Annotated in this window: 100 protein-coding genes, 1 tRNA gene and 1 pseudogene (1 of these 102 running past the window's edge); 58 read left to right on the top strand and 44 right to left on the bottom strand. The window is 68.7% G+C overall.

Annotated features, from left to right (window positions below):
- Positions 1-656, bottom strand: partial view of a GGDEF domain-containing protein gene (locus DFJ64_RS15495; RefSeq protein ID WP_147304728.1) — the beginning only. The gene continues 961 nt to the left of window position 1, outside the view; the window shows 656 of its 1,617 coding nt (coding positions 1-656); its start codon is at positions 654-656; its stop codon lies beyond the left edge, outside the window.
- 734 nt (positions 657-1,390) lie between these two features.
- Here DFJ64_RS15495 and DFJ64_RS15500 point away from each other — a divergent pair.
- On the top strand, positions 1,391-1,855 hold the full coding sequence (locus DFJ64_RS15500; protein ID WP_245941162.1) for a ferritin family protein: 465 nt from the start codon (positions 1,391-1,393) through the stop codon (positions 1,853-1,855).
- Positions 1,856-1,868: 13 nt separating this feature from the next.
- On the opposite strand, the gene DFJ64_RS15505 is transcribed toward DFJ64_RS15500, so the two are convergent.
- Positions 1,869-3,299, bottom strand: a complete 1,431-nt coding sequence (locus DFJ64_RS15505) for an arylsulfatase (protein WP_115851096.1) — start codon at positions 3,297-3,299, stop codon at positions 1,869-1,871.
- Positions 3,300-3,425: 126 nt separating this feature from the next.
- Positions 3,426-3,998, bottom strand: a complete 573-nt coding sequence (locus tag DFJ64_RS15510; protein WP_115852142.1) for a mycothiol transferase — start codon at positions 3,996-3,998, stop codon at positions 3,426-3,428.
- Positions 3,999-4,254: 256 nt separating this feature from the next.
- Here DFJ64_RS15510 and DFJ64_RS15515 point away from each other — a divergent pair, with 256 nt between their 5' ends.
- Entirely contained in the window at positions 4,255-4,770 is a 516-nt protein-coding gene (locus DFJ64_RS15515; protein ID WP_245941163.1) for a hypothetical protein, read from the top strand.
- 61 nt (positions 4,771-4,831) lie between these two features.
- On the opposite strand, the gene DFJ64_RS15520 is transcribed toward DFJ64_RS15515, so the two are convergent.
- From DFJ64_RS15520 to DFJ64_RS15535, 4 genes are all read right to left on the bottom strand, one after another.
- The gene (locus DFJ64_RS15520) at positions 4,832-5,401 is read right to left on the bottom strand and encodes a hemerythrin domain-containing protein (protein WP_115851097.1); all 570 of its coding nucleotides are present in this window, start codon (positions 5,399-5,401) and stop codon (positions 4,832-4,834) included.
- A gap of 109 nt (positions 5,402-5,510) precedes the next feature.
- Positions 5,511-6,068, bottom strand: a complete 558-nt coding sequence (locus DFJ64_RS15525) for a type 1 glutamine amidotransferase domain-containing protein (RefSeq protein WP_115851098.1) — start codon at positions 6,066-6,068, stop codon at positions 5,511-5,513.
- A gap of 95 nt (positions 6,069-6,163) precedes the next feature.
- Positions 6,164-7,048: a DUF72 domain-containing protein gene (locus DFJ64_RS15530; protein WP_115851099.1), complete on the bottom strand. Its 885-nt coding sequence runs from the start codon at positions 7,046-7,048 to the stop codon at positions 6,164-6,166.
- A gap of 61 nt (positions 7,049-7,109) precedes the next feature.
- A complete protein-coding gene (locus DFJ64_RS15535) occupies positions 7,110-7,568 on the bottom strand; it encodes a DNA polymerase ligase N-terminal domain-containing protein (RefSeq protein ID WP_115851100.1) in 459 nt (152 codons plus the stop codon).
- Between the two features lie 172 nt (positions 7,569-7,740).
- Between DFJ64_RS15535 and DFJ64_RS15540 the strand changes: the two genes are divergently transcribed.
- The 5 genes from DFJ64_RS15540 to DFJ64_RS15555 all read left to right on the top strand — a co-directional run bounded on the left by DFJ64_RS15540 (position 7,741) and on the right by DFJ64_RS15555 (position 12,474).
- Positions 7,741-8,766, top strand: coding sequence for an autoinducer 2 ABC transporter substrate-binding protein (locus DFJ64_RS15540; protein ID WP_115851101.1), 1,026 nt, complete (start codon positions 7,741-7,743; stop codon positions 8,764-8,766).
- A gap of 12 nt (positions 8,767-8,778) precedes the next feature.
- Entirely contained in the window at positions 8,779-9,525 is a 747-nt protein-coding gene (locus DFJ64_RS19975) for an ATP-binding cassette domain-containing protein (protein WP_245941164.1), read from the top strand.
- A 95-nt stretch (positions 9,526-9,620) separates the two neighbouring features.
- Positions 9,621-10,442, top strand: coding sequence for an ATP-binding cassette domain-containing protein (locus DFJ64_RS15545; protein WP_245941321.1), 822 nt, complete (start codon positions 9,621-9,623; stop codon positions 10,440-10,442).
- Positions 10,439-11,431 carry an ABC transporter permease gene (locus DFJ64_RS15550; RefSeq protein ID WP_115851102.1) on the top strand — a complete coding sequence of 331 codons (993 nt, stop codon included), beginning with the start codon at positions 10,439-10,441 and terminating at the stop codon, positions 11,429-11,431. The genes DFJ64_RS15545 and DFJ64_RS15550 overlap by 4 nt, the downstream gene beginning before the upstream one ends.
- Positions 11,428-12,474 carry an ABC transporter permease gene (locus tag DFJ64_RS15555; protein ID WP_115851103.1) on the top strand — a complete coding sequence of 349 codons (1,047 nt, stop codon included), beginning with the start codon at positions 11,428-11,430 and terminating at the stop codon, positions 12,472-12,474. Before DFJ64_RS15550 ends, DFJ64_RS15555 begins: the two co-directional genes overlap by 4 nt.
- 124 nt (positions 12,475-12,598) lie before the next feature.
- On the opposite strand, the gene DFJ64_RS15560 is transcribed toward DFJ64_RS15555, so the two are convergent.
- Together DFJ64_RS15560 and DFJ64_RS19285 are read right to left on the bottom strand one after the other, a co-directional pair.
- Positions 12,599-13,414: a class I SAM-dependent methyltransferase gene (locus DFJ64_RS15560; protein WP_115851104.1), complete on the bottom strand. Its 816-nt coding sequence runs from the start codon at positions 13,412-13,414 to the stop codon at positions 12,599-12,601.
- 6 nt (positions 13,415-13,420) lie between these two features.
- Positions 13,421-14,638, bottom strand: a complete 1,218-nt coding sequence (locus tag DFJ64_RS19285) for a hypothetical protein (protein WP_147304729.1) — start codon at positions 14,636-14,638, stop codon at positions 13,421-13,423.
- Between the two features lie 263 nt (positions 14,639-14,901).
- Here DFJ64_RS19285 and DFJ64_RS15565 point away from each other — a divergent pair, with 263 nt between their 5' ends.
- The 4 genes from DFJ64_RS15565 to DFJ64_RS15580 all read left to right on the top strand — a co-directional run bounded on the left by DFJ64_RS15565 (position 14,902) and on the right by DFJ64_RS15580 (position 20,302).
- Positions 14,902-16,131: an MFS transporter gene (locus tag DFJ64_RS15565; RefSeq protein ID WP_115851105.1), complete on the top strand. Its 1,230-nt coding sequence runs from the start codon at positions 14,902-14,904 to the stop codon at positions 16,129-16,131.
- A gap of 11 nt (positions 16,132-16,142) precedes the next feature.
- Positions 16,143-17,672, top strand: a complete 1,530-nt coding sequence (locus DFJ64_RS15570) for a nucleotidyltransferase family protein (RefSeq protein WP_115852144.1) — start codon at positions 16,143-16,145, stop codon at positions 17,670-17,672.
- A 409-nt stretch (positions 17,673-18,081) separates the two neighbouring features.
- A complete protein-coding gene (locus tag DFJ64_RS15575) occupies positions 18,082-19,425 on the top strand; it encodes an MFS transporter (protein WP_170152631.1) in 1,344 nt (447 codons plus the stop codon).
- Between the two features lie 61 nt (positions 19,426-19,486).
- Positions 19,487-20,302: a TetR/AcrR family transcriptional regulator gene (locus DFJ64_RS15580; RefSeq protein ID WP_115851107.1), complete on the top strand. Its 816-nt coding sequence runs from the start codon at positions 19,487-19,489 to the stop codon at positions 20,300-20,302.
- A gap of 26 nt (positions 20,303-20,328) precedes the next feature.
- Here DFJ64_RS15580 and DFJ64_RS15585 read toward each other — a convergent pair whose 3' ends face one another.
- The 4 genes from DFJ64_RS15585 to DFJ64_RS15605 all read right to left on the bottom strand — a co-directional run bounded on the left by DFJ64_RS15585 (position 20,329) and on the right by DFJ64_RS15605 (position 25,251).
- Complete coding sequence (locus DFJ64_RS15585; protein WP_115851108.1) at positions 20,329-21,843, bottom strand: sodium:solute symporter family protein; 1,515 nt, start codon at positions 21,841-21,843, stop codon at positions 20,329-20,331.
- Between the two features lie 328 nt (positions 21,844-22,171).
- Positions 22,172-23,686: a xylulokinase gene (locus DFJ64_RS15595; protein WP_115851110.1), complete on the bottom strand. Its 1,515-nt coding sequence runs from the start codon at positions 23,684-23,686 to the stop codon at positions 22,172-22,174.
- A 36-nt stretch (positions 23,687-23,722) separates the two neighbouring features.
- Entirely contained in the window at positions 23,723-24,766 is a 1,044-nt protein-coding gene (locus tag DFJ64_RS15600; protein WP_115851111.1) for an NAD(P)H-dependent glycerol-3-phosphate dehydrogenase, read from the bottom strand.
- Positions 24,766-25,251, bottom strand: a complete 486-nt coding sequence (locus tag DFJ64_RS15605; protein ID WP_211310630.1) for an RpiB/LacA/LacB family sugar-phosphate isomerase — start codon at positions 25,249-25,251, stop codon at positions 24,766-24,768. The genes DFJ64_RS15600 and DFJ64_RS15605 overlap by 1 nt, the downstream gene beginning before the upstream one ends.
- 221 nt (positions 25,252-25,472) lie before the next feature.
- Here DFJ64_RS15605 and DFJ64_RS15610 point away from each other — a divergent pair, with 221 nt between their 5' ends.
- From DFJ64_RS15610 to DFJ64_RS15630, 5 genes are all read left to right on the top strand, one after another.
- The gene (locus DFJ64_RS15610) at positions 25,473-27,002 is read left to right on the top strand and encodes a sugar ABC transporter ATP-binding protein (protein WP_115852146.1); all 1,530 of its coding nucleotides are present in this window, start codon (positions 25,473-25,475) and stop codon (positions 27,000-27,002) included.
- A 52-nt stretch (positions 27,003-27,054) separates the two neighbouring features.
- Positions 27,055-28,077, top strand: a complete 1,023-nt coding sequence (locus DFJ64_RS15615; protein WP_211310631.1) for an ABC transporter permease — start codon at positions 27,055-27,057, stop codon at positions 28,075-28,077.
- Positions 28,078-28,219: 142 nt separating this feature from the next.
- Positions 28,220-29,266 (top strand): substrate-binding domain-containing protein, encoded by a 1,047-nt coding sequence (locus DFJ64_RS15620; protein ID WP_281268511.1) that lies wholly within the window; start codon positions 28,220-28,222, stop codon positions 29,264-29,266.
- Between the two features lie 114 nt (positions 29,267-29,380).
- Positions 29,381-30,244 carry a DeoR/GlpR family DNA-binding transcription regulator gene (locus DFJ64_RS15625; RefSeq protein WP_115851112.1) on the top strand — a complete coding sequence of 288 codons (864 nt, stop codon included), beginning with the start codon at positions 29,381-29,383 and terminating at the stop codon, positions 30,242-30,244.
- Positions 30,241-31,950 (top strand): glycerol-3-phosphate dehydrogenase/oxidase, encoded by a 1,710-nt coding sequence (locus DFJ64_RS15630; RefSeq protein WP_115851113.1) that lies wholly within the window; start codon positions 30,241-30,243, stop codon positions 31,948-31,950. The genes DFJ64_RS15625 and DFJ64_RS15630 overlap by 4 nt, the downstream gene beginning before the upstream one ends.
- A 351-nt stretch (positions 31,951-32,301) precedes the next feature.
- Here DFJ64_RS15630 and DFJ64_RS15635 read toward each other — a convergent pair whose 3' ends face one another.
- Positions 32,302-32,742, bottom strand: a complete 441-nt coding sequence (locus DFJ64_RS15635; protein ID WP_115851114.1) for a protein-tyrosine phosphatase family protein — start codon at positions 32,740-32,742, stop codon at positions 32,302-32,304.
- A 215-nt stretch (positions 32,743-32,957) separates the two neighbouring features.
- Here DFJ64_RS15635 and DFJ64_RS15640 point away from each other — a divergent pair, with 215 nt between their 5' ends.
- A complete protein-coding gene (locus DFJ64_RS15640) occupies positions 32,958-34,952 on the top strand; it encodes a hypothetical protein (protein ID WP_147304730.1) in 1,995 nt (664 codons plus the stop codon).
- Between the two features lie 7 nt (positions 34,953-34,959).
- On the opposite strand, the gene DFJ64_RS15645 is transcribed toward DFJ64_RS15640, so the two are convergent.
- The gene (locus tag DFJ64_RS15645) at positions 34,960-36,867 is read right to left on the bottom strand and encodes a glycoside hydrolase family 9 protein (RefSeq protein WP_245941165.1); all 1,908 of its coding nucleotides are present in this window, start codon (positions 36,865-36,867) and stop codon (positions 34,960-34,962) included.
- 359 nt (positions 36,868-37,226) lie between these two features.
- Here DFJ64_RS15645 and DFJ64_RS15650 point away from each other — a divergent pair, with 359 nt between their 5' ends.
- Positions 37,227-40,094 (top strand): glycoside hydrolase domain-containing protein, encoded by a 2,868-nt coding sequence (locus DFJ64_RS15650; RefSeq protein WP_115851117.1) that lies wholly within the window; start codon positions 37,227-37,229, stop codon positions 40,092-40,094.
- A 174-nt stretch (positions 40,095-40,268) separates the two neighbouring features.
- Entirely contained in the window at positions 40,269-42,062 is a 1,794-nt protein-coding gene (locus DFJ64_RS15655) for a thiamine pyrophosphate-requiring protein (RefSeq protein WP_115852149.1), read from the top strand.
- A 121-nt stretch (positions 42,063-42,183) separates the two neighbouring features.
- Here DFJ64_RS15655 and DFJ64_RS15660 read toward each other — a convergent pair whose 3' ends face one another.
- Positions 42,184-42,582 carry a hypothetical protein gene (locus tag DFJ64_RS15660; protein WP_115851118.1) on the bottom strand — a complete coding sequence of 133 codons (399 nt, stop codon included), beginning with the start codon at positions 42,580-42,582 and terminating at the stop codon, positions 42,184-42,186.
- 184 nt (positions 42,583-42,766) lie between these two features.
- Here DFJ64_RS15660 and DFJ64_RS15665 point away from each other — a divergent pair, with 184 nt between their 5' ends.
- On the top strand, positions 42,767-43,747 hold the full coding sequence (locus tag DFJ64_RS15665) for an aldo/keto reductase (RefSeq protein WP_115851119.1): 981 nt from the start codon (positions 42,767-42,769) through the stop codon (positions 43,745-43,747).
- A 95-nt stretch (positions 43,748-43,842) separates the two neighbouring features.
- Here the strand turns inward: DFJ64_RS15665 and DFJ64_RS15670 are convergent, their stop codons facing one another.
- From DFJ64_RS15670 to DFJ64_RS15680, 3 genes are read right to left on the bottom strand one after another with little or no spacing between them, the layout of a single operon-like run.
- Positions 43,843-45,498 carry an ABC transporter permease gene (locus tag DFJ64_RS15670; protein ID WP_115851120.1) on the bottom strand — a complete coding sequence of 552 codons (1,656 nt, stop codon included), beginning with the start codon at positions 45,496-45,498 and terminating at the stop codon, positions 43,843-43,845.
- On the bottom strand, positions 45,495-46,406 hold the full coding sequence (locus DFJ64_RS15675; protein WP_115851121.1) for an ABC transporter ATP-binding protein: 912 nt from the start codon (positions 46,404-46,406) through the stop codon (positions 45,495-45,497). The genes DFJ64_RS15670 and DFJ64_RS15675 overlap by 4 nt, the downstream gene beginning before the upstream one ends.
- A gap of 42 nt (positions 46,407-46,448) precedes the next feature.
- Positions 46,449-47,102 carry a TetR/AcrR family transcriptional regulator gene (locus tag DFJ64_RS15680; protein ID WP_115852150.1) on the bottom strand — a complete coding sequence of 218 codons (654 nt, stop codon included), beginning with the start codon at positions 47,100-47,102 and terminating at the stop codon, positions 46,449-46,451.
- Between the two features lie 163 nt (positions 47,103-47,265).
- Between DFJ64_RS15680 and DFJ64_RS19520 the strand changes: the two genes are divergently transcribed.
- The 5 genes from DFJ64_RS19520 (at position 47,266) to DFJ64_RS15700 (ending at position 52,685) form a co-directional block, all read left to right on the top strand.
- Positions 47,266-48,243 (top strand): hypothetical protein, encoded by a 978-nt coding sequence (locus DFJ64_RS19520; protein ID WP_170152632.1) that lies wholly within the window; start codon positions 47,266-47,268, stop codon positions 48,241-48,243.
- A gap of 1 nt (position 48,244) precedes the next feature.
- The gene (locus tag DFJ64_RS19525) at positions 48,245-48,787 is read left to right on the top strand and encodes an RNA polymerase sigma factor (RefSeq protein ID WP_170152633.1); all 543 of its coding nucleotides are present in this window, start codon (positions 48,245-48,247) and stop codon (positions 48,785-48,787) included.
- The gene (locus DFJ64_RS15690) at positions 48,787-49,086 is read left to right on the top strand and encodes a hypothetical protein (protein WP_147304731.1); all 300 of its coding nucleotides are present in this window, start codon (positions 48,787-48,789) and stop codon (positions 49,084-49,086) included. The genes DFJ64_RS19525 and DFJ64_RS15690 overlap by 1 nt, the downstream gene beginning before the upstream one ends.
- Positions 49,087-49,280: 194 nt before the next feature.
- Complete coding sequence (locus tag DFJ64_RS15695; RefSeq protein WP_115851123.1) at positions 49,281-51,245, top strand: ABC transporter substrate-binding protein; 1,965 nt, start codon at positions 49,281-49,283, stop codon at positions 51,243-51,245.
- An 18-nt stretch (positions 51,246-51,263) separates the two neighbouring features.
- Positions 51,264-52,685, top strand: coding sequence for a formimidoylglutamate deiminase (locus DFJ64_RS15700; protein WP_115851124.1), 1,422 nt, complete (start codon positions 51,264-51,266; stop codon positions 52,683-52,685).
- An 80-nt stretch (positions 52,686-52,765) separates the two neighbouring features.
- Here the strand turns inward: DFJ64_RS15700 and DFJ64_RS15705 are convergent, their stop codons facing one another.
- Complete coding sequence (locus DFJ64_RS15705) at positions 52,766-53,425, bottom strand: TetR/AcrR family transcriptional regulator (protein WP_115851125.1); 660 nt, start codon at positions 53,423-53,425, stop codon at positions 52,766-52,768.
- 199 nt (positions 53,426-53,624) lie between these two features.
- Here DFJ64_RS15705 and DFJ64_RS15710 point away from each other — a divergent pair, with 199 nt between their 5' ends.
- Entirely contained in the window at positions 53,625-55,247 is a 1,623-nt protein-coding gene (locus DFJ64_RS15710; protein ID WP_245941166.1) for an FAD-dependent oxidoreductase, read from the top strand.
- Positions 55,248-55,325: 78 nt separating this feature from the next.
- Here DFJ64_RS15710 and DFJ64_RS15715 read toward each other — a convergent pair whose 3' ends face one another.
- From DFJ64_RS15715 to DFJ64_RS15725, 3 genes are all read right to left on the bottom strand, one after another.
- Positions 55,326-55,862, bottom strand: coding sequence for a GNAT family N-acetyltransferase (locus tag DFJ64_RS15715; RefSeq protein WP_115851126.1), 537 nt, complete (start codon positions 55,860-55,862; stop codon positions 55,326-55,328).
- A gap of 72 nt (positions 55,863-55,934) precedes the next feature.
- Positions 55,935-56,759 (bottom strand): SAM-dependent methyltransferase, encoded by an 825-nt coding sequence (locus tag DFJ64_RS15720; RefSeq protein ID WP_115851127.1) that lies wholly within the window; start codon positions 56,757-56,759, stop codon positions 55,935-55,937.
- A gap of 271 nt (positions 56,760-57,030) precedes the next feature.
- Entirely contained in the window at positions 57,031-57,756 is a 726-nt protein-coding gene (locus DFJ64_RS15725; protein ID WP_115851128.1) for an SDR family NAD(P)-dependent oxidoreductase, read from the bottom strand.
- A 102-nt stretch (positions 57,757-57,858) separates the two neighbouring features.
- Between DFJ64_RS15725 and DFJ64_RS15730 the strand changes: the two genes are divergently transcribed.
- Complete coding sequence (locus DFJ64_RS15730) at positions 57,859-58,737, top strand: helix-turn-helix transcriptional regulator (protein WP_211310632.1); 879 nt, start codon at positions 57,859-57,861, stop codon at positions 58,735-58,737.
- Between the two features lie 54 nt (positions 58,738-58,791).
- On the opposite strand, the gene DFJ64_RS15735 is transcribed toward DFJ64_RS15730, so the two are convergent.
- On the bottom strand, positions 58,792-59,799 hold the full coding sequence (locus DFJ64_RS15735) for a helix-turn-helix transcriptional regulator (RefSeq protein WP_115851130.1): 1,008 nt from the start codon (positions 59,797-59,799) through the stop codon (positions 58,792-58,794).
- A 62-nt stretch (positions 59,800-59,861) separates the two neighbouring features.
- On the opposite strand from DFJ64_RS15735, the gene DFJ64_RS15740 reads away from it, so the two are divergent.
- Together DFJ64_RS15740 and DFJ64_RS19735 are read left to right on the top strand one after the other, a co-directional pair.
- The gene (locus tag DFJ64_RS15740; RefSeq protein WP_115851131.1) at positions 59,862-61,013 is read left to right on the top strand and encodes an epoxide hydrolase family protein; all 1,152 of its coding nucleotides are present in this window, start codon (positions 59,862-59,864) and stop codon (positions 61,011-61,013) included.
- A 271-nt stretch (positions 61,014-61,284) separates the two neighbouring features.
- Positions 61,285-61,524 (top strand): NAD(P)-dependent oxidoreductase, encoded by a 240-nt coding sequence (locus DFJ64_RS19735; RefSeq protein WP_211310633.1) that lies wholly within the window; start codon positions 61,285-61,287, stop codon positions 61,522-61,524.
- A 376-nt stretch (positions 61,525-61,900) separates the two neighbouring features.
- On the opposite strand, the gene DFJ64_RS15750 is transcribed toward DFJ64_RS19735, so the two are convergent.
- A complete protein-coding gene (locus DFJ64_RS15750; protein WP_115851132.1) occupies positions 61,901-62,677 on the bottom strand; it encodes an SDR family NAD(P)-dependent oxidoreductase in 777 nt (258 codons plus the stop codon).
- Between the two features lie 357 nt (positions 62,678-63,034).
- Between DFJ64_RS15750 and DFJ64_RS15755 the strand changes: the two genes are divergently transcribed.
- From DFJ64_RS15755 to DFJ64_RS15800, 10 genes are read left to right on the top strand one after another with little or no spacing between them, the layout of a single operon-like run.
- Positions 63,035-63,838 (top strand): GntR family transcriptional regulator, encoded by an 804-nt coding sequence (locus DFJ64_RS15755; RefSeq protein WP_115851133.1) that lies wholly within the window; start codon positions 63,035-63,037, stop codon positions 63,836-63,838.
- Positions 63,835-64,560 (top strand): isochorismatase family protein, encoded by a 726-nt coding sequence (locus DFJ64_RS15760; RefSeq protein ID WP_115851134.1) that lies wholly within the window; start codon positions 63,835-63,837, stop codon positions 64,558-64,560. The genes DFJ64_RS15755 and DFJ64_RS15760 overlap by 4 nt, the downstream gene beginning before the upstream one ends.
- A gap of 54 nt (positions 64,561-64,614) precedes the next feature.
- A complete protein-coding gene (locus DFJ64_RS15765; RefSeq protein ID WP_115851135.1) occupies positions 64,615-65,361 on the top strand; it encodes an isochorismatase family protein in 747 nt (248 codons plus the stop codon).
- Between the two features lie 56 nt (positions 65,362-65,417).
- Positions 65,418-67,070, top strand: a complete 1,653-nt coding sequence (locus DFJ64_RS15770) for an ABC transporter substrate-binding protein (protein ID WP_115851136.1) — start codon at positions 65,418-65,420, stop codon at positions 67,068-67,070.
- Positions 67,067-68,014: an ABC transporter permease gene (locus DFJ64_RS15775; RefSeq protein WP_115851137.1), complete on the top strand. Its 948-nt coding sequence runs from the start codon at positions 67,067-67,069 to the stop codon at positions 68,012-68,014. The genes DFJ64_RS15770 and DFJ64_RS15775 overlap by 4 nt, the downstream gene beginning before the upstream one ends.
- Positions 68,015-68,032: 18 nt before the next feature.
- Entirely contained in the window at positions 68,033-68,908 is an 876-nt protein-coding gene (locus DFJ64_RS15780; protein WP_147304733.1) for an ABC transporter permease, read from the top strand.
- 37 nt (positions 68,909-68,945) lie between these two features.
- On the top strand, positions 68,946-70,034 hold the full coding sequence (locus DFJ64_RS15785; RefSeq protein ID WP_115851139.1) for an ABC transporter ATP-binding protein: 1,089 nt from the start codon (positions 68,946-68,948) through the stop codon (positions 70,032-70,034).
- Positions 70,034-71,014 carry an ABC transporter ATP-binding protein gene (locus DFJ64_RS15790; RefSeq protein ID WP_115851140.1) on the top strand — a complete coding sequence of 327 codons (981 nt, stop codon included), beginning with the start codon at positions 70,034-70,036 and terminating at the stop codon, positions 71,012-71,014. Before DFJ64_RS15785 ends, DFJ64_RS15790 begins: the two co-directional genes overlap by 1 nt.
- Positions 71,011-72,228, top strand: coding sequence for an MFS transporter (locus DFJ64_RS15795; protein WP_147304734.1), 1,218 nt, complete (start codon positions 71,011-71,013; stop codon positions 72,226-72,228). Before DFJ64_RS15790 ends, DFJ64_RS15795 begins: the two co-directional genes overlap by 4 nt.
- Positions 72,225-73,517, top strand: a complete 1,293-nt coding sequence (locus DFJ64_RS15800; RefSeq protein ID WP_170152634.1) for an MFS transporter — start codon at positions 72,225-72,227, stop codon at positions 73,515-73,517. The genes DFJ64_RS15795 and DFJ64_RS15800 overlap by 4 nt, the downstream gene beginning before the upstream one ends.
- On the opposite strand, the pseudogene DFJ64_RS20260 reads toward DFJ64_RS15800, so the two are convergent.
- Positions 73,426-73,920: pseudogene (locus DFJ64_RS20260) on the bottom strand (DNA glycosylase AlkZ-like family protein); the annotation flags it as partial. The gene DFJ64_RS15800 and the pseudogene DFJ64_RS20260 sit on opposite strands and share 92 nt — an antisense overlap.
- Positions 73,921-74,233: 313 nt before the next feature.
- Between DFJ64_RS20260 and DFJ64_RS19740 the strand changes: the two are divergent.
- From DFJ64_RS19740 to DFJ64_RS15830, 3 genes are all read left to right on the top strand, one after another.
- The gene (locus tag DFJ64_RS19740) at positions 74,234-74,815 is read left to right on the top strand and encodes an NUDIX hydrolase (protein ID WP_245941167.1); all 582 of its coding nucleotides are present in this window, start codon (positions 74,234-74,236) and stop codon (positions 74,813-74,815) included.
- Positions 74,816-75,594: 779 nt separating this feature from the next.
- Positions 75,595-75,765, top strand: a complete 171-nt coding sequence (locus DFJ64_RS19530; RefSeq protein ID WP_170152635.1) for a hypothetical protein — start codon at positions 75,595-75,597, stop codon at positions 75,763-75,765.
- Between the two features lie 96 nt (positions 75,766-75,861).
- Positions 75,862-76,494 (top strand): hypothetical protein, encoded by a 633-nt coding sequence (locus tag DFJ64_RS15830; RefSeq protein WP_147304735.1) that lies wholly within the window; start codon positions 75,862-75,864, stop codon positions 76,492-76,494.
- 310 nt (positions 76,495-76,804) lie between these two features.
- Here DFJ64_RS15830 and DFJ64_RS15835 read toward each other — a convergent pair.
- A tRNA-Arg gene (locus DFJ64_RS15835) sits at positions 76,805-76,881 on the bottom strand.
- 208 nt (positions 76,882-77,089) lie between these two features.
- Here DFJ64_RS15835 and DFJ64_RS15840 point away from each other — a divergent pair.
- Together DFJ64_RS15840 and ettA are read left to right on the top strand one after the other, a co-directional pair.
- Positions 77,090-77,683: a single-stranded DNA-binding protein gene (locus tag DFJ64_RS15840; protein WP_115851149.1), complete on the top strand. Its 594-nt coding sequence runs from the start codon at positions 77,090-77,092 to the stop codon at positions 77,681-77,683.
- A gap of 211 nt (positions 77,684-77,894) precedes the next feature.
- Entirely contained in the window at positions 77,895-79,577 is a 1,683-nt protein-coding gene (gene ettA, locus DFJ64_RS15845; protein WP_115851150.1) for an energy-dependent translational throttle protein EttA, read from the top strand.
- Between the two features lie 73 nt (positions 79,578-79,650).
- Here the strand turns inward: ettA and DFJ64_RS15850 are convergent, their stop codons facing one another.
- On the bottom strand, positions 79,651-80,139 hold the full coding sequence (locus tag DFJ64_RS15850) for a MarR family winged helix-turn-helix transcriptional regulator (RefSeq protein WP_115851151.1): 489 nt from the start codon (positions 80,137-80,139) through the stop codon (positions 79,651-79,653).
- 98 nt (positions 80,140-80,237) lie between these two features.
- On the opposite strand from DFJ64_RS15850, the gene DFJ64_RS15855 reads away from it, so the two are divergent.
- Positions 80,238-80,798 carry a YceI family protein gene (locus DFJ64_RS15855; RefSeq protein WP_115851152.1) on the top strand — a complete coding sequence of 187 codons (561 nt, stop codon included), beginning with the start codon at positions 80,238-80,240 and terminating at the stop codon, positions 80,796-80,798.
- Between the two features lie 196 nt (positions 80,799-80,994).
- Positions 80,995-81,399 (top strand): acyl-CoA thioesterase, encoded by a 405-nt coding sequence (locus DFJ64_RS15860; protein ID WP_211310634.1) that lies wholly within the window; start codon positions 80,995-80,997, stop codon positions 81,397-81,399.
- A 7-nt stretch (positions 81,400-81,406) separates the two neighbouring features.
- Here the strand turns inward: DFJ64_RS15860 and DFJ64_RS15865 are convergent, their stop codons facing one another.
- Entirely contained in the window at positions 81,407-82,042 is a 636-nt protein-coding gene (locus DFJ64_RS15865; RefSeq protein ID WP_115851153.1) for a DUF1707 SHOCT-like domain-containing protein, read from the bottom strand.
- Positions 82,043-82,376: 334 nt separating this feature from the next.
- Between DFJ64_RS15865 and DFJ64_RS15870 the strand changes: the two genes are divergently transcribed.
- Positions 82,377-83,738: a Gfo/Idh/MocA family oxidoreductase gene (locus DFJ64_RS15870; RefSeq protein WP_115851154.1), complete on the top strand. Its 1,362-nt coding sequence runs from the start codon at positions 82,377-82,379 to the stop codon at positions 83,736-83,738.
- A gap of 15 nt (positions 83,739-83,753) precedes the next feature.
- On the opposite strand, the gene DFJ64_RS15875 is transcribed toward DFJ64_RS15870, so the two are convergent.
- The 8 genes from DFJ64_RS15875 to DFJ64_RS15910 form a co-directional block, all read right to left on the bottom strand.
- A complete protein-coding gene (locus DFJ64_RS15875; RefSeq protein WP_245941168.1) occupies positions 83,754-85,901 on the bottom strand; it encodes a glycoside hydrolase family 95 protein in 2,148 nt (715 codons plus the stop codon).
- 233 nt (positions 85,902-86,134) lie between these two features.
- Complete coding sequence (locus DFJ64_RS15880) at positions 86,135-87,799, bottom strand: glycoside hydrolase family 13 protein (RefSeq protein WP_115852155.1); 1,665 nt, start codon at positions 87,797-87,799, stop codon at positions 86,135-86,137.
- Positions 87,800-87,977: 178 nt separating this feature from the next.
- A complete protein-coding gene (locus tag DFJ64_RS15885; RefSeq protein ID WP_115851155.1) occupies positions 87,978-88,430 on the bottom strand; it encodes a globin in 453 nt (150 codons plus the stop codon).
- Positions 88,431-88,588: 158 nt separating this feature from the next.
- Positions 88,589-89,605 (bottom strand): ABC transporter ATP-binding protein, encoded by a 1,017-nt coding sequence (locus tag DFJ64_RS15890; protein ID WP_115851156.1) that lies wholly within the window; start codon positions 89,603-89,605, stop codon positions 88,589-88,591.
- Positions 89,602-90,585 (bottom strand): ABC transporter ATP-binding protein, encoded by a 984-nt coding sequence (locus tag DFJ64_RS15895; RefSeq protein ID WP_115851157.1) that lies wholly within the window; start codon positions 90,583-90,585, stop codon positions 89,602-89,604. The genes DFJ64_RS15890 and DFJ64_RS15895 overlap by 4 nt, the downstream gene beginning before the upstream one ends.
- 4 nt (positions 90,586-90,589) lie before the next feature.
- Positions 90,590-91,576, bottom strand: coding sequence for an ABC transporter permease (locus tag DFJ64_RS15900; RefSeq protein ID WP_115851158.1), 987 nt, complete (start codon positions 91,574-91,576; stop codon positions 90,590-90,592).
- On the bottom strand, positions 91,573-92,616 hold the full coding sequence (locus DFJ64_RS15905) for an ABC transporter permease (RefSeq protein WP_115851159.1): 1,044 nt from the start codon (positions 92,614-92,616) through the stop codon (positions 91,573-91,575). The genes DFJ64_RS15900 and DFJ64_RS15905 overlap by 4 nt, the downstream gene beginning before the upstream one ends.
- 6 nt (positions 92,617-92,622) lie before the next feature.
- Positions 92,623-94,452 (bottom strand): ABC transporter substrate-binding protein, encoded by a 1,830-nt coding sequence (locus tag DFJ64_RS15910; RefSeq protein ID WP_115851160.1) that lies wholly within the window; start codon positions 94,450-94,452, stop codon positions 92,623-92,625.
- A gap of 303 nt (positions 94,453-94,755) precedes the next feature.
- On the opposite strand from DFJ64_RS15910, the gene DFJ64_RS15915 reads away from it, so the two are divergent.
- Entirely contained in the window at positions 94,756-95,181 is a 426-nt protein-coding gene (locus tag DFJ64_RS15915; RefSeq protein ID WP_115851161.1) for an OsmC family protein, read from the top strand.
- 57 nt (positions 95,182-95,238) lie between these two features.
- On the opposite strand, the gene DFJ64_RS15920 is transcribed toward DFJ64_RS15915, so the two are convergent.
- Positions 95,239-96,141 (bottom strand): mechanosensitive ion channel family protein, encoded by a 903-nt coding sequence (locus tag DFJ64_RS15920; protein ID WP_115851162.1) that lies wholly within the window; start codon positions 96,139-96,141, stop codon positions 95,239-95,241.
- A gap of 210 nt (positions 96,142-96,351) precedes the next feature.
- On the opposite strand from DFJ64_RS15920, the gene DFJ64_RS15925 reads away from it, so the two are divergent.
- Both DFJ64_RS15925 and DFJ64_RS15930 read left to right on the top strand, forming a co-directional pair.
- The gene (locus tag DFJ64_RS15925; protein WP_147304736.1) at positions 96,352-96,774 is read left to right on the top strand and encodes a hypothetical protein; all 423 of its coding nucleotides are present in this window, start codon (positions 96,352-96,354) and stop codon (positions 96,772-96,774) included.
- Between the two features lie 33 nt (positions 96,775-96,807).
- Positions 96,808-97,197, top strand: a complete 390-nt coding sequence (locus DFJ64_RS15930; RefSeq protein WP_115851164.1) for a DUF5130 family protein — start codon at positions 96,808-96,810, stop codon at positions 97,195-97,197.
- A gap of 72 nt (positions 97,198-97,269) precedes the next feature.
- On the opposite strand, the gene pepN is transcribed toward DFJ64_RS15930, so the two are convergent.
- Positions 97,270-99,825 carry an aminopeptidase N gene (pepN, locus tag DFJ64_RS15935; protein ID WP_115851165.1) on the bottom strand — a complete coding sequence of 852 codons (2,556 nt, stop codon included), beginning with the start codon at positions 99,823-99,825 and terminating at the stop codon, positions 97,270-97,272.
- Between the two features lie 185 nt (positions 99,826-100,010).
- Here pepN and DFJ64_RS15940 point away from each other — a divergent pair, with 185 nt between their 5' ends.
- The gene (locus DFJ64_RS15940) at positions 100,011-100,640 is read left to right on the top strand and encodes a mycothiol-dependent nitroreductase Rv2466c family protein (RefSeq protein WP_115851166.1); all 630 of its coding nucleotides are present in this window, start codon (positions 100,011-100,013) and stop codon (positions 100,638-100,640) included.
- A gap of 46 nt (positions 100,641-100,686) precedes the next feature.
- On the opposite strand, the gene DFJ64_RS15945 is transcribed toward DFJ64_RS15940, so the two are convergent.
- The gene (locus DFJ64_RS15945; RefSeq protein WP_115851167.1) at positions 100,687-101,937 is read right to left on the bottom strand and encodes an MFS transporter; all 1,251 of its coding nucleotides are present in this window, start codon (positions 101,935-101,937) and stop codon (positions 100,687-100,689) included.
- Between the two features lie 24 nt (positions 101,938-101,961).
- The gene (locus DFJ64_RS15950) at positions 101,962-103,305 is read right to left on the bottom strand and encodes an MFS transporter (RefSeq protein WP_170152636.1); all 1,344 of its coding nucleotides are present in this window, start codon (positions 103,303-103,305) and stop codon (positions 101,962-101,964) included.
- 223 nt (positions 103,306-103,528) lie between these two features.
- Here DFJ64_RS15950 and DFJ64_RS15955 point away from each other — a divergent pair, with 223 nt between their 5' ends.
- The gene (locus DFJ64_RS15955; RefSeq protein WP_211310635.1) at positions 103,529-104,824 is read left to right on the top strand and encodes an ROK family transcriptional regulator; all 1,296 of its coding nucleotides are present in this window, start codon (positions 103,529-103,531) and stop codon (positions 104,822-104,824) included.
- 70 nt (positions 104,825-104,894) lie between these two features.
- The gene (locus DFJ64_RS15960) at positions 104,895-105,356 is read left to right on the top strand and encodes a ribose-5-phosphate isomerase (protein ID WP_115851170.1); all 462 of its coding nucleotides are present in this window, start codon (positions 104,895-104,897) and stop codon (positions 105,354-105,356) included.
- A 54-nt stretch (positions 105,357-105,410) separates the two neighbouring features.
- On the opposite strand, the gene DFJ64_RS15965 is transcribed toward DFJ64_RS15960, so the two are convergent.
- Both DFJ64_RS15965 and DFJ64_RS15970 read right to left on the bottom strand, forming a co-directional pair.
- Positions 105,411-106,733: a hypothetical protein gene (locus DFJ64_RS15965; protein WP_147304737.1), complete on the bottom strand. Its 1,323-nt coding sequence runs from the start codon at positions 106,731-106,733 to the stop codon at positions 105,411-105,413.
- A complete protein-coding gene (locus tag DFJ64_RS15970; RefSeq protein ID WP_115851172.1) occupies positions 106,730-107,491 on the bottom strand; it encodes a hypothetical protein in 762 nt (253 codons plus the stop codon). Before DFJ64_RS15970 ends, DFJ64_RS15965 begins: the two co-directional genes overlap by 4 nt.
- 183 nt (positions 107,492-107,674) lie before the next feature.
- Here DFJ64_RS15970 and DFJ64_RS15975 point away from each other — a divergent pair, with 183 nt between their 5' ends.
- The 5 genes from DFJ64_RS15975 (at position 107,675) to leuS (ending at position 114,518) form a co-directional block, all read left to right on the top strand.
- Complete coding sequence (locus DFJ64_RS15975; protein WP_211310636.1) at positions 107,675-108,562, top strand: DMT family transporter; 888 nt, start codon at positions 107,675-107,677, stop codon at positions 108,560-108,562.
- A 152-nt stretch (positions 108,563-108,714) separates the two neighbouring features.
- Positions 108,715-109,743: a Gfo/Idh/MocA family protein gene (locus tag DFJ64_RS15980; RefSeq protein WP_115851173.1), complete on the top strand. Its 1,029-nt coding sequence runs from the start codon at positions 108,715-108,717 to the stop codon at positions 109,741-109,743.
- Complete coding sequence (locus tag DFJ64_RS15985; RefSeq protein ID WP_115851174.1) at positions 109,740-110,786, top strand: Gfo/Idh/MocA family protein; 1,047 nt, start codon at positions 109,740-109,742, stop codon at positions 110,784-110,786. The genes DFJ64_RS15980 and DFJ64_RS15985 overlap by 4 nt, the downstream gene beginning before the upstream one ends.
- Before the next feature lie 110 nt (positions 110,787-110,896).
- On the top strand, positions 110,897-111,670 hold the full coding sequence (locus DFJ64_RS15990) for a TrmH family RNA methyltransferase (RefSeq protein WP_115851175.1): 774 nt from the start codon (positions 110,897-110,899) through the stop codon (positions 111,668-111,670).
- A gap of 295 nt (positions 111,671-111,965) precedes the next feature.
- The gene (gene leuS / locus DFJ64_RS15995) at positions 111,966-114,518 is read left to right on the top strand and encodes a leucine--tRNA ligase (RefSeq protein ID WP_115851176.1); all 2,553 of its coding nucleotides are present in this window, start codon (positions 111,966-111,968) and stop codon (positions 114,516-114,518) included.
- A gap of 151 nt (positions 114,519-114,669) precedes the next feature.
- Here the strand turns inward: leuS and DFJ64_RS16000 are convergent, their stop codons facing one another.
- Entirely contained in the window at positions 114,670-115,197 is a 528-nt protein-coding gene (locus DFJ64_RS16000) for a pyridoxamine 5'-phosphate oxidase family protein (RefSeq protein ID WP_115852157.1), read from the bottom strand.
- Positions 115,198-115,343 lie beyond the last annotated feature (146 nt).

Raw genomic sequence — 115,343 nt, forward strand, 5'->3', positions numbered from 1 at the left:
CGGTCGATCACGTCGACTCCCCGTGGGGCCGACTGGAACGCCTCGAGCGTCAGGCGGTAGTGCTCGCGGGCCTCGTCGAGCTCGCCGATGAGCTCCAGCTCCGAGGCCCAGTTCAGCTGAAGCCAGCCGCTGTTGTACGCGTACAGGGTGTGCAGCATGGCGTCGGAGAGCTCCTCGGCCACCCCGCGGAGCCGCTCCAGCCACGCCATGGCGAACTCGTAGAGGTCGAGCCGGACCATCGCCAACACCGCCGCGTTGATGGCGTGCCCCATGGCGTAGCCAGGGGTGGTCTGCTGCTCCTCGAGGAGCACGACGGCCCGGGCCAGCTGGTCGTACGCCGGCTCGAAACGGTTACGCAGCAGGAGAGCCATGGAGCGGAGGGCGTGGCCGAACGCCTCCCAGATCCGGTCGCCGCCGAGTGGCTCGGCGAGCCGGATCATCTCCTGGGCTTCCTCGTCGGCCGCGTCGAGCAGGTGGAGCTCATGGAAGGACGCGAACCTGACGAATCGCAGCCACTGAGCGCGGTCGTATGCGTGCTGGTTGAGCGCCTCGGCGAGCAGACCGTCGACTTCGGTCAGGACGTGGCGGGCCTCCCCTGACTGGGCTCGCACCAGCAGCCTGGTGATGTCGGCGAGCTCGGCCGGACGCGGCTTCATCTGCGCCACCTCGCTCACCGTCTTCCTCGACGGCTGTCGATCAACTGGCGCGTGGTCCCCCCGGCAGGAACCATCACGGTCTCCTCACATTGTCGTCGCGTCAGTCACTTGATCAGCGCTTTCTGCTATTCGGCTGTTCGTCGGACCGATGTGCTGTTCATACCGGACCCGGTGGTCGACGCTCTCGCGAGGTCCGGTTTCGGAACGGCCCGCCGCTCCAAAGTCACGACACACCGGACGATTCGCACGCGCAGGGTACCGAGCGGGCGACATGGCGCGTTCCGCGGGCGGGTTTCGTGGGGCCAGACTGCCCACGGTCGTCAGGCGGGCCGCTGGTGGCGATGCCGGGGAAGTGGCCCCTCCTCGACGATGGGCAGCCTCACGGGTTTCGATGATCGAATCGGTCGGCAAGAGCGAGGCTCGCCATTGTCTCGACCTCAGCGACGAGTGACCGACAATCGGACACCCGTGGGCGAATCAAGATCCACTCATCTCACGACCGGTCATTCGGTCAGTGTCGCTGTGACAGTCAATCGTCAATTTGGTATTGACGCTTCATCGCCGACACTCGGTCGCCGTGCGGTCACCTCGTCGTGGGTGACGACCAGATCGGTGTGCACGTCGTGGGACGGGGTAGAACCGAGACGGCGGTCGTGCGTCTGCCTGGCGGCAACCCGGGACGCGTCCCGGGCGCTGCGCGCACCTCGGCGGCGTCGCGGGGAGGGGGGGTTGCCGTGGGTGCACATCGAGCCTCGCCCCTCGGGCCCGGCTCCAAGGTGGCGAGGTTCCTGCAGCCGATGCTCGTCGACCTGCTCGCCCTGGTGCTGAACGGCCGTCAGGCGCTGTGGCACCTACGCGGGCATCAACGCGTTCGCTTCCGACTGGAGCTCCTCGTCAGCGATGCCTGGCGGTTCGCCGACGAGGTTGCCGCACGCATGGTGTCTCTCGGGGTGCCGGCGGACGGTCGTCCGAGCACGGTGACGACGACAACGAGCGTGCCCGAGCTCGTGGCCGGTTTCCTCACCGAGGACAAGACCGTCAGCGCCGTCGTGGACCAGGTCGAGGCCGTCCTCGCCCGAGCTCGGGACGCGGTCGCCTGCCTGGCGGAGGTCGACCCGGTGAGTCGCGGCGTCGCCGTCGACCTCGTCCGGCGGCTCGAGAGCCACCGGGTCGTGCTCGTCGGCCGCCAGCCGCTGTGACGCGGTGAGGCGGTCAGCTCGGCAAAAGGGTCAAAGGCTGTCGACCTGGGACGAGATCGGCCCCTTCGACGTAGCCCTCGGGACGGCCCCGCAGCTCGCCGATCAGCCGCGCTCGCCAGGCCGCCAGCTCGTCGCGGTGCGCGGAGTAGCTGGCGAGGTTGCGAGTCTCGTGGGGGTCAGCGGTGAGGTCGAAGAGCTGCTCGGTGCCCGTCCCGGACATCCAGACGTACTTGCGTCGACCGTCGGTCAACCATTGCAGGGACTGGCCGAGCAAGGTGTGCTCACCGTGAAGGTACGGTCGCCAGCCGTCGACGCGCTGCCCGCGGGCGAGCGGCGCGACACTGCGTCCCTCCACCTGGTCGGGGATGGGGAGGCCGGCGAGGTCGAGCAGGGTCGGCATGACGTCGCGCAGCTCGACCACCTCGTCGCGCACGATGCCAGGTCCCAGGCCAGGGCCGGCCAGCAGGAAGGGGATCCGGGCCGAGCCCTCGTACGGGAAGCCCTTGCGGAACAGGTGGTGCTCACCGAGCATCTCGCCGTGGTCGGCGACGAAGCACACGTAGGTGTTGTCGGCCAGCCCGAACTCGGCCAGGTGCTCGAGGAACCGGTTGATCTGCAGGTCAATGTGGGCCATGTGGCCGTAGTAGCCGGCGCGGGCGCGCTGGAGCACCGGCTGCGGCATCCGCGCGACGAACGCGTCGTGACGGTGGTCCTCACGGTGCTCGGCGTAGTCGTCCACCCACGATCCGACGATCGGCTCGTACGGCGGCGTGTCGAGGTACTGCTCGAACGCCCACCGAGGCGGGTCGTACGGCGGATGGGGACGGTGGAACGACAGGTACAGGAAGAACGGCGCCGTCGGGTCCCGCCGATACAGCCATGAGATGGCCTGCGTCACCACCCACGTGGTCGGGTGCAGCGACTCGTCCTTGTCCCAGGGGCGGGCCACCACGGAGTTGCAGTTGACGCCGTGGTCGAAGTAGTCGGCGACGGCGCTCTGTCCCGCCTGCTCCCGGAGCCACGGCAGGTAGTCGTCGTACTCCTCGACCGGCCGGGACCGGCGCCGGTTGAAGTGGGAGTAGCCGTCGTGGAGCAGCACGTTGTCGAAGCCGATCCGGGCACGAGTCGGATGGACGTGCATCTTGCCGATCGCCTGGGTCTGGTAGCCGTGCCGCCGGAACTCGCCCGGCAAGGTCGTCTTGACGTCGAAGGGAACGCCGTCCTGGTATCCGACCCGGCGGTGCGTGCGCTGGGAGAGCCCGGTCATCAGCGCCATGCGTGCGGGGACGCAGGTGGGCGTCGCGGAGTAGGCGCGCCGGAACCGGGCCCCACGCTGGGCGAGCTGGTCCAGGTGCGGCGTGTGGACGACCGGATGTCCGTCGGCCGAGAGACAGTCACCGCGCCACTGGTCGACGCAGATCAGGACGACGTTGGGTGGTGTCATCGCCCGCCCTTCGTGCCACACGTGGATGGAAACGACGCCCGAACGTATCGGCCCGGTTGAGCGAGGCTCAACGCCGTGTTCGGTGATCCGGACGGGCTGGCCGGTGCTGGCCGCGAGCTCTCCAGGTCAGCGGACGTCCTCCGACGCCTCCGTGGAGGTGCGCCCCTCCTGGGCAGCGCGTGCGGTGGCCAGCGCGCGGAGAACGTCGAGCTGTCCGACGGCGCGCGCGGTCTCCTGAATGACGTGGGCGTAGATCCAGCGCACGGTACGACGCTTGCCGCCGACGAGGTTGGGTGTCGTGCTGTCGGCGCGCAGGCCCGACAGCGTCTGGTCGGAGCGGCTCCACTCGGCGCGGTAGTCCTCCACCACGCTGTGGGGAGTGTCGGTGTCGGTCAGCTGAACGTCGGGATCGGTGTCGGCGTCCTGCGACAGGAGGGGCAGGTCGGAGCCACCCGTGACGATCGAGATCCACCAGCGCTCGAGCGCGGTCAGTCGCTTGATCACACCGAGCGGGCTGGGCAGCGAGGGCAAGGGTGGGGTACGAAGATCGACCGGATCCAGCCCGGCGAGCTGGTTGACCGCGGTGACCCGCAGGAACTGCAGCAGCTCGCGCTGGAGGCGGAGCTCGTCGTGGGCCCACGTCGCGGGTTCCTCCACGCTCAGCGGCTCGATGCGATCATTCGAACTCGCGTTCGACATGTGTTCACTGTACATCCCGCGCGATCACCGGCGGATCGTGGCACCGGCCGCCTGGCGCTGACGAGCGGCGGTACCGGGCCACATCGTCGGGCCGCTCCGTTCGTGGCGGAGGGGTGGCCCTCGGCGCCAGGGACCACCGTCATCTCGCCGCAGGTCCCAGGGCAGGGGCCGGTGTGGGACCTAAGGTGAGGCTCGCCTTACCATCGGTGCCGCATCTGGGAGAAGACGACGAAGCGAGGTCATGGTGTCGGGCGACATGGCGCCGGTGATCGCGGCGACCACGCGCTGGCTGCTCGGCGCGTACGCCGCGCCCGAGGGCCCGTTCAGCTCGGCGCTCGCGGAGGCCCAGGCTCGACAGGCGGTGACCGTCGCGGCCTACCTGCGCTACCCGACGGCGGTCGACGCCGCCCTCCTCGTCATGGCCGGACCGGGTGGATCAGCCCGCCTTGACCGGCTGTGCCTCGGTCACACCGAGATCGACTACCTCGACGAGCGTCACGCCTGGCGGACCTGGGTCGACGAGGTTCTCGCGAGCTGGGCCGCCTGCTTGCTGTCCGATCACGGACTCGCCCGTCGCGCCGTGGCAGCGGTCGCGCGGTCCGAGCACCTGGCTGGACTCTGCCGCGAGTTCCGCTGCCTGACCGCCCCCGACGACACCGAGTGCCGGGCGGCCGCGTTGCTGCGCCACCCGGATCTCCTGGCGCCGGTCGCGGACCTCCATCGTGCCGAGCTCCTGCGACACCTGGAGCTCGGCACCGTCGACGCGGCCTGAGAACCCCGGTGTGCCGGCAGGGCAGCACGCGCGGACAGTCGGGACCGGTCCGTCGGACGGCTCAGCCGCCCCGAGACGCGCGCCGGCTGCGGAGAGCGTCCTGGATCCTGTCGACGATGCCCAGGGGTGGCCCGGCCAGCATGTTGGCGAGGGCGGACTCCCCGGCGGCTGGATGCGGGCGCGTGGGCGCCATGGCCTCCGCGGTACGGACCGCCCCGGCCATCTTCCGCAGCTGCTCGGCGGGAAAGGTCTCCCGCATCGCCGGGAACTCCTCGGTCTCCTCCTGCGTCGCGTGCGCGATCACGATCTCGGCCAGGGCGGCGCACTTCCGCTCGAACTCGGGATGGTCGGGCCCGAGCCTGACCAGCTCGGCCAGGGCGTGCTTTGCCTCACGTTCCTCACGCAGCCGCTCCCGAATCACCCGGTCGCCCCGGTCGATCTTGCGGCGCGCCATCGGATGGACGATCTCCTCCTCCGCGGCCTCGTGCGCGGTCAGCAGCCGGACCAGGTCCCTGAACAGCTCGTGCCGGCGGGTGCCTCCCGCGGAGACCACGCGGGTGAACAGATCCTTGATCTCGTTGTGTTGGTCGATCAACAGGTCGACCACGTCCTTGTCCCGCGCCCTGGCCATGCACTGCCTCCGGTGTCGCCTTGGCACACTTGGCTACGAACCTTCCCGGAGGCTGCGCGTGTCACCCGCACGTCGGCCAAGTGCGGACCGCCAGGGCGCGGGGTGAGGGTCAGGCCGCGGCTCGGGCGGCGGCGAACTGTGCGACGATCGCCCTGCAGAACGCGGGCAGGTCCGCAGGAGACCGGCTCGTCGTGAACTGCTGGTCGACCACGACCTCCTCGTCGACCACCTCGGCGCCGGCGTTCCGCAGATCGGTGCGCACGCTCGGCCAGGAGGTGATCCGGCGACCACGCACCACGTCGGCTTCCGCCAGCATCCACGGCCCGTGACAGATCGCCGCGACCGGCTTCCCACTCTCGACGAACGACCGGACGAACTCGACCGCCTCGCGGTTCATGCGCAGCTGGTCCGGGTTCATCGTGCCGCCCGGGAGGAACAGCGCGTCGTAGTCGTCGACGGAGGCATCGCTGACCAGCCGGTCGACGGGCAAGGTTCCGGCGGGGTGCATGTCGAACTGACGTGCCTGGATCTCGCCCGGGTGCAGGGACACCAGTTCGGTCTCGGCGCCGGCGGCGTGCAGGGCACCCCGCGGCTGGTCCACCTCGACCCGTTCGACGCCGTCCGTGGCCAGGATCGCGACCTTCGTACCGTCAAGTTCGTGCGCCATGGTGATCCTCCTTCACGTCGGGGAGGGCGGCGCAAGGCGTCCTTGCCCTCATGCTAGGAACGCCCGCCGTCAGGTGGTCAAGGCACGGACGTCGCTCATCCTGACGGCGTCTCCTCCTGGAGCATTCGAGCCAGCTGGGCGGCGTTGACCTGGGCGTAGTCGCGGTAGCAGTTGTTCATGACGACGTAGGTGGTGGACGCTCGCTCGGCGAGGCGGGGCAGTCGCCTGGCCCACTCGCGAAGCTCCTCCTCGGAGTACCGGTAGCCGAAGCGTTCGTAGATGTTCTTGCTCTCCCAACGGTCGCTGTGACCGTGGAACCGCACCACCGCTGTCGGAGCGGTGGCTGCGAGCACCGGGGGAACCGAGGACCGGTAGCCCTGCGGCATGTCGACGCACACCAGGGGAACGGCGTAGGAGGTGAGGAAGTCCAGGGTTTCGGCGCGGTTCTCCTCACCCAGCCACCGGTTGTTGCGGAACTCCACCGCCACGGTGTACGGATCGCACCGTTCCTTGGCGCGCAGGATGTACTCCTTGTTCCGTCGGTTGAGGGTGAACCACGGCGGGAACTGGAAGAGCAGCACCCCGAGCTTGCCCGCTTCATACAGCGGAGTGAGCGCTTGCAGGAAGCGGTCCCACACCGTCTCCACGGCGTCGGAGTCCAAGTCCTTGAGGTAGACGTTCTTTTTGTCCGTCGTCGGTCGGATGTCCTTGTAGAGCGCGGCGGTCCGGGTCGGATGTTGCGTCAGCAGGGAGAACGCCTTGACGTTGAACGTGAAGCCTGCCGGCGTGCGGTCCACCCACAGCTCGGCGTTCCGTTCGGCGGGTGGTGTGTAGTAGGTCGAGTCCACCTCAACGAGGGGAAACACCGACGAGTAGTACCGGAGCCGCTCTTCCGGGGTGTCGACGTCCGGCGGGTACCAGCCGGACGCGATGAGCGTCTTGTCGGTCCACGACGCCGTCCCGACCTTGATGTTCGCCACGCCAGTCGCGTACCACCGCGGTCGACGTGGAAACCCGCCCGGCCCGTCCACGGCGGTCGCCTCAACGGGCGGGATCCATGCGATGGATCAGCCAGTTGTTGTCGTGGGTGTGGATGAGCGCGTACCGGCCCTGCGCCGGTCCCTTTCCGTGGAGGACGACCTTGACCTCCCGGTCGTCCCATCGTTCACAGACGTACGTGCCATGGTCCCAGATGGTCACGGTGCCCGCGCCGTACTCGCCTCGCGGGATCTCCCCTTCGAAGGTGGCGTACTCGAGGGGGTGGTCTTCGGTCTGCACCGCGAGGTGGTTCTTCTTCGGATCCGTTGGAAGTCCTTTGGGCAGCGCCCACGAGACCAACACGCCCTCGCGCTCGAGTCGAAAGTCCCAGTGCAGTCGGCGCGCGTGGTGCTCCTGGATCACGAAGGTCGCGCCCCGTTGACCGGTGGCGTCGGAGGGCATGGGCTCCGGAGTCCGCTCCGACGAGCGCTTCGCGCGGTACCTCGACAGACGGTCAGTCACCCCGAGGGCGTACCCGCGCGGGTCCGCTCCTCACCTCGCGGGCCCGACGATGCCGATCCGTGACGTATCGTTGACGATTCTCACTCAGCGCCCCTAGTGTCCAGCCTCGACCGGTCTCGCGCGATCGTGACGCGCGGAAGGGAGCGGTCCACCACGTGCTCGGGGAGCGGATATGCGGACGTCGAGGTTGGTAGCGGCGTTGGTCGTACCCCTGGTCTTGGTCGCGAGCGCGGTCGGATGCACGAAGAAGACCGACACCACGACCACGGGCGACTCGGCGGGGAGCGACCAGGTCACCGTGGCGTTCGTCCCGAAGCTGCAGGGCATCCCCTACTTCGAGGCGATGAACACCGGTGGTCAGAAGGCGGCGAAGGAGCTCGGCCTGCGGTGGATCTACAAGGGCGCGACGACGGCTGACCCGGGCGCGCAGACCGACATCGTGAAGTCGCTCATCCAACAGGGCGTCGATGTCCTGGTGGTCGCGCCGAACGACCCGGACTCCATGGCACCTGTCCTCGCCCAGGCCAAGGAGCGCGGCATCCACGTCATGACCTCCGACACCGACGCGCCGAACTCGGTTCGCGAGGTGTTCGTCAACCAGGCGACGGCGGAGGGAATCGGCACCGCGATCATGGACGCCCTCGCGGAGGCGATGGGAGGAGAAGGCAAGTACGCCATCGTGTCCTGCGGGCAGACCGCGGCGAACCTCAACTCCTGGATCGAGGTGGAGAAGAAGGTCAACGCCGAGAAGTACCCCGACATGGAGCTGGTCGACGTCGTCTACGCAGGCGAGGACGAGCCTCGGGCGGTGTCGATGGCGAAGGACCTGATCAACGCCCACCCCGATCTGAAGGGGTTGATCGGCCAGTGCACCTCGTCGGCGCCGGCGGTGGCCAAGGCCGTGCGGGAGACGGGCAAGATCGGGCAAGTCTTCACGGTCGGGTTGGGAACGCCGCAGGCGATGAAGGACTACCTGGCGGACGGCTCGTCCAGCGCCTCGATCCTGTGGGACGTGGAGAACCTCGGCTACCTCACCGCGTGGGCCGGCTGGAAAGTGAGCCAAGGGGAGAGCTTCGAGGAGGTCAACCGCGTCTCCGACGCCATTCCGGACGCACGGTGGTTCCCCGACCAGAAGATGCTGCTCCTCGGTGACCCACTGGTCATCACCAAGGACAACGCCGACAACTACGACTACTGACGGTCTGGCGCGGTGACGAACGAGGCGGTGCCGGCGGGCGGTGACGTCCGTGACGGACCTCCGGCGTCTGTCACGGAGCCCTTGGGGCGCACAGCACCACCGCCCGAGCAGGCGACGGAATCCGGTGGTATCGCGGAGCCGCTCGTGCGCATGGCGGGAGTCGTCAAGCGGTACGGCGGGGTCCAGGCGCTGCGTGGTGTCGACTTCGAGGTCCGCGGGGGCGAGGTCCACGCGCTCGTCGGTGAGAACGGTGCCGGAAAGTCGACGCTCATGCGAATACTCGCCGGCGCCGAGCGTGCGGACGCCGGCACGGTCGCGGTCGCGGGCGAGACGCTCGCGGGCGGCAGCACGCAGGCGGCGATCGCCGCCGGTGTCGCCGCCGTCTACCAGGAGCCCGCCCTGTTCGGCGAGCTGACCGTCGCCGAGAACGTCTTCCTCGGTAGAGAGCTGCGCAAGCGGAGTCTCGGGGGTCTGCGCAGGGTCGACTGGGCCGCCCAACGGCGGCGCGTCACGGAGCTGCTGGAACGGCTCGGCCTCGATCCCTCGCTCGCCGACGTCCGGGTCGCGACCTGGCGGTCGCCGAGCAGCAGCTGGTGTCCATCGCCAAGGCGTTCGCTCACTCGGCGCGGGTGCTCATCCTCGACGAACCGTCGGCGATCCTCACCGACCGGGAGATCGAGGTGCTGTTCGGCGTCGTTCGGACCCTGCGCCAGGAGGGCGTGGGGGTGGTCTACATCAGCCACCGGCTGGACGAGCTAGCCAGGATCAGTGACCGCGTGACCGTCCTGCGCGACGGCGTCGTGGTGGCGACCCGACCGACGCGGGAGCTGTCGGTTCGCGCCGTCGCCGAGCTCATGGTGGGTCACGAGCTTCCGGCCGACAACCGCGTGCGTGCCGCCACGGGGTCGACGTCAGCCGCGGGGTCGACGTCAGCCGCGGAGCCCGTCCTGGAGGTGCGCCGTCTCGGTCGGGCCGGCGTGTTCGAGGACGTCGACCTGCGTGTCGGGGCGGGCGAGATCGTTGCCCTCTACGGCCTGGTCGGCTCGGGCGTGGCGGACATCGCCCGCGCCTTGTTCGGCGTCGCGCCCGCCGACCGCGGCACGGTCAGCGTCGACGGCCGCGTCGTCCGCCTGCGCAGCCCTCTCGACGCGACGCGCGCCGGCATTGCGATGCTGCCGGGCAACCGCGCCACCCAGGGTGTCTTCGCCTCCAAGTCCATCGCGTTCAACCTCTCCAGCGCCCACCTGGGTTTCCTGTCTCGGTGGGGCTGGCTCGACCGGGCACGCGAGCGCCGGGTCACGGAGCAGCTGATGGCTCGGCTCCGGGTCCGGGCGCGCGGACCCGCCACACTGGTCAGCGCGCTGTCGGGAGGGAACCAGCAGAAGACCGTCATCGCTCGGCAGCTCGTCCGCACCCCTCGGGTCCTGGTGCTCGAGGAGCCGACGCAGGGCGTGGACGTCGGCGCCAAGGAGGAGATCCACCGGATCGTCACCGACCTCGCCGAGTCCGGGAGCACGGCGGTGGTGCTGGTGTCGAGTGACCTGCCCGAGGTGCTGCGGCTCGCGACACGGGTGCTCGTGGTCCGACGGGGGAGGGTCGTGGCGGAGTTCGACGGGGGAGCGCGCCAAGCCGACGTCCTCGCGGCCGCCGCAGGGGACCAGGAGCAGGAACGATGACGACGGTGGCGCACACGCTTCGCGCGCGACGGCCGGCTGCCCGCCCGATCGAGGGACAAGAGCTCGCGCTGCTGGGTGTCCTCGTCGTCCTCTGGGGCGTGCTCGGTCTCGCGACCGACACCTTCCTGACCGGCTCCAACGTCCAGGCGATCCTCTACAACGTCGCGCCGATCGCGCTCATCGGTATCGGTATGACGGCGGTCATCGTGACGGCCGGCATCGACGTCTCCGTCGGCAGCGCCCTCGCGGTCGTCATGGTCGTCGTCGCCAAGCTGATCCGCGACGTGGGGGTGCCCGCGCCGCTGGCCATCCTCGTCGCGGTTGCGCTCGGGACCTGCCTGGGAGCGATCAACGGCGCGCTCGTGGCGTTCGGTCGGATCCACCCGATCATCGTCACGTTCGCCACGCTCAACGTGTTCCGGTTCGTCGCGTTGCGCATCTTCGACGGCCGACAGGTGACCGGCGTCCCCGACACCTTGAAGTCTCTCGGCGGAGGCGCGGACGGCCGCATCTGGGGCCTGCCCACCGCGTGGCTGCTCGCGGTGCTCCTCGGGGCGGCGATGTGGTGGTACATGCGCTCCTGGCCCACCGGCCGGCACCTGTACGCGGTCGGCGGTGACGCGAGGGCGGCTCGACTCGCCGGTGTGCGCGTGCGGCGGCGTCTGGTGTTCGCGTACGTCCTCACGGGCGCCCTCGTCGGGCTCGCCGGCTGCGTGCTCATCGGAAGCGGTGGTCTGGTCAGCCAGAACGCCGGGGAAGGACTGGAGCTCCAGGTCATCGCGGCGGTGGTCATCGGCGGCACGAGCATCATGGGCGGCCGCGGCACGGTACTGGGGACCATGCTGGGGGCCTTGCTCGTCGGCACGGTCACCAGCGCGGTGACCCTGCTGGGCTGGCCGAGCGAGCTCACGCCGCTGTTCGTCGGTGTGTTCATCCTCGTGGCGGTGGGCGTCGACCTGGTGCGAGCTCGCCGGAGGGAGGCGCGGTGACGGCAGCGGAGTCGACGACGAACGCTCGCGAGCGCGCTCGCCTCGCCCAGCTCCTCGAGTACCTGCTGACCGAGCGGGCGGTGCTGTTGGCCGTCCTGCTCGTCGGCGTCCTCGTGTGGTTCAAGGTCCTCGAGGCCGGGCAGTACCTCGTCGCGCCGTACGACCTCGGCTACCTCGCCTCGGCCCTGGAGTCCCTGGTACCGCTGTGTCTGCTGGCGTTGGCGGAGCTGCTGGTGATCGTGTCCGGGCGGGGTGGCATCGACCTGTCCGTCGGCGCCATCGTGAGCCTGGCCGGCATGGTGTTCGGGTTCTGCGTGGCCGGGGGTTGGCCGGTCCCGCTGGCCATCCTGGTCTGCCTCGTCACGGGAACACTGCTCGGCGCTGTCAACGGTGTCCTGACGGCGTACCTGCGGTTCCCCCCGCTGATCGCGACGTTGGCGACGTACTACGCATACTCGTCCCTGGCGATGGTGAGCAACGACCGAGCGCCGATCTCCACCGAGCCGGTGCAGCGGCTCTCTGCCCTCACTCGGCCGATCGACGTGTTCGGACTGTATGTGCCAAGGCACGTGTTCACGATCCTGCTGCCGTGCCTGGTCGTGGTCTGGCTCGTCGTCAACCGCTCCACGTACGGCCGGAAGCTCTACGCGGTGGGCACCAACGACGTGGCGGCGACGTTCGCGGCGCTGTCCGTCGCCCGGGTTCGGCTCGCCGCCTACACCGGCGCCGGCCTGCTCGCCGGTGTGGTGGCCGTGGTCACCGTCGCGCAGTTCGCCTCGGCTCGACCTGACGCCGGCACGGTCGGCAACGGGATGGCACTGCCGGCGATCACGATCGCGGTGCTCGGCGGTGTCGCCATCCAAGGCGGCATCGGCACGGTCGGTGGAGTGGCGATGGCCGCGCTGTTGGTGACCTGGCTCAACGCCGGTCTGCTGCTGGCGTTCGAAGGTTCGGAGGGCAGCCAGTACCAGCTGCTCGCGCTCGGGGTGGTGCTCGTCGGGTCGGCCCTGCTGAACACGATCAGCTTGCGCCGTTACGGGTGATCGCCTTAGTGACGCCAGAGAGGGCGATGGTCGCTTACTGAACGGCAAAACCCATCTATCCCGGGCGCACACATGACCCCGTCGTCGGGATGTGAACGCAGCACGGCCTTACGGTCGGTACGCTCTAAGTCTTCGCACCTACGACGACGTACATCAGCAACCTCACCTCCACGGACGATTCACCGACAACTCCGAGAATCGCACTACGGAGCTGTTGGCGCTCGCACGGAGTCATGTTAGCGATGTGACCTAGCGAAAGCTGAAGTGACGCGAACCGTTCCGGTGACATCGGAACAATTCGGTCCATCCACCAGTGTACTGAAGGTCTAAAGTAGCCACTGGACGACATCTCAGTTCGACCTTCAGCACACAGCAATTGAAGCTGATCGACAAAGTCATCGTCGCGGACCAAATCCGGGCTTAGGTCGTGAAAAATCGAGTTCAGCGCCCGCCTAAGCTGCTGGTCGGCGGCGTAGGGAAATCTCCAGAGAAGAATCAGCTTACCATTCGCGGTGGTGAGTCTCGACGCGAGCTCGTAACCCAAGGCGGGGTCGACCCAGTGGAAGGCATCACACGACCAAATTTCGTCCAGCGATCCAGCTTCTACGTCATCGTCGACCTCTTCGAACTTCACCGGTAAGATACGAAGAGAGCCTCGGGAAACATACTCGGAGAGCAGTGAAGCAAGGATTCCTCGAAACGTAGCATCAGGTTCGAGTGCGGTCAGGTGTTGCGGCTGCCTCACCAAAGCTCTTGTTAACTGACCAGTCCCGGCACCGATTTCTAGGACTCGACTAAATCGAGCCGAAATACCTTCACCATGAGCACGCGTTCGAATGTATTCGACTTCCGCAGAAGAAACTTGGAAGCGTCCCGTTTGATAGTCATCGGCAAGTCGACCAAAACTAAGCGCACCGCTCCGGTTCGTATTAGCGCGCATACTTTTTCAATGTCCTTTCATTCCATGACGCGCCTGAAACAATTCTACCACACGCTGGACGCGTCCTGAAATCGCCGATGCCCTCCTTGCCATTAGCCACTCCCGCTTCTTGCGCGCATTAACCCAACCGGGAGGACGCTCCTCATCTCCGATCATTAGCAAGTATTCGTCACGGTTGAGCTCTCGCGCGGTGTGCTTGAGCATGGCGTAAACCAGGCAAGGTAATTCGGCGATACGACCTAGCTGATGAATTAGGGACCACAGGGCGGGTGTAGGCAAGTCAAAATCACATAAAAGACCAGCCATCAATTCGATTGGACTACCAACACAATCACCATGGAGTGTCAATGCGCTGACAAAGACGAGGTGCTTGCCGTGCAATAGCCGGAGGTGTCTACAGGCGGCGTTACTGGGCATGGCTGTATACGACATCGCCAATTTTGTTGAAGGGACTAAGGATGCTACTTGGCGAACTAACACTTCGAAATTGACGGAAGGAGAAGCTTGCGCAATCCGTTGCAGTAACATGTTCGCCGCTTTCCAGTAATCGTCCGGAAGTACCTGAAAGCTTATTGCCCGGTTATGACGCTTTGTAATAACTTGAATCAAATGGTCGAAGTTCAGCGTCTTCGAAAAATCACTCTCCTTTACCGGTGTAGGCAAGTACGGCTCCATGGCAAAGTCGCCGACGAGTTCAATACCAAGTCCTGACACTTTGGCGTCGTTGCGCGCTTGTGTGCGAGCCAGCCTACTGCTACCTACGTACCTTACTACTTTAGTCGCCGTGGTGGACTTATCTGTCCACAATAGTGGAAAGGGGCGAGGCTTGCCGCTAAGGCTCGAAGCTTCCGTTACAAGAGCACTCGTTGACCCAGTGGTACGCTGCATCGAGTCAAATTGACCTCGCCTTTCCCATAGATCGCCACCTACCTCGCCTGCTGCACCGACAAGAGCAAAGTCGAAACCTTGCTCGCTGAGGAGGTGTTTTACGACATCTTTTTGGAATTCGGCGAGACAGATCGCGCCTACTAATGCATTGCGAGGACGTTGAGCCTGAATTGCGAGCCGTAGAGCTCCTGCTGTCTGCCCAGAACCGATCAAGTCATCAACGACCAAAATTAGGTCAGCAGAACCTACTCTTGCGATCTCGATAAACGTGTAATCTTGCGGAAGTGTAATACGCTTAAGCCCGGTCCACTCGCCGCGAATCGGGTGTCCTCGCACTGGTCTATAACGACGGATGTAGTCAGTGGTATGGTAGTGAGGTCGGCTTGTGGACGGTGTCCGGAAGTGGTCTCGAGTCACGGGTTACGTGATCTTGCTTCATTAGGAAAAAAGATATAGGCTATCCATCCGGATGCATTATCGCGATGACGGAGAAAGGGGCGACTAGGTCTGAGGGACCGAGGGAACGGTTAGGTAGCTAGACATCGGAAAGGGGAATGGGAAAGCGCGTCCAATATCGGGCGCCAAGCCCCTAGAGCTCAATGAGTTCTTTGCCACGTGACGTACGACTACTCCTTCTTGGCCAGACCGGTGCGTCGCTTGGTGCTGCAGTTGCTTGGTTCGCTATACCGATTTTGGTGTTTGGGATAACTCATTCTCCTGTGAAGGCAGGTCTAGTAGGAACAATTTTTTATGTAACGCAACTGATCACTGCGGCGCTAGCTGGGCCTGCGGTCGACCGGCTCGACCGTAAACGGATCATGGTCATCAGTCAAGTGATACAGGGCGTTGTTTATGGTGCAGCTAGCTTTGTGATAGTGTTTAAGCCGTCCTATGTTTTGTTCGTTGTGCTTGCATGCATCGGCGGCGTTTGCACGGCTGTATATATTACCGCTGAAAATGCAGTACTGCCAAGGTTGGCGGATTCGATTCAACTGCCGAAAGCTCTTACACTGAGTAATGCTCGACATTCCTTCGCCTCCCTTTCAGGAGGGCCGACAGGCGGCGTGCTACTTAGTGCGTCAACTTGGCTTCCGTTATTCGCGAACTTTATTGGAAGCATAATTGGCGCCGTTACGGCAGGGCTCATCCGAAAGTCGGGCGGTACAAAAAGTGTGCGCATCAAGCCCTGGACAGTAACAGAGACTTTCGACGGATTCACAAACATCATTAGAACCCCGCCGATACGCTCCTATGCTATTGTGTCAAGTTTAAACAGTCTCGGCGGAGGTGCTATAGTTATCACGCTTCCTATTTATTGGGCCGATAAGGGATTGGATGCCGAAGTCATTGGTATTTTCACATTTACATTCGCTTCCGCTGGACTCGTTGGCGCAGTACTTGCAGCGCCCATCGTTGCCAAATTTCGGCCGTTTTTCGCGCTAACATTTGGTCTTGCTGTTTGGTCAACGGCGTCGGTGGTCGCTTGCCTTGATGTGTCAGACTACGTTGTCGTGACTGTTTTCTGCGCGGCTAGTCTTGTGACACCCGTGATGACGACGCCGATGACTGCGTGGATAGCGCGAAGTGTTCCCGATCACTTGCTGGGGAGAACGCAGTCAGCTCTATGGGTGTTGATCCGTTTGCTGGGAGCGGCGGCGCCCGGCGCAGGTGGTTGGCTGCTGGCTCAGAGCCGGGGAGCATCGGCGGCTTTCATTCCGTTCGCAATTGTCCAGATTGTAGTGCTTTTGTGCTGCCTGACAAGTAGGCATTTAAGGTCGATTCCGTCATCAGCACCTCAAGTGGCCGGAAGGTTTCAACCCAGTCCATAGCGGAGGAAAGCATGTACGCTGAATCGCTTCAACGTGCCTCAGTGGTCAATATTCTTTCTGCCATCGCGATTGGCAAATGTCCAAATGAATCTGATCTCAGAGCTGTACCTTGGAGTGACCTGGCTGATTGTCTTGAGTATCACGGAGTGCTTGGTCGAGTTGCAAATATTTTGGAGACGTGGCCTAAGTGGCCAGAGCGGAGATTGTTCGAAAGTGAAGTTCGACGTCGCATAATGAATCATCGCGCTCGGACGGTGGCGCAGGTTGAACGAGTGCGATCGCTGTTTCGGGGTCATCCTATTTCGCCTGTCGTTATTAAAGGCCCTACGACGGCGGCGCTTTTCGACACGGCGTACAGAATGAGGTGGAGCACTGATATCGATCTTTTTGTGGTTGATGCGACGTTGAAACAAATGGTTCATAATGCAGAAGTTCAGATGGTGGAGTCGAAATCTGAGCACGAGTTCGGTCTGCTTCGGGCAGGAGACACTATTTTCGATTTGCATCGTTATTATCCAGCTTTTTCGTACAGAAAGGACGTCGAAGGTCCTGTCAGTCACGGCGACGTGTTTTCGTGTCTGTGTAAAGATACTGCGATGTATCGGCGCACGATTGATTCGGAGGTGGTAATGGATTCTGCAGTGTGCGTCACCTCAGGCTGGGCAGAAGGTGTGCGATTTGTGCATCCTTCGATCGCCGCTGTTATTGCAGCGTGTCATTTGTTCAATAGTAGCCAATATGCGGCATCGTTCCCTCGAATTAGACTATCTGAGATCTTGGATTATCTTGAGTTGAGAAGACACTCAGATTTCGATAATCAGCTTTTCGATTCAATTGTAGAAAAAACACAGGCTCACGATGCAATTCAATTCCTGGAGCGATTTGTTGAGGAAATTTTGACATCTTGCGGATCACGCGAGTCGTGTGGTTTTCTTCAGGATCTGTGGCCGGGTCTCGCAATGGACGGATTTGTTTTTCGAATTGGATCGAAATCCTATTGGCAAAACTTGCTTTGCCGTCATGTTGAGATGGATTCCATTCTTGCGGCAACGGGGAGTACCGAACTTCAGTCATGTGAAGGTAAGCCGCAGTGGGCGCAGGTTAGGCCGTGTCGGCTTGGATGGCGTGAAGGGCAGATTGCGTCTCATGTGATCGGTGATGGAGCCGATCTAGATGTCTCGGTGTCGGCTGTACGCCACGATAACGGCTTGCGGATATACATGGCTGCGTGCCCGGCTAGTTTCGATGGAGCGGCGTTTCTCGTACTGCTGGGGAATTTGTATTTTGAGGTTCTATATGAGAATGGGGAGTGTTATATTAATGCTCAACGACAGTGGAAAGCCTGGCTGCAGGAGGATTATGAGCTTCGTGTTACAGATACTCGGCGTGGCGGACTGGAGTTCACACTAAATATTCCATGGCCGATAGTTTTAAGTGTCACCTCAGGTAGAATGATTCCCGGGCTTTTAGGTGCTAGAACTTGGCCGACGACCAGTACGGCGCGAAGTGGTCATTTGTTTGGCATACGTATCAAACTTTAGAATTCGATCTTTTGAAGTAATGTAAGTACGTCGAGTGAGGTGGAGATTTGCAAGGCAGGGTGAGCAGCTCCTGGCCACCATCTCGGTCACCGGACCGAGCGTCCGTTTCGATCTGGCGGCGATGGACGCGATCCTGCCCGACCTGCTAAGGCCGCCCACCAGGTCACGGTTGAGGTCGGCGGAACGTCCCCGCGCCTGTCGTCACAGCCGCACGGCTCGACCTCCCGCTAGGACTCCGGTCGTAGGACTCCGGTAGGACGACGGCTGCGCCCATCTCCGGGGGTCGTCTCGCCATCCGGTGTGGTAGGTGTGGGAGCGGTGCCGACTGAGGCACCGTGAGACGTGGCCAGTCAAGGGACCCCAGCGATGTGGCCTGTCTGGCCTGAAGCGATCCAAGGGATGGGAACGGTTGCACACGACCGAACACGGCTCCGCGCCTAGCTCATCATCATCGACCACACCGGCGATCTCCCACGCGGCGTCCTCACCCACGCTGCTCGCGTGGCTCCGCTCGAGGCCCCTCGCGGTCACCAACGCCACCTACGCGTTGCTGTACGCCGTCGACGGTGCGCTCCTTCCTTTCTTGAGTGTGTTCCTGGCGTACGAGCACGGTTTCAGCGCCAGCCAGATCGGCATGGTGTTGGCCGCGTCCAGCGTCGCTGGTCTCATGGCGCCGCCGATTCTCACCATGCTCGCCGACCGCCACGGACGAGCCGAGCTGCTGTTCATCTGGGTCCTCGTCGCCTCGGCGGCGACCCTGCTCGTCTTCTCCGTGGTCGAGGGCTACTGGTGGCTGCTCGTCGTCTACACCGCTTTCTGCCTCGCCCGTGAGCCCTCGAGGCCACTCCTGGACGGCATCTTCTTCGCTGCGCAACGCAGGATTCCCGCACTCGCCGATGTGAGCTATCACCGGGTGCGGATCTGGGGGACCGTCGGCTACATGATCCCCGGCATCCTCCTCTACATCTCTCTCACCGACGACAGCTCCCTTGACGTGCTGCCGGTCATCGCGTGCGGATTGGCTCTCCTCGGAATCGTCGTGGCGTGGTTCCTGCCCACCCGGCACGTTGGCCGCACGGCCGGTTCACCGCCCAGCGGCTCCGGCACGGACCAAGCGGTCCGGTCCCGGTCACGTGCGGGCCATGGCGGAGGGACGTCGCTGTCTGAGGTGGTGCGAGTCGCGGGCCGGTTGCTCCGGCGGCCGACGACGGTGACGTTCCTCGCCTCGATGTTCCTGCTCCAGGTCGGCCAGTCGGTGTACTTCGCCTTCTACCCCCTGTTGGCCACCGACGTCGTCGGGCTCGCGCCGCGCTGGCTCGGGCTCGTGACGAATGTCGGGGTGATCATCGAGCTCGCCTACATGGCTGGCTACGGATGGCTCGTCCGGCGGCTGGGGTGGCGCTGGCTGATGGTGCTCGGCTCGCTGGCCGCGGTGGCACGGTTCGCCTTGCTCGCCGCGTCCCCCTCGGTCGCTGTCATCGTGGGGACGCAGGTCGTCCACGGCTTGGTGATCATCGGCACGATGGTGGCCGGCCGGGTGATCCTGGACATGCAGGCGCCCGACGAGATCCGGCACACCGCGCAAGGCATCTACGCCATCGTGCTGGGCGGAGGACGGATGGCCGGCGCCGCGGCGGGAGGCCTGGTCGCGGCCGCGTCGTTGGCCGCGGTGTTCTGGTGGGCGGCCGCCGTCGGGCTGCTGGCCGCGCTCGGCATGGCCTGGGCACTCCGGGACGAACCCAAGCCGGTCTGACGATGGTCCGGGACGCCGTTGCCGGCGCCGACCACGGGCTGCGTGGGGCAAGAATGGTCGCGTGACGACGGAGTACGCCAGCACCGGCGATCCTCGCCGTGGCATCGAGCTGCTGTGGGGACTCCGGGAGCCCGCTCGCAAGGGACCCAAGCCCCGGCTGAGCGTCGAGCGGATCGCTCGGGCGGCGATCGAGATCGCGGACGCGGAGGGCCTGGCGGCGTTGTCGATGCGGCGGGTCGCTGAGCGGCTCGGCGTCACCGCGATGTCGCTCTACACCTACGTGCCCAGCAAGGCAGAGCTGCTCGACGTCATGCTCGACACGGTCTACGCCGAGGTGACCGGGCGCGGCGACGGCGACGACGAAGGAGGGTGGCGGGCCAAGCTCGCGCGGGTGGCTCGCGAGAACTGGGCTCTCTACCGTCGCCATCCCTGGCTGTTGCAGGTGTCGACGAGACGGCCGGTGCTGGGCCCCAACCTCATCGCCAAGTACGACCGCGAGCTCTCCGCCGTCGACGGCATCGGATTGACCGATGTCGAGATGGACTTGGTGGTGTCCCTCGTCTCCGACTACGTCCATGGTGCCGTGCGTGGGGCGGTGCAGGCGGACGCGCTCGTCGAGCGCACCGGGATGACCGACGAGGAGTGGTGGCGACGGGCCGGTCCGATCCTCGCCGAGGTGCTGGAGCCGGAGCGCTACCCGCTCGCCGCTCGCGTGGGCGCCGCGGCCGGCGCGGAGTACGGCGCGGCGTCGGATCCGGAGCGGTCGTTCGAGTTCGGCTTGAGCATCCTCCTCGACGGCATCGAGACGCTCCTGCGCGCCAAGTCGGCGACGACCGCCGGTCATGACTCCGGCGCCGGAACCGACGCCACGTCCTGACCCCTCGGCGACTAGACCCTCGGCGGCTAGACCTTCGCCGGTGTGGTCGCCTCGGGGCGTGACGGCTCGTCGGCGCTCAGCGCCTCGAGGATGGAGTCCACCGGTTCGACACGTTCCCGGCGCGTCAGCAGACCGACCAGTCCTGCCGCGCCGTACAGCACGAGCGACACCAGGACCGGGTAGGTCGTGATCTGCGCGGTGCTCAGCTCGAGCGCGTACTTGACCACGACGAAGGTCGCCAAGCCACCGCCGATCGACAAGAACGCGCTCACCTGCCCTGCGCGCCGGAACAGCGGCAGCATGCCGAACAGCATTGGGATCGCCATGGGACCGACGAGCCCGCCGAACCATTCGAGGATGAGCGTGAGCACGCCGCCGAAGCGGTCGGCGTTGAGCGCGATCAGCACCGTCGAGACGCTGAACCCCACCGTGACCAGCCGAGCGGCCAGGAGGCGCACCCGGGGGTTGGCGGTCGCCAACCGGGGTGAGAGAGCCGGCAGGACGTCCCTGGTGATGACCGACGAGATGGCGTTGGACTCCGACGTCGTCATGGCCATCGTGTGCGCGAACACCGACGCGAGGACGAGGCCGACCAGGCCCGCAGGAAGGTACTCGCGGGCCATCAACGCGTAGACCTCGTTGGGGTTCTCCACGTCCGGCAGGAGCAGGGGAGCGGCCCACATGGGGAAGAACAGCACCAGCGGCCAGAGGAGGTAGATCACCGACGACAAGAAGGCCGCCTTGCGCGCCTCAGATCCCTGCGGGGAGGACATGAAGCGCTGCGCCAGGTTCCAGGTACCGCCCGAGTAACTGAGGAAGTTGATGACGAGGTACGGGAGGACGTAGGAGAGCGGGTACTCATCGGGGAACGGGTTCGTGCGGTCGGCCGGCAGCCGGTCCCAGATCCCCACGATGGCGGAGAGGCCGCCCAGCTCGCCCAGGACGACGACCAGCAAGGCGACGCCCGCGACGAACTGGACGACGAACTGCGTCAAGTCCGTGGCCACGTCGGCCCACATCCCGCCGATGGCGGAGTAGAAGATGCCGATGGCGCCGCAGATGACGATCGCCCACGGCAACGGGATGCCGGAGAGCACGGACAGCACGATGCCCATGCCGGCGAACTTCGTGGCGTTGGAGACCAGGTTGAGCGCCGTGCCCGCCCAGGCCAGCGTCTGCTGCGTCGGCTTGCCGTATCGCTGCGCCAGGTACTCCAACGGCGACTCGAACCCGTACCGCTGTCGCAGCCGCGCCCAGCGGGGTGCGATGAAGAGCGCGCCGAGGAAGGTGCCGAACGCGATGCCGAAGGCCCACCAGATGTAGATGGTGATGCCGTAGGCGTACGCGACCCCGGCGAACGCGGTGAACACGACCGCGCTGTAGCCGGACATGTGGTGGGAGATGCCGAGCAGCCACCAGGGCATCCGCCCGCCCGCGACGTAGAAGTCCCGTGTCGTGGCGACCTTCCGCTTCGACCAGACCCCGATGCCGATCATCAGCAGGAAGTAGAGCGCGAGCGCGGTGTGGTCGAGTGGGTGCACGGTCCCTCCTCCAGGCCGACTGACGACCGGCGGAGTCCCGGCACCCGTGGCCGACGGCACCGGCACCCGCCGGGCGGCGTGGTCCGCGCCGACGGAACGCGCACGCCGACGCCGGATCTGCAACCGGTTGCAGATGGCCCGGCAGACTGCCGTGCGAGGGAGGCCGCGGTCAAGAAGCCCGACGTGCCGATGTCGGTCACGCGGTGCGTGTGCGTGGGGAGGGGCCGTCGAGGGCAGCGGCGCCCTCGGCAGGCCGTCAGGCCCGTGGTGACCTTCGCCGTCAGGCCCGTGGTGACCTTCGCCGTCGGGCCTGCGGCGTACTTCGCTGTCAGGCCTGCGGTGTGCTCAGCGCGCGGAGGCGAGAGAGCTGGGGGAACAGGCTCCGCAGGGTCGGGTAGAGCTCGGCGTAGACGCGCGCCGCCTCGCGGTACACCGCACCTCGAGCGGCGTCGGGGTAGCGGACGTGCGCGACGCGCGTCATCCGCCCGGTCGCCTCCTCGACGCTCTTGACACCCTCGAGGCCGACCGCCGCGGCGGCGAGGATCGCGGCGCCCAGCGCCGTCGTCTCGACCTCGGCGGCGACCGCCACGGGCCGTTCGAGGACGTCGGCGAGGAGCTGGGTGAACAGCCGCGACCGAGACGCGCCGCCCATGGCGACGAGGCTGACAACGCTCTGGCCGGTCGACTGTTCGATGAGGGAGAGGCTGAGCCGCTCCTCGTACGCCAGGCCCTCGAGCACCGCCCGGTACATCTCGGGTCGGCCGTGCTCGTCGGTGAGGCCGACGAACGCCGCCCGCGCGTCGGCGTCCCAGTACGGCGTCTCGGCGCTCGTGAGGTAGGGGAGGAAGAGCAGCCCACGGGCGCCGATCGGCACCTCGGCGGCCATCCGCTCCAGTCGCTCCTCCCGGTCGTCGCCGGTCAGTCCGGACAGCGCGTCACGGAACCAGGCGATGGACAACGCGCCGGAGGACAGCAGGGACTCCAGGGTGTAGGCGCCGGCGACCGGACTGGCCAAGGTTCGATACGCACGGTCCCACCGGTACGACGCGGAGTGCACGCCCATGGTGAGGCCGGTCCCGAGGTTGAGGTAGGCGCGGTCGGCGGTGAGGACGCCCGCGCCGAGTCCCGCGCACTGGCCGTCGCCGGCGCCCGCGACGACCGGCAGACCCGCGGGGAGCCCGGTGCGCTCGGCCGCGGTTCCGGAGACCGTTCCGATGACCGACCCGGGGGCCACGAGCCGGGGCAGCCGGTCGAGGGTGAGGCCCGCCGCCGTGACGAGCTGCGGCGACCAGGTGAAGGTCGCCATGTCGAGCAGCGACATCGGGTCCGCGCAGGCCCAGCTCGTGGCGACCTCCCCGGTCAGCTTCTGGACGAGGTAGCCGTGGACGTCCAGGACGAGCGCGGTGCGCGTGAGCACGTCCGGCTCGTGCTCGGCCAGCCAGGCGAGCTTGTACAGGCTCGGCGTGGTGGACGGCGGCTTGCCGGACAGCCGGTGAACCTCCGGCGACCCGAGCCGGGCGATCTGCTCGCCGGCCCGGGTGTCCAGCCACAGGATCGCCGGCCGCAGCGGCTCTCCGCGCTCGTCCAGGCACACGAACGTCTCCCGCTGGTGGGTGATCCCCAACGCCATCGGCGGGGACGAGAGGGACGTCACGACGTCGCGGATGGCGTCCGCGGTGGCGTTCCACCAGTCGGCCGCGTCCTGCTCCTGCCAACCAGGACGGGGGGAGCGGCGCGGATACGGGCGGCGCGCCTCAGCGACAGCCACACCGTCGGCGTCGAAGGCGACGGCCTTGCTGCCGGTGGTGGAACAGTCGACGGCGATGACGACGGGACGGGTCATCGGGACCACCTCACCTGGGGAGCGCGGTGCGGCGGCTCAGCCGCGTGGGAGGACGGCGTCGGCGACCCGCTGCGCGGGATCGCTGTGGCCGTCGAGGATGTCGAGGATGGCAGACAGCAGAGGCAGGTCGGGCCAGGCGCCGGGGTTTCGTTGGTCGACCAGGGAGCGCGCGAGCCGCGCGGCGGGCACACCCTCGACGGTCTGCTCGGCGGCGGCCATCTCCGCGAGCGCCCGGTCGGCGGGCTCGCCGCGGCCGATTCGAGCGCCGTACACCTTGTTGCGGCCCGACAGCCCGGTGACCTCGAGATCGCCGGCGCCGGCCAGCCCGGTCGCGGTGACGGGGTCGCCGCCCACCATGTGCGTCAAGACGACGAGCTCGCGGACCGCCTGGGCGAAGGTGGCCGCCTTCAGGTCGTGGTGCGGCTCGCCATGGCGTTCGCCGAGTCCGTCGGCCAGGCCCAGCGCGATGGCGTAGACGTTCTTCATCGGCGCGCAGATCTCGACGCCTGCCTCGTCGCTCGTGACTTCCGCCCGATACGCCGGGGTCGCCACCGCCTTCGCCATCTCCTCGGCGACGCTCTCGTCCCGGCAGCCGAAGATCGCGGCCGTCCAGCGGCCGGCGGCCACCTCGTTGGCCTTGCACGGTCCGCCGACCGCGACGATGGGAGGCAGCTCGACGCCCTCCTCGGCGGCGAGGTCACGCAACGCGTCAGGCAGGAGCTGAACGTGACCCTCGTCGTTCGGCGCGAAGCCCTTGCTGGTGAGCAGGAGCGCGCGGGTGCGGCTGATGTTCGGCAGGGCGCGGCGTACGACGTCCAGGACGCCCTGCGAGGCGATGGCCACCACCGTGAGGTCGGCCCCGGTGAAGGCCTCGTCGAGCTGGTCACTGGCGTAGAGCCGGGTGCCGGCGGCGAGGCGAACCCCGGTGCGGGGATGCGGCTCGCCGGCCTGGCACGCCGCGAGCAGGTGGTCGTCGAGCCAGGTGCCCCAGAGATGGACCTCCCAGCCGGCGGCGGACAACGGCGTCGCCAGGGCGGAGCCCATGGCCCCGGCGCCCAGGATCGTCACGGTCCCCGGCATCACGCCGGCTCCTTCGTCGACGCCGCCCGCAGCTTCTCGTCGAGCTGCTCGAGCTTGCGCACCTTGGGCGCCGACCGTCCGCCCTCGAACTCGGAGGCGAGCCAGGCGTCCACGATGCTGCGAGCGAGCTCGGGCCCCACGGTTCGGGCGCCGATCGTGAGCACCTGGGCGTTGTTGGACTTGCGCGCCCGCTCCGCGCTGTAGGTGTCCGCGGCCTGCGCGGCGCGCACCCCTGGCACCTTGTTGGCGGCGATGGCCATGCCGATCCCGGTGCCGCAGAGCAACAGAGCGCGATCGTACGTACCCGCTGCGACACGGGTCGCCACCTCGTACGCGACGTCGGGGTAGTCGACTTTGGTGTCCGCGGACTCGGGTCCGAACAGGTCCACCTCGTAGCCCCGGGCCCGCAGGTGGTCGGCGAGGAGCTCGCGGAGGGTGACCGCGGCCTCGTCGTTACCGAGGGCGATGCGCTTGCGGTCGGTCAAGGCACACTCCTGTTCACTTTTGCGGCGGTTGATCTCACGTCACTCTACGGTCGAGGACGAGAGTTCTAACATCGTCGATGATAAAAACTTGTATCGCAAGGGTTGCTTGTGAGACGTCGCTTATCTAGCGTTCACCTCACCGTCACGTGACGGGGTGCGGCGAGCGACGCATCGCTCGGCGCGGAGGCGTCCAAGCCTGGTCACTGTGGGAGGTGGTCTGGTTGCCCTCGGCACTCGAGGTGCGCGGGCTCGCCAAGAGCTTCGGGGGCGTTCCGGTCCTGCGAGGCGTCTCGTTCGCCGTGCGCGCGGGGACACTGACCGTCCTGGCCGGCGAGAACGGCGCGGGCAAGTCGACGTTGATGAAGATCGTCACCGGCCAGCTCGCGCCGGACCAGGGCGAGGTGTGGGTCCAGGGCGAGCGACTCTCGCAGGCCGACCCGAGGGCGGCGCGCGCGCTCGGCGTCGGCATCGTGCCGCAGGAGCTGGCGCCGTACCCGGACCTCACCGTCTACGAGAACCTCTTCGTCGGCCGGGAGCTGCGCACCCGGGCCGGCCTCCTCGACCGGCGTCGGATGATCGCCGAGGCGCGTCGCATGCTCGCCGTCTTCGACGTCGACATCGATCCGCGGGTGCGCATGGGTCGCCTGTCGGTCGCGCTGACCCAGCTGGTCGAGATCGCCAAGGCGACCACCTGGGGTGCGAAGGTCCTCCTGCTGGACGAGCCCACCTCGGCGATCCCCGACCGGGAGGTCGCGCGGCTGCACGCGGTCGTGCGCAAGCTCAAAGACCAGGGCGTGGCGATGGTCTACACCACCCACCGCATGGCCGAGATCGAGGAGCTGGCCGACCACGTGGTCGTCCTCCGCGACGGGCAACTCGTCCTTGACGAGCCGGCGAGCCAGACCACGGAGCAGTCCATCGTCCGGGCCATGATCGGGCGTGACCTCGACGCCCTGTTCCCGACGGTGGCGCCTCCCCAGGACGAGGTGGCGCTCGAGGTCCGCGACCTGGCGCTCGAACGCAACGCGCCAGGTGTGACATTCAACGTCCGACGTGGTGAAATCCTCGGGATCGGCGGCCTCGTCGGCGCGGGCCGGACCGAGCTGCTCGAGGCGCTGTTCGGCATCCGCCGCTCCGCTCGGGGTGAGGTCGTCGTCGCGGGGAAGCCCGTCCGACGGAACGCTCCGGCCGAGAGCATCCGGGCGGGGGTCGCGCTCGTGCCCGAGGACCGCAAGGGCGCCGGGCTGGTGCTCAGCCGCTCCGTCCTGGACAACGGGAGCCTGCCTCACCTGTCGTCCTTCACCACCATCGGGTGGATCAGGAGCCGCCGCCGGCGCGGCGCGGTCAAGGCGGCCACCGAGCGGGTCGCCCTGCGCTCGCGCGGCATGGACCAGCTCGCCGGCACGCTCTCCGGCGGGAACCAGCAGAAGCTCGTCCTCGCCCGGTGGCTCACCCACGACACCAAGGTCCTGCTCCTCGACGAGCCCACCCGCGGCGTCGACGTCGGCGCTCGGGGAGAGATCTACCGCATCATCCGCGACCTCGCCGCGGCCGGGCTGGCCGTGGTGCTGGTCAGCTCCGACATGCCCGAGCTCATCGGCTTGAGCCATCGGGCGCTCGTCCTACGCGGAGGCCAGGTGGCCGGGGAGCTCTCCCGCGCCGACCTGGACCGGGAAGACGTCCAGGAAGTCATGTTCCGCCTCGCCAGCGGACAGCAGACGACCGCCGGGGAGGGGGGAGCGGCGGCATGACGCCCACCTCGCTTCGACGAATCGACGACGACATCGCCCCAGGGAGCCACCTGTGACTACGACGCAGACGCAGACTCGGCCGGAGGCTCCAAGGCCTGTGGAGGAGCAGGCCAAGCCGGCCCTGTTGAGCGCAGCTCGTCTCCAGGACCTGCTGATTCGCAACGCCATGGTGGTCGTGCTGCTGCTCGTGATGGCCTACTTCAGCTACGAGAGCGCGCGGTTCGCCACCGTGGCGAACGTCCGAACGATCCTCATCGCCGCCGCGCCGTTCGCGCTCGTCGCGCTGGGGCAGACCCTCGTCATCCTCACGGGTGGCATCGACCTGTCCGTCGGCAGCGTCATCGCGGTGAGCGCCATGACGGCGGCGAAGATCGTGCTGGGCCACCCCGAGCGGCTCTGGCTGGCGCTCGGTGCCGCGATCGCGGTGGGCATCCTGTGCGGCCTCATCAACGGGTTGCTGGTGAGCCGACTCAACGTGCCGCCGTTCGTCGCGACACTCGGCATGATGACCGCCGCCTCTGGCGCGGCGTTCGTCATCGGTGACGGCGCACCGATCAACGGCCTCCCCGCGGAGTTCGGGCGGATCGCGAACACCCGGGTGCTCGGCTTCCCGGCACCCGTGTGGGTCATGCTCGTCGGGTTCGCGATCGTCGCCCTCGTCATGCACCGCACGTCCTTCGGGCTGCGGGTCTACGCGGTCGGCGGCAACCGCACCGCCGCCGAGGTGGCCGGCGTCAACGTGCGACGGACCCTCACCACCGTCTACGTCGTGAGCGGGGCGCTCGCGGGCATCTCGGGTGTGATCCTCGCCTCGCGGGTCATCTCCGGCCCGCCCACGCTCGGGCAGGGCTACGAGCTGGACGCGATCGCGGCCGTCGTCATCGGTGGCGCGAGCCTCATGGGTGGCCGGGGAACGGTGTGGGGGACCGCGCTCGGCCTCCTGCTCATCCAGACCCTCAACAACGGCCTCGACCTGCTGGTCGTCCCCGCCTACTGGCAGCAGGTCATCAAGGGCGTGCTCATCGCCGCGGCTGTCGCCGTCGACATGTGGGCGACGAAGCGGCGAAGCACTTGACACACCTCACCACAGTCGTCCCCGGCAGTGGCGAACGGTCCGGTGGCACCAGCCAGCAGGGGCCATCGGCGGCGCCGCCAGTGCGGCGGGGCGGGGCGAGTCGAACCCATCTGCAGTGGCACTAACGGAGAAGGAGACCCGAATGCTGCGGAAGATGATCCGAAGGGGGGTCGTCGCTCTGGGCACGGTGCTCGTCCTCGTCGCGGCAGCTGCCTGCGGCGCCGGAGACGAGACCGCCCGGGGCGCGGACGGCGGGGGCAAGATCCGCGTTGGCGTGACCGTCTATGACATGTCCTCGTTCATCACGCAGGGCCAGGAGGGCATGCGCGCCTACGCCAAGGCCAATGACATCGAGCTGCTCTGGAACTCGGCCGGCGGTGACGTCGCCACCCAGGCCAACCAGGTCGAGCAGCTCATCAACCAGGGCGTGGACGCCATCATCATCGTCCCCGTCCAGGCCGACTCGCTTGGGCCGCAGATCCAGATGGCCAAGGACGCCGGAATTCCGGTCATCGCGGTGAACACGACCCTGTCGAACGAGGAGGGCCTGGCCTCCGCCGTGCTGCCCGACGACGTCGCCGCCGGCCGTCAGGAGATGGAGATGATGGCCAAGGAGCTCGGCGGCAAGGGCAACATCGTCATCCTCCAGGGTCCGCTCGGCTCCTCGCCGGAGCTCGACCGCACCAAGGGCATCGAGGAGGTGCTGAAGAAGTACCCCGACATCAAGGTGCTCGCCAAGGACACCGCGAACTGGAAGCGTGACGAGGCCGTCAACAAGGTCAAGAACTGGCTGTCCAGCTTCGGTGACGACATCGACGGCATCGTCTCGGAGAACGACGACATGGGGCTCGGCGCACTCCAGGCGCTCCAGGAGGCCGGGAAGAAGATCCCGATCGTGGGGATCGACGGCATCGAGGACGGCCTGCGCGCGGTCCAGCGGGGTGACTTCATCGGCTCGAGCCTGCAGCACGGCCGGGTCGAGCTGGCCGCTGGCCTGGCGGTGGCCAAGCGGATCGTCGAGGGCAAGCCGGTGGAGAAGAAGTACACCTACGTGATGCCCCCGATCACGCCGGACAACGTCGAGCAGTACCTGAAGAACGTGGTGACGGAGAAGGACGCCTTCCTCGAGCGGCTGCCCGAGCTCATCGAGCGGAACCTCGAGTCGGGCGACATCGCCAACGAGCAGTGAGAAGGCGAGCTGTGAGGAGGTGAGTGAGGGCAGGGTCGGCAGAATAGGGTCGCCGGCCCTGCCCTCAGGCGCCGTGCTCGCCTCCACCGGCTGTGACAGGGAGTGCTGACGACGATGGCCAGCAAGGTGAAGCGGCAACCGCGACGGCGGTCCGCGGCCGCCGGCGCCGCGTTGAACGGCGACCAGCCTGGCCTGGGCCAAGCCGAGCGTCACAACGCGATTGTCCAGCTCATCATGAGCCAGGGCACCGTGCGCACCGAGGAGCTGGCGGAACGCTTCGGCGTCAGCATGATGACGATCCACCGCGACCTGGACACCCTCGAAGCCCGCGGGCTGTTGCGCAAGTCGCGAGGGGTCGCGACCGCGGTGGCGACCAGCCTTGTTGAGGCCAGCACGGCGTACCGGATGACGCAGAACGTCCCGGAGAAGCGCGCGCTCGCGAGGGCGGCATTCGAGTTCGTCGAGCCCGGCCAAGCCATCATCATGGACGACTCGACGACCGGCCTCTTCCTCGCCGAGCTGCTCCCGCAGCGGCAGCCGATGAGCGTGATCACCAACTTCCAGATGGTGCTGAACGCGCTGAGCGGTAAGCCGGGGGTCACGCTGATCTCGCTCGGCGGTCAGTACTACCAGTGGTGTGACGCCTACATGGGCAACCTCACCATCAACGCGATGCGGGGGCTGCGGGCGGACGTGTTGTTCATGTCCACCTCGGCGATCACCGACGACGTCTGCTTCCACCAGGCGCACGACACCGTGCTGGTCAAGCGCGCGATGTTCGACTCCGCGAAACGGCGGATTCTCTACGTCGACCACACCAAGTTCCGCCGACGCGCCTTGCACGCACTGGTCGCGCTGAGTGAGTTCGACGTCGTCATCGTCGACGACAAGACTGATCCGGAAGATCTGCGCCGTCTCGAGCGGACCGGGGTGACCGTCGCCGTCGCGCAGACGAACCAGGAGGAGGATGCAGGATGATCGGCTCGTCCAAGCTCGGACCCGAGCAGCGTGCCGAGGCGTGGCGCCGACTCGACGGTGGTCAGTTCGACGTCCTCGTCATCGGGGGTGGCGTCACCGGTGCCGGGGTGGCGCTCGACGCGGCTACCCGAGGCTTGTCGGTCGCGCTCGTCGAGGCGCGCGACTTCGCGAGCGGGACGTCGTCCCGCTCGAGCAAGCTCTTCCACGGCGGCCTGCGCTACCTGGAGCAGCTCAACTTCTCCCTCGTCGCCGAGGCGTTGCGCGAACGCGACCTCATGCTCACGCGCATCGCTCCCCACCTGGTCAAGCCGGTGTCGTTCCTCTACCCGCTGACGCACCGGCTCTGGGAGCGGCCCTACGTCGGCGCGGGCCTCATCCTCTACGACACGATGGGCGGGTCTCGCGCGGTGCCGCGTCACCGGCACCTGACCCGCACGAAGGCACGCGCGCTCGCGCCGGCGCTGCGCCGCGACATTCTCGTCGGCGCCATCCGCTACTACGACGCCCAGGCGGACGACGCTCGCCACACGCTCACGGTGATCCGGACGGCGGCGAGCTACGGCGCGGTCGTCCGGAACTCCACCGAGGTCGTCGGCCTGCTGCGGGAAGGCGGCAGGGTCGTGGGCGCCGAGATCCGTGACGTGGAGACGGGCGCGACCGCCAAGGTGCGTGCCTCGGTGACCGTCAACTGCACGGGCGTGTGGACCGACGACATCCAGCGGATGAGCGAGGGGCGTGGACGGTTCAAGGTCCGCGCCTCCAAGGGCGTCCACATCGTCGTGCCGCGGGACCGGATCGCCTCCGAGACCGGCATCATCCTGCGCACGGAGAAGTCGGTGCTGTTCGTCATCCCGTGGGGCAACCGCTGGATCGTGGGCACGACCGACACCGACTGGACGCTGGACAAGGCGCACCCGGCCGCGACAAGGGCGGACATCGACTACATCCTCGAGCGGGTCAACCGGGTGCTCACCCAGCCGCTCACCCACGACGACATCATCGGGGTCTACGCGGGTCTGCGCCCGCTGCTGGCGGGGGAGTCGGAGGAGACCAGCCAGCTGTCCCGCGAGCACGCGATCGCCCGGCCGCTTCCTGGGCTGATCTCCGTCGCGGGCGGCAAGTACACGACCTACCGGGTGATGGCCAAGGACGCGATCGACGCCGCGGTCGCGGACCTGGCCCGTCCGGTGCCGCGCTGCGTCACCGACCGGACGCCTCTGCTGGGCGCGGAGGGCTACCACGCGTTGGTGAACCGCGTCGACGAGCTCGCTGCCCAGTACCACCTGCCGCGCTGGCGCATCCAGCGTCTGCTCGACCGCTACGGCTCACTGGTCCACGAGGTGCTCGAGGCGGCCGGCGAGGACCCGTCCCTGCTCCAGCCGGTGCCCGGCGCGGACGAGTACCTCATGGCCGAGGTGCGGTATGCCGTGACGCACGAGGCCGCGCTGCACGTCGACGACCTGCTCACCCGGCGGACGCGCATCTCGATCGAGGTGCCGCACCGGGGCACCGAGTCCGCTCGCCCGGTGGCCGAGGCGGTGGCCGACGTCCTCGGTTGGGACGCGGCGCGGGTGGAGGAGGAGGTCCGCACCTACGAGGCCCGGGTCGCGGCCGAGCGTGCCTCGCAGGAGCAGCGGGACGACGAATCGGCCGACGCGGTGCGACGCAACGCTCCCGACACCCGGCACCTCCGCCTTGTCGGCTAGCCGGGACGTCGCGCCATTCTCCGCGTCTGCCAGCTCGCGGACCTGGTGTCCGCCACGGAGCGCCGCCCTCACTCGTGTCGGGGCGGGGTTGTCGATGACGAACCGGGCCGGTCCGGTAGCGGCACCACGACCCACGCTGGCCCTGGGCTGACGGGTCCGCGCAGTCGACCGTGCCGTCAACCTGACCTTGCCGTCGACGGGCTTGGGGGAAGCCGACGCTGGCGGCCGCCACCGACAGTCGGGGCGTAGGACCACACACCGTGCCGGCCCTGGAACGCGTTCCCGGGCCGGCAGCCTGCGTCGGTCCTGGAGGTCAGGAACCGCGTACGTGCCGCTTCGTCGGGGGGTGACCTAGCTGCCGAAGTGACGGACGAAGCGGCGCTGCCACGGCGCCTCCACCGCACGCGGTGAGTAGTGGGTGCGGACGTAGTCGACAGCCTGGTCGGCGGGGACGCCGTCGAGCACGGCGAGGCACGCCAGCGCGGTCCCGGTGCGACCGTACCCACTGCCACAGGCGACCTCGACACGCTCGGTGGCCGACCGGGTCCAGGCCTCACGGAGAGCGTCGGCGGTGGCGCGCGGATCCGACGGCAGCCAGAAGTCGCGCCAGCGCAGCCACCGGTACTCCCACGGGAGTGGTGGCGGTTCCTTGCCGAGCAGGTAGAGGCCGAACGTCGGCGCGGGGCCGGAGAGGAGTGGAGGACGCACTCCTCGGCCGCGGACGAGGCGCCCAGACGGGAGACGGAGGACGCCCGGTGCCGTGGGCTCCCAGGTGGCGCTGACCGAGGACATACCCGGCAGCGTAGTGCCGGTGATCGACTCGGGTCCCCGCCGGACCAGCGACGGGCCAGGCCGGTGACACACTTACGCGCCCGTCCGGAATTGGACGCGGTTCGCGAGATGATCAATGGCCGCCCCACCTCCTAGATTAGGCCATGACCGGAAGTGGGGGCGGTGTCGCCGCTGTGCCGTCGCGCTCCGCCTCGACCGAACCGAAGGAGGACCCGGTGTCCGCACTCCGATCAACCCTGCTGCCAGGAGTCGCGGCACTCGCGCTGGTCTGCGCCGGGACCGTGGCGGTCCCCCCGTCGGCGCAGGCGCACCGGCACGAGCCGCCGCTCGGAACCGTCACCGACTTCGGCGTCCAGGCGGAGGCGTTGACGCTGCACGAGGGGTACTTCGGCGTCGACGGTGACGGCCGGCCCGTCGTCTACGGCATCCAGATGGGCACCCCAGGCGTCATCTCCGTGGTCGACCCGATCGGCAGGGAGCTGATCCGCACGGTGCAGATGCCCGGCTCGTCTGGAGGGTGGGGCATCACCCAGGCCAGCGACGGGCGGGTCTACGGCGGCACGTACAGCGAAGGTCACCTCTACCAGTACGACCCGGCGACCGACACGCTCACCGACCTGGGGCAAGCCGTCGAGGGGCAGAGCTACATCTACGGTCTGAGGCCCGGCGCGGACGGTCGGGTCTACGGCGGCACCTACCCGGACGCCCACGTGTTCTCCTACTCGCCGTCAGAGGGGTTCCACGACTACGGCCCGATGGTCGAGGGGGAGATGTACGCCATCGACACGGCGGTCGACCCCGAGCGGCAGGTGCTGTGGGCGGCCATCGGGACCGGCGGGCACCTCGTGCGACTGGACCTCGCCACCGGCGAGAAGCGGGACATCTGGCCCGCTGAGCTGCGCGGCGACCCGAACTACCCCTACGACATCAACCTCATCGGCGACCGGCTCTTCGTCAAGCGCAACCGGCTCGACGCGCTCGTGCTCAACCCGGACACCGGCGAGGTGATCGCGGACGAGTTCACGATCACCTCCCGGGGCACCTCGCCGCTGTCCCCGGACGGCAGGTACGTGTACTTCACCTCGACCGGCAACCAGCTCTGGCGCTACGACCTCACGACGGACACGCCGGAGCCCGTCCTCGACTCCTCCGGCAACCCCATCCCCGCCGGAGGGCCGGGTGTCGGATGGGGCTTCATCGACGGCGTGCTCTACGCCGCGATCGGCAACTACGCCGGCCAGGCGCTGTGGTACGACCCGGCGACCGGTGAGTACGAGCGGTTCACTCTGCCGTTCCCGCCGCAGGCCATCGACATCGGCAACCTCACCGCCGGCCCGGATGGCAAGGTCTACACCAACCTGTTCATCAACGGGAACCTGTCCACCTTGGAGCCGGACACCGGCACCGTCACCACGCTCGGTCGGCTCGGTCAGGCCGACGGCTTCGGCTGGCACGACGGTCTGCTCTACGCCGGCGTGTACCCCTACGGCGGCGTCCTCGTCTACGACCCGTCCCAGCCGTACCAGCTCGGGACCAACCCACGTGAGCTCTTCCGGCTCCAGGACGACCACGGCCAGAACCGACCGGTGGCGATCGTGTCGACACCGACGACGCTCTACGTCGGCAGCACCCCGGACTACGGCCAGTGGGGTGGCGCGCTTACCGCGTACGACCACGCGAGCGGCACCCACACCGTGCGCCGGAACATCGTGCCCGACCAGGGCGTGACGTCCTTGACGCTGCTCGGCACGACGCTGTGGGGCGGCACGTCCATCTTCGGCGGCGGTGGCACCGAGCCCAAGGCCACCGAGGCCAAGCTGTTCACCGTCGACACGACGACGGGGGAGAAGACCGGCGAGTTCACGCCGGTTCCCGGTGCGGCGTCCATCGACGCCCTCACCGTGGGACCCGACGGCATGCTGTGGGGTCTGGCCAGCGGCACGCTGTTCGTCGTCGACCCGGTGAAGAAGAAGGTCAAGGCTCGGCGTGACCTCCCGGGTGGGTCCTCGCACTGGCAGGACGAGCTGTTCGTCAACCCGGACGGTTTCGTCTACGCCTCGTCGGCCGGCCAGCTGCTCCGCATCCATCCCCGGACCTTGCGGGCGACGGTGGTCCGCGCGTCCGGGACCTACCGGCTCGACCAGGACGACGACGGCAACCTGTGGTTCCGCGACGGGCCCAGGCTGCTCCGCTACACCCCCGCGCGCTAGCGGGTGTTCAGGCTGAGGTGCGTCCTTCCTCGCGGGCGACGTCCGCGAGGAAGGACGCCACCCACGACAGCGCGGAGTTCCAGTTGATGGCCACCTCGTTGGTCGAGAACGACTGGATGTGGTCGAGGTAGCACAGCTGCGGACGGCAGTCCTTCAGCGAGCGCTCGGCCACCGGGTCCTGCAAGCCGGTGTTGGCGCCTCCGGCGAGTGAGCCGGCGGGCGGGTGGGGCAGGCGGGGATCGAGCTGGTGCGCGTACATCCGGCTGTGCTGGTTGCGGGCCGCGCGGTCCCCGTGCCCGGTGACGTAGGAGAGGTTGAGCGCGTTGCGCCCGAGGACGTAGTCGATGCCCTCGATCGCGGCGTCACGGTACGTCTTCCGGCCGGTCAGGTCGTACGCCGTGACCAGCACCACGATGTTGTTGAGCACGTTGCTGTTGGACCCCCAGGCGTAGAACTCCGCGTTCTCCGGTAGCGGATGTCCGTAGGCCTGGCGGCGTGCGGTCTGGACGTAGCGGTCGGCGGCGTGGGTGAGGGAGTCCCGCACCCGCTCGAGCTCGTCCCTCGGCAGGTCGCTGGGAGCCGTCGCGAGCTGCAGCCGGCCCAACGCCGCGACGCTCTGCCAGCCGAAGCCACCGTCGGAGAAGACCTGCGCGGTGTGCATGGGAGAGGTGAGAACCTCGCGCAGGTACGCGGCCTCGCCCGTCGTGAGATAGAGCTCGACGGCCGCCCAATAGAACTCGTCCTCCACGTGCCGGTCGCCGTAGGCGCCGCCACCTTGGCTGTCGGCGTCGCTGGCATAGCGGTCGGGGTGTCGTTTCGCGGCGGCCCACGCCGTCCGCGCGGCGGCCAGGTTGCGGTCGGCGAAGGACGGGTCGTACGGGCGGAACACCCGGGCCGCCTGGGCGGCGACGGCCGCGAGGTTCAACGTGGCGGCCGTGGAGGGCGGGCGCAGCTCACGCGGCTCCGGGTCCTCGTGGGGCGCCATCGGCAGGCCGGTCCAGTTCCGATCGTGGACCTTGTGGTGCGCCATGCCGGCCAGCGGCTTGCCGGGCGGGACCTGCATGCGCAGCAGGAACTCGACCTCCCACCGCGCCTCGTCGAGGACGTCGGGGACGCCGTTGCCGCGTTCGGGGACGCGCAGTCGGCTGTCGCCCACCGCGTGCGGGTCGCCGGCGCGGCGTGCCCGCTCCCACAGGCTCAGCAGCTGGTGAGTGGCGATACCCCCGTTCACCACGTACTTGCCGTGGTCGGCGGCGTCGTACCAGCCGCCGCGGACGTCGAGACGGTAGCGGCACACGCCCGGAGCGCAGGGAACGTCGGTATCACCCTTGTTCGGCGGAACACCGAGGTGTCCGGCTGGACGGGCGTAGTCGGCGCCGGCCAGCGCGCCGTCGATGGGGATACCGCTGCGCTGGACGTAGAAGAACCGCAGGGCGTCGGACCGTAGGTCGGCGTAGACGCGATCAGAGATGTCGAAGGGGATGCTGCGATCGCCGTCCGCCGTCAGTGTGTAGCTGGATCCGGAACGCCGAACGTCACTGAAGTCGATGGTGTGGACGCGCTGCCCGGACGCCTCGTCGACACCGCGAGGCGTGGATCTCCCGCGAGCCACCTCACGGTCGGAGCTGTCGCGGAGGGTCCAGGTGAGCGGTTCGGTCCGCTCGGTCACGACCGTGGCGTTCTTCGGGCCGTCGGGCACGTAGCCGACCTGGTTGACCCGGACGCGCGGCACGTCTGCCGCCGGCGGGTTGTCGGCTCGCCGCGAGCCCGTCGACGCGGGGTCGAGAGCGCCGACGTCTCCGGACGCTGCGGCTGACGGGCGTTGCGGTGACCTGGGGGCGGCGTGCGCGAGATCGGTCGGCGCGCTGACACCGACCGCGGCGACGACGAGAGCGGCGGCGAGGCAGGCACGCACCAGGCGGCTTCCTCCTCGGGCGTGGGGGCTGGGCATGTCCGAAGGTCACGCGGAGCGCGGGAGCGACGACCACCGAGCCAGGGGGCCGGAGTCCCGCGCCGATGCTGACAACCTCCCTCCCGCGGTGTCAACGTGACCTTGCTGAACGTGAGGTTTGCTCGAGGTGTCCGTCCGGTTCGAGCGGGTGGCCCGCTTCTCGTAGAGATCTCACGCTCTCGGCGAGCCTGACCGAGCTGGCCGGCCGGAAGAGGTCTGGCCGGTCCGCGACGCTTCACCGCATGCCGGGACGACCCCGATGATCAAGGCGGCTCGATGATGACCACGGTGGTGGGGTTGGCTCGAACACGGAGGAGGGGCCGATGCCAAGGACCGTCCCGACACGGCCGGGACTCACCCGACGAACGAGGCGTGGGCGTGTCGCTTCCCTCGCGGCCACGACCGTGCTCGTGGTGACGACGGTCCTGCACGGGATCCCGGCGACGGCCTCGCCGCAGGATGCCGACACGACGGCGGCAGGCTTCACGACGTGGGTGCCCACCGGCTCGTTCGCGTCATCGTCGTTCGAGCGGGTCCCGCGCGAGCCGGACGGCGACGCTCCCGAGCCAGCACCGACCACGTTGCGCATCGCGACGGTTCGGAACGCACCCACCTCCGCACAACTTGGCGTCCTCGCGCGCACGGATCTGCGCGACCTCCGAGTCGACATCGTTCGAGCACGACCACGAGCAGGTCAGCGGTCGCTTCCGCCCGGTGCGGTGACCGTGCGGTATCCCGCCTACATCCCGGTCGAGGGAACCGACGAGGTGACCGCCGACCCGCTGCGCGACGGGCCGGTCGACGTTCCCGAGGGATCGAACCAGCCCGTCTGGTTGACCATCAGGCCGTCGGCCAGCCTGCCCGCGGGCACGTACGTCGCCGGTGTGCGCGTGTCGGCGAGAGGGCAGCGACCGCTGGTCCACGAGCTGGTGGTGGACGTCGCCGACGTCACCCTCCCTGACCCCGAGGACTACGACTTCTACCTCAACCTGTGGCTGCAGCCGGACGCGATCGCCTACGCCCACCAGGTGCCCTTGTACTCCGAGGAGCATTGGCGGCTGCTCGACGTCTATCTCGCGGACATGGCGTCACGAGGCCAGAAGGTCATCAACGCCGCCATCATCGAGGACCCGTGGGAGATCCAGTGGCCGGACGGCACCTGGCGGGCGCAGACGTACTACCCGTTCCACAGCCTGGTCGAGTGGCGCTACGACGGCGCCTCGTGGGAGTTCGACTACACCGTCTTCGACCGGTACGTCGAGGCGTCGCTGCGAGCCGGCATCGGGCCCGACATCCGGGTGTATGCCCTGCTGCTGTTCGGCGGTCGGGAGCGCCTCTTCTACACCGACACGCGAACGGGCGAGAAGGTGCGCGAGGTCGTCCAGCTGGGCGACGCGCGCTGGCGTGAGGCCTGGTCGGCGTTCCTCGCCGACTTCGAACGACACTTGCGGGAACGCGGCTGGTTCGAGCACACGATGCTCGCCTTCGACGAGCGTCCGGCCTCGACCATGGCGGTCGTTCGAGACTTCCTGGCCGAGTCGGCGCCCGCGTTCGCCGACAAGATCCACATCGCCGTCTACAGCATGGACGTCGACCTGAGCATCCCCGACATCAGCTTCTCCCACGGACTGCTGCCGGAGCTGACCCCGGAGCTGGTGAACGAGCGCCGCGAAGCTGGCTACCGCACGACGTTCTACACCACCGGCAGCCCGCTGACGCCCAACACGATCACGGCCACCCCGCCCATCGGCGCGCGGCTCCTGCCGTGGATACCGGTGCAGAAGAACCTCGACGGCTACCTCCGCTGGTCGTACAACAGCTGGCCCGCCGACCCCTTCACCGATCCGGCCTACCGATACGCACAGGGCGACGAGTACATCGTCTATCCCGGCGACGACGCTCCCATGTCGAGCATTCGGTGGGAGACGTTCCGGGACGGGGTGGTCGACCACGAGCTGTTGCGACAGCTGGCGCGTCGCGCAGGCGAGGACAACGCCGTCTACCGCCGGGCGCTCGCGCTGGTGGACGCGAACGCCCGCCCGTCACCGGAGCTGTACCGAGCCGTGCTCGACGCCCGCGCGATGGTCGTCGCCGAGCTGGAGCGGTACCAGGACGTCGACGTCGACGTCGCGGTCGAGCCGGCGGCCATCGTCGCCGGTGACCGCACCGAAGTCGAGCTGACGGTGCGCAACGACGGCACTCGGCCGTTCACCGACGTCGAGGTTCAGCTGCGGGGTGACGACGGCTGGACGGTGGAGACGGTCGAGGGCGGGCGCGCGCCACGCCTCGGCCCGGGCGAGGTACTGCGGACCCGCTTCCTCGTCACCGCCGCACGGTCGACGCCGACCGCGGTGCACGAGCTGGTGGCGACCCTGGCGCTTCGCCGGAGTGGGCGGTCCGTGTCGCTGGACGTCCCCGTGCCGCTCGACGTCCGCGCGGCGGTGGGTGTCGACTCGGTGATCGCGGAGCCGACCGAGCTGGCGGCGGGTGAGCCGGCGACAGTGCGGATCGACCTGACGAACCGCAGGTCGGACGCCAGCTCCGTACGCGTCACGGTCACGACCCCGGACGGGTGGGTGGTCGAGCCCGCCGCCCAGGACGTCGAGCTGGACCCCCACGGCGCGGAGACGGTCACCGCGACCGTTCGGCCCACGACCGCGTCCGCCGGTCGACACGAGTTCGCCGTCGCCCTCGAGGTGGACGGTCAGGTCGTGGAGCGGGGACACGTGACCGTGCTCTACGACGAGGCGCCGGTTGAGGGCCTCGCCATCCACTCGGTGTCCAGTGAGGAGCTGGTGGGGGAGGACGGCGCCGCCGCGAACCTCATCGACGGCGACCCGCTCACCATCTGGCACAGCCGCTGGTTCGACGAGGTCGCCGGCCCACCGCACGAGGTGGTGCTCGACCTCGGTCGGGTACGAGCCGTCCACGCGGTGACGTACCTGCCGCGCCAGACCGGCACGATGAACGGCACCGTCAAGGACTACGAGATCTACGTCGGCAACGACCCAGAGACCTGGGGCGAGGCCGTCGCCGCCGGCGCCTTCGACGGCGGGCGGGACGAGAAGCGCGTGGACTTCCCCGTGACCGAGGGCCGCTACCTGCGCTTCGTCGTCTTGTCCGAGCAGGCGGGCCAGCCCTTCGCCTCCGGCGCTGAGCTGACCCCGCTCACGTCACGGTCGAGCCCATGACGTCACCAGCGCATTTCCGGCGTCTTGGGCAACCCGACCTTGCGCGGCCTCGCCCGAGCCGACGGCGCGCCCGAACTCGACCGGGCTGGGTGTCGGCGGCCGGTCGACGGGTACCCGCGTGGGAACGCCGAGCACGCGTCCGCGTGGATCGACCCGCGTGGGAGGGGGATGGCCGTGGCTCCGACAGTCGCCGAGTACCTGTTGGGACGCTTGCGTGAGTGGGGCGTCGAGTACGTGTTCGCCTACCCAGGCGACGGGATCAATGGGATCGTCGTGGCGTTCGGCAAAGCGGACAACCAGCCGCGCTTCATCCAGTCCCGGCACGAGGAGATGTCGGCCCTCCAGGCGGTCGGCTACGCCAAGTTCAGCGGCCAGCTCGGGGTCTGCATGGCGACCAGCGGCCCTGGTGCGATCCACCTCCTCAACGGTCTGTACGACGCGAAGCTCGACCACGTGCCCGTTGTCGCCATCCTCGGGCAGACCGCCCGAAGCGCGATGGGCGGCAGCTACCAGCAAGAGGTCGACCTCCAGGCGCTCTTCAAGGATGTCGCCAGCGAGTACCTCGTCGAGGTGAACGTCGCCGAGCAGCTGCCGAACGCGATCGACCGCGCGATCCGTACCGCGTACGCGCGGCACGCGCCGACGGCGGTGATCATCCCGTCCGACCTCCAGGAGGAGACGTACCGACCTCCCCGACACGTCTTCCGGGATGTGCCCTCCAGCCCGCCGGACAGCCTGAACCCGCCCGTGATCGTGCCCGCGGAGGAGGACCTCGCCAGGGCGGCGGACGTGCTCAACGCGGGCAGCAAGGTCGCCATTCTGGTCGGGCAGGGCGCCCGCGGCGCCGCTGAGGAAGTCGTCCGTGTGGCGGACCTCACCGGCGCGGGGGTGGCCAAGGCCCTGTTGGGCAAGGACGTTCTCTCCGACGACCTGCCGTACGTGACGGGTGCCATCGGTCTGCTCGGCACGCGCCCGAGCTACGAGCTCATGCGCGACTGCGACACCCTGCTGATCGTGGGATCGAGCTTCCCCTACACGCAGTTCCTGCCCGAGTTCGGCCAGGCGCGAGCGGTCCAGATCGACCTGGACCCCAGCATGATCGGGATGCGATATCCGATCGAGGTCAGTCTGCTCGGTGACGCGAAGGCCACGCTGACCGAGCTGATTCCCCGTCTGCGTCGGAAGGAGGACCGTACCTGGCGCGAGACCATCGAGCGCAACGTCGCGGCGTGGTGGACCACCGTCGAGAGGCAAGCCATGCTTGACGCTCGCCCGGTCAACCCCATGCGCATCGTGTGGGAGCTGTCGTCGAGGATCCCGGAGAACGCCATCGTGGCCGCCGACTCCGGCTCGGCCGCCGACTGGTACGCCCGGGACCTGCGGATGCGCGGTCAGATGCGCGGCTCGCTCTCGGGGACCCTCGCCACCATGGGCGCGGGCGTGCCGTATGGGATCGGGGCGAAGTTCGCGCACCCCGACCGTCCCGTGGTCGCTCTGGTGGGCGACGGCGCGATGCAGATGAACGGGATGGCCGAGCTCATCACCGTGGCGAAGTACTACCGGCGGTGGGCGGATCCCAGGTTCGTCGTCTGCGTCTTCCACAACAACGACCTCAACCAGGTGACGTGGGAGCTTCGGGCGATGGGTGGCGCGCCGAAGTTCGAGGAGTCGCAGAGCCTGCCCGACGTGTCGTACGCGGACTTCGCTCACGACCTGGGCTTCGCGGCCTTCAGCGTCGACTCGCCCGACGCTCTCGGCTCGGCGTGGGACAACGCGCTGCGCGCGGACCGTCCCGCGCTGCTGGACGTCATGTGTAACCCCAACGTCCCGCCGATCCCACCGCATGCCAGCTGGGACCAGATCAAGTCGACGATTGAGGCCATGCTCAAAGGCGACCCCGACGCCTGGCCCGTCATCGTGCAAGGGCTGAAGCTGAAGGCCCAGGAGCTCGCCCACGGCCGGGGCTGAGCAGCGTCCATGATGTGGCTCGTGGCACGCCCTGGTGCGTGGGTGTCGGTCGTTCTTCGGGTTCCGCAGCTCGACGAAGGTGGCTGAGGCGAAAGGGCCGAGTGGTCCGCTTCCTCGCCATTCAGTGGTCGAGAATGAGATCGATCACCGACACAATCAAAGAGCCGATCGTGGCCAGGCCCGCGCCGCAGTTGATGAGGGTGATGGGATTCTTCACGAGGAGCCGGCCCAACCTCCTCCAGCTCGCAGGGGCCAGCATCATCAGCTTCTGCCACTTGTGCTGTCGAAGATGACAGCCCATGAGCAGCCCGCGCGCGTTGTTGCGACAGTAGTCGTCCCCGCGTGTCTTCGCGCCGCACCATCCGGGTGCCTGGAAGAAGATCCACAGACCTGAGAGGACCGAAAGTCCGGCGAGCAGCGCTGGGTCGAAGCCCCAACGGAACCACCCGCCGAGAACGACGAGGAGCAACAGATATCCCCAGTACTTGGAGACGAAGGTCCCCGAGTTGATCTTCCTCATATTTCGGAACGTAAGGACCGAGACGCGACCTGTGAAGCGTCGAACGAGGTCATGTGGACGACCCCGTGGCATGAGCCGGTGTGGGACACCCGGGGCCGAGGCGCCACGTCTCGCGACCATCACGAACGACAGCGGGGAGCATGACGTCTGCGTGACGGCTGAGTCACGGGCAAGAATGACAGGTATGCGCACTACCACACTCGGGGCGGGCGGACCGGAGGTCGGCCGGATCGGGCTCGGTTGCATGGGCATGTCGTGGGCCTACGACGAGGGCGGCCGTGACGACGCCACCTCCGTCGAGGTCATTCGCCGGGCCATCGACCTTGGCGTCACGCTCATCGACACGGCCGACGTCTACGGGCCGTACTCGAACGAACAGCTCGTCGGCCGGGCCCTCGCCGGTCGCCGTGACGAGGTCGTTCTCGCGACGAAGGTCGGGCTGTTGGCTGACGGCAGCCGGGCCGTCCACCGCAACGGGCGACCGGAGTACATCAAGGGCGCGATCGACGGCAGCCTCGCGCGGCTCGGCGTCGACCACGTGGACCTGTACCAGCTGCACCGCATCGACCCGGCGGTGCCGCTGGAGGAGAGCTGGGGCGCCATGGCCGAGCTCGTGGAAGCGGGCAAGGTCCGCGCGATCGGTCTGTCGGAGGTGAGCGTCGAGGACATCCGGCGGGCGCAGGCGATCCACCCGGTGGCGAGCGTGCAGTCGGAGCTCTCCTTGTGGACGCGGGACGCCCTCGCCGAGGTCGTGCCCTACTGTGAGGAGCAGGGCATCGCCTTCCTGCCCTTCTCGCCGCTCGGTCGGGGCTTCCTCACTGGCTCGATCACCTCACCCGACCAGCTTCCGGAGGGTGACTTCCGGCGCCACCTGCCGAGGTTCCAGAAGGAGGCGTTCGACGCCAACCGGGCCATCGTCGATGCTGTGCGCCGCGTGGCCGAGCGCGTCGGCGCCACGCCTGCCCAGGTGGCGCTGGCGTGGGTCATCGCGCAAGGCGACTACGTGGTGCCGATCCGCGGTACCAAGCGGCTGCGCTACCTCGAGGAGAACGCCGCGGCGGGCGACCTGGAGCTGCCGCCTGACGCGCTCGCGGAGCTGGACGCGCTGCCCGCGCCTGTCGGCGACCGCTACGGCACGGCGCTCCCCGGTGTCCGTGGCCGTTGAACGCCCACGATGTGGACGGCCTCGACAACGCCTCGCGCTCCCGAGGCCGTCCACGACCTGGTGGCGTCTCCATCACGCCGGCGCTGAGGCCTCACTCAGCCAGGGACGATGTCGCGTCGCCGGTAGGTCACGAAGCCGACCACGGTGAGGAGGAGCGCGAGACCGGCCATGGCGAGGAGCGGAGCGGCCTCGACGTCAGCGCTCGGGACCAACGGCGTGTGCGTGAACGGCGACAGGTCCATCGCCCACGAGGGCAGGTCCAGCAACGTGCCGAGGAAGAGCGTGAAGGCCACCCAGATGACCGGCAGCCAGGTCACGGTGGCCCAGCGCGGCGCGCTGCCGTAGAGGGCGACGGCGACCGCGGCGACCAGGTAGGTCGCCGGCAGGTACGCCAGCGCGCCGGTGGCGAGGCGCCCGACCCACGCAACGTCCCCTGTCACCGCCCACATGCCCAGACCCAGGCCGAGCCCGGTGAGCACCGCCATGAGGAGCGTCTGGACGGCCACGCAGCCGAGCCAGCCGCCCAGGAAACCCAGGCGCGAGCTGCCGGTGACGAGCACCGCCTCGACCCGGCCCGCCTCCTCCTCCGTGCGTAGTCGCAGGACGGCCGAGACGGCGAACGCGAGGAGGGCGACCGCGACGAACGACAGCATCGAGGCGGCGAAGCTCGACGTGAGGTCGTCGAGGTCCACAGCGATCCATTCGCCGAGCTCGGGGATCTCCACGACGGCGTCCTCAAGCGAGGTGGCCATGGAGCCGCAGGCGAGCGCGAACGCGAAGGTGCCGAGTGCCCAGCCGAGGAACGCCCCACGGAGCAGTCGACGCGCCAATCCCACCGGCGAGAGCAGGGTTCGTGTCGCCTCCGCCGGGCCAGGCCTGCCCTTGCGGAGTCCGGCGCCGAGGTCACGACGTTGGGACAGCGCCACCGCGACAGCGAGCAGCACGACGACCGTCATCGCCGACAGCGCGAGCGGCCACCACCGCAGGTCGACGTACATCCGCGTCTGCTGGGCCCAGGCGAGCGGGGAGAACCACGACAACCACGACCCCTGGTTGTCGATGACGTCACCGACCGCGCGCACGAGGAACGCGGTGCCCAACGTCGCGAGGGCCATGCCCGTGGCGGCCCGGCTGTGCTCGGTGAGCTGGGCCGTCACCACCGCGACGGCGCCGAACACCAGGCCGGTCAAGGCGGTGCCGACACCCATCGCGAGCGAGCTGGCCGCCTCCATCCCGGTGCCGACCAGCGCGACGACGAGGGCGGCGCCGACGAGCAGGTTGGCGAGCGTGACGGTGAGCGCGGCGGCCGTCGCGGGTGCGAAGCGGCCGACGGGAAGCGCCCGCAGGATCTCCAGCCGCCCGGCTTCCTCGTCAGCGCGCGTGTGCCGGACGACGAGCAGGATGCTCATGATCGCCGCCGCCAGAAGGAGGTAGAGCGACAGCTCGTTGGCGACCATCGCGCCGAAGGTGTAGTTGTCCAGACCGAACGCTGGGCCGGTCATCATGACCGCCGACGGGTTGGCCATGAGCGCCGCCCGAGCCTGGAGTGACTCCGGAGTGGAGTAGATCTCCTCCATCGAGGCGACCGAGCCGGCGACGAGGAGGCCGACCGCAGCCGTCCACACCGGAATGCGAACGCGGTCCAGACGCAGGTAGAGGCGAAGCAAGGCGAGGGTGCCCGCCCACGGCTCGGCGGTGCCGGGGCGGCTACGGGCTCCGCGTTCGGCCGGGGCCATCGTGCTGGCGGTCATCTCGTGGTCACCTCCTCGCGCACCTGGTCGCCGTAGTGACGGAGGAAGAGCTCTTCCAGCGAGGGCGGCGCGACGGTGAGGTTCTCCACCCCAGCGTCGGCGAGCAGCCGCAAGACGGACGCGATCTCTGTGTTGTCGACGTCGAAGCGCACGTGACCGTTCTCGACGGTGAGGTCGTGAACGCCGGGTGCGCCGCTCACGACGGCCGGGTTCCGCAGCGAGGCGGTGACGGTGGACCGGGTGAGGTGTCGGAGCTGGCTGAGCGTGCCGCTCTCCACGTCCTTGCCGGCTCGGATGATCGTGACGGTGTCGCAGAGCTTCTCCACCTCGGCGAGGATGTGGCTGGAGAGCAGCACCGTGCGGCCCTGGTTGCGCAGGGCGCGGACCTCCTCGGTGAAGACGGCCTCCATGAGCGGGTCCAGACCGGAGGTCGGCTCGTCGAGGAGGAACAGCTCGGCGTCGGAGGCCAGCGCCGCGACGAGAGCGACCTTCTGGCGGTTGCCCTTGGAGTAGGTGCGGACTCGCTTGGTGGGATCGAGCTCGAAGCGTTCCAACAGCTCGGCGCGGCGGCGGGAGCGCGGCTTTCCGCCGCGAGTCCGGATCAGCAGGTCGATCACCTCGCCGCCGGTGAGGTTCGGCCACAGGCTCGTGTCACCGGCCACGTAGGCGATGCGCCGGTGGATGGTGACGGCGTCCGACCACGGATCGAGGCCGAGGACGCGGGCCGTGCCGGAGTCGGCGCGCAGCATGCCGAGGAGGATGCGGATCGTCGTGGACTTGCCGGCCCCGTTGGGGCCGAGGAAGCCCGCGACCTGGCCGGTCTCGACACGCAGCGAGAGGCCATCCAAGGCACGAGTGCTGCCGTAGGACTTGGTGAGGTCGTGCGTCTCAATCGCGAGACTTGTCATGGGGCGCTCCGTCCGTCGTCGGAATCGTGTCGCGGCCCGGCATCACGTGGCCGATCGCTGGCGGGCCGCGAGGTAGGCGTCGAGGAACGACCTGTCGGTGAACAGCGGCTCGGTGAACAGCTCGAGCAGGGGAAGCAGGATCCGCTCGGTGTAGGAGCGGAACCAGGCGGGCAGCTCGTCGAGGTCGAGGTGCTCCTGGCGGGCGGGTAGCTGGAGGAGCAGCGCTCCCACGGCCATCTCCACCAGCACCCGGGCGCGGCCCTCGGGGTCACGACTCGGCCGGATCACGCCGGAGCGAACGCCGTCCTCGATGTAGACGATGGCGTCGGCGACCATCTGCTCGACGAAGTCGCTGGCGAGCTTGCCGCCGGCTTGCAGGCAGCGCAGCACGTAGCCGACCAAGGGCGCGTACTCCTCCGCCTCGGCCATCTGGCTCAGCAGGGCGCCTGGCGGGTGCTGGGCGCCGATGACCGACGACTTGGTGCGTCGGATCTGCTCCAGGACGTACTCGTCGCAGGCCTGCCGCAGCCCGGCGCGGGAGCCGAAGTGGTGGACGATCAGGCCCGGGCTCACTCCCGCGTCGGCGGCGATGGCGCGCAGCGGCGCGTCCATGCCGTCGGCCGCATAGCGGCGAACGGCGGCGTCCCGAATCCGCGCCTTGGCGGTGAGGTCCTCCGCCACACTCGTTGAACGCATGTTCATCATGCTAAACATGCGTTCAGTGCCTGTCGGGCTCAGGTCGCGCCCGGGTGATGTGAAGGACGTCACACAGCCCAACAGTCCGGCCGTTCGTCCGTCTTCTCGGGTGTACGACACGTGCCCGGCGGGGAGGCCGGGCGTGACAGCGAAGGGATGAGCCATGACGAGCGTCCAGGGCCGACGGATCGAGAACCTGCCCCTCCTCGACCTCTCGCACATCACCTCAGCAGAGGACCTGGCCGGTATCGAGGAGATCCGGAACGTGGCCGCGGTCGTGGTACCGGACAGCCTCAGCCCCGCGCTTACCGGCGTCAGGATGCGGAACGTCGGCGCGGTCGTCCCCGTCCCGACCGGCGCGCGGGTGCGTGTCCACACCGGCACGGTGCTGCTGGGCGGTGACGCGCTCGCCGACCCCGCCAACGAGGACGTCGTTCTCTTCGTCACCGGAAGCCTGGTGATCACCAGCCCGGTCACCAAGGTGACCTTCCGGGAGATCGTCGTCACCGGGACGGTCCTCGCCCCCAAGGGCAGCGAGTCGGCGCTCGGGGCCGGCCTGACCCGGGTGACGGGCGAGGTCAACTACTACCGCCATGCCGAGGGACAGGAGTTCCGTCAGCTGACCGGCCAGGTGCGGATCTCCGGGGAGAGCTTGGCCAACACGGGAGGATCGCCCGACGACGTGCTGCTCCTCGCCGGCCAGGTCATCGTCACCAGCCCGGTGGAAAGCGTGGGATACCAGCGCATCTTCTACACCGGGCAGCTCGTTCTGCCGCGCGCCAGTGAAGCGGTCCTGGCGAGCGTGCTGTCCGGCAGCGGCCAGGTCGCCTGGTACACCGGACAGCCGAGGTTCTTCCTGGGCAAGGACGTGCTCAGCCGTGGCTTCTTCGAGCTGGTGGAGGAGCCGATCGCGATCGCGGTGGTGGGCTCGTTGCGCATCGACGACGACGTGCCGGCCGAGCTGCTCCGTGCCAAGGTCAGCGAGGTCACCCTGGTCGGTGAGCTCACCGCCCCGCGAGAGCTCCTGCCCGTCCTGCAGCTGCTCACGACCGAGCGTTACGGCGCCCTGCGCGCGACCGGAGAGGACGAGGAAGAACAGGACGCGGAAGGCGAGGGCACCGCAGGCGACGACGCGGACTGACGTGGCCACCCCGGAACAGCTGTTCACCGAGATCTTCGAGGCGAACCACCGGGCCGTCCACGCCTACCTGCTGGGTCGGGTCGGAGATCGGGAGCTGGCGCGCGACCTCGTGCAGGAGACGTTCCTGCGGGTGTGGCGGCGGCTCGACGAGGTGGCGGCACTGCCATCGGAACGGCGACAAGCCTGGATCTTCACGGTGGCCCGCAACCTCGCGACCGACACCCACCGGTCGCGCGCCACCCGAGACGCCACGATCCGAGCGTTGGACGTCACGGCTCAGGCGGAGTCCGCGGCCGCGGAGAACCCCGAGACCCGGGTCCAGCGCGATGAGCTGCTCGAGGAGCTGGGTGAGGCGGTGCGTGCTCTTCCGGAAGACTTGAGGGTGGTGCTCGCCATGCGGGTCGTCGGTGAGCTGACCAGCGCTGAGATCGGCGCGGCGTTGGGGCAACCCGCCGGAACGGTCCGCTACAAGCTGGCGAAGGCGCGCCGCGCGCTCGCGGAGCGTCTCCAACTCGTCGAGCCCGAGGTGGGGGAGAGTGGATGATGACGGGACGTTCTGACCTCGACAGGTTGCTGGACGTGTGGGCGCGGCGGGTGCGGCTCACGCCCGCCGAGGTGGCGGACATCCGTCAACGAATCCTTGCCACCCCCTCGCCCGCGCTCCATGACCGCACGGCGAGCGCACGGAGCGGAGGCGAGGAGGAGAGGCCGTCGCCCACACTGCCGGCGCCGCTGGACCCGACCTGGTGGCAGTCGTTCGCGAGCCAGGTGGCGACGGTGATCGTCTCGGCGACCCGGTCGGGCCCCTTCGCCACCGGCGCGTTGACCGCGTCCTATCGCTGACCTCGCTCGGTCCGTCGTCACCGCCACGTCGTCGCTGAGGGGACCGAGCGCCGAGAGGTCGTCGCCATGAGGACAGCTCGGGCTGTTGACGTGACCGCCGCAGCTCTTCACACTCAGCGCAAAGGCCGCACCACCAGCCCGTACCCCGACGTCATTCCCGGCTTGACGTCACCGGACACCGATGGAGCGACGACGTGGCCACCAAACGAGCAGGCGTCGGCTTCACCAGACGCGCGATGCTCCGGGCCGGTGCGCTGGCCGGAGCCGTGACCGCAGCCACGGCGTGCGATCTGCTGAGCACCGAGCCATCGAAGAAGTCGAACGGCGACGACGGGCGTCGACGAGCCAACGGCAAGGAAGCGCCCATGCTGGCCTCGCTCGTCGCGGCCGGCAAGCTGCCGCCTGTCGAGGAGCGCCTGCCAGTGGAGCCGCCCGTCGTCGAGCCGGTCGAGCGCATCGGCCAGTACGGCGGAGCATGGGACACCCCCATGCTGGGCGCCAGCGACAACTACTGGATCCAGCGGACGATCTGCTACGAGGGCTTGGTGCGCTGGCCCCGCGAATGGAAAGGGCTCGCCGGCACGAGCGAGATCATCCCGGGGGTGGCGAAGGAGTTCACCGCCAACGAGGACGGCACCGAGTTCACCTTCACCTTGCGCGAGGGCATGAAGTGGTCCGACGGTGAGCCTTTCACCGCCGACGACATCGTCTTCGCCCAGAACGACGTCCTCAACAACACCGAGCTGTACCCGCTGCAGGACAACAACCCGACCGCGGAGAAGGTCGACGACTACACGGTCAGGTTCGTCTTCGAGCGGCCCTACAGCATCTTCGTGCAGGACCAGGCGACCTCGCGTGGCCTGGCGCTGGTCAGCCACCCGGCGCACTACCTCAGGCGGTTCCACAAGGACTACAACGACGACATCGACAGCCTGGTCCGCGAGGAGGGCGCCGAGGACTGGGTGGAGCTGTTCGGGTCGAAGGCGACGCTGTGGGAGAACCCCGAGCTGCCGACCATCTGCGCGTGGCGGGTCGTCGAGCGGAACGCCCAGCGCGTGATCGCGGAGCGCAACCCGTACTACTGGAAGGTCGACCCCGAGGGACGCCAGCTTCCCTACCTCGACCGGGTCGTCTTCCACATGGTCAACGACCCCGAGGTCATGCTGCTCCGGGCGAGCTCCGGCGCGTACGACATGCACATCCGGCACATCAACACCCTGCGCAACAAGCCGGTCCTGGCGCGAGGGCGCGAGAAGGGCGGCTACGACTTCTTCGAGGCTCCGCGCGACGACATGAACGAAGCCATCCTGATGTTCAACCTCACCCACAAGGACCCGGTCAAGCGGCAGATCTTCAACGCCAGGGACTTCCGCATCGGGCTGTCGTACGCGATCAACCGGCAGGAGATCATCGACGTCGCCTTCCAGCGGCAGGGTGAGCCCTGGCAGGTGGCGCCTCGTCCGGAGGACCAGCTGTACGACGAGGAGATGGCCAAGCAGTACACCGAGTACGACGTCGACCGCGCCAACCAGCACCTGGACCGAGTGTTCCCCGAACGAGATGGTGAGGGCAGGAGGCTCGGACCGGACGGGAGGCCGATCAGCTTCACGATCGACTATCCCACGGGGCAGGTGCCGGAGTTCCCGGCGCTCCTGGAGCTGGTCCGCACCTACTGGAAGGCGGTCGGTGTCGAGGTCCGGATCCAGCCGGAGGACTATGGGCTGTGGAGCGAGCGGATCAAGTCCAACGACCACGACGCGCTCATCTGGATCGGGGACACCGGCTTCACCGCGTCCATCACCCTGGAGCCCCGCTACTTCTGCGTCGCCGGCTACAACCTTTACGCGGTGCTGTGGCGCGACTGGTACGCGAGCGGTGGCCGACAGGGGGAGCGTCCGCCTGAGCCCATGCTGCGGCAGCTCCAGCTGTACGACCGGCTGCTGGCCACCACGGACGACGCCGAGCAGGCCGACTACCTTCGCCAGATCCTGCAGATCGCGAAGGAGGAGTTCTACACCATCGGCACCGTCCTCCCCGCGCCCGGCTACGGCATCGTCCGGAACGACTTCCACAACGTGCCGACCATGATCGACGGCTGGCAGTGGCCGACGCCGGGACCCAGCGACCCGGAGCAGTACTTCACGACGGCCGACGAGTGAGCGTCGCGACGGTCGCGCATGCTCGGTGCTCGCGGGCCGCGCCTGCGCGGCGGGCTCTGGCTCGCGTTCGCGGCGTCGCCGGCCGGGCAGGATGCGACCGTGGCCTCCTGGTGGTGTGAGTACGCCTGGCTGCCGTCCGGTGAGGTGGTTCCGGGCGTGCTCGTGGACGTCGCCGGCGACACGATCAGCGCGGTCACCCCGGGAGTACCGCGGCCACCGGGGACAGCCCGGCGGCTGCGTGGACTCACCATCCCAGGGCTGGCGAACGTCCACTCACACGCCTTCCATCGCGCGTTGCGGGGACACGCCCAGCGCGGTCGTGGCTCGTTCTGGACCTGGCGGGAGCGTATGTACGCGCTGGCCAGCCGTCTCGCCCCGGACTCCTACCAGCGGCTGGCTCGTGCGGTGTTCACCGAGATGGTGCTCGCCGGCGTGACGTGTGTGGGGGAGTTCCACTACGTCCACCACACCCGCGACGGGACGCCGTACGCGGACCCGAACGCGATGGGCAACGCCCTCATCGCGGCCGCGCACGAGGTGGGGATCCGGATCACCCTGCTCGACACGTGCTACCTCGCTGGCGGTCTCGGCCGGCCCGTGGCAGGGGTCCAGCTTCGGTTCAGCGACGAAACGGCGGCACGGTGGGCGGAACGGGTCGACCGGCTGTCCTCCGACGCCACGACTCGCATCGGTGCCGCGCTGCACTCTGTTCGGGCCGTACCGCTCACCGAGATTCCGGACGTGGTGGCGTGGGCTCGGGCTCGTGGCGCGCCGCTGCACGTGCACGTGGCGGAGCAACCGGCGGAGGTGGCCGCCTGCGTCGAGCTGCTGGGTCGGACGCCCGTACGAGTTCTGGCCGACGCGGGAGCGTTGGGCGAGGAGACGACGGCGATCCACGCCGTCCACCTCGACGACGACGACGTGAGGGTGCTCGGTGAGACGAGGACCGGCGTGTGCGTGTGCCCCACCACCGAGCGCGATCTCGCCGACGGCATCGCGCCGGCGCGCCGGTTGGCGGACACAGGGGTGAGGCTCACCCTCGGCTCGGACAGCCATGCGGTCGTGGACCTGTTCGAGGAGGCTCGCGCCGTCGAGCTCCACACCCGCCTCCAGACGCTCGTGCGCGGGAGCTTCGACGCGGCCGAGCTGCTGACGGCGGCGACGGTGAACGGACACCGCGCCCTGGGGTGGCCGCAGGCCGGGCGGATCGCGCCGGGTGCCCTCGCCGACCTCGTGACGATTCGCCTCGATTCGGTCCGGACCGCGGGGTGTGGGCCCACGCCGGAGACCGTGGTCTTCGCGGCCACGGCCGCCGACGTGACCGATGTCGTCGTCGGCGGCCGCGTCGTCGTCCAGGAGGGCCGCCACCAGTGGCTCGCTGAGGCGGGACAGACGCTCGAGGTCGCGATCGCGGAGATCACGGAGGACCTCCCGAGGTGACGAGACCGGGCCCGCGCCGCGGCCACGATCCCACGTCAGGTGGTCGCCCGCCGGTCACCTTCAGGTTGACGCCAGCGGTGTCAGTCCTTCGCGAGGTGACGGACCATGCGACCGAGCTGCTCGGCGTACCGCTCGAGGAACTCCGGGGAGTCTGGCTCGAGGCCGGTGATGCTCCGGGTGAGATGTGGGAGGGCGGCGGGCGCGCTGGCGGCCGCCATGAACGCCAGGAGAAAGCATCCGGGGTCGATGTCGTCGGCCAGCTCGCCGTCGCGCTGGCGCCTCTCCAGATCGGCCACCGCCTCCCGCATGCGGGAGCCGCGCTCCTCACCTCCTGGGTCTCCGCCGGCGGGCATCAGGCCGTCCCAGAACAGGAGCCGGACGAGACTGCGCTGGTGTGCGGAGCGGGGTAGGTAGCTGGTGACGAGCTCCGCGAGGGTCATCCTCTGCTGCTCGGTCGACGCCTCGGTCTCCTGCCGTCGCCAACTCGACGCGATGGCCCGGTAGAGCCCCTCCTTCCCGCCGAAGTAGTAGGAGATCAGCTGCTTGTTGACTCCCGCTCGCTCGGCGATCTCGTTCACCCGCGCCCCCGCGTAGCCCCTCGCCGCGAACTCCGTGAGTGCGGCGTCCAGGATGCGCTCGCGGGTCCGTTCCGGGTCGCGGCGGCGCTCGTCCGGTCCGGGCGCTCGCCGCGATCGAGCGGAGCTGGCAGGCGTCGCCTCAGCGGCTTGCCGACGTTCCATGTCCTCGATCCTAGCGCAATTCATCCATCTGGATGACTCTTTCATCCGTACGGTTGACTACCTCATCCGGATGGTTGATACTGCTGGTGTCGATGTCGGCTGTGGCGCTCGAAGGGTGCCCGGTGGTCCTCGAGCGTGCGGGACCGAACCGGTGCTCCTCGTCACCGCAGACCTACGGAGGGAAGAGAGGGAGCAGACAGTGAACGTCCAGACGCAGCCCACCCGCACGTCCGTGCTCGTCGTCGGTGGCTCGCTGACCGGGCTGTCGAGCGCCGTGTTCCTCGCCTGGCACGGCGTACCGACCCTGCTCGTCGAACGCCACCCCGACCTGCTCATGCACCCGCGGCTGCGTGGGATCACCCCGCGGACGGTCGAGATCTTCCGGCAGGTGGGCATCGAGCAGGCGATCAAGGACTCGAGCTTCGCGGGGGCGGAGTTCGCCTGGCGGCCTGTGCGGGCCGAGACGATGGCCGACGAGCACTACGACGCCGTCGAGGACGAGGAAGACGACGACGTGCCGGAGGACGCCGGCGCGGTCAGCCCCTGCGGGTTCGGCCCCATCGACCAGGACAAGCTGGAGCTCATCCTGCGGAGTCGTGCGGTCGAGCTCGGGGCGGACGTGCGGTTCTCGACCGAGCTCGTGTCGTTCGATCAGGACGACGAGGGCGTCACCGCGCACATCCGTGACCGCCGTACCGGCGAGACCACGACAGTGCGGGCGGACTACCTCATCGCCTGCGATGGCTGGGCGAGCCCGATCCGGCAGCACCTCGGCATCTCGCTCGACGGGCCTGGTCCGCTGTTCCACACGATCACCGCGATCGTCGACGCCGACCTCCGACCCGCGACTCGCGGCCGCAAGGTCACCGTCGCCTATCTGCAGCGGCCCCAGCCCTTCACGATCATGCTCGCGCACAACGAGGAGGGCACCCGCTGGGTGTTCGGCACCGGCTACTCGCCCGAGCACGAGAAGCTCGAGGAGTACACCGACGAGCGAGTCACAGAGCTGGTCCGCGCGGCGGCTGGACTACCCGACCTCCAGGTCACCGTCCGCCCGCAGATTCCGGGGACACAGCACAAGATCTTCGGCTTCAGCATCGGCGCGCAGGTGGCGAGGCAGTACCGGTCGGGACGGGTGTTCCTCGTCGGTGACGCCGCCCACCTGGTCCCGCCGACCGGTGGCTTCGGTGGGAACGCCGGGATCCAGGACGCGCACAACCTCGCCTGGAAGCTGGCAGCCGTGGTGCGAGGCGAGGCCGGGCCTTCCCTCCTCGACACCTACCACGACGAGCGCCGACCGGTCGGGCTCCTGACGATGACGCAAGCGCTCGCGCGCTTCGGCGATCGGATGGGGCCCGGTGCCGAGACCCCGCTGCTGGACCACGCGGCGGTCTCCATGGGCTACCGCTACCAGTCGGCGGCGATCCTGGATCCGGTGGAGGGCGACCCGGTGACGCCCGCGAAGCTGCGCGGCGAACCCGGGACTCGAGCGCCCCACGTTCCGATCGACGGTGGGGTGGCTGGCGCCCAGTCGACGATCGACCTGTACGGCAAGAACGCCGTGCTGCTCGCCGGCCCTGGCGGGTCCGACTGGGTCAACGGCGCGACGTCCGCCGCCAAGGAACTCGGCATTCCGCTCGACGCGTACCGGTTCGGAGGCGAGATCGCGGGGGAGGACGGCCCCGAGCGCTACGGCATCGGGACGGACGGGGCCGTCCTGATCCGGCCGGACGGGTTCGTCGCCTGGCGGAGCACCGGCTCGGTCGCCGATCCCGCACGCGAGGTCGAGCGGGTTCTGCGGACCGTGTGGTGCCGGTCCTGACGGCGTACACCGCCGCAATTCGGTGGGCCGCTTGGCACGTTCGATCGCGCACCGTGCCAAGCGGCCTACGCCATTTGCTCACGGCCTCGCGTCCGCGCCCCGCCCAGTGGGCGAGCTGTCGATACTCAACGCCTTCTCGAAGAGCGCGCCACTCATGCGGCCTTCCACGATCTCGGTCCGGACATGCCGAAACCCCTGCGTCCGGTAGTACTCGTGGAGGCGTGTGTTGGTGCGCCAGCAGTCCAGTCGGATGTAGCGCTGCCCGCGGCTGGCCTCGCGTTCGGCGAGGGCGCGCAGCAGGCTGGCGCCGTAGCCGTGGCCGTGCTCCCGCGCCATGAAGCGAGTGATGTACGTGACGCCGGGCTCGGCCATCTCCTCGCGCGTCCAGAAGTCGGGATCGTGCTCATCGATGGCGAGAACCGCCTTGACGTCGCCGTCGATGACCCAGCCGACGAAGGCGCCCTTGTCGAAGAGCCGGTCAATGTCCGGATGGACGAGGTGCGACCGTGGGCCGCGGTACTGGTCCAGCCCTTTCGCCGCGAGCCATTGCTCGGCGTGGGTTCGCAGCTGATGGATGAGGACCCGGTTGTGCTCGTCTCGAAGTTCGACCAGCATGCTCGGCTAGCCTTCGGCGCGTCGGTTCTGAGCGCCCCACTCGCACTTCAGCGGACGGTCCGTCGGCGAGAACTAGGGCTTCCGGGCGACCGCGCAGTAGATCCAGCGAGAGCCGTCGCTGTCGGCGTCGGCGGGCTCTTCAGCGCCCCACAGCCCGGAGAACGTCACCACGGGTGGAGCGCCGTCGTACGGTGGCACGATCTCGAGGCCGTCGAAGAAGCGCTCCACGTCGGGCTTCGACCGGAAGTGCGCCTGCTCGTTGGCGTTGTCGTACACCCGGCGGAAACGCTCGATGACCTCGGGGTGGATGCGGTCGTAGGTGGCATGGGAGAGGGCCAGGTAGCTCCCGGACACCAGCGGAGCCATGTAGCGGTCGACGAGTCCCCACGGGTCGTCGTCGTCGGAGACGAAATGCAGGACCGCGGCGAGCACGATGGCGACTGGTTCGTCGAAGTCGATGAGCTCGCGGACCTCCGGATGGCTGAGGATACCGTCCGGGGCCCGCAGGTCACCTTGGATGAAGACCGTGTGCGGGGTGTCCTTGAGCAGGTCGCGGCCGTGCGCGACGATCATGGGATCGATGTCGACGTAGACGACGCGAGCGTCTGGTGCCACCGCCTGGGCCGCCTCGTGCGTGTTGTTCCGCGTCGGAAGGCCCGCGCCGACGTCGATGAACTGTCGGATTCCGTGCTCCGCGAGCCACTTGGTGGCCCTCTGGAGGAAGCCTCGGTTCGCCCACACGATGTCCTCTGTCTCGGGGACGAACTGGCGAATGGCCTCGACCGCCTTCACATCGGCTTCGAAGTAGTTGGTGCCACCGAGCACCAGGTCATACATGCGTCCGACGTTGGGCTTGGTGGGATCGACACCAGGGGGAACCGGCGTGTCGGTGGCCATTTGCCTGCTACCTCCGTGCGGCACGCTGCAAAGGGGGCGACGGGTCGTCGTGGGCGACAGCCGGACCTTATCCGATCACGCTGCGTCAAGATCATCCGGAGTCGACGACTGACAGAGTGACCCAGTGCCCAGGCAGCAGCTCGGGCGGGACCCTGGGAGGGTCCCGCCGTCGCCGCCGGACCGTCCACGGGCAGCCCCTCCGGGACGAGGACGGGGAGTGCTCACAGCCGACGCGTGGACGTCCTTCTCACCAGGGCACGGCGCTGGAGTCTCACCAGGGGACGGTGCCGAAGCGGTCGACGAAGCGACCTGTGCCGCCGTCCGGGCCCTCGGTCGCCAGCGCGACGATCGCGTCGGTGCCCTCGGTGACGGTCTGGGTGCCGCTGAAGCCGTTGAGGTCGGTCGCCGTGTATCCGGGGTCGACGGCGTTGACCCGGATGTCCGGCAGCGCCTTGGCCAGCTGTGTCGTCATCATCGTCAGCGCTGCCTTCGACGATCCGTACAGCGGGCTGGCGAACTGCGATTCGACGCGCTCGGGGTCGTGCGTCAGCCCCTGCGAGCCCATACCGCTGCTGACGTTGATCACTGCGGGGTGTTCCGAGCGTCGGAGCAGCGGAAGGAACGCCATCGTCACGCGCAGCGCGCCGAACACGTTCGTGTCGTAGACCCGCAGCGCCTCGGCGGCGGTGAGCAGCTCCATTGTGTTCAGCCCATTGCCGTCATTCGTGTCCGCTCGGTTCGTCATGACACCGGCGTTGTTGATGAGCACGTTGAGGCGGCCTTCGTGCGCCTCGACGTCGGCCACCGCGGCCTTGATGGACTCCTCGTCGGTGACGTCCATCCGCACGAAGCGCGCGCCGAGCCGTTCGGCCGCCGACCTGCCGCGCTCAAGATCGCGGGCGGTCACGATCACGGTGCGGCCCAGCTCGATGAGGCGGCGGGCGCTCTCGTAGCCGAGGCCCTTGTTGGCCCCCGTGATGAGGATGATGTCGCTCATACGTTCAGCCTTCGCGGCCTCCGTTCGGGCCGCCAGGGACGCCTTGACGGTAGGACTGCCGGTACCAGTCACATCGTGTCGGCGCGCCGGAGAATGGGCGGTATGAGCGAGGAGACCGGGCTCGGTCCCACCCTCCGTGCCTGGCGTGACCGGCTGAGCCCGGCGGCGGTCGGTCTGCCCGCCGGGCGCAAACGTCGCGCTCGAGGATTGCGCCGCGAGGAGCTGTCGGAGCTCGCGGGGATCTCGGTGGACTACGTCATCCGCCTGGAGCAGGGACGAGCGACCAGGCCGTCTCCCCAGGTCGTCGCCTCGCTCGCCCGAGCGCTCCAGCTGAATCGGGAGGAGCGGGACCACCTCTACCGCCTCGCCGGGCTGCGTCCCCCGTCCGACCGGCACATCGTCGACCACATTCCTCCTGGGATGCAGAGAGTCTTGACCCGCCTGGGCGAGACGCCGGCGGCCGTCTTCGCCGCCGACTGGCGGCTGATCTGGTGGAATCGCGCATGGTCCGCGGTGCTCGGCGACCCCAGCGGGATCGACCCGGAGGATCGGAACCTGGTCAAAGCCCACTTTCCCGTCCCCGGCGACTGCGGTCGTGTCGGGCTCTGGCCCGTCGTTCTCCGGGACCGCGAGAGCACCGGGCGCGCCATCGTCGCCGACCTGCGCCGGGCCTCGGCGAAGTACCCGGATGACCCGCGACTGTCCGCCCTCATCGAGCGGACGTTGGCCGGCAACGCACGCTTCGCGCAGCTCTGGCGGGAAGGCGCGGTCGCGGGACACCCCGAGGACCGCAAGACGGTCATCCGACCGGGCGTCGGCGAGATCACTCTCGACTGCGACGTTCTCACGGACACCGACACCGATCTCAAGGTGGTGATCTTCACCGCCGAGCCCGGCAGTGAGGACGAGAGCCGGCTCAAGCTCGCGCTCGTCGCTGGAGCGGTGCCGTCGATGACCATCACCCAGACCGAGGAGACGTAAGGCGCCGGTCTGCCAGGAGAGGCGTTTCGTTCGTCGGTGTCGGAGTCGTCGGTGTTACGGACGACCCAGCCGTGGTGGATCGGCCTCTTCCGATGCGTCGTCGGGGCCGTCGACGGCGCGGAGACAGCGCAGCCCGTGTGCCCGCAAGGCAACGCGCACCTCGGGCGGCCCGCTGATCAGCGTGAAGTCCGCGTCGACCGAGGTGATCATCCAAACCAGCGCCCATGGGCTGTCGGCGCCGACGTGCAGCAGGCAGCTGCGATCGTCGACGGCCTCGACGGCTCCCATGCCCGGCCACACCCGGTCGGCCACGGCGGTGGCGGATTCGTGCAGCGCCACCGTAGCCTGGTAGGGCCAAGCCGCCTGGGACAGCTGGCGCGCCACGTACGTCGCGACGTCGTCGTACGGCAACGGACGCGGTTCAAAGCGCGGCCCCGTCGGGGTACGGGGCCGCAGTCGGTCGACGCGGAACGTACGCCACTCGGAGCGGTCGAGGTCGAACGCGACGAGGTACCACCGCCGGCCGAAGCTGACCAGCGTCTGCGGCTCGACGGTGCGGACAGTCTCAGCGCCGTGCGCGTCGGTGTAGTCGAAGCGCAGCCGTTCGCGTCGGCGACAGGCTTCGGCGACGGCCATCAGCGTCTCCGCGGCGACTCGCGGTCCGGGCTCGTCGCCGGCTCGGACGGTCGCGGTGTGCAGGGTGGTGACGCGGTAGCGCAGCCGCGACGGCAGCACCTGCTCGAGCTTGGTGAGCGCCCGCAGCGACGGCTCCTCCAGTCCGGCGACCGATCCGCCCGCGGCTGTCCGCAGACCGACGACCACCGCGACCGCCTCCTCGTCGTCGAGCAACAGCGGCGGCAGCGACGCTCCGGCGCCGAGCCGATAGCCGGCCGTACCCCGCGTCGCGTGCACGGGGTAGCCGAGCTCCCGGAGCCGCTCGACGTCGCGGCGGATGGTGCGGGTGGTGACACCCAGCCGCTCGGCGAGCTCCGTGCCGGTCCACTCACGTGGTGTCTGCAGCAGTGAGAGCAGCTTGAGCAACCGGGCCGACGTCTCCGACATGTGCAGGAGCCTTCTGGTCGCCTAGGACTGTTCTTGTCCTAAGTCGACCATAGCCTCACGCCATGACGATCACCCACGAGGACATCCGTCCCTTCCACATCGACATTCCTGACACCCAGCTGGACGACCTCAAGGCCCGCTTGGCCGACACCCGCTGGCCGGACGAGCTGCCGGACGTCGGTTGGGACTACGGCGTTCCGGTCAGCTACCTCAAACAGCTCGCCGAGTACTGGCGGACGACGTACGACTGGCGTGCGCAGGAGAAGCGGCTCAACGGCTACGACCAGTTCGTCACCGAGATCGATGGTGTCAACGTCCACTTCCTGCACGTTCGCTCGCCGGAGCCGGACGCGCTGCCGTTGCTGCTGATCCACGGTTGGCCCGGCACCTTCGTCGAGTTCCTCGACGTGATCGGCCCGCTCAGCGATCCCCGCTCGTACGGCGGCGACCCGCGGGACGCGTTCCACCTCGTGATCCCATCGCCGCCGGGATTCGCGTTCTCTGGACCGACGCGCCGAGTCGGCGACGCGAACAGTGACCGGTACGCCGAGGTGTTCGCCGCGTTGATGGCGAAGCTCGGCTACGACCGGTACGGCACGCAGGGTGGCGACCTGGGCTCGATCGTCGGGCCACAGCTCGGCCGCATCGACACCGAGCACGTCGTCGGCGTCCATGTCAACGGACTCCTGACGATGGGCGCCGCGTGGGGAGCCGATCCCAGCACGTTCGACGAGGCCGACCAGAAGCGGTTCGCTGAGCTGCAGAACTTCGACGCGATCGGTGGCTACGCCGCGATCCAGTCGACTCGCCCGCAGTCACTCGCCGTCGGCATGCACGACTCGCCGGCCGGGCTGCTGTGCTGGCTGGCCGACATCTTCCACAACTTCAGCAACCCGGCCAAGGAGCTGCCCGAGGACGCGGTCGACAAGGACGCGTTCCTCACCAACGTCTCGATCTACTGGTTCACCGAGACGTTCGCGTCCTCGACCCGAATCTACAAGGAGTCGCAGCAGTGGGGCGCTGAGCTGCGAAGCTCTGGCGTGCCGACCGGGTGCGCGCTGTTCCCCGGCGATACGACGATCCGAGCGATCGCGGAACGGGAGAACAACGTCGTCCACTGGAAGGAGTACGACCGTGGCGGCCACTTCGCCGCCATGGAGGCACCCGACCTTCTGGTCGCGGACGTTCGGGCGTTCTTCCGCACGCTGCGCTGACGCGATGGGCGCCCGGCATTTCCGCAGGCCGGGCGCCCATCCCCCTGAGCGGAAAGTCCATGAGGTGTGCCACCAGCTCAGCTCATGGCATCCAAGCCCGCAGCTTGTCGGGAACCAGACGTGATCGATCGTCCCGTGCCGATGGCTGAGGCCGGCTTGGACGGCTCCGCCGCCTGTGGCCACGAGCCCGAGTTGGCCGTTGCCCTCCTCACCGGGCCTCTCGTGCGGGTCACTGGTCCGTCCCGAGCGCGGCGCTGTCGTCCGTGAGCTCGTGCCGACGCCGCGACGCCAGAACGTCGTCCAGGTGCGCTTTGCGCCACGCGCGGGCGGCGTCGATGACCTCCATCAAGCTCACGCGCCCCGTACCGGCCGGTACGAGCTCGGCGACGACCATGCCGACACGACGAAGTGGCAGCGGCCGCTGTCGTACGCCGACCTCGCGGTCGCGGCCCTCGACCAGATCGAGCGACCCACGCGCCATCGTGAGCAGGTCGCCGTCTACGGCGCGTGAAGCCGTGGCCACTTCGGTAGGCACGCGCCAACGAGGCGGAACGGAGGGGTGTCCCGAGGCGCGCCCTGACACTCGACGAGGGTGCGCGGATCGACGCCTTCGACGTGGCGGACGACCTGCTTGGCGTGTATCGGATCGTGCGGGCAGACCTGAGCGCGGTGCTGGTTGCGATGGCTTCGGGGTGAGCTTCGCCTTGTCGCCGGTGCCCTGTGGGAATGGCAGTGGGAATGGCATCGGCGAGCCGTCGCCGGAGCTCGGGCAGCCGCTGATCCACGTCTTCGGCCGCGCTGTCGACGAGCCGCAGAACCTTCGAGGTTCTCGCTCGACGGATCGCCCTGTTGCCCGCCAGCTGAGAGGGGTGCAGTCGTCCGCGTGCTCATCGCCGGTAGCGGCTGGCCAGCTCAGGGCTCTGCCCGCCGAACGCGGCGAGATCGGCGGCGAACACCGCATCGAGGAGGGAGGTGTCCTCCACGCCGGGCGCGGTGACCGTCTCGCCGAGCTCGAGCCCGCGGAGGCTGGCGGTGACCACGTCGTCGGGTGACATGCGTGGGACGGCGCTGAGGTCCATGCCCTGGCGGGTGTGGAACTCGGTCGCGACGACGCCGGGCAGGAGGGCCTGGACGCGGATGCCGGTGCCTTCCAGCTCGGCTCGAAGAAGCTGGGAGAAGGCGAGCAGGTAGGCGAGCGCGCCGCCGTAGACGGCCCGTCGGGGCATGACGGACGACGGCGCAGGGCCGCTGAACGCGATCATGCCGCTGACGTTGATGATCGTGCCGGAACGTCGTTGCAGCATTCCGCCCAGCACCGCCCGCGCGAGCTGGGTAGCCGCGAGGATCTTGACGTTGATCACCTCGCTGGCTTTGTGCGGGGGAAGATCGGCCAAGGGCATGTAGTGCGCGACGCCGGCATTGTTGATGAGCATGTCGACGGGCTCCTCCGAGGCCACGGCCGCGACCGTCGCGATGCCCTCGGGTGTTGACAGGTCGGCGGCGAGTGGGCGGACGGCGACGTGTGAGTGGGCGGCGACCAGGTCGTCCAGCCGGGCCGTATCCCGTCCAACCGCGATGAGGTCGTATCCGTCGGAGGCCAGGCGGTCAGCGAAGGCACGCCCGATCCCGGACGTGGCACCGGTGACGAGTGCGAGTGAGCTCATGCGGTGATCTTCCTCTCCAGACCTAGGCATCCTGGCGAGCCCAGCGGGCGGCCCCAGACCGGACACGTCCCGACAGCGGAGGACGGTCGTACCTAGTGTTCCCTCGGGGCTGCCGGACCATCCGCGTGGCTGAAGCGACGCCTGGCGGCAACCTTGCCTTGACCCACGTGCACGTCTCACCGTTCCGGGAGGTACGCGGAAGCCGTGCCTCCGAGTCCGTCACGCCCCGCGTAGCGAGGGGTGAGGAAGGGCATCGTCGCTGGTCAGCGCGCCTCTCGACGAGGAAGTGAAGCCGCGCAACCACGGTTTCACAAACGCGCATAGCGGTGGCAAACGTCTGCCCACAGCCTTACCTGCATGCATGCGCTGCCGGACACCCTCACGAGCGGGTCACTGCGGACAGACCGCCTGTCGCAGGGGGTCTATGGGCTTTGTGAGCTGCTCCGGGAACGGATCCGTGCCGGCCACTACGGCGAGGAGGGCCGGCTGCCGAGCGAGTTCGTGTTGATCAGGGAGCTCGGTGTCAGCCGGACCCGGCTTCGAGCCGCGCTCGAGATCTTGCGAAACGAGGGAACGCTCACGCGCAAACGAGGCCATGGCACCTTCGCCTCCGGCAGGCGACTGGTGCACAGGCCACGTCGCGTCCGCGGTTTCGCGGCGACGGTCGCGGCACGTCACCTGACCGTCACGCGTGAGGTTCTGTCCGCCTCCACGTGGGCGATGGATCCCTTGACGGCCGACGACTTCGGGGTCGCGCCCGGGACGCCGATGCACGTGGTCGAGCGGCTGACCCGCCTGGACGGTGAGCCGTTCTCGCTGGGCGCCTACGTCGTCCGAGGAGACCTCGCTCCAGACCTGCTCACCCAGGAGTTCCGTGGGCTCGACATGCGTGACTGGCTCGCCGCCTCCTCCGTGGTCCCGCTCACCTCCGTCGACGTCACGGTCGAGGCGGTCGCGGCCGACGCCCGTGCCGCGGCGTATCTGCGGTGCGCCGAGGGGAGCCCGCTGCTTCGGATGAACCGCCACTTCCTGGTCAGCGACGACGAGCTGCTGGCGTTCGGCTCCGCGACCATGCGGGGTGATCGCTTCGTCTACCAGGCCGCCCGCCAGCCGCTCGATCTCGCGGCCGAACGATCTCAGGGAAAGGTGTCCTCACCATGACGAGAATCTGGGACGCGTACCTGACCGAGCAGGACAAGGCGCATCTCGCCGCCAGCGGCGAGCGTCCACCGTTCGGCTTCGGCGAGTCGCCCGTCGTGCTCTCCATCGACAACTACCGGGCGGTCGTCGGCGACGAACCACAACCCCTCTTGGAGTCCATCAAGACCTGGCCGAGCAGCACCGGGCTCGCCGGCTGGAAAGCCCTCGCGCAGATCGAGAAGCTGTTCGCCCGTGCCCGCGAGGTCGGCATCCCCATCGTGCACATCACGGGCTTGTCGCCGGCCGAGTCAGGGGTGGCGTCCTGGGGCCGAGGCCGTGGCGTTCCCGGGCCGAAGGACGCGGCAGCGCTCGACCGTGAGGCGCGTCGCTTCGACATCGTGGAGCAGGCGGCGCCGCTGCCCGGTGAGGCGGTGCTCCGCAAGACGGCCCCGAGCGCCTTCTTCGGCACGCCCCTGATGGCGCACCTCAACGCCATCGGCGCCGACACGCTCATCGTGTGCGGCGAGTCGACGTCGGGTTGTGTCCGCGCGAGCGTGGTCGACGCGCGCTCCTACCGCTTCCGTGTGGTCGTGGTCGAGGAATGCGTGTACGACCGGCACGAGGCCTGCCACGCGATCAACCTCTTCGACATGAACCAGAAGTACGCCGACGTGCTGCCGCTCGCGGACGTCCTCGCCTGGATGGACAAGTACGCCGCCGCCAAGCGGAGCACCGCCGCCTGAGTCCGGCCCACGGGTCGCCTGCCCCACGCTGACGCCACACGAAGGAGTCCTCTCATGAATGCTTCCCTGTCCTGGAACGACTTCCTGACCGAGCAGGACAAGGCTCACCTCGAGAAGGTGTGGAAGAAGACCGAGCCGTTCGGGTTCGGCGCCAAGCCCGCGATCCTCGTCATCGACGCCTACTACGGTGCTCTCGGTCTGGCGCGTGAGCCGCTCCTGACGTCGGTCGAAACCTGGCCCATGAGCTGTGGACTCGAGGGATGGGCGGCGATCGACCGCACGGTCGAGCTGCTCGCCGTGGCGCGGAGCGCGGGTGTGCCCGTGATCTACGTCAAGGGGATGGACGGTGGGTTCCCAGCTCCCTGGGCACGGCGCTCGGGAGGAGACCGGCTCGCGCACCTGCCTCCCGAGATGCGGGCGAAGGCGAACGAGATCGTTGCCGAGATCGCGCCCGAGCCGGGAGACCTCGTCATCCAGAAGACCGCGCCGAGCGCCTTCTGGGGAACACCGTTGGCGTTCTACCTGCAGTACCACGGCATCGATACGTTGATCTGCTGCGGCGAGACGACCTCCGGCTGTGTCCGCGCGACCGTCGTCGACGGCGCGACGCTCCGCTACCGGATGGGCGTGGTCGCCGAATGCTGCTTCGACCGCACACAGGCGTCGCACTACATCAACCTCTTCGACATGAACCAGAAGTACGCCGACGTCATCTCGATCCCTGACGTGGCGGCCTATCTCGACTCCCTTTCCTCCGCGACCAGCTCCTCCGCCGAGCAGCTCGTCGGCGCTTCGACCTGACATCGATCGAGACCCGACGTCGACCTGGACCTGGCATCGAACTGGAGAGGACGTCGATGACCACATCTTCTCGTCGTGCGGGCAGGCTTGTGCTCGCATGTGTGGCCATGCTCGGCATGCTGCTCCCCGCCTGCGCGGCGAGCGGGTCATCACCCGGTGCGGCGGCGGAGGGCAGCGACAGGCCGTCCGCCGCCCCCGCGATCGAGTGGATCACCACGGCGGATCCACCGGCCGAGCGAGCCGAGAACGTCGTGAAGGACGGGGTCCTCAGGGTCCGGTTCTACGACGAGCCGAGTGGATTCGATCCCGCGACCATCTTCCGCGTCGAGAGCGAGAACATCGCCTTCAACATCTATAGCGGCCTGGTGACCTACGACGGCGTGACGGGCGAGATCATCCCCGATGTCGCCGAGCGCTGGGAGACGGAGGACAACAAGAGGTGGACGTTCTACCTGCGTGACGATGTGACCTTCCATCGCGGCTACGGCAAGCTCACCTCCACCGACGTCCGCTACAGCTACGAGCGGATCATGGACCCGGCGACCGGTTCGCCGTACGCCAGTGAGTTCGCCGACATCACCTCGATCGAGACACCGGACGACTACACCGTCGTCATCGAGCTCGCCGAGCCGGACGGCAACTTCCTGCACAAGGTGGCCAACTACCACCAGGGTCAGATCGTCTCCCGCAAGGCGATCGAGGAGTTCGGCGACGACTACGCCTTCAACCCGATCGGCACCGGGCCGTTCATGTTCGCCAACTACAAGCCGGGACACTCGTTTACCTTGATCCGCTTCGACGACTACTTCCGCGGCCCCGCCCCGTTGCAGCGGATCGAGTACTCGATCATCAAGGACGACGAGACCGCGGCCATCGCCTTGCAGAACGGCGAGGTCGACGTCGTCATGCGTCAGCGCGGAGACGAGCGGATCGCGGAGCTCGCCAACGAGGGTTACCGCATGTACTTCCGCGAGGCGTACGGGATCAGCGTGAAGATGTTCAACCCGGACGTGAAGCCGTTGGCCGACCCACGGGTGCGTCGGGCCTGGGCCCACGCCGTCGACTGGAAGACGATCCGTGAGACCGTCTCGCCGTTGTCCTCGTCGCCGGCGTCCAACATCCTCCCGCCCTGGATGGACGTCCACACCGACGACGTGCCGCGCTACGAGTACAACCCCGAGAAGGCGCGCAAGCTCCTGGCCGAGGCCGGATACCCGAACGGGTTCACGGTCACGCAGCTCGGGCGCACCTCCGACGGCGTGACCCAGGAGGACCAGCTCGAGCAGTCCTACCTTGCCGAGGTGGGCATCAAGGTCGAGTTCGAGCTGGTCGACACGGCAGTCAACAACGAGCGTCGGAACGCCGGGGACTTCGAGGTCGCGGGGCGGCTGCTTCCGGCCATCAACCCCGACACGATCCTCTTCAGCTACCTGGCGCCGGAGAACATCGCGCCCAAAGGCATGAACGGCTCGCGGTACGACAACCCCGAGCTCTACCAGAAGCTACGGCGGGCCCGCGCGACCACGGACCCGGACGAGCGCAAGCGGCTCTACGCCGAGGTGCAGCGGATCGCGATGACCGACCTTCCGTACCTTCCGACCTCGGCGGCCCACCAGATCTGGCCGGCGGCGCCCAACGTCCGTGGCATCGCGATCAACCCGCTGGCGCAGGTCAACCTCCATGACGTCTACCTCGTGGAGGAGTCGTGACGGCGTACGCGGTTCGTAGGCTGGCTGAGGTCGTGCCCACGGTCGCGGGCATCACCCTCCTCACCTTCCTGATCATCCGACTGATCCCAGGTGACCCGGCGGAGTTCATCGCGGGCGACAACCTGAGCGCCGAGAATCTCGCGGCCGTGCGCGAACGACTCGGGCTTGACCAGCCCATCACGATGCAGCTGGTCGACTACGTGCTCGGCGTCTGCCGACTGGACTTCGGAACGTCGTTGCTCACCAACCTGCCGGTGAGCACGCTCGTCGCCAGCGCGCTGCCGGTCACCATCGTCCTCGCCGTGAGCGGGATGGTGCTCGGAACCGTCATCGCGATTCCCCTCGGCGCGCTGGCCGCCTACCAGGGATGGCGCGGTCGCAAGCTGCTCGACCAGGCGATGACCTGGTGCGTGATGGTCGTCGACCAGATGCCGTCGTTCTGGCTGGGCTTGATCTTCATGCTGGTGTTCGTGCTGCACCTGGGGTGGTTCCCCGCGACCGGCCCGATCGTGTGGGACGACCCAGCTGCTCTGGCGGTGCGGCTTCTCCCGGCGGTCCTCATCTTGGGCATCGACCAAGTCGCCAGCCTGTCGCGGATCACCCGCACCTCCGTGCGGGAGGTGCTCGACGAGGACTACATCCGGACCGCACGGTCGCTCGGCGAGTCGGGCCTCTCGACCCTCTTCCGGCAAGCGGTCCGCAACGGGCTCCTGCCCGTCGTGACCGCCATGGGGCTGTCGTTCGGTCGCCTCCTCGGCGGCACTGTGATCCTCGAGTCGATCTTCGCGCTGCCAGGCCTCGGGACGCTCTTGGTGAACGCCATCAACGGTCGGGACTATCCCATCGTCCAAGGCGTGGTGTTCGTCTACGCGTTGCTCTTCGTCCTCCTCAACCTGGCTACCGACCTGACCTATCGCTGGATCGACCCGCGGGTGCGCTACTAGAGAGGGAGGTTGCGGGTCGTGACAACGCACGCTGACACGGCGACGAGGCCCGGTCTGCTGACCGGCTTCCTGAGCCGACGGAGGAGGCCAGCGTTCGCCCACGTGACGCTGGTGCTCGGTCTCGCGATCCTGCTTCCGGTGATCATCCTCGGGCTCTGCTCCCCGTTGCTCCCGTTGCCGAGCCCGACCGCGCCGAACCCTGCCGAGGCCCTGCAGCCGCCGTCGCTGTCGCATCCGTTAGGAACCGACCGGATCGGCCGGGACGTCCTGGCACGCACGTTGGCGGGCGCTCGGGTCTCCCTCCTGGTCGGACTCACCGCGGCGATCCTCGCCGTCGCGGGTGGCATGGTGATCGGAACACTCGCCGGATTCTTGGGCCGCAAGGTCGACGCCATCCTCATGGCGGTCACGAACGTCTTCTTGTCGTTCCCGTCCCTGCTGCTGGCCGTCGCCCTCGTGGCCATCTTCGGGGCGGGCGTGTGGCAGGTGATCCTCGCGATCACCGTCGCGGATCTGCCCCGCGCGGTGCGCATGCAGCGGTCGATGGTGTTGAGTCTCAAGAGCCGGCCGTTCATGGACGCGGCCAGGATGGCGGCGGCTCACACCTGGTGGCTGCTCGTGCGACACGTCGTCCCGAACACCGTGGCGCCGATGGTTGTCGTCGCCAGCATGTACGCGGCCACCGCCATCGTGGTGGAGTCCGCGCTGAGCTTCCTCGGCCTCGGCATCGTGCCGCCGACGCCGTCGTGGGGCAACCTCATCGCCGATGGGCGCCCCTACCTGCGGGAAGGCTGGTGGATCTCGACCTTCCCCGGTGTCGCCATCGTCTTGGTGTCGATCTCGCTGCACCTGCTCGCCGACGGTCTACGGGAACGCCTCAGCCTCGCCGACTGACCCGCTTGGTCACCTGAACGCTTCTTCGGAGGAACCGATGACGACCGCGCCACTCGCAGGGGAGGTGGGTCATGCCACCACCGTGCCCCACGCACGTTCGAAGGCCGGCACGAGCGTCGCGCCGGGCCTGCGGGTTCGTGACCTTCGCGTCTCCTTCGCCCTCGAGGACGGGACGTACCCCGTCGTGAGCGGTGTGGACCTCACCCTCCAGCCCGGGGAGCGGATGGCCTTGGTCGGCGAGTCGGGCAGCGGCAAGACCGTCACCATCCTCTCGCTGCTGCGCCTCCTCCCGGGCATGGCGCGGCTCGAGGCGCGCGAGCTGCACGTCGCGGGTCATGACGTGCTGACGTTGGACGATCGTCGGCTGGACGGCATACGCGGCAAGGACGTGGCGATGATCTTCCAGGACCCGATGTCGTCACTCAACCCGGTGCTCCGCGTCGAACGCCAGATCACGGCACCCATGCGACGACACCTCGGTCTGTCCGCGAAGGACGCGAGAGAGCAAGCCGCCGCCCTGCTCGGGCGAGTCGGGATTCCGGATCCCGCACGGTGCCTGCGTGCCTATCCACACGAGCTGTCCGGGGGCATGCGGCAGCGGGTCATGATCGCGATCGCGCTGGCGTGCCGTCCACGGGTGCTGCTCGCGGACGAGCCGACGACCGCGCTCGACGTGACGATTCAGGCGCAGATCATCCGCCTGCTCACCGAGCTTTGTGACGACCTCGGGCTGGTGTGCCTGCTGGTCACGCACGACCTCGGGGTCGTCGCCCGGTTCGCTCACCGGGTGGCCGTGATGTACGCCGGGAGAGTGGTCGAGGAAGGCCCGGTCGGTGACGTGTTCGCGACACCACGCCATCCCTACACCAGGGCGCTGCTGGCGAGCGTTCCGACGACAGACCGACGGGCGTCCCTCAAGCAGATCGACGGCGCCCCGCCGGGACTGCGCGCCCGACCGAGCGGCTGTCCCTTCCATCCACGCTGTCCCGACGCGGTCGACATCTGCCGCGTCGCAACCCCGGCGCTCGCGGACCACGGTTTCCAGCATCTCGCCGCGTGTCACGTCACCGCGCCCAACGACGGCGTGAGCCCGCCATCCCCGAGTGCCGAGGGGAGAGCGAGCTGATGGTCGGCACCAGGCCTGTCCTCGAGGCGGACGACCTCGTCAAGCACTTCGTGGTACGGGTGAACGGCGTGAAGCGCACGGTCCGCGCGGTCGACGGTGTGTCGCTGCGTCTGGACCGCGGGCGCTGCCTGGGCCTTGTCGGGGAGTCTGGTTGCGGCAAGACCACGACGGGGCGGCTCATCGTCGGGCTGGACGAGCCCACGAGCGGCCGGATCGTGCTCGACGGCCAGCCCTTGCACCGGTTGAACGGCCGAGTCTCCCGCGCCGTCCGGCGTCGAATCCAGATGGTGTTCCAGGATCCTCACGCGTCGCTCGACCCCCGCATGACGGCGGCGCAGTCGGTCGCCGAGCCGCTTCGGGTGAGCGGTGTTCCGCGGCGGGAGATCGCCTCCAGGGTGAGCGAGCTGCTGCGCCGAGTGGGGCTCGACGACGACATCGGTCGGAGGCGACCCGGCGCGCTGTCAGGAGGGCAACGCCAGCGGGTCGGCATCGCCAGGGCGCTCGCCCTCCGACCCAGCGTGCTCGTCGCGGACGAGCCGACCTCCGCGCTCGACGTGTCCGTGCGAGCGCAGGTGGTGAACCTGCTGCGTGACCTGCAACGCGAGCTGTCGCTCACGATGCTGTTCATCTCCCACGACCTGTCGACCGTGCGGTACCTGTGCGACGAGGTGGCGGTGATGTATCTCGGCCGTATCGTCGAATACGGCCCGACCGACGAGGTGTTCGACCATCCGCGGCACCCCTACACGCGTGCCCTTCTTGACGCGGTGCCGGTGCCCGACCCCGCGGTCGAGCGGGCGCGTGCGAGCGTCGTGCTGGAGGGCGACGTCCCGGATCCGTCCGCGCCGCCGTCCGGGTGCGCGTTCCGGACGCGCTGCCCTCGTGTCGTGGAGGAGTGTGCCGTGGAGCGGCCGCGGCTTCGAAGCGTCGGCACGGGTTGGCTGGCGGCCTGCCACCGCGCGGACAACGCCCGCTCATGAGTCTGCTGGGGGAGTTCCGGAACCCACTGCGAACGCTTCGTCATCGTGACTTTCGCCTGCTCTGGACGGGCGAGGTCCTGCGAACGTCCGCCCAGTGGATGGACACCATCACCCGTGGGTTCCTCGTTCTCGAGCTCGTCAACTCGAGCGCGCACCTCGCCCTAGTGAACGCGGTTCGGAGCGCACCCTTGCTCGTCCTGGGTCTGCTCGCCGGAATCCTCGCCGACCGGGTGAGCCGGCTCCGGCTGCTGCTGGCGAGCCAGACGATGAACGTGGTGGGGAACCTCGCGATCGCCGTGCTGACGTTCACCGGACTGGTGTCCCTGTGGCACGTCTACCTCACGGCTGTGCTCATCGGCTTCGGGATGGCCCTGAACGCCCCGGCGCGGCAGTCAGCGTTGCCCTCCCTCGTTCCCGAGCGGGACCTGCAGAGCGCTGTCGTCCTCAACACCGCGACGTTGAACATCGGACAGGCGATCGGCCCGATCATCGGAGGCGTCAGCGTGGGTCTCGTCGGCGTCGCCGGCAGCTACCTGGTGCAGGCCGCGATGTTCGCGGTGGCAGGGTTGCTCATCCGCCGGATCAACCTCCCGGCGCGCAAGGGCAAGCCACAGGGTCGGCTGCGCGACAGCGCGGTCGACGGCATCCGGTACCTGCGACACCACGAGCTGCTCCCCGGACTCCTGCTCATCTCGGTCTCCACCATGCTGCTGGTGCAGCCGTTCCGGGGTGTGGTCCCCGCGATCGCCGTGCTGCGACTCGGCCTTGACGCCACCCGGGCGGGCCTGCTCATGGCGGCGTTGGGTGCGGGCTCCCTGCTGTCGGTCATCGTGCTCGCCGCGCGTCCTCCGGTGCCGCGGCCGGGCCGCCGCATCGTCACGAGCGCCGTGGGATTCGGAGTCGCCATCACCGTCTTCGCGCTCTCGACCGACCTGGTCGTGGCCGGGGTCGCGCTCTTCGCCGCGGGCCTGCTCCAGGCGAACAACCGGACGCTCACCCAGTCGCTCGTTCTCAGTGACACTGAGGACGCGTACCGCGGGCGCGTCTCGAGCGTCTGGGTGGTCAACCGAGGAGCCATGCCGGTCGGCTCGACGGCGTTGGCGGCTCTCACGACCGTCACCGGGGTCGGGCCCGCCGTTGCGGCGATGAGCGTCGCCGGTGCGATCGGTGCGGGATACGTGGGATGGAGGGTACGGGCACTGTGGCGACGGTGAAGGGTCGAGGAGCCGGATCGGCATCCGGGGGGTGGCGGGATCGGATACGGGACGTCGACCCCGTTCTGCTCGTCGTCTGCTTGACCGTCGCCACGACCCAAGCCGCGTGGTCCGTCGTCGTGCCCGTCCTGCCTGCCTACACCGCCACCTTCGGCGCGACCGCGACCGAACTCGGTCTCGTCATCGCGATGTTCGGCGTCGGGCGACTGCTCATGAACCTCCCCGCGGGGGTCCTCAGCACCCGGGTCGATGCGAGGAAGCTCTTGGTCGTCGCGGTGGTCGGCGTGGTGGCCTTCCAGGCCGCGACGGCGTTCGCGCCTTCGCTGGAGGCGCTGCTCGCCTTGCGGCTCGCCACCGGACTCGCCGGTGGCGCGGCCATCACGAGCGGCATGACGCTCATCGCGGACCTCACGCACACGACGAACCGCGGCCGTGCCATGGCGCTTCTCCAAGGTGTGCAGCTCGTGGGAGGAGCGATCGGACCTCCCTTGGGCGGCTTGGTCGCCATGCTGTGGGACTACCGCATGCCGTTCCTCGTGTGTGGAACGTTGGCGGGGCTGGTCTTGGCCTTCGGGGGGCGCACGCTGCTGCGTGCACCTCAAGGGGTGTCGGAGCCCTCTTCCCGTCAAGGCGTGTCGAGGTACCGAACGGAGTCGGACGGCGAGCGACGGGGGAGTCTCCGACGCTTGCTCGCCGACCGGAGCTACCTCGCCATCTGCGCCGTCGGGTTCTCCGTGTTCCTGCACCGGTTCGGCGGCGTGCAGTCGCTGATCCCGCTCATCGCCTACACGGTCGTGGGGCTCAGCGTCAGCGAGCTCGGACTCGTCCTCGGGATCGTGACCGCGTGCAACCTGGTCATGCTGTCGCTGGCCGGTGCGTTGAGCGACCGTGTGGGGCGGAAGCGGGTGATCGTGCCGGGCATGCTCGTCATCGCGACGTTCCTGCCCCTCTACCTCGTCTCCACACACGCGGCGTGGTTCATCGCGGTCACCGTCGTCACGGGGGTCGCCGCCGGTTTCTCCGGGCCGACCCCGGCCGCGTACGTTGCGGACGTCGCGCCGAGCAACGGGCGCGGGCCCGCCGTGGGCATGTACCGCACCTTCGGTGACCTCGCCGGCATCGTCGGCCCGATCAGCTTGGGCTGGCTGGTCGACCACACCGGCTACCAGATGGCGGTCGTCGTGCTCGCCGCCGTGATCATGACGACGATCCTGGTCTTCGCCTTCGTGGCGCGCGAGACCGTGCAGTGGACGTCCCGCCGTGTGCTGAGGAACCAGGTGGCCGGCTGACCCCATCGACCCCGAATCTCGCCTTGTCCTTGAACGCGGGGATGATGTTGTCGTAGCGAGGGACCAGTCGACAAACGTCGGTCGCCGCGTGCTGCCTTTCCAACCCCTTGAGATCCATCAGGCGCTCGCCTCGCGGGCCCTCCAGCCATGTCGGCGAATCCGCGCACGAGTCGATGGCCTCGCGCCAATGTCCCACACCGGTGAAGTAGGCGAGGTCTTCCTCCGTCGCTGGTCCGAACGCCGCCGAGTACGGCTCCAGGAGTGCCGTCCGGCCGACGTCCGCGCTGGGCGGATTCCCGAGCCATGTCTCGCAGTCCTGGTGGTGCGGTGACTGGTCCCATCCCCACCATGAGGCCGTCGGGACCTGGACGAGCGGAACACACATCCGCGCAAGGAAACCGAGCGCATTCGTGCCGACACCGGGTTAGCCCCGTCGCGCGGTTCCTTCCCCCATGCGGCTCTCGAGAGGGGACGTTGCGACAGCTTTTTTGTCGCCGTGTTCGGAACTCGTCGAGGTCGAGAGTGGTGACGACGCGGGGAAACTCCTTCCGCATCGTCGCTTCGGAGATCGGAGACAGAAGTCCTCGCCACGCGAGATAGTCGTCAGAAAAGAAAGCGCCAGCCCGGTCCCTGGTAGCTCGCCTGCCCTTGTCCCGCAAACGAAGCCGACCGCAGTGCGACTGATCGTGTCGCCTGCCTGGGATAGCGTCAGACACGTGACCTACCACGAGAAGCAGTCCGATGCAACGCGGTGGATCGTCCACGGTGAGCGGTCGATCTACGAGAGCGAGTGGGTGCGGCTCTCGCTGGTGGACGTCGAGCTGCCGGATGGGCAGCGCTTCGATCACCACGTGGTCAGAATGCCGGCGGCTGCGATGTCGGTTGTGCTCGACGAACAGGATCGTGTCCTGCTGATGTGGCGTCACCGGTTCGTATCTGACATATGGAACTGGGAGTTGCCCGGCGGGATCGTTGAGGAAGGTGAGGAGCCTGCACAGACTGCTGTGCGAGAGATCGAGGAGGAGACCGGTTACCGGGCGCACTCTGTTGAGCATCTGGTGACGTTCCAGCCCCGGATCGGGATGCTCGACTGTCCGCACTACGTCTTCCTTGCGCGGCGAGGGGAATGCGTCGGGGAGCCGGTCGAGAAGACCGAGATGCAACGCATGGAGTGGGTTCCGCTGGAAGAGGTTCCCCGGTTGATCAAGCGTGGGGAGATCGCGAACTCAGGCACGTTGGTCGCGCTGCTTCACGTGCTTGCGATGGGGCATGTAGCTGCGGTGTCACACGGCGAGTAGCTGGGCGATCCGGCGTTGCTGGCGTGAAGATCGGGTCGACGTGGCGAGGACGCCGTCTCTCTGGCTTGGCGACATGCCTCCTCTCGCTCGCCACATACGAGGTGCGCTGGCGCTAGATCGCAACGGAGTCCCGCTTCGGCTCGGGCGAAGTTCTTGCCCATCGGCCTCAGCGCGGCCGTGGGGTCGTCGACAGCCTCACTGGCACCCAGTCGGGCGAGGCAGTGGCTACGCCACCGAGCAAGGTGGACGTCACCGAGCACGAGGAACGGCATGTCAGGGTCCGCAGCGTCCCTTGGCAGGAGACGCTCAGCCGCATCGATTGCCTGGCGGCAACCGACCTCGTTGCCAAGAGTCGCGAGGATCTCGCCTTCCGCCATAGAGAGCCATGCGCGGAGCAGGGATCGCAGCCGTGATGCATCTACCCGACACCGAGCGGTCCAGCCGCGCGACAACGGGACACTCGTGGGGCGCAACGCCCAGACCGGATCCGAGACCGTTACCGGGCCGGTTCACAGCCGACCTCAGCTTCCGGGAGCTCCCTCTCGTGTCTGGCATCGGTGCAACGACTTGTTGCGACGGGTTTCCCCTCACGCGCACCTGGCCGAACAACGAGGTCAATGCCGAGGAGGAGCTCGGCAGGATCACCCGAATCGGTGACGAGTTCACCGTAGAGGTCGCGGCCGGCAAGCACGTTCGCCACCTGCTCACGGAGATGGAGGCTCACGGAGATGGAGCCTGAGGAGAAGTGGCCTGATGGCGAGTACGCGAGGCATCCTGGAATGACAACAGGCACCCCGCATGACAGGCACATCTTCGAGCAGATCATGGAGTGCTGGCGGTGTGTCGTTCTGCGCGACGACATCGTGATCGCGCGGTTGTATTGGTTCTTCCAGGAGGTATGGGAGACCGTCCACGGTCCCATCGCCCCTCATGCATCGGCGAAGCGGTGAGGGCGAGGCCGGGCCTGTGTGCCCGGTCGGCGGTGCGGAGACCTCCGTCCTGACGTGCCAAGCCACCAACACACACCAACCCCGCAGGAGCCGACCATGACCGTTGCCCTCTCTATGCGCGCAGCCGCCTACCTACGTGACTTCGACACCGCCGCGACCGAGCTCCGTCTCGCCAAGGACGTGGCCCGCGTCCACGCTGACCAGGTGCGCGAGGACGACCACACCAAGTACCCCGAAGGCTTCGGCAGCCCGCTGTGGGACGGTCGGCTTCGGATCAGCGGCTCAGCTGACATCCACGTCGCGTGGCTCGCGCACCACTACGAGGAGATGGTCGCCCGATACTGCAACGTCGCAATGACCGCGCTCACCCGAACCGTTGACGGGCAGCCAGTGACGATCGACGACTTGCGTGACGCGGACAATGCCTACCGGGCACGGTCGCCTGTCATGCCGCTCCTCCCGCCGCTACCGACGAGAGAGCAGCTGCTGGCCCTCACCGAAGGGCGCCCCTTTGTCGAGATCCGGTCGGCGTGGCTCACCGCACAGGAGGCTCTTGACGCCACCCTCGAAATACGTGACCTGGAGGAAGCTCTGGAACGGCTCGGCGACGTCGACCGGGACCGGCTGGACCAGCTCCGCGCCGAGGCCGCCAACCTCTGGCCACGGACCCACGTGTTCGCCCAGGCGGTTACTCGTGCAGTGGTCGACCTGGCGAGTCTGGTGTCCTAGGCGATCGTCGTCGTCCACCACGCGACGACACCGGCGCCACGATCCTGCGCGACCTGCGCCACCACCCCCGAGCAGATCCCGGAAGCCACAAGCCGTCGCGTCGGCCATGAACGCCTACAGCCACGTAGCCCCCGGAGGTGTCCCGCGAAGCAGCCGAGCGTATAGCCGGCGTGCTGTGGCAGGGCACCGACGACGCGCGCGTCCTAACCGCGAGCAGCAGCGCGAGCGCCGTTGCTGCTCGCGTTGCTGCTCGCACCGGAAGGCAAGCTGGCGGTCCAAGGGCGAAAGTGGCCCTGACCTGCGGTTTTGCTGGCGCGCCCGGCAGGATTCGAACCTGCGACCATCGGATTAGAAGTCCGGTGCTCTATCCAGCTGAGCTACGGGCGCCGGGGCGGTCGGGAGACCACCACCGAGAAGCCTAGTGGAGCGCCTGTCACGCTCGCGGAGGTCGATCCGCTCCTGTGGACGACGTCTCCTGCGCGTTCGTCCACAGCCGGACGTATTGATCGCATTGTCCACATCTGCGCCGTACGTCGTAGCTGGGGTCCTGGCGGGGCGGGCACGGTGGTGGCGAAGAGCTCACGGAGGGTCGCCCATGAACGAGACGATGATCAGCATCACCGGCAACGTCGCCACCGACCTGCGGTTCGTGCGGTCCGAGCGTGGGACGCCGCTCGCGTCCTTTCGGCTGGCGTCCACCGAGCGTCGCTATGACCGAGGCCGAGGTGAATGGACCGACGGCCGCACCACCTTCGTCACCGTGGTGTGCTGGCGCTCTCTCGCCGAGAACGCCGCCGCGAGCCTGCGCAAGGGCGACCCGGTCGTGGTCCTCGGCCGCCTCCGAGTGGAGCCGTGGGAGCGAGAAGACGGCCGAACTGGAACGTCAGTCGAGGTCGTCGCCCATGCGATCGGTCACGACTTGTCGCGCGGCACCTCCGCCTTCCGACGGACGCGCCGCGAGCCCGGCGACGCGATCTCCGATGGGCAGATCGAGCAGCTCGCTGGCGGCGAGGTCGAGGTACGTCAGCCGACCGACTCCTCATCGGCCGGCTCGCCGGCGGACGGCTCGCCTAGGGCTCGGGTGAGCGGCGCGACGGAGCCGGCGCCACTCGTCGCCCCCGCCGCAACTGGCGAAGGTGTCGGCGTCACCGACGCACCGGAGGTGGACGTCGACTCGCGGGCCGCCTGACGCGGTCCGCGTGGAATGTGCGGAAGGAGCCCTGCGCCTCCCGCCGCTGCCGGGCGGTCCCGGTCTCGCCCCATGGCCCGTCCCCCCGCCAACCCCCCGTGGGCGCGTTGCGAGGGCCGCCCGGCAGCTCCATCCCGGTGGGGCGGATCTCGATCGGTAGAATGGCCATCAGTCTGCTCCCATCCCCTCCACGCTTGCAAGGTGAAGGCCTGTGCCTGAGTTCATCTACACGCTTCGCGGCGTCCGCAAGGCGCACGGCGACAAGGTCGTGCTCGACAACGTGACCCTTTCGTTCCTTCCTGGGGCGAAGATCGGCGTTGTCGGGCCGAACGGCACCGGCAAGTCGACCTTGCTCAAGATCATGGCCGGCCTGGAGGAGCCCTCCAACGGTGAGGCCAAGCTGGCTCCCGGTGCCACGGTCGGCCTGCTCCAGCAGGAGCCACCGCTGACCGAGGGCAAGACCGTCTGGGAGAACGTCCAGGAGGGTGTCGCCGAGACCAAGCGGATGCTCGACCGCTTCAACGAGATCTCGGCCGAGCTCTCCAACCCAGACGCCGACTACGACAAGCTGCTCGAGGAGATGGGCGAGCTGCAGACTCGCCTCGACCAGCTCGACGCGTGGGACCTCGACTCGCGCCTGGAGATGGCGATGGACGCCCTCCGGTGTCCGCCGCCCGACGTCGTGGTCGACCGACTCTCCGGGGGTGAGCGCCGGCGCGTCGCGCTGTGCAAGCTGCTGCTCTCGCAGCCCGACCTGCTCCTGCTCGACGAGCCGACCAACCACCTGGACGCGGAGAGCGTCCAGTGGCTGGAGCAGCACCTCGCCTCGTACCCGGGCACGGTGCTCGCCGTCACGCACGACCGGTACTTCCTCGACAACGTCGCCGGGTGGATCCTCGAGCTCGACCGTGGCAAGGCGTACCCCTACACAGGGAACTACTCCACCTACCTCGAGACGAAGCGTGAGCGGCTGACGATCGAGGGGCGCAAGGACGCCAAGCGCAAGCGGATCCTGGAGCAGGAGCTCGAGTGGGTTCGGTCGAACCCCAAGGCGCGACAGGCCAAGAGCAAGGCCCGCCTCCAGCGCTACGAGGAGCTGGCCGCTGAGGCCGAGCGGGCGAAGAAGATCGACTTCGAGGAGATCCAGATCCCGCCGGGTCCTCGGTTGGGCAACGTCGTCCTCGAGGTCAAGAACCTCACCAAGAGCTTTGGCGACCGCAAGCTCATCGACAACCTGTCCTTCACCCTGCCTCGGGCCGGCATCGTCGGCGTCATCGGGCCGAACGGCGTGGGCAAGACCACCCTGTTCCGGATGATCGTCGGTGAGGAGAAGCCCGACTCCGGCGAGATCAACGTGGGAGAGACGGTCAAGATCTCCTACGTTGACCAGACGCGTGCCAGGATCCCAGCCGACAAGACCGTCTGGGAGACCGTCTCCGACGGCCTGGACTGGATCCGGGTGGCGAGCTTCGAGATGCCCAGCCGGGCCTACGTCGCGTCGTTCGGCTTCAAGGGCCCCGACCAGCAGAAGCCGGCGGGAGTGCTGTCGGGTGGCGAGCGCAACCGGCTGAACCTCGCCCTCACGCTCAAGCAGGGCGGCAACCTTCTCTTGCTCGACGAGCCGACCAACGACCTGGACGTGGAGACCCTCCAGTCGCTGGAGAACGCGCTTCTCGAGTTCCCCGGCTGCGCCGTGGTGACGTCCCACGACCGGTGGTTCCTCGACCGGGTCGCGACCCACATCCTCGCGTGGGAGGGCGACGAGGAGAACCCGGCGAAGTGGTTCTGGTTCGAGGGCAACTTCGCCGACTACGAGGCGAACAAGATCCAGCGGCTCGGGCCAGAAGCGGCCCGTCCACACCGGGTCACCTACCGCCGGCTCACCCGCGACTGATACGGCACAGGGGCCCGCTCGGCGCGTCGCACTGCCTCGACGTGGCTGGGCTGCGAGCACGCTCGTGGGCGCCCTACTCGCCAGCGGGCTCCTGGACTCCGCAGTCCTTCTCGCACCCGCTGGCGCGACGAACCGCCTCGAAGGCACGGCCGATCGCCGCGAAATCCTCCGGGCTCACAAGGTCGACGAACGCCTCCCGGACGCCGGCGACGTGGATCGGAGCCGCCTCCACCAGCCTCGCGTACCCCGCGTCGGTGAGCCTGGCCAAGACGCCGCGACGATCCGACGGGCACGGCAGCCGCTCCACGAGCCCCATCGCCTCCATCCGACACACTGTGTGGGTGAGGCGGCTCCGCGAGTGGTGCACCGACGCGGCCAGCTCGGCCATCCGAAGCGTCCGCTCCGGCGCCTCTGACAGCCGCACCATGATCTCGTACTCCGCCAGAGACAGACCTATCCCGCGCAGGTCGTTCTCCAGGCGCTCCATCAGGCACGCGGTGCCCACGAGATAGTTGCGCCACACCCGCTGCTGCTCCGCCGTCAGCCACCGCACCGTCGCCATGGAACCAGCCTATGTGACACCGTTGACTCTTCAACAATCTCGCCACTAGGATGAGCGACTGATTGAAGTTTCAATCGCCTACAAGGAGAGTCGCCGCGATGACCATCACCTCCGTTCCAGGCCTTCTTCCGGGCGTGTGGACGATCGACCCCGTTCACTCCGAGATCGGTTTCACCGTACGTCACCTTATGTCCAAAGTGCGCGGAGTGTTTCGGGAGTTCGAGGGCGCCGTGGAGGTCGCCGAGGATGTGGCGGCGTCTCGGGCGACCGCGACGGTCAAGATGGCCTCGATCGACACCGGTAACCAGCAGCGGGACGACCACCTGCGGTCGAGCGACTTCTTCGAGATCGACAAATACCCGGAGATGACCTTCGTCTCCACCGGCCTCCGCCCCAACGGCGACGACCCCAGCTCCTTCATCCTCGTCGGCGACCTCAGCCTGAAGGGCGTGACCAAGCAGATCGAGCTCGCCGCGGAGTTCCTCGGGGTCGACCAGGACGCCTTCGGTGCCACGCGGGCCGGATTCGAGGCCACCGGGAAGATCAACCGGAAGGACTTCGGCGTCAACGGCAACGTTCCCCTCAGCGGGGAGAAGTTCCTCATCGGTGATGAGGTGACCATCAACATCACCGTGGAGGCTGTCTTCAAGAAGGAGTAGGTCCACGGGACGGCCCAGGGGCAGGACCCGGTGTGCCGGACCGGTTCAGCGTCCTGATCGTGACCACCGTCGGGGTGGCCGACCGCACGAGCGGCGAGCGGCCACCCCGACGCGTGTTCGACAACGTCGACCGACGCCTGCCGCGGCGCGCCGAGCCGGTGGATTACCAACCAGGTCGCCGCGAGAGGATCAGCACGTGGCTCGATTCGTCTACCCGTGCCCGCTTCGCTGGTCGGACATGGACGCCTACGGGCACATCAACAACGTCAGCTTCGTGCGGTACCTGGAGGACGCCCGGATCGCGGTCTTCTTCGCCGCCGCCAAGGAGGCCAATCTCACCAGCTTCGAGGGCCAACTCGTCGTCGTCCGGCATGAGATCGACTACGAGCAGCCGTTGGTCTACCGCCCCGAGCCCGTGCTGGTCGAGCTGTGGGTGAGCGAGATACGGAACTCGTCGTTCACCGTGAACTACGAGATCCGTGATGACGAGGCCCGCTATGCCACTGCCCGGAGCGTCTTGGCGGCGTACAACCCGAGCGCGGGGCGTGCGAGACGTCTCTCACCGGAGGAACGGCAGTGGCTGGAGCGCTACCGGGAGTGAGGCCGGGTCAGGAGCCGATGGCCTTCCGGTTCCGCTTGCTGGGCTTGCGCGGCTTGCGCTTGACCTCGACGCCACCCCAGAACGCCAGCCCGGTCACCCGGACGGTCACGCCACCAGGGGCGAGGTCGGTGGGCTGACCGGACTCGTCGAAGCCGCCCATGATCCCAATACCGTCGACGATCACCGTGATGTCGTCGGGCACGATGATCTCGACACCACCCATCACGGCGAACGCACGGATGGTGACCTCGCGTTGCGCGAAGCGCGCGTTACGGAGGTCGAGCTGCACGCCTCCCATGAAGGCGACGGCCGTGTAGGCCGCTGGCACGACCCAGGGCCCCCGTCGGCTGGCGCCGGACATGATGGCGATGGAGAACGACTGCCCCGCGGTTCCACCGATCAACGCGCTGCTGGGAGCGGGGCTGACCGACGGCCTCCCCCCTGGCGTGGGGAGATCACGCGTGTAGCGCTCCAACTCCGCGTACGTCTTCGCGGCGAAGACGCCGTCGAGGCGCTCCTGAAGCTCGTCGAAGGTCAGACGGCCGTCTGCCGCGGCCTCGCGCAGCACCTCGGCGGCCTGGTGTCGATCGGCGTCCGAGGCGCGGATGTCGCCGGGGCCAATGGGTTCGGGCGGCAGACTCACGGCGCAAAGTGTAGGGCCTGAAAAGCCTGCGGCGAACCCGTGAGGCGGCCGCGAGCGGGGCACCGAATTCTCTCCGGTGGGTCTTTCAGGTGGTGGCCGCGCCAGTTCCGGTCAGGCCTCCCATTGCCGCGCGCGTTTCCGCCAGGTTTGCCCGAGAATCGGGATGGCCACTGGCCGCTGAGTCGCTGGTCCGCGCACACAGATGACCACCTCGGAGAGGGAGGGTGTCGCGGCGAAACAGCGGCGAGAACGCGGGTGCGTCTCGTCACAGACGCCGTGCGACGAGTCGCAGACACCGTGCAAAGGGAGCGCAAGGGGAGCGAGAGGAGCCGCGATGACCGGTGAGCCGTCGCCTGGATACCAACGTTCGAGTGCGCGCGACGCCCGCGTACGGTACGCCGTCGTCGGGCTGGGTTCGCGTTCTCGCATGTTCACCACGGCGTTGCTCACCGACTACAAGGACCGTGGCGAGCTCGTCGCGCTCTGCGACCTCAACCAGACCCGCATGGCCTACTACAACCGGGTCTTCACCGAGTCCTACGGAGTGGATCCGGTGCCGACGTACCGGCCGGAGAAGTTCGTCCAGATGCTGGACGAGCAGCGGGTGGACGTGGTGATCGTGACCTCGATCGACCGCACGCACGACCACTACATCGTCGCCGCGATGGAGGCCGGCCGCGACGTCATCACGGAGAAGCCGCTGACGACGGACGCCGCGAAGTGTCAACGCATCCTGGACACCCAGGCACGGACCGGGCGGCGGCTCACCGTCTCCTTCAACTACCGGTACGCACCGCGCAACTCCGCCGTGAAGGAGCTCATCCAGTCTGGCGCGATCGGGGAGGTCCTCTCGGTCCACTTCGAGTGGTTGCTCGACACACGACACGGCGCGGACTACTTCCGCCGCTGGCACCGAGACAAGCGCAACTCCGGCGGTCTCATGATCCACAAGGCGAGCCACCACTTCGACTTGGTGAACTGGTGGCTCGGGACTGTTCCCGACACGGTCTTCGGCTTCGGCGATCTGCGCTTCTACGGACGCGACAACGCCGAACGTCGGGGCGAGGTCGTCCGCAGCTACCGCAGCCATGGCAGCCCTGACGTGGACAAGGACCCGTGGGCGATCAACATGGCGGCCGACCCCGTCTTGCGCGCGCTGTACCTGGAGGCTGAGCACGAGGACGGCTACATCCGCGACCGCAACGTCTTCAGCGACGGCATCAGCATCGAGGACGACATGGCGGTCCTGGTCCGCTACGAGAGCGGCGCGACGATGACCTACCACCTCACGGCGTACTCGCCGTGGGAGGGATACCGGGTCATGTTCAACGGCACCAAGGGACGGTTGGAGCTGGAGGTCGAGGAGCGCTCCTACGTCAGCGGTGCCGCGCAGGACCCGAACCAACCCGGGCAGCCGATCACCGAGCCGATCGACCGGACTCGGCTCACGCTTCGTCCCTTGTGGGAGGTTCCACGTCGGATCGAGGTGGAGGAAGGGGCGGGTGGCCACGGTGGCGGCGACCGCCGCCTGTTGAACGACCTGTTCGGTGGCAAGCGTGAACCCGATCCGCTTGGCCGTGCCGCTACCCACCTCGACGGCGCTTACGCGATGCTCGTCGGCGCCGCCGCGAACCAGTCGTTCGCGACTGGCTTGCCGGTGCGTATCCGTGACCTCGTGCGCTTCCCTGGTCGGTAGGCGACCGCCCTCGACTCACCGACCTCCACCGTCTGTTGGGGTGAGCCGCAGGACCTGACCCCCGTCGGCGCGTAGCCTCACCTCGTCGCCCTCGCGACTGTGCGGCGCGACTCGACCGGTCGCCAGGTCCATCACGTCGTAGGAGAGCGTGGCGAACGCCTGTGCTCGCAACCGCAGCGTGACGGCTTGGCGAGTCGCGAGCTCGATGTGGACCGGGCGGGAGTCTCGCCACGCGACGTCGACGGTGAGACCGCCTCGTGCGCGCAACCCGCTGACCCGTCCGTGCCTCCACGCCGTGGGCAGTGCGGGCAGGAGATGGACGACGGTCTCGTCTGGGCTCCACTGGCTCTGGAGCAGCATGTGCGTCATCGCGGCCGTCACCCGCACTGTGCCTTCGGCGTGGAAGGGGGACAGGCCACCCATCAGGTTCGGCGGGGTGAGCTCGCGCAGCAGGTCTCGCACCAGCCGGTGCGCGTGGTCACCGTGGCCGAGTCGGGCCCACCGGTCGATGTGCCACGCCTTGGTCGGATCCACGTCGTCGGGGACGCGTGGTCGTGGGATGGGCGTGACCGGTTCGTCCGGTTCGGGCGCGGCCAGGACTACCTCAGCCGAGGGCACGGTCCCGAGGTGGAGGAGGGGGTCTGGGTGGCGGAGGGACCGTTGGGTGTCCACCGGGTCGACCGTCGCCGCGCGCGACGTCGCGCCGACGCGGGTGGCCGGGTCGAACCGATCCAACGTGTCGACGAGCCGCTTGCGGAACTCCGGATCCTCGTCGAGAACCTCGTTGGCGATGAGGGTGTGACGCAGCACGTCCCACACGCCCCACCGCGACATCCACACCTGGGCGTGAGCGGGGACGGTCCTCGAGGGCTCGTCGGACGGGCCGTCGGCGAGGATGTCCAACCAGATCGCCGCCACTGTCGCCAGGACCGGGTAGGCCTCGGTCCGAAGGAAGTCCTGATCAGCGCTGAACTCGTAGTGCTCCCACACGTGCTGGCACAGCCATGCCGCTGTCTCGAGGAAACGGCGGTGACCACGCCTCGCGCATTCCCACGGAGAGCCATGTGGGTGCCACCCAGGTGTGCGGTTGACGTCACCGGCACGGTGGACCAACCCGAGCCCGTCGACGGTGTCGAACAGGGGGAGCGCGGTCTCGGTGAGGTTGGTGGCGTGCACCGGCCAGTCGACCAGGTCGAGCGTGCCGCTCGTGGCCCGCGACCCGTGCGGACCACACGCCGGCGTGACAGCCGGCGTGCCTTCCCGCGAGGACGCGATCGCGAGGTAGCGGCCGTAGTGGAAGTACAACGCCTCGACCGCGCGGGCGCGAGGTCCGACGCCGTCGTACGTCGCGAGCGCCTGGTCGGTGGGAACGTCGGTGACCGCCGGTTGCCCGACATCGAGAGCAACTCGGTCGAACAGACGGCGGTGGTCGGCGACGTGCACGGCTCGCAGCGTTGGGTAGGGCTGCGCGGCTGCCGTGTTGATCCGGCGGGTCACTCGGCGGTGAGGGTCCTTGCCGCGGTACGTCGGGTAACCGGGCACGTAGTCGGTGGCGGCGCTGACGAGGACGGTGACCGCGCGCGCCTCCCACACGGTCACGCTGTCCTCGCCGTCGTGGAGGGCGCCGTCCTCGGCGACCACCAGGACTTGTGTCTCGTACCGCAAGCCGCTGGTGGGCGACGCTCCGCGCGCGGTGATGCGTCCATCGTGAACGTCGACGCTGACGCCCTTCTGCGACGGGCGGAACTCAACCGTCAAGGAAAGCTTGCTTGGCTGGCTGGCCTGGAACCGGCTGACGATCACCCGGGCCGGGTGACTCGCCAGATGCTCACGGCGGTAGCGCACCCCATCGAGCACGTACTCGACCCGCGCGATCGCTGAGCCGAGGTCGAGGTCGCGGCGATAGTCATCGACCACGATCCCGGCGTCGTGGACGTGCACGAAGAGGTCGCCAAGGGTCGCACTCGGCTGGCCCCACCGCATGGTCTTCTCGCTGAGCCGGAGGCGTTCGGAGACCACGCCGCCGAAGACCATGGCACCCAGTTGCCCGTTGCCAATGGGCAGGGCTTCGTCCCCGTCATCACCGGCCGGCTCGGAGTACCACAGAGTGGGGCCCTGCGGGTTGGAGAAGGCGGGGTGACCGCCCGAGACCGGACGTGACACGAAGCGAGCCTCCTGACGTGAGGTCTGGGACGGGCTCGGGACTTTGATCGTACATCTGACGACTGATCTCGCGAGGGCCATCCTCGGTCACGTCAGCCACGACCGCTGCGCGCTACCAGCGCACACGTGTCACGGGTTGGCAGCTCCGCAGGGGCGCGGTCGTCCTCACGCCCGCGAGGCGAGGCAGTGGCGTGGCGGGTGACACCGCCACGCCACCTTCATCCAGCGTGGGGTCACGTCAAGCGCAGCCAAACGGCGGTGTTGCCGGGTAGCTGGTCGCGCGCGTCGCCCTCCAGCGGCCCGCTCGCCAAGGCGACCTCGGTGTGTGGCGGAAGCGGAACGGGGCGGTCGGTGAAGTTGACCACGCACCGGAAGCCGTCACCGCGGTCGAAGGCGAGCACACCGTCGGGCACTTCGTCGTACCAGGTGAGCGGCTGCTCGGCCAGGCCCGGCCACGACCGGCGCAAGCTGATCGCCGACCGGTAGAGCTCGAGCATCGAGGTGTCGTCGCCGGTCTGGGCCTCGACGCTGAGCGTCTTCCACTCCGCCGGCTGCGGCAGCCACGGTGGCGCGGCACCGAATCCGAGGGCGGGTGACTCACCCGTCCACGGAAGTGGAACTCGACAGCCGTCCCGACCACGCCTCGTGCCGCCGGAACGCCTCCAGATCGGGTCCTGCAAGGCCTCGACCGGCAGGTCTTCCACCTCGGGCAGTCCGAGCTCCTCGCCTTGGTAGATGTAGGCGGACCCGGGGAGCCCGAGCATGAGGAGCGCGGCCGCCCTCGCCCGCCGCACGCCCAAAGCGACGTCACACGGCGTGGTCCCCGCGGGCTCGTGCTCCCGACCGGCTGGGCGTCCGTAGCGGGTGACGTGCCGGATGACGTCGTGGTTGGACAGCACCCAGGTCGTGGGTGCGCCGACGTCCGCCAGCATCCGCAGGTTGTGGTCGATGGTGGCCCGGAACTTCTCGGCGTCCCACGGGCACCGGAGCAGGTCGAAGTTGAACGCCGTGTGCAGCTCGTCGGGGCGCAGGTAGTGGGCGAGCCGGTTGGCTTCGGTGCGGACCCACGCCTCGGCGACGAAGATGCGCGGGCCCTGCGGAGTGTCGGCGTAGGAGTCGGCGACCTTGCGCCACGCGCGGTAGATCTCGTGGACGCCGTCGCGGTCCCAGTGTGGGTGGTCGGCGATCTCGGACTCGGCGAGCAGCTCTTCCTTGTCCCAGCCGATGTCGGGGAGGGCCGGGTGCTTGACCAGACCGTGTGCCACGTCGATCCGGAAGCCGTCCACACCGCGGTCGAACCAGAACCGCAGGATGTCCTCGAACTCGGCGCGGACCTCGGGGTTCTCCCAGTTCAGGTCAGGCTGCTCGGGCGCGAACAGGTGCAGGTACCACTCCTCGGGCACGCCCTCCTCGTCGCGAACCCGCGTCCAGGCCGGTCCACCGAAGACCGACCGCCAGTCGTTGGGTGGGAAGGCGCCGTCTGGGCCGCGTCCGGGCCGGAACCAGTACCGGGCCCGGGCCGGCGAGCCGGGCTCGGACGCCAAGGCTTCCCGGAACCAGGGGTGCTGGTCGGAGGTGTGGTTGGGAACGATGTCGAGGATGACGCGCAGACCGTGCTCGTGCGCCTCCTCGATCATCTGCTCGGCCTCGGCCAACGTGCCGAACTCGGGCGCGATGGCGCGGAAGTCGGCCACGTCGTAGCCGCCGTCGGCCATGGGCGAGACGTACCACGGCGTGATCCAGATGGCGTCGACGCCCAGCGCGGCGAGGTAGGGCAGCCGTGACCGAATACCGGCGATGTCGCCGATCCCATCGCCGTTCCCGTCAGCGAAGCTGCGGATGTAGATCTGGTAGATCACGGCCGTCCGCCACCATGGGCTCGGCGTGTTCGCGCTCATGAACGCCACCTTCCTGTCGGCATGAGCTCGCTCGTCTGGGCTGGGCGAGGCGCCACCATTGTGGTGGACGCTGTGTGGGAGGTGGGGTCGGGTGCGTCGACAGGTCGTCTGGTCGAACGAAGAGACGATCGTCGAAACAGCACGTCGACCACAAGGCGACGGGGCGTGAGGGCGGACCTCAGCTCAGGAGGTTGGGACGCGACTCGTCGAACGTGTTGACCAGGGAGTGGGCGGCCATGACGAGGTAGTTCCACAGCCGCTCCTCGTGCTCGGGCGCGAGCTTGAGCTCATCGAGCGCCACACGCATGTGGTGGAGCCAGCGGTCGCGAGCATCCTCGTCGATCGGGAACGGTGCGTGACGCATCCGCAACCGTGGGTGTCCGCGCCGTTCCGAGTAGGTGGTGGGACCACCCCAGTACTGCTCGAGGAACATCCGCAGGCGGGTCTCAGCGCCACGCAGCGTCTTCCCCGGATACATGGGTCGGAGCACGGGATCCTCGGCGACGCCCTCGTAGAAGCGCTGGACCAGCCGCCGGAAGGTCTCGTGTCCGCCGACGGCTTCGTAGAAGGTCTGCGGCTCCGTGCCGGCGCCGTCGGTCTGGGGTCCGGGAGAGTGTGTCTGCTCGCTCATCGCCGTCCATTGTGCAACTGGCCGCAAGGCCGGGTGACCGACGTGTCCGGCGACCGGACGGCCGGAAGGACGTCGCGCTCCCAGATGGACCGATCGCCGCGGGTCGGCCAGGTCCGACATGCCTCGGATGAGGGAGCCAGGCTCCGGCTGCGCCGACGCTAGCCGGACACAGAACCCGCCTCGGCCGCCTTGGTCGGTCGGGCCATGCGCAGGTGGCAGGCGACGACGTGCTGGTGGGGGTCAGCGGGGAGGACCGGCAGCGGCGTCCGTCGACACGCGTCCGCGACCCCGGCCGCGGCCGCCCCTCCGGAGGCGAGCTCGGGACAGCGCGGGTGGAAGCGACATCCAGCCGGGATGCGCGTGGCGTCCGGCGGCTCGCCCGAGAGCACGACAGGCTCGGACACGGGGGAGTCCGGCAGGACCGACACCAGCGCCCGTGTGTAGGGATGCTGGGGGTCGGTGAGCACCCGCTCGGTCGGTCCCGACTCGACGATCCGGCCGAGGTACATGACGGCGAGCCGGTCCGCAATGCTCCACGCCAGCCCGAGGTCGTGCGTGACGACGAGCGCCGCGAGCCCGAACTGCTCCCGGAGCCGAAGCAGCAGGGCGAGGATCTCACCGCGGACAGACGCGTCCAAGGAGGCGACCGGCTCGTCGGCAATGAGCACCTTCGGCTCGAGGACCAGTGCCCCCGCGATGACGACCCGCTGGCGCTGACCACCGGACAGCTCGTGAGGGTAGGCCAGGAAGAACCGCTCGGGTGGTCGCAAGCCGCAGTGGGCGAGCGCTTCCGCCACTCGGTCGCGCTCGTTGTCGGTGATGCCGTGGATGCGCAGGCCCTCCGCGACCGCCTCGTAGACCGTGTGTCGGGGGTTCAAGGCACCGGTGGGGTCCTGCAGGATCAGCTGGACCGCCCGACGGTACGCCTTGAGCCCGGACGAGGTCGAGGCCAGCGGCTCGCCGGCGTAGGTGATCGTGCCGGATGTCGGCTTGACCAGCCCGAGCAGTGCCCGGGCGAGCGTCGTCTTCCCACACCCGGACTCGCCCGCCAACGCCAGCACCTCGCCGGGCGCCAAGTCAAGGTCGACACCGTCGACCGCACGAGCGCGTCGGCCGCCGCGCAAGCGGAAGTCGACGGTGAGCCCGCGGGCCGACAGGATCGGTTGCTCGGTCATGACGCCTCCCTCGACGAACCGGCTGGCAGGACACGGACACACGAGGCGACACGGTCCGGGCCCGCCGGCCACAGCTCCACGTCGGTCGTGGCGCACTCCGGTCGGGCGAGAGGACACCGGGGATGGAAGGCACACCCGGACGGAACGGCGGCGGGATCCGGTGGGTCGCCGCCGAGCCCACGAGGACGTCCGCGGGCGGCCGGGTCGCCGATCTTGGGGAAGGCGGCCGCAAGGGCTCCCGAGTACGGGTGTCGTGGATCGCCGAACAGCTCCTGGGCCGGTCCCATCTCGACGACTCGACCCGCGTACATGACCGCGAGGCGGCGACAGGTGGACGACAGGATCGACAGGTCGTGACTGATCATGAGGAGCGCGATGCCGCGCTCCGCGACCAGGCTGGTGATGAGGTCGAGGACCTGGGCCTGGATCATCACGTCGAGCGCCGTCGTGGCCTCGTCCGCGACGATCAGCCGCGGGGAGCAGGCCAGCGCCATCGCGATCATGACCCGCTGTCGCTGCCCACCGGAGAGCTCGTGGGGGTAGCTGCGCGCCCGCCACGCCGGCAGACCGACCTGGGTGAGGAGCTCCTCGGCGCGGGCGAGCGCCTCGGACTCGCGCACCCGCTCGTGCAGCATGATCGGCTCGGCGATTTGACGCCCGACCCGGTGGACGGGGTTGAGGGCGTGCATGGCGCCCTGGAAGACGATGGACGCGCCGGCCCAGCGGACCGCGCGGAGCTTGCCCCACGACATGGTGAGGACGTCCTCGCCGTCGAGCAGGATCTGCCCGGTGATGGTGGCGGTCCGGGGGAGGAGCCGCAGCAGCGCCAGCGCCAGCGTTGACTTGCCGCAGCCGGACTCCCCGGCGATCCCCAATGTCTCACCCGCGTCGAGGGTCAGGTCGACGCCGCGGACAGCGGGCACGGGGCCGCGCGCGGACTGGTACGTGACCCGCAGATCTCGAACGTCCAGCAGGGGCATCGCGTCACCGACCTCGCAGCCGAGGGTTGAACACAGCCTCCAGGGCTCGGCCGCACAGTGTGAAGCAGAGCACCACGACGAGGATCGCCAGACCGGGCGTGAGCAGGTACCACCACGCGCCATAGGTCACCGCGCCCGACGCGTTGGCCCGGCTGAGCATCCCACCCCACGAGACACGCGCGGGGTCGCCGAGGCCGAGGAAGGACAAGGTGGCCTCGGCCAGGACGGCACTGGCCACCTCGAGCGTGGTGCTGGCGAGCACGAGCGGCATGACGTTCGGCAGCACGTGGCGGGTCATCTGGTGCCAGTGGCCGGCGCCGAGCGCCCGCGCGCGTTCGAGATACGGGCGGGCCTCGACGGCGAGCGTCTGGGCGCGGATCAACCGTGCCGTTCCGGCCCACGACGTGACACCGATGGCGACGACGATGGTCACGATGGTGGGTCCGAGCAGCGCGGCGAGCGCGATCGCGAGCACCAGGCGGGGGAGGACGATGAACCAGTCCGTCACGCGCATGAGCACGCTGGAGACCCAGCCGCCGAAGTGGCCGGCCGTGATGCCGACCAGCGTCCCGATGCCGATCGCGAGCAGGGTGGCGGTCACGCCGACCAACAGTGAGACGCGAGCCCCCCAGAGCGTGAGCAGCGCCACCGACCGGCCCGTCTCGTCGGTGCCGAGGAAGAACTCACCCGCCTCGCCCGGACCCCACGGCCACCAGCTCGGAGGTTCCAGCCGCTTCCCGGGCGCCCGAGTGACGTCGAGGCCGCTGGCGTCGGTGATGAGGGGTGCGGCGAGGGCGGCCACGACGATGAGGGCGAGACCGACGAGCCCGACGACGCCGGCGCGCTGTTGCCGGTAGTCCCTCCAGAAACGGGCCAATGCCGCCCGGCGGCGTTGCCAGACCACCGCGCGCGTGGACGTCAAGCGGCTCGGCTCCTCCGGCGAGGTGTCCGGGGACGTGGGTGGGGGTGTTCCGGTCGTCGACGCGGTCATGACTGGCGCACCCTCGGGTCGAGGAATCGGTAGACGATGTCGGCGGCGGTGTTGGCGAGGATCACGGCGGTGGAGAAGAACACGAAAGTGCCCTGCAGCAGGGGCAGGTCCGGGATCTTCAGCGCCTCGTACGCCAGCAGGCCAAGTCCGGGCCAGCTGAAGACCGTCTCGGTGAGAATCGCACCACCGACCACGCCCCCCAGGTGGAGGAAGAGCAACGTGACGGTGGGCAACAAGGCGTTCGGGACGGCGTGCCGGCGGCGTACCAGGTCGTCGCGGAGTCCCTTGGCCCGCGCCGTCGTCAGGTAGTCGTTGCCCATCTCGTCGAGGATGGACGAGCGCATCACCAGCACGTACTGCGCGTAGATCACCGCGGTCATCGTGACCGCCGGCAGCACGAGGTGGTGGAGGGTGTCGAGCGTCTGCGGCCAGAATCCCGGAGGCGTGCGCGGCGACACCATGCCGTTGATGGGGAACAGCCCCAGGAAGCGGCCGAAGACCATGACGACGATGAGGCCGAGCCAGAACGTGGGCGCCGACCAGAGGGTCAAGGCCACTCCGACGTGGAGGCGGTCGTAGCGGCTGCCCTGCCGCCAGCCCGCCTTGGTGCCGATCCACAGGCCCAGCGAGGCGGACAGCACCAGCGCGGTGCCGGTGAGCAGGACCGTGGGGCCGAGACGCTCCAGGATCAGCTCCATGACCGGTCGCTGGTACTGGTAGGACTCGCCGAGGTCACCGGTGAGGACGCCGGTGAGGTAGTCGGCGAACTGCACAGGGAGCGGTCGGTCGAGCCCGAGCCTCTCCCGCAGGGCGGCGCGCTCCTCCGGCGTGGTCGGGATCTCGCGGGTCAGGGCGTCGACCGGGTCGCCGCCCAGGATGCGGAAGAGGAAGAAGGCCGAGAAGACCACCATGAACAGCGAGATCGCGGCGCCACCGAGCTTGGTCAGCAGGTAGCGGCCGAAGCCAGACCCCGACCGCTCGGGTGGTTCGCTGGTGGCCGAGCCCTCCGACCCGGCCACCAGCGAGGATTCGACCGTCATCGGGCGCTACTCCCGCTCATCGGCGGTCTGGCGACGGCGGATGGCCACGAGCACGGCCGCCGCGGCCACGACGAGCACCGCAGCGCCGCCACCGAGGACGAGACCGATGCGGGAGCCGCCAGCGCTCTCCTCCTGCGTCTCGACCACGGGCGTGGCGGAGAGGAAGGCCCAGTGGCCTTGCTGGCCTGAGATCATGCCGCGCTCGGCGGGCTGCTTGACGAAGCCCGTCCAGCGGTCGCTGCGGTAGGCCTCGAGCTGGTCGGCGTAGACGAGCGTGATCACCGGCGCCTCGGTGTAGAGGATCTTCTGCATCTCGGCGATCAGCTCGGCTCGCTTCGTCAGGTCGGTCTCGAGCTTCTGCTGCTCGTGCAGCTCGTCGAAGCGCTCGTTGCAGTAGAAGGTGTCGGTGTTCCGCTCGGTCCCGCTGGTGTCGCTCGGCAGCGCGTCGCAGGTGTAGAGCGAGAGGATGCTGGTCGGGTCGGGCCCGACGCCCCAGCCGGAGAAGATGACGTCGAACTTCCCGGCGTACAGCATGTCGTTGAGCTTGGTGGAGTCGGTGCTCTGGACCTTGATGTCGATGCCGAGCTCCTTCCACCAGCCCTTCAGGTACTGCGCGATCGTCGCGTACTGGGGGTTGTCGGCGTGGTGGAGCAGCCGGAACGACAGCGGCCGACCGCTCTTCGGGTCGACGCGGATGCCGTCCGGACCCTTGCGGTAGCCGGCCTCGTCGAGGATCTGGTTGCCCTTCGCGATGTCGAACTCGACCTTCTCGGGACCCTCGGGCTCCCAGAAGTAGTTGGAGAAGATCCGCGGGATGTAGCTGACGCCTGGTGTGGCCATCCCGTCGTAGACCTTCTCGATGATCTCCTCGCGGTTGACGGCGTGGTGCATGGCCTGGCGCACCCGGACGTCCTTCAGGGCGGGGTGGCCGTCGCCGAAGGGCTTGCCGTCCCGGGTCTGCGCGCCGACGTTGAACGTGATGGAGCTCGTCCGGCGGTTCTGCGCCTGGTTGCGGGTGATCCCCTTCTGGCCCTCCAAGCCACGGTACTGCGCGGGCGTCAGGCCGCTGACCAGGTCGACCGACCCGTTGATGAGGGCCTGCACCGCCGCGTCAGGCGTCTTGTAGTAGCGGAAGATCAGCTCGTCGTACTTCGGAGCCCCGCCCCAGTAGTCCTTGTTGGCCTTGAGCCGGATGAACTGGTCGGTCTTGAACTCCACGACCTGGAACGGGCCGGACCCGACGAGCGGGAAGTCGAAGTTCTTGTACTCGCCGAGGTTGTCGATCTTCTCCCAGATGTGCTTGGGGACGATCGGGTTGTCGAGCGCCAGCATCTGGTTGGTCGGCTCTTTGAGCTTGATGACCAGGGTGTAGTCGTCCGGCGCGTCGACGCTCTCGAACTTCTCGACGAGGTCCGCCGAGGAGGCCCGCGCGGCCTCGTCGGTCATCATCAGGTTGAAGGTGAACTCCGCGTCGCGCGCGGTGAGCGGCGTGCCGTCGGAGAACTTGACGCCCTTCCGGATCTTGTAGGTCCACGTCAGCCGGTCCGGCGATTCCTCCCAGCTCGTCGCCAGGCCCGGGACCGGGCTGTAGTCCTCGGCGCTCCAGTCGATGAGCGAGTCGTAGGTCAGCCCGGAGATCGTGTAGCCGATCGCGAAGAAGGACAGGAAGGGGTTGAACGTGTCGACGGACTGGCTGACCGCCACGACCAGCTGGGTCGGCTGCTCGTCGGCCGTCTGGTCGGCGTACGCGGCGTTGGATGACGCGAGGCCGGCCACACAGGCGAGTGCCGCCAGACCGGCCGTGACGCGTCGCCACCGACGTGGTGCGATCGGCATCTGGCACTCCTCAGAGGTGGATGAAACTTTCTGCCGAAGAGGGCAGATCGTTGGTAAGTGAGGGCGATCGTGCCGCCGGTCCTGCCCACGGTCAAGACCTTCGGCGCAACAGTCACGGTGCTGTAACCCACACGAGTCGAGACCTCACTGGGGACGACAAGGCTCGGCACGCCGGTCGACGGCTCGTCGTCGCCTCGATCACCGGAGAGGGCAGGATGGACGAGTGCCTCGTTCACGGTCGACGCCTCAGCGAGCAGCCGGGATGAGGACCGTTAGTCGCTGATCCGCACGAAGGAGATGCCTATGGCCACCACACGCACGGCGAACGCGCATTGGGAGGGTTCCCTCATGGAGGGGTCCGGCCGGGTCTCGCTCGACTCCTCCGGCCTTGGGACCTACGACGTCACGTGGCCATCGCGCGCGGAGCAGCCGGATGGGCGCACCAGCCCCGAAGAGCTCATCGCCGCGGCTCACGCCACCTGCTACTCGATGGCGCTCTCCCACGGGCTGGCCCAGGCCGGCAACCCACCGAGCAGCGTCGACACCAAGGCCGAGGTGACGTTCCAACCAGGTGAGGGGATCACCGGGATCCATCTCACGGTGCGCGCCAGCGTGCCGGGACTCGACGCCGAGGCCTTCGCGCGGGCGGCGGAGAACGCCAAGGCCAACTGCCCCGTCTCCAAGGCGCTCGCGGGCACGAAGATCACCCTCGACGCCGCCCTGGTCTGAGGCTGGCCGGCCGCCGTGTCCGGTGCCGTCAGCGTGGCACCGGACACGGCGCTCGTCTCACGCCGGCACCCGGACGCCCTCGGCGTCGAAGGCCTTCTTCAGCCGCGAGCGCAGCTCCCGCTGGATGCCGAACTGCTCGTTGGGCAGGCACTTGCCCTCGATCCGAATCGTGATCGACTGCCCGGTCACCTCTTCGACGCCGACGACGTGGGGCGTCTCGAGGATCTTGTCCTTCCACTGGTCGCTCGCCGCGATCTCGCGGGCCTGCTGGTCGACGAGCCGCTCGACGCGGTGGATGTCCTCGTCGTAGGCGACCGCGATGTCGAGCACGAGCGCGGACCATCCCTGGCTCTTGTTGCCGACCCGCAGGATCTCGCCGTTGCGGATGTGCCAGAGCACTCCGTCGCTGTCACGCACCCGCGTCACTCGCAGGCCCACGCTCTCCACCGTGCCGACGGCGACGTCGAGGTCCACGACGTCACCGACGCCGTACTGGTCCTCCAGCAGCATGAAGATGCCGGCGAGGAAGTCCTTGACGAGGCTCTGGGCGCCGAAGCCGATCGCGATACCGGCGACACCGGCGCTGGCGAGCAGTGGCGCGAGCGAGTACCCGAGCTCGTCGAGGATCATGAGGACCACGACGACCCCGACGAGCGCGGTCGTGGCGCTCTTGAAGAGGGAGCCGAGTGCCTGAGCGCGCTGCGCGCGGCGCTCCTGCTGGAGCGTGGGGCGCTCCCGGGCGTCGTCACCCCGCCGGTCTCCGCGAAGCGGTTTCGGCAGGGTGAGGCCAACCGCTCGAGTGACGAGCCGGTCGATCAGCCGGTGCGCCAGATGCCGCAGGACGAGTCCGACCCCGACGAGCAGGGCGACTCGCAGCAGGATCCTGGCCGGGGTCTCCGCGGCTTCGACGACCTGGCTCCAGGTGAGGGCGACCAGAAGGTCAGGATGCGGCTTGATCATCGTGCGGCCTCGTCATGGGTCGGACGTCTGGGTCGAGCGCGTCACTGCAGGGTCTGGACGCGGGCGGGCCCACATCCGTCGGTCATTGTGCAAGGTTCTCCGAGGCCGAGACGGCGATGGCCCCCCGTGAGCACCGTGGCGGCGGCCGCTGGACGCGACGGCGGCGGGGCGAGGACTGGCCGGTCCACTGTCGCGGGTACGGTGTCAACCGTGATGAAAGGTCAGGGGATGATCCGGGCGTTCCTGCGACGAGGTGTCACGATGGGTGTGACGTGCGCCACGGTCGTGTTGGCGACGAGCACGTCCGCCTCTGCGGCGACAGCGAGCTCGGCGCCGCCGGGTCTGGATCTGTCGCCCCTCGAGGTGCTCGGGATCTTCGGTGGGATCCCTGTCGGCTTGTTCCTCCTCATCAGCCTTCTCGTCATGGCGCCCGATCTGATCCGTCGTGGCTCACAGACGAGCTTGTCGTGGAGCGGTCCGCCGGAGTGGTTCGGCGCCCGCCCGGCCGAGGCTGGCACTCCGCTGGAGAGGACAGGTGACTCGCCCGAGCTGGGATCCGACCAGCCTCGCGGTGAGGGAGCGTCGTCCGAAGGAGGAGCAGCCGGCCGAGGTGGCGCCGGTGGCCAGTGGTGAAGAAGCCAGTGGTGAAGAAGAGGTGAGGCGCCGGTGGTCGGTCGTGAGGGCTTCAGCATCCGCGAACGCAACGAGCTCGAGCGGGCGATCCGGAACGCCGAGGAGCTGTCCGGCCTGACCTTCTCCACCTACGTCGGGCCCGTCGATGGGCCGTCGAGGTCCGTCGCGGAGCGACTGCACGCGGCGCTTCCCGACCCGGCGCGCAGCGTCTTCATCCTCGTGGACCCGAAGGGGCGACGGGTGGAGATCGTGACCGGGGAGCAGGCTCGGCGCCGCCTCACCGACGCCGACTGTCAGCTGGTCGTCCTCGGGATGCGGTCGTCGTTCGCCGACGGCGACCTCGTGGGTGGCTTGGTCACCGGAATCCAGCAGCTCGGCGAGCACGCGAGTCGTCCCGGCAGCACACCGCTGCCGGAAGAGTAAGCACCGACGAGGGCCTGGACCTCCTCCCGCACCGCGGGGGAAGTCCAGGCCCTCGTCGTGCTCGCGAGACGGTCAGGCCTGCGCGTCGCGCGCCTGGGCTCGCAGCGCCCGCTCGACGTCGGCCAGGCCTTCGGACACGAGCCGTCGCACCGCGGGAACCGGCTCGGCGTTGTCGAGCCACGCCCGCACCTTCTCGGCGGTCTCCTGGGTCGCCAGCTGACGCGGGAACAGACCGACCAGGACCGACTGGGCCATCTCGTTCGCCTTGTGGTCCCAGACCCACTGGGCGACATCGAGGTAACGCTGCACGTACGGCTTGAGCAGCTCCTCCTGCCCCGGCTGCCAGAAGCCTCGGATCGTCTTGAACTGCGTCTGGTTGGGCACGTCGTCGCGCTCGACCGCGTCCCGCCACGCCTGCGCCTTGGCCTCGGCGTGCGGGCGAGCCGCACGGGCGTGCGCGGCTTCCTCCTTGCCCTTGATCGTGCCGTCGCGACGCTCCTCGGCGTCGATCTGGGCGGGGTCGATCGCGTCGAGCCGGGCGAGGTTCTGGACCAAGGTCCAGCGCAGCTCCTGGTCGACCGACAGACCGTCGAGCGTGATCGAGCCGTCGAGCAGACCCGCGAGGTAGCTGGCGTGCTCCTCCGTGGCCGCGCCGGCGTAGGAGCGAACCAGCGCCAGCTGGTGGTCGCTTCCTGGTTGGGCCTGCTCGACGAGCGCGCGCAAGCCGGCGGCGAACTCCCGCCGTGCCTCGAGTCGCCGCTCCGGCGCGGTGTAGATCTGCACGGCGGTGGAAGCGGTCCGCAGCAGCAGCTGGACGACGTTGATGTCCGGCTCGGCCGCCACGCCGCCCAGGACCAAGGCGATGTAGTCGCGGGCGGCCATCTCGGCGTCGCGACACATGTCCCACGCCGCCGTCCACCCCAGCGAGCGCGGCAGCGGGTCGCGGAACTCTCCGATGTGCTGGACGAGAGTGGCGAGCGACCGCTCGTCGAGGCGGATCTTGGCGTAGGTCAGGTCGTCGTCGTTGAGGAGGACCAGGTCCGGCTGGGACTCGCCGACGAGGTCTGGCACCGCGGTCCGCTCACCGACCACGTCCAGCTCGACGCGGCGGCGTCGCACCAGACCGTCATCGGTCCGGTCGTACAAGCCGATGGCGAGCCGGTGCGAGCGGAGGGTGGGATGGTCGGCCGGCGCCTCCTGCACGACCTCGAACGACGTGAAGCGACCCTCGGTGTCCACGTCGAACGCCGGGCGGAGCGTGTTGACACCCGCGGTTTCCAGCCACTCCCTGCTCCAGGCCTCCAGGTCGCGGCCGCTGGTCTTCTCCAGGCACACACGCAGGTCGGCCAGGGTGGCGTTGCCCCACTCGTAGGTCTTGAAGTAGTGGCGCAGCCCGGCGAAGAACTCCTCGCGGCCCACCCAGGACACCAGCTGCTTCAGCACGCTCGCGCCCTTGGCGTAGGTGATGCCGTCGAAGTTGACCTCGACGTCCTCCAGGTCGCGAATGTCGGCGGCGATGGGGTGGGTCGAGGGCAGCTGGTCCTGGCGGTAGGCCCAGGTCTTGTCGGTGTTGGCGAAGGTCGTCCAGGCGTGCGTCCAGCGGGTCGTCTCGGCCTGGCACAGCACGCTGGCGTACGACGCGAACGACTCGTTCAGCCACAGGTCGTCCCACCAGCGCATGGTCACCAGGTCGCCGAACCACATGTGCGCCAGCTCGTGGAGGATCGTGTTGGCGCGCGCCTCGTAGGCGGCGTCGGTGGTGCGGCTGCGGAAGATGTACTCGTCGCGGATGGTGACGCAGCCGGCGTTCTCCATCGCGCCCATGTTGTACTCGGGCACGAAGAGCTGGTCGTACTTCTCGAACGGGTAGGGGTAGTCGAACAGCTCCTCGAAGAACGCGAAACCGCGCTTGGTGACGTCGAGGATCTCGTCGGCGTCGAGGTGCTCGGCCAGCGACTGGCGGCAGAACACGCCCAGCGGGATCTCGCCCCGGCGGCCCTGGTAGGAGTCGCGGACGACGTGGAACGGGCCGGCCACGAGCGCCGTGATGTAGGTCGAGATCGGCGGTGTCGGCGCGAACCGCCACGTGGCGACGCCGTCTCCGGTCGGCTCCGGCTCGGGGGTGGGGGAGTTGGACACCACCTGCCAGTCCGCCGGCGCGATGACGGTCAGCGTGAACGTCCCCTTGAGGTCGGGCTGCTCGAACGTCGCGAACACGCGCCGCGCGTCCGGCACCTCGAACTGGGTGTAGAGGTAGGGACGCTGGTCGACAGGGTCGAAGGAGCGGTGCAGGCCCTCACCGGTGTTCATGTAGGCCGCGTCGGCCACGACCCGAAGCTCGTTCTCGGCTGCTAGACCGTCGAGCGAGATCCGCGCGCCGTCGTAGACCCGTTCCGGGTCGAGCTCGACGCCGTTGAGGCTGACCTGGTGGACCTTCGGCGCGATCAGGTCCACGAACGTCGACGCTCCTGGCTCCTGGCAGCGGAACCGGAGGATTGTCGTCGACCGGTACGTTGGGGAGTGGGGATCGACCGCAGAGGTCAGGTCGAGCGTGACGTCGTAGCCGTCGACCTTGAGGAGTCGGGCCCGCTCCTGGGCCTCGGCGCGGGTGAGGTTGGTGCCTGGCATGGGGTTCATCCTTCCACGCGGCCCAGTGGGAGGGCCAACGACTTGCGACTCGGCGCGGTGGGTCCCGTCGCGCGAACGATGCGATCGTACGTTCGCCTAGGTTTACGTTCGCCTAGGTTATGGGCGGGTTTCCCGGACGATCGTTCGGACCTCACGAGGTCCGGACACATGGAGTAAGGAGCACGATGGCTGAGCAGCGCGAGGTCGCGGACTTCTGGTTCGACCCGATCTGCCCATGGGCGTGGATCACTTCCCGGTGGATGCTCGAGGTGGAGAAGGTCCGCCCGGTGACGACCCGCTGGCATGTGATGAGCCTGGCGGTCTTGAACGAAGGGCGCGACCTGCCGGAGGACTACAAGAAGGGTCTGGAGAACTCGTGGGGCCCGGTCCGGATCGCGATCGCGGCCGCTGAGCGGGCCAAGGCGGCCGGCGAGGACGAGAGCGAGGTGCTGGGCCGCTACTACACCGCGATCGGCACCCTCTTCCACCACGAGAAGCGGCCGCGAGAGAAGGAGACCTACGTCGCGGCACTCGAGGCGGCCGGTCTGCCCACCGACCTGGTGGACGCCGCGGACAGCACGGAGTACGACGAGGCGCTGCGCGCCAGCCACAAGGAGGGCATGGACCTCGTGGGCTACGAGGTGGGCACCCCGGTCATCAAGGTGGGGGATGTGGCGTTCTTCGGCCCGGTCGTCTCGCCCATCCCGCACGGTGAGGCGGCGGGCAAGCTCTGGGACGGCGTCAAGCTGGTCGCCGGTACGGACGGCTTCTTCGAGCTCAAGCGCAGCCGGACCCGCGGGCCGATCTTCGACTGAGCCTGCGGCTGCGTGACCTTCGGCGAACCGGACGCGGTCACCCTGGTCACGTTCCCAACATGGCCGCGTCCGGCTTCGCCGGGCTCACTGTCGCTCGCGGCGCCATCCGCTCGCGGAGGGCCACCCCGATCAGCCCGGCGACGCCCGCCAGAACCGCGATCGTGCTCAGCGCCGCCGGCAGGCCCCACTGGTCGGCGAGGAAACCGATGATCGGTGGCCCGCCGAGCATCCCCACGTTGCCGATCGTGGAGGCCAAGCCCACGCCTCGCGAGCCGCCAAGCGCACCCGCGCGGGCCATCGCCACAGGGAACATGTTGGCCAGGCCGAGGCCCACGACCACCAGGCCCACCCAGGCGACCCAGACCGAGGTCGTCCACGCCGCCACCAGGATTCCGAGCGCGGCGAGGACGGCGCCGCCGATGAGCACCCAGCTCTCGCCGACCTGCTGGATGATCAGACCACCCGTCAGCCGGCCGACGCTGACCGCCACCATGTAGGCGCCGAAGCCGTAGGCGGCGAGCGACTCGGAGGCGCCGACGTCCTGCTGCAGGTGGAGGACGGCCCAGTCACCGACCGCACCCTCGCCGTAGGCCGTGCACAAGGCGACCACGCCTAGCAAGATCACTAAGGTCCGTACCGCGGGGAAGGCCGGCTGCGGAGCGTGTCGAGTGGTCGGCGCGGTGGCGGCTGTGAGCTCGCCGGGTCCCGCCGACCGCGAGTCCGGCCGCATCATGGACGGGGCCACCAACAGCGTGGTGACGACGCCGGAGATCGCGATGACGCCGAGGTGTGTCGACGTGGTGAGCCGCTCGACGAGCATGCCGCCGGTGACCGCGCCCACCAGACCGCCGACACTCCACAACCCGTGCATGGGCGACATGAGCGCGCGCTGTGTTGCCTTCTCGACTTCGACAGCGGCCGCGTTGAGGGCGACGAGCAAGGTTCCGTAGACGCAGCCCCACGCGAAGAGCACCACGCCGAGCTGGATCGGCGAGCGGGTCAGTGCCGGTAACACCAAGCCCACGCAGACGAGCGGGAAGGACGCGACGGTCACGAGCCGGGTGCCAAGCCGCGCGCATAGTCGCCCGGCGACGTACATGGAGATGGCGGAGGCGAACGTCATGCACAGCAGCGCGAAGCCCAGCTGGGTCGCGGTCGCGCCGACCTGGGCCTTGATGTGCGGAATCCGCACCACCCACGCGGCGAACAGGATCCCGTCGGCGGCGAAGAAGACGGTCAGGGGATAGAGCCGGGTCACGGGCTCGCGGCTGGCGTTGAGGAGACGTCGTAACACCACAGCGTGCTCCTGGCGGTCGGCGGGTCAGCCCTGGAGCTTTTCGGCCGAGCTGGAGACGTCGGCTGGATCGCCGGACAGGCCGGACGCCGCATCGGTCGCGGACGGGCGGGTTGCGGCCGGCCCGGGCGAGGAGGGCCGGTCGGCAAGGGGAGTGCGAGGCCGGGTGCCGGAGCTCCACGCTCGCAGTCCGAACGCAAGTGTGGCGGCGCTCACGGACAGGACAGCGACCGTCGTCAGCGCGGTCGGTAGCCCGTAGCGGTCCGCGAGAAACCCGATGAGCGGGGCCTGGCTGAGGGCGCCAAGGTTCGCCGCGACCCCGATTCGGCTCACACCCCGCGGCCCGCCGAGCACGCCCGCGCGGCTGATCGCGATGGGGTAGATGTTGGCGAGGCCCAGACCCAGGGCGACGTAGGCGACGAACGCCACGGCGAGCCCGCCGGGAAGGTGTCCCGCCCAGCTCGTGAGCACGGTGGCGACGGCGGCGAGCAGGAAGCCGCCACACAGGACTCGGGTCTCACCGAGGCGTCGGATCAGGCGGGCGCCGAGGAAGCGGCCGACGGCGATGGCCCCCGCGTAGCAGGCGTAGCAGTAGGCCGCGACGGAGGCGGAGGTGCCGAGGTCCCGACGCACATGCAGGGTGGCCCAGTTGTTGTTGGTGAACTCCGCGAACGCCGTGCACGCCGCGATCACGCCGAACAGCAGCACGATCCAGCGGGCGCGTGCCCACGGGATGCTGTCGGGCGTGGCGGAGCTTCGGGGGTCGGCCGGGCCGCTCGCCAGGGCTGAGCGCAGCAGAGGTGGCCCGGCCACGGCGGTCACGAGCAGACCGAGCACGCCCACGATGCCGAGGTGCGCACCCGGCGACATCCGTTCGGCGACGACACCGCCTACGGCAGCGCCGGCCAACCCGCCCACGCTGAAGACCCCGTGCAGCGTGGGCATCAGCGGGCTCCCGCTCGCCGCGGCCATCTCGACGGCCGAGCTGTTGACGGCGATGGTGAACGTCGCCTGAGCCATCCCGACGAGCACGAGGGCGAGGGCGAGCGAGTGCAGGGATGGAGCGACGCCGGGAAGCGTGATGAGCAGGCTGAGCAGCGCGCTCGCCGGCACCAGGACGCGCCGCGGGCCGAGGCGTAGGCACAGCCGGCCCGCGACCAGGAGGGCGGCGAGGCTGCCGAGGGAGCCGCTCAGGAGCGCGAGACCGAGCTCGCTGTCGCTGGCGCCGACCTGCTCCTTGACGTCCGGCACTCGCACGAGCCAGTTGGCGGGCAGGAAGCCCACGAGGCCGAAGAAGGAGGCGAGCGCGTAGGGCCGGCGGCCGTGGGGCGTGGTGTCTGATGAGCCGGCGTCGGCCTGTCGTCTCGACACGTGTGTCGCTCCTCGAGGGTCGTGGTGATCCTTTCGCTCACCGATGGCCGTTGGCACGGCTGGCCCGTACGCCGGTGGACGGGTGACGACGTGCCTCGCACGCGGACACGTCGAGGTCGAAGGCCGCGCGTCGGCTGCCGGGGATGCGGCCGGTTGACCCGGCATCCTGTGAGATCTACCGTGGCGGAGAAATTAACAGGCAGGGTTCCTTATGAAAAGAGGGGTGTCCAGTCCGCGAACCGCGACACCGCGCACCGCACGGCTCATCAACGACCGCGTGGCCTTCGAGCTCCTCCTCGACCGAGGCCCGCTAACCCGCCGCGAGCTGAGGACGCTGACCGGCTTGTCCGGGCCCACGATCGCCGCGCTCGTCCACCGGCTCGAGGCGGCCGGCCTGGTCGCGCCGGTCGGCGAGGCAGGCACCGACCGCCGCGGCCCCAACGCACGGCTGTACGGGGTCGTCGCCGACCGCGCCCACGTCGCCGGTGTCGAGGTCCGACCGGACAACGTCCTCGCGGTCGTCACCGACCTGACCGGTGCCACGGTCGGCAGCGCGCGCGTGCCCCAAGATCCCGGAGCCCAGCCCGACCGGATCATCCAAGCCGCGCTCGACGGCGCCCTCGCCGACGCCGGACTCAGCGACGACCGACTGCGCATGGTGGTCGTGGGGACGCCGGGACTCGTCGACCCGGAGAGCGGGGACGTGAGCTTCGTCGCGAGCCTGCCCACCTGGCACGCCAACGTCCTGCCCGGGCTGCGGGACCGCTACGGGGACCGAGTCGAGCTGCAGAACGAGGTCAACCTCGTCGGATACGCCGAGCATCGGCTGGGCGCCGCCCGCGGGCACGACACCTTCGCGTTGCTCTTCCTCGATGAAGGAATCGGTGTGGCGATCGTGCTCAACGGTCGTGTCCTGCGCGGGGCGTCCGGCGGCGCGGGCGAGGTGGCGTACCTGCCCCTCGGTCGGGGGACGTTCCAAGACCTCGCCGGTGGCCCAGCGGTGCGTGAGCTCGCCCGGCAGCACGGGATACCGGTCCCGGACGACACCTCCCGAGACGTCGACACCTCCCGGGACGTCGACACGTCCGGGCGCGTCGACGCGCCCGGGGAACGGGTGAACGGCTCGTCCGATCCGGCTGGCCCCTCGTCTGATCCCGCCGACACCTCCGCCGACGTGGCGGACCCTTCGTCCGACCTGGCCGGCCTCGTGCGCGCGGCGGTCGACGGCGGGCCCGCGGGGGCGGCGTTCTTGGACGCGCTCGCCGACCGGGTGTCTCAGGGCGCCGCCGCCCTGTGCGCTGTCGTCGACCCCGGGTTCCTCGTCCTCGCTGGCGAGGTCGGACGTACCGGGGGCCTCGCGCTCGCCCGGCGCGTGGAGGAGCGGTTGTCGACGCTGATCCCCCTGCCGACCCGGGTCGCACCCGGTGCCGTGGACGGGAACCCGGTCGTGCGGGGCGCTGTCCTCGTGGCGTTGGACCACCTCCACCGGGAGACGTTCGGCCTCGACGTCGAGGTGTGAACGGCTCGCCGATGCCGGAAGTGGCGGACTCGCCGTCGGCTCGAGAGAGCCGACTGCCAGACTCTGCGGCATGCGAGTGCATCTGGGATCGGACCACGCTGGCTTCGAGCTCAAGCAACACCTGGCCGGCTGGCTCGCCGATCATGGCTATGAGGTCGTCGACCACGGGCCCACGGAGTACGACCCGGACGACGACTACCCGGTGTTCTGCCTCCGCGCCGCCCGTGGCGTGGTCGCGGACCCAGGCAGTCTCGGGATCGTCCTCGGCGGCTCCGGCAACGGCGAGCAGATCGCCGCGAACAAGGTGGCAGGCGTGCGTGCCGCCCTGGCGTGGAACGAGGAGACGGCTGCCTTGGCCCGCCAGCACAACGACGCCAACGTGCTGTCGATCGGAGCCCGGATGCACTCGATCGAGGAGGCGACGGCCTTCGTCCAGGTGTTCCTCACCACGCCCTTCTCGGGCGCGGAGCGCCACGCTCGTCGTATCGCCATGCTCACCGAGTACGAGCGGTCGGGCGCCCTACCTGGCTGACCCGGCACCCTGCTGATTCCGGCGGCGCGGGATGCGCCGTCCGTCGGCGACAGCTCAGCGTCCGCCGGCGCCAGCGAGGTTCCAAGCTGGGAAGGTGTGGTCGAGCATGGCGCGCAGCTCCTCCCGCCCCCGGTGGAGCATGTCCATGAGCCGGTCGACGTCGACGTCGGGTGGGAGCGGAGCCTCCGCGAGCAGGTCCCGCGTGGTGAACGGCGTCTCCAGCCAGCAGCGCAGGTCGACGAGGTCTGCCAGCGTGTCGTCCGGGTCCTGGGGCGTCGCCGCGTACGTCGTCGGGTCCGCGCCGAGCGCGGCGTGCAGGCCCGAGCGTCGGACGAGGCACGGAAAGCAGGAGCCACAGTTGTTGTGGTGCGGCCGGTTGACGCTGCGGTTCCCACAGCTGATGGTGCCGGCCAGGACACGTTCCGCGTCGCTCCCGATTCTCTGCAGCGCGTCCCTCGCGATCGCGCACACCTCGCCCTTGGTGAGGTAGAGGAGCGGGTTGACGACCCGGACGTCGCCGCCGAGCGCCTCGATGAGGCGGTTGAGCTGCCAGAGCACCCACGGGTGCACGGACTTCGTCGAGCAACTCGCCGCCCGCGCGGGGGTGAGGGAGGGATTGATCGCCACCTGCCCGTTCTCCGGAATCCGGACGCTCGTGACGTTGAAGGCGGTGGCGACGAGGACAGCGAAGGCGGCGAAGAGGAATCCTCGCGAGCGGTTCGACTCGTCGGCGGAGCCGCGAACCTGTGGGTTGACTCGACTGTGGACGTAATCAGATCTCAGGAGGCGGTCGATCTCATCGAGGATGGCCTCTTGTGGCTGGCGATGCCGGTCAAGGTAGAAGGAAAGGAGGTACATCGTCACGCCGCCACGGCTGGCCAGGTCGAGCGTGTAGGCCGCGGAGTCCAGACCTCCGGAGAGAAGGACGACGGCGTCGAATCCGTCCACCGACGGCATGTCGTCGAGGAGGATCGCGGCGTCGATCGGTGGAGCGCCACCGTACACCTCGACGAGCCACTCGTCAGCGGTGAGGACCCGAAGCATGGACGTGAGGGTGCTGATCACCTCGGGCTGCCAGAGTGAGGGATCCCCGACCTCGACGCTGAGGTGGATGACCCTCGTCCACCTGTCAGGACTGCTCCTGCGTGCGGCGCGTCTGTCCGCGAGATGGACGGCGCAGGCGATGCGGCAGAGGTCTTGCACCCAGACCGGAGTCTCTCGTCCGCCTCCGACCAGCTTCGGAACCGCAGAGATCAACGACCTGAAATCCTTGCCGCGCAGCCTTACCCAGCCTGTCTTCTCACGTCGGCTGGACTCCGAGTAGTAGAAGAAGTACTCCCCCCGGTGCTTCACGCCGTACTCCCTACGGTGCGTCATGCCGCCTCCTCCGCCGGGTTGAGCAGACGTTCCACGATGTGGTCCGCCAGGTCGCGCGCGATGGCGGTGAGGGGCTTGGACGGGTTGCGCTTCCGCTCCGCACACGGGGAGACGACGCGCGCCACGACTCGGGTCGTGGCGCGGCTGACGAGGTCCGCTGGGTCCACGAGCGGCAGGACCGGTGCCACGGTGACGAGCTTGGCGAAGATGACCGCGCGGAAGAACTCCTCGACCAGGTCCGCGAAGAACAGCTGGTACAGCTCACAGAACACCGCGTCAGGGAGGACGACGTCCGACGTGTCGCCTGACGCGACCGCGTCCCGCACCGCTGGGCTCATCTCGAGCAGACGCTCCGCCGTCCGTCGGGCTGCGCGGCGAGCGAGGGCGTCGACGAGCAGGCCGGAGTCCCCGACGACCTCGTCGATGAACCACCGAACGAAGCGGTCTTCCGGGTCGGACGGGCTCGCCAGCCCGGTCGTGCCCTGACTCCATCGGTCGAGGTTGGTCAAGACGTCGACCAAGGCGTGGCCACAGCGGCGGGCAGTGGTCCGAAATCCTATGAAGTCCGGGGGATGGTGCCGCAGCTCCTCGCTCAGCGCCCTCGCCAGACACTCGGCGGCCTTCTCGACCGTGTCCGCCGTGCGTCGAGCGTCTCGTCCTCGGTTGTCGCTGGCCGCGGCGCGCTCGCCAGGCGCTTCGTGTCGCGGCGCGCCATCGGGGCGTCGGGTGGACCGCTGGATGGGCAGCGCGACTCCCACCCGGCCGTGAGCGGACCAATTGCGGCCGGCCGGCCCTGACCACCTGGTCGACGTGCCCACTCCCCACCTCCATGTGCTCCTCCCTCTCTCCAGTAGAGGAGTGGGCGAGAAGTTGATCAAGGTCACGCCGGTTACGGACGGGTGACACATCGATACGTGATGTGGTGATGGCACCCTTGGCCCGTGCTCGGACCGCTCGCGCTCGCGTCCACCCCGTCTGCGACCCCCACCGTGGGAGTGACGGTCGCGGTCTTGACGGCGGCCGTGTTGCACGCGGTCTGGAACGCCCTCGCCCACGCGTTCACCGACAAGCTCGTCGGTGTCGCGGTGCTGTCCGCGGGGTTCGTCGTGGGTGGGCTCGTCGCGTTGCCCTGGGTCGGCGTCCCGGCACGGGCGAGCTGGCCGGCGCTGCTCGCCTCCAGCTGCGTCCACGTCCTCTACAACCTCTCGCTCATGCGCTCGTACCGACTCGGCGCGTTCAACCAGGTGTATCCGTTGGCGCGTGGCATGTCACCGTGGACGGTGGCCCTCGCCGCCATGGTCGTCGTTGATGAGCACCTGAGCGCGGGTCAGCTGGCCGGTGTGGTCGTCGTCTCCGTCGGGCTGGGGTGCCTGGTCTGCGCGCGAGGTCGGCCACGACGGGAGGAGCTGCCGGCGGTCGCGGCCGCCGTGGTGACCGGGCTGCTGATCGCGACGTACACCGTACTGGACGGCGTGGGCGTTCGACGGGCTGAGGGGCCGCTGGCGTACGCGGCCTGGTTGTTCGTGCTCCACGGCGCTGTCGTGGTGGTGCTCGTCGCGCTGCACAAGGGCCCCTCGGTCTTGCTGCGCGACATCGAGTCGCACTGGCGGATCGGAGCCGTCGCCGGGACCTGCGCGGTGGCGGCCTACGGACTGGTGCTGGTCGCGCAGACACGCGGCTCGCTCGCGGCGGTCGCGGCTCTTCGTGAGACCAGCGTCATCGTCGGCGCCATCATCGGCGCGGTCGTCTTCAAGGAGCCGTTCGGTCGGTGGCGCACCGCCGCCACCGTCATCGTCGTCGCCGGGATCGCCCTGCTGAACCTCGCGTGAGTGTGTCAATGATCACCTGACGACGAGAGAGGACCTGGCGACGGAGAGGCAGGCCACCCGGTCGCGTCCACGAGGTGGACGGGTCTTCCCATCGGGCCGATGGGGCGTTAGGGATATGGTCAGCTCCAATCAGCGGCCGAAGGGATGAGTTGGTGAAAGTCAAGAGCGTGGGTGTCGTCGGGCTCGGCGGCATGGGTGGAGTGCACATCGCCGGGTGGCAGCGACTCGGCGTGGACGTGCACGGGTACGACGGACTACCCGAGGCGCGAGCTCGCGCCCGCGACGAGCGGGGCGTGACCGTCCACGACGACATGGAGAGCCTGCTCGGCGCGGTCGACGTGGTCGACGTCTGCACCCCCACCGACGCCCACCACACGGTCGCGCTCGCGGGCATCCGGGCGGGTCGTCACGTGATCTGCGAGAAGCCGCTGACCCGCACGCTCGCGGAAGCCGACGAGCTGATCGCCGCCGCGCGGGAAGCCGGCGTCCAGCTGCACGTCGCGCAGGTCGTGCGGTTCTTCCCCGAGTACGCCGCCGCGCGCGAGGCCGTCGTGGCCGGTCGCATCGGCACGCCAGCGGTGCTGCGGTTGACCCGTGAGGGCGGCATGCCCGCGGGCGACCGGTGGTACCACGACCAGGCTCGCTCCGGCGGCATCATCTGCGACGTCATGATCCACGACATCGACTTCGCGCGCTGGATCGCCGGAGATGTCGTCCGGGTCTACGCCAAGACGCTGCGACCGGCTGGCCCGCAAGGCGCCCACACCCACGCCTACGCGATCCTCACGCACGCGAGCGGGGCGATCAGCCACCTCACCGCCTCGTGGGCCAGGCTGAAGGCGCCGTTCCGCACCAGCTTCGAGCTCGCGGGCAGCGAGGGCATGCTCGACTACGCGACCGACCAGCGGCCCGCGGTCCGGACGGCGCCTCCGGAGCTGGCCTTCGCCGGAGGTTGGCCGACGGCGGAGGACCCCTGGGCCGCCGAGCTTCGCGAGTTCCTCGCCGCGATCGAGGACGGGACACCGCCCCGGGTAGGCGCGGAGGACGGTCGGGCGGCACTGGAGATCGCGCTCGCTGCGGTGGAGTCGGCCGAGACCGGACGCGCGATCGAGCTTCCGACCGACGAGTCGGACACGAACCTTGGTACGACGACCGCGTCCGCGGAGGTGACGTCGGCATGAGCGGCTCCCCCAGCCCTGCCACCGAGACCAGCGAGCGCCCGCTCAAGATCGGGATCCTGTCCTTCGCCCACCTGCACGGGCTGAGCTACGCGTCCGTGCTGGCCAGCCGCCCTGACGTCGAGCTTCGCGTGGCCGACGAGAACGCCGAGCGCGGCAAGCCGATCGCCGACCAGCACGGCGTGAGCTTCACCACCTCCTACGCCGAGCTCCTCGAGTGGGGGCCGGACGGCGTGGTCATTTGCTCGGAGAACGCCCGTCACCGCGTGCTCGTCGAGCAGGCCGCGGCGGCCGGAGCACACGTGCTGTGCGAGAAGCCCCTCGCCACGTCGTTGGCCGATGGCCGGGCGATGATCGAAGCCTGCGAGAAGGCCGGGGTCAGCTTGATGACCGCGTTCCCGGTGCGGTTCTGCGGCCCCGTCGTCAGCGTGGCCCGCCTGGTGCGGGACGGGAAGCTCGGACGGATCCACGGTGTGGCCGGAACCAACCCGGGCACGATGCCCGGCGGCTGGTTCGTCGATCCCGAGCTCGCCGGTGGCGGCGCGGTCATGGACCACACCGTCCACGTCGCGGACCTGCTGCGCTGGATCCTCGGGAGCGAGGCGGTCGAGGTCTACGCCCAGGTCAACCGCCTGCTGTATCCCGACCTCCCGGTCGAGACGGCCGGCACCATCGCGGTGACCTTCGAGAACGGCGTCGTGGCGACGATCGACTGCAGCTGGAGCCGTCCGAAGTCCTATCCGACGTGGGGCGGGGTGACGCTGGAGTTCGTGGGCGACGACGGCGTGGCGACCGCGGACGCGTTCGCCCAGACCATGAACTCCTACTACGACGGCCCGTCTCGGTCCGGCTCCCAGAACGTGCAATGGCTGCCGTGGGGTGACAACGCCGACGCGCTCATGATCGCGGAGTTCCTGGCCGCGATCCGCGAGGGACGCCAACCGCAACCGAGCGGGTGGGACGGTTACAAGGCGACGGAGATCGCGTTCGCGGCCTACGCGTCGGTCAAGGCGGGGCAGCCAGTCCGCCTGCCTCTGGAGGAGTAGCCCGGAAGGAGGGGTCCAGGCGGCCGGGACATGACGACCCGGCGAGGGGTCGGCCGGAGGCGACCGGACCACGGTGAGGGCGATGAGACCACGGTGGGAGACTGACCCTCGTGCGGGAGGACGTGTCGCCTCGAGACCGGTTCGTGACGGTCTACGGGATTCGACCGGTGCTGGCGGCCCTGACCGATGAGCGCCTCACGGTCGACAAGGTGCTCGTCGCCGAGGGTGCCCGGAGCGGGTCGATCCGGGAGATCGTCGCCGCAGCCCAAGCGCGAGGCGTCGCGGTTCGACGAGTTCCGGCTCAGCGCATCAACCTCCTGTCAGGGAACCCGCGGCACGACAACGGCGTGCTCGCCGATGTCGTCGCTCCTCGCATGCGGACCTTGGCTGACGCGCTCGGTGGCAAGCACCACGAGCGTCCGGACACAGTGCTCGTGTTGGACGGGATCAAGACCCCGGCCAACGTGGGGATGATCCTGCGCTCGGCGACGGCGGCCGGTCTGGGGGGAGTTGTCGTGCCGCATCGCGGAGTGGCCGACCTCGATCCGCTCGTGGTGAAGGCCTCCGCGGGCGTGGCGTTCCGCGCGCCGGTCCTCCGCTGCGACACGGCGGAGGAAGCCGCGGAGCGGCTGGTCGAGGCCGGCTACGAGGTGGTCGGGCTCGCCGCCGACGCGACAGAGACGATCTTCGAGACCCGCGTGGAGCCTCCGGTGGCGTTCGTCCTCGGCAGCGAGACCGAGGGGGTGACGGCGGCGGTGCGGCCCTACGTCGCGCGGTGGGTGAGCATCCCGATGCCCGGAGACGTGGAGTCCCTGAACGTCGCGAGCGCCGCGGCTGTCGTGTCGTTCGAGATCGTCCGGCGGCGGCTGTCCGGGCAGGCCTGAGCGGGTACGAACCGGGCGTCAGCGCTCCGTGAGGTCGCGCGTCATGCCGTGCGGCGGCCAGGCGTTCGTGTGCGCTACCCTGAGGGGCATGCCAGTGGCTCTGCTCCTTAGCGAGCCGCGCTGACCATCAGCGGGTGCGTGAGCACCGCGTCGGCGCGGCAAACCCCTCCTGTGTTGAGGGGTTTTTTGTTCGAGGTCTGAGGGGCGTCCCCGAGGTGCCGGCGCGGGCCGGTGGTGGGGTCGCCGCGTCCCCGGCAGAAGTCACCATCCGCCCAGCCTTCACGGAGCACGAACGATGAGCAAGTCGCACGCGGCAGAGCCGGAGTCGTCCACCCCTCGAGCGGGAACGGGCCCCCGAGCGGCGACGGACACCGACACCTACGACTTCGTCCGCATCCAGAACAAGTGGCTGCCGGTGTGGCAGCAGATGAACCCGTTCCGGGCGGACCGTCTCGCCGGAGACGACCCCAAGGCTGCGCCGGACCCGCGCGAACGCCGCTACCTGCTGGACATGTTCCCGTACCCCTCCGGTGACCTCCACATGGGGCACGGAGAGGCGTACGCGTTCGGCGATCTGATCGCGCGCTACTGGCTGCAGAAGGGCTACAACGTCCTGCACCCCATCGGCTGGGACGCGTTCGGCCTGCCGGCGGAGAACGCCGCGATCCGGCGCAACCTGCACCCCGCGGAGTGGACCTGGGCCAACATCGAGACGCAGGCCGAGTCCTTCCGGCGGTACGCCGTGTCCTTCGACTGGTCACGCCGGCTGCACACGTGCGAGCCCGAGTACTACCGGTGGACCCAGTGGCTGTTCCTGCGCTTCTACGAGCGCGGGCTGGCCTACCGCAAGGCCTCGCTGGTCAACTGGTGCCCGCAGGACCAGACGGTCCTGGCCAACGAGCAGGTCGTCAACGGAGCGTGCGAGCGCTGCGGTGCGACCGTCACCAAGCGTGAGCTCACCCAGTGGTACTTCAAGATCACGGACTACGCCGAGCGGCTGCTCAAGGACATGGACCAGCTGGAGGGCCGCTGGCCAGAGCGCGTGCTGACCATGCAGCGCAACTGGATCGGCCGGTCCGAGGGCGCCTACGTCGACTTCACGATCGAGGGTCGCGAGGAGCCGGTCACCGTCTTCACCACCCGCCCGGACACGCTCTACGGCGCGACGTTCTTCGTGGTGGCGCCGGAGTCGCGGCTGGCTCAGGAGATCTGCGCCCCGGAGCAGCGGGAGGCGTTCGAGGAGTACCTGGCGCAAGTCAAGCGGACGTCGGAGATCGAGCGGCTGTCGACCGAGCGCGAGAAGACCGGCGTCTTCCTGGGCGCGTACGCGATCAACCCGGTCAACGGCGAGCGCATCCCGGTGTGGGCCGCCGACTACGTGCTGGCCGACTACGGCACGGGCGCGATCATGGCGGTGCCCGCCCACGACCAGCGCGACCTGGACTTCGCGCTCAAGTACGGCCTTCCGGTGCGCGTGGTCGTGGACACCGGTGAGCCGGATCCCGCCGAGACCGGCATCGCCACACCCGGCGAGGGACGGCACGTCAACTCTCCGGTCATCGACGGCCTGGGCAAGGACGAGGGCATCCAGGCGATGATCGAGTGGCTGGAGAAGCAGGGGATCGGCAAGCGGGGCGTCACCTACCGGCTGCGCGACTGGCTGATCTCGCGGCAGCGGTTCTGGGGCTGCCCGATCCCGATCATCCACTGCGACAGCTGTGGCGAGGTGCCGGTACCCGACGACCAGCTGCCGGTGGAGCTGCCCGACCTGCGCGGGGCGGACCTGGCGCCCAAGGGCGTCTCGCCCCTGGCCGCGGCGACGGACTGGGTGAAGGTCGCGTGTCCGAAGTGTGGCGGCGAGGCGCGCCGTGACTCCGACACCATGGACACCTTCGTCGACTCCTCGTGGTACTTCCTGCGCTACTGCTCGCCGGGGTACCAGGACGGGCCGTTCAACCCCGAGGACGTGCGGCGGTGGATGCCGGTCGACCAGTACGTCGGCGGTGTGGAGCACGCGATCCTGCACCTGCTGTACAGCCGCTTCTTCACGAAGGTGCTGTACGACATGGGCATGGTCGACTTCACCGAGCCGTTCAAGGCGCTGCTGAACCAGGGGCAGGTCATCAACCAGGGCAAGGCGATGAGCAAGTCCCTGGGCAACGGCGTCGACCTGGGCGAGCAGCTGTCGACGTACGGTGTGGACGCCATCAGGTTCACCATGGCGTTCGCGGGGCCGCCCGAGGACGACATCGACTGGGCCGACGTGTCGCCCGGCGGGTCGCTCAAGTTCCTGCAGCGCGCCTGGCGGCTGTCCGGTGACGTCCAGAGCGAGCCCGGTGTCGATCCGGCGAACGGCGACCAGGCTTTGCGCAAGGTGACCCACCGGACGATCAAAGACGTCACCGAGCTGGTGGAGTCCTTCAAGTTCAACGTCGCCTTGGCCCGGCTCATGGAGCTGACCAGCGCGACCCGGAAGGCGATCGACTCCGGCCCGGGCCCGGCCGACCCGGCCGTGCGGGAGGCGGTCGAGGCGCTGGCCATCATGCTGAGTCTGGTCGCGCCGTACACGGCGGAGGACATGTGGGAGCGCCTCGGCCACGAGCCGACCGTCGCGCTGGCGGGCTGGCCGAGCTACGACCCGGAGCTGGCGACAGCCGAGTCGGTGACGGCCGTCGTGCAGGTCGCGGGCAAGCTGCGGGACAAGTTCGAGGTCTCGCCCGACGTCACCGAAGACGAGCTGCGCGAGCGGGCACTCGCCTCCGAGAAGGTTCGCAACGCTCTGGGCGACCGGGAGATCCGGAAGGTGATCGTCCGGGCTCCCAAGCTGGTCAACATCGTCCCAGGCTGATCGTTCGAGCTGATCGTCGCGGGCGGGGAGAGGCCAGGCATGGCTGCTCCCCGCCCGCTCGATTTGCGCGACAGGAGCGCGGCGAGAGGTGTGGCCCTCGCTCGCCGGCCCTTGGCGATGCTTCCGGGCGACGGTCGTCCGGGGCGGGCCGTCAGGAGGTCAGGCCGGCCTCAGCGAGAACCTTCTGCTTCTGGTAGGCGTACGCGACCATCCAGTGCGGCACGACGCGGAGGTAGACGACGTCGTCGGCCCAGGTGGTTGGCGAGCTGCCGTAGTGGCGTGTCAGGTGCTCCTCGATCTCTGCCCAGTTGGGGTGCTCGGGTGAGATGAACTCGGCCACGCCGTGGGTGAAGACGCCGAGGTCGTCTCCCCGGAGGTGGGCGACGCTGACCGCTGGACGCGCCTTGAGGTGACGCGCCTTGGCCGCGGCGCCGGTGGTGGAGAAGACCCACCGACCGTGCAGGAAATGGCCGTCGACCGCGCTGATGCGCGGCTCGCCTCGCGCGGTCACCGTCGCCACCGAGAGCACGCACATGCCGGTGAGGACTCTGACCAGCTCTCGGGCGGTCAACGTGCGCTCGCCTGGTGTCACGATGGACCGTAGATGGGCGGTTGATCGGGCGAGCGAGGTGTCGAGAAGGGTTTGCAGCTCGTCGAGCTCGGCCTCGGTCTCTTTCACCGTGGCATTCTCACACCGGCTTCCGACAGTCTGGGCCGACGAGAAGCTGGGCCGACGCGAAGGTGGGCCGACGAGCTGGGGCTGACGCGATCCGGAAAACGAGAAGGAGGCGTGCGGACGCGACGACCCATGCTCCCCGCTTTCGC

Source organism: Thermasporomyces composti, from assembly GCF_003386795.1.
GTDB classification, from domain to species: Bacteria; Actinomycetota; Actinomycetes; order Propionibacteriales; family Actinopolymorphaceae; genus Thermasporomyces; species Thermasporomyces composti.

Excerpts from the sequence above, each read along its gene's own strand:
- DFJ64_RS15505 (WP_115851096.1), bottom strand. The coding sequence starts at position 3,299 with ATGACACCACCCAACGTCGTCCTGATCTGCGTCGACCAGTGGCGCGGT.
- DFJ64_RS15510 (WP_115852142.1), bottom strand. The coding sequence starts at position 3,998 with ATGTCGAACGCGAGTTCGAATGATCGCATCGAGCCGCTGAGCGTGGAG.
- DFJ64_RS15515 (WP_245941163.1), top strand. The coding sequence starts at position 4,255 with ATGGCGCCGGTGATCGCGGCGACCACGCGCTGGCTGCTCGGCGCGTAC.
- DFJ64_RS15520 (WP_115851097.1), bottom strand. The coding sequence starts at position 5,401 with ATGGCCAGGGCGCGGGACAAGGACGTGGTCGACCTGTTGATCGACCAA.
- DFJ64_RS15525 (WP_115851098.1), bottom strand. The coding sequence starts at position 6,068 with ATGGCGCACGAACTTGACGGTACGAAGGTCGCGATCCTGGCCACGGAC.
- DFJ64_RS15540 (WP_115851101.1), top strand. The coding sequence starts at position 7,741 with ATGCGGACGTCGAGGTTGGTAGCGGCGTTGGTCGTACCCCTGGTCTTG.
- DFJ64_RS15545 (WP_245941321.1), top strand. The coding sequence starts at position 9,621 with ATGGTGGGTCACGAGCTTCCGGCCGACAACCGCGTGCGTGCCGCCACG.
- DFJ64_RS15550 (WP_115851102.1), top strand. The coding sequence starts at position 10,439 with ATGACGACGGTGGCGCACACGCTTCGCGCGCGACGGCCGGCTGCCCGC.
- DFJ64_RS15560 (WP_115851104.1), bottom strand. The coding sequence starts at position 13,414 with ATGCGCGCTAATACGAACCGGAGCGGTGCGCTTAGTTTTGGTCGACTT.
- DFJ64_RS15565 (WP_115851105.1), top strand. The coding sequence starts at position 14,902 with ATGAGTTCTTTGCCACGTGACGTACGACTACTCCTTCTTGGCCAGACC.
- DFJ64_RS15570 (WP_115852144.1), top strand. The coding sequence starts at position 16,143 with ATGTACGCTGAATCGCTTCAACGTGCCTCAGTGGTCAATATTCTTTCT.
- DFJ64_RS15595 (WP_115851110.1), bottom strand. The coding sequence starts at position 23,686 with ATGACCCGTCCCGTCGTCATCGCCGTCGACTGTTCCACCACCGGCAGC.
- DFJ64_RS15600 (WP_115851111.1), bottom strand. The coding sequence starts at position 24,766 with ATGCCGGGGACCGTGACGATCCTGGGCGCCGGGGCCATGGGCTCCGCC.
- DFJ64_RS15620 (WP_281268511.1), top strand. The coding sequence starts at position 28,220 with ATGCTGCGGAAGATGATCCGAAGGGGGGTCGTCGCTCTGGGCACGGTG.
- DFJ64_RS15625 (WP_115851112.1), top strand. The coding sequence starts at position 29,381 with ATGGCCAGCAAGGTGAAGCGGCAACCGCGACGGCGGTCCGCGGCCGCC.
- DFJ64_RS15630 (WP_115851113.1), top strand. The coding sequence starts at position 30,241 with ATGATCGGCTCGTCCAAGCTCGGACCCGAGCAGCGTGCCGAGGCGTGG.
- DFJ64_RS15635 (WP_115851114.1), bottom strand. The coding sequence starts at position 32,742 with ATGTCCTCGGTCAGCGCCACCTGGGAGCCCACGGCACCGGGCGTCCTC.
- DFJ64_RS15650 (WP_115851117.1), top strand. The coding sequence starts at position 37,227 with ATGCCAAGGACCGTCCCGACACGGCCGGGACTCACCCGACGAACGAGG.
- DFJ64_RS15660 (WP_115851118.1), bottom strand. The coding sequence starts at position 42,582 with ATGAGGAAGATCAACTCGGGGACCTTCGTCTCCAAGTACTGGGGATAT.
- DFJ64_RS15665 (WP_115851119.1), top strand. The coding sequence starts at position 42,767 with ATGCGCACTACCACACTCGGGGCGGGCGGACCGGAGGTCGGCCGGATC.
- DFJ64_RS15670 (WP_115851120.1), bottom strand. The coding sequence starts at position 45,498 with ATGACCGCCAGCACGATGGCCCCGGCCGAACGCGGAGCCCGTAGCCGC.
- DFJ64_RS15675 (WP_115851121.1), bottom strand. The coding sequence starts at position 46,406 with ATGACAAGTCTCGCGATTGAGACGCACGACCTCACCAAGTCCTACGGC.
- DFJ64_RS15680 (WP_115852150.1), bottom strand. The coding sequence starts at position 47,102 with ATGCGTTCAACGAGTGTGGCGGAGGACCTCACCGCCAAGGCGCGGATT.
- DFJ64_RS19520 (WP_170152632.1), top strand. The coding sequence starts at position 47,266 with ATGACGAGCGTCCAGGGCCGACGGATCGAGAACCTGCCCCTCCTCGAC.
- DFJ64_RS15690 (WP_147304731.1), top strand. The coding sequence starts at position 48,787 with ATGACGGGACGTTCTGACCTCGACAGGTTGCTGGACGTGTGGGCGCGG.
- DFJ64_RS15700 (WP_115851124.1), top strand. The coding sequence starts at position 51,264 with ATGCTCGGTGCTCGCGGGCCGCGCCTGCGCGGCGGGCTCTGGCTCGCG.
- DFJ64_RS15705 (WP_115851125.1), bottom strand. The coding sequence starts at position 53,425 with ATGGAACGTCGGCAAGCCGCTGAGGCGACGCCTGCCAGCTCCGCTCGA.
- DFJ64_RS15715 (WP_115851126.1), bottom strand. The coding sequence starts at position 55,862 with ATGCTGGTCGAACTTCGAGACGAGCACAACCGGGTCCTCATCCATCAG.
- DFJ64_RS15720 (WP_115851127.1), bottom strand. The coding sequence starts at position 56,759 with ATGGCCACCGACACGCCGGTTCCCCCTGGTGTCGATCCCACCAAGCCC.
- DFJ64_RS15725 (WP_115851128.1), bottom strand. The coding sequence starts at position 57,756 with ATGAGCGACATCATCCTCATCACGGGGGCCAACAAGGGCCTCGGCTAC.
- DFJ64_RS15730 (WP_211310632.1), top strand. The coding sequence starts at position 57,859 with ATGAGCGAGGAGACCGGGCTCGGTCCCACCCTCCGTGCCTGGCGTGAC.
- DFJ64_RS15735 (WP_115851130.1), bottom strand. The coding sequence starts at position 59,799 with ATGTCGGAGACGTCGGCCCGGTTGCTCAAGCTGCTCTCACTGCTGCAG.
- DFJ64_RS15740 (WP_115851131.1), top strand. The coding sequence starts at position 59,862 with ATGACGATCACCCACGAGGACATCCGTCCCTTCCACATCGACATTCCT.
- DFJ64_RS15750 (WP_115851132.1), bottom strand. The coding sequence starts at position 62,677 with ATGAGCTCACTCGCACTCGTCACCGGTGCCACGTCCGGGATCGGGCGT.
- DFJ64_RS15755 (WP_115851133.1), top strand. The coding sequence starts at position 63,035 with ATGCATGCGCTGCCGGACACCCTCACGAGCGGGTCACTGCGGACAGAC.
- DFJ64_RS15760 (WP_115851134.1), top strand. The coding sequence starts at position 63,835 with ATGACGAGAATCTGGGACGCGTACCTGACCGAGCAGGACAAGGCGCAT.
- DFJ64_RS15765 (WP_115851135.1), top strand. The coding sequence starts at position 64,615 with ATGAATGCTTCCCTGTCCTGGAACGACTTCCTGACCGAGCAGGACAAG.
- DFJ64_RS15770 (WP_115851136.1), top strand. The coding sequence starts at position 65,418 with ATGACCACATCTTCTCGTCGTGCGGGCAGGCTTGTGCTCGCATGTGTG.
- DFJ64_RS15785 (WP_115851139.1), top strand. The coding sequence starts at position 68,946 with ATGACGACCGCGCCACTCGCAGGGGAGGTGGGTCATGCCACCACCGTG.
- DFJ64_RS15790 (WP_115851140.1), top strand. The coding sequence starts at position 70,034 with ATGGTCGGCACCAGGCCTGTCCTCGAGGCGGACGACCTCGTCAAGCAC.
- DFJ64_RS15795 (WP_147304734.1), top strand. The coding sequence starts at position 71,011 with ATGAGTCTGCTGGGGGAGTTCCGGAACCCACTGCGAACGCTTCGTCAT.
- DFJ64_RS19530 (WP_170152635.1), top strand. The coding sequence starts at position 75,595 with ATGACAACAGGCACCCCGCATGACAGGCACATCTTCGAGCAGATCATG.
- DFJ64_RS15830 (WP_147304735.1), top strand. The coding sequence starts at position 75,862 with ATGACCGTTGCCCTCTCTATGCGCGCAGCCGCCTACCTACGTGACTTC.
- DFJ64_RS15840 (WP_115851149.1), top strand. The coding sequence starts at position 77,090 with ATGAACGAGACGATGATCAGCATCACCGGCAACGTCGCCACCGACCTG.
- DFJ64_RS15850 (WP_115851151.1), bottom strand. The coding sequence starts at position 80,139 with ATGGCGACGGTGCGGTGGCTGACGGCGGAGCAGCAGCGGGTGTGGCGC.
- DFJ64_RS15855 (WP_115851152.1), top strand. The coding sequence starts at position 80,238 with ATGACCATCACCTCCGTTCCAGGCCTTCTTCCGGGCGTGTGGACGATC.
- DFJ64_RS15870 (WP_115851154.1), top strand. The coding sequence starts at position 82,377 with ATGACCGGTGAGCCGTCGCCTGGATACCAACGTTCGAGTGCGCGCGAC.
- DFJ64_RS15880 (WP_115852155.1), bottom strand. The coding sequence starts at position 87,799 with ATGAGCGCGAACACGCCGAGCCCATGGTGGCGGACGGCCGTGATCTAC.
- DFJ64_RS15885 (WP_115851155.1), bottom strand. The coding sequence starts at position 88,430 with ATGAGCGAGCAGACACACTCTCCCGGACCCCAGACCGACGGCGCCGGC.
- DFJ64_RS15890 (WP_115851156.1), bottom strand. The coding sequence starts at position 89,605 with ATGACCGAGCAACCGATCCTGTCGGCCCGCGGGCTCACCGTCGACTTC.
- DFJ64_RS15895 (WP_115851157.1), bottom strand. The coding sequence starts at position 90,585 with ATGCCCCTGCTGGACGTTCGAGATCTGCGGGTCACGTACCAGTCCGCG.
- DFJ64_RS15900 (WP_115851158.1), bottom strand. The coding sequence starts at position 91,576 with ATGACCGCGTCGACGACCGGAACACCCCCACCCACGTCCCCGGACACC.
- DFJ64_RS15905 (WP_115851159.1), bottom strand. The coding sequence starts at position 92,616 with ATGACGGTCGAATCCTCGCTGGTGGCCGGGTCGGAGGGCTCGGCCACC.
- DFJ64_RS15910 (WP_115851160.1), bottom strand. The coding sequence starts at position 94,452 with ATGCCGATCGCACCACGTCGGTGGCGACGCGTCACGGCCGGTCTGGCG.
- DFJ64_RS15915 (WP_115851161.1), top strand. The coding sequence starts at position 94,756 with ATGGCCACCACACGCACGGCGAACGCGCATTGGGAGGGTTCCCTCATG.
- DFJ64_RS15920 (WP_115851162.1), bottom strand. The coding sequence starts at position 96,141 with ATGATCAAGCCGCATCCTGACCTTCTGGTCGCCCTCACCTGGAGCCAG.
- pepN (WP_115851165.1), bottom strand. The coding sequence starts at position 99,825 with ATGCCAGGCACCAACCTCACCCGCGCCGAGGCCCAGGAGCGGGCCCGA.
- DFJ64_RS15940 (WP_115851166.1), top strand. The coding sequence starts at position 100,011 with ATGGCTGAGCAGCGCGAGGTCGCGGACTTCTGGTTCGACCCGATCTGC.
- DFJ64_RS15960 (WP_115851170.1), top strand. The coding sequence starts at position 104,895 with ATGCGAGTGCATCTGGGATCGGACCACGCTGGCTTCGAGCTCAAGCAA.
- DFJ64_RS15965 (WP_147304737.1), bottom strand. The coding sequence starts at position 106,733 with ATGACGCACCGTAGGGAGTACGGCGTGAAGCACCGGGGGGAGTACTTC.
- DFJ64_RS15985 (WP_115851174.1), top strand. The coding sequence starts at position 109,740 with ATGAGCGGCTCCCCCAGCCCTGCCACCGAGACCAGCGAGCGCCCGCTC.
- leuS (WP_115851176.1), top strand. The coding sequence starts at position 111,966 with ATGAGCAAGTCGCACGCGGCAGAGCCGGAGTCGTCCACCCCTCGAGCG.